General features: G+C 63.9%; 114 protein-coding genes and 3 tRNA genes (2 of these 117 only partly in view). 76 read left to right on the top strand and 41 right to left on the bottom strand.

Annotation, left to right across the window (positions count from 1 at the left end):
• Window positions 1-1,586, top strand: partial view of an ATP-binding protein gene (locus BRA471DRAFT_RS34200; RefSeq protein ID WP_007615620.1) — the 3' portion only. The gene continues 289 nt to the left of window position 1, outside the view; the window shows 1,586 of its 1,875 coding nt (coding positions 290-1,875); its start codon lies off the left edge, out of view; the stop codon is at window positions 1,584-1,586.
• 382 nt (window positions 1,587-1,968) lie between these two features.
• Entirely contained in the window at window positions 1,969-2,121 is a 153-nt protein-coding gene (locus BRA471DRAFT_RS38585; RefSeq protein WP_157234110.1) for a hypothetical protein, read from the top strand.
• Between the two features lie 168 nt (window positions 2,122-2,289).
• On the opposite strand, the gene BRA471DRAFT_RS39215 is transcribed toward BRA471DRAFT_RS38585, so the two are convergent.
• Window positions 2,290-2,919 (bottom strand): MBL fold metallo-hydrolase, encoded by a 630-nt coding sequence (locus BRA471DRAFT_RS39215; protein WP_198287846.1) that lies wholly within the window; start codon window positions 2,917-2,919, stop codon window positions 2,290-2,292.
• Entirely contained in the window at window positions 2,876-3,505 is a 630-nt protein-coding gene (locus BRA471DRAFT_RS39210; RefSeq protein WP_198287845.1) for an MBL fold metallo-hydrolase, read from the bottom strand. The genes BRA471DRAFT_RS39215 and BRA471DRAFT_RS39210 overlap by 44 nt, the downstream gene beginning before the upstream one ends.
• A gap of 1,622 nt (window positions 3,506-5,127) precedes the next feature.
• Between BRA471DRAFT_RS39210 and BRA471DRAFT_RS38580 the strand changes: the two genes are divergently transcribed.
• Window positions 5,128-5,240: transfer RNA gene (locus BRA471DRAFT_RS38580), tRNA-OTHER, on the top strand.
• Window positions 5,241-5,437: 197 nt separating this feature from the next.
• Here BRA471DRAFT_RS38580 and BRA471DRAFT_RS34185 read toward each other — a convergent pair.
• Together BRA471DRAFT_RS34185 and BRA471DRAFT_RS34180 are read right to left on the bottom strand one after the other, a co-directional pair.
• Window positions 5,438-5,962 carry a PaaI family thioesterase gene (locus BRA471DRAFT_RS34185; protein ID WP_035975276.1) on the bottom strand — a complete coding sequence of 175 codons (525 nt, stop codon included), beginning with the start codon at window positions 5,960-5,962 and terminating at the stop codon, window positions 5,438-5,440.
• A gap of 5 nt (window positions 5,963-5,967) precedes the next feature.
• Window positions 5,968-6,939 (bottom strand): zinc-binding alcohol dehydrogenase family protein, encoded by a 972-nt coding sequence (locus BRA471DRAFT_RS34180; RefSeq protein WP_007615617.1) that lies wholly within the window; start codon window positions 6,937-6,939, stop codon window positions 5,968-5,970.
• A 152-nt stretch (window positions 6,940-7,091) separates the two neighbouring features.
• Here BRA471DRAFT_RS34180 and BRA471DRAFT_RS34175 point away from each other — a divergent pair, with 152 nt between their 5' ends.
• Window positions 7,092-7,640 (top strand): TetR/AcrR family transcriptional regulator, encoded by a 549-nt coding sequence (locus BRA471DRAFT_RS34175; protein ID WP_231171002.1) that lies wholly within the window; start codon window positions 7,092-7,094, stop codon window positions 7,638-7,640.
• 259 nt (window positions 7,641-7,899) lie between these two features.
• On the opposite strand, the gene BRA471DRAFT_RS34170 is transcribed toward BRA471DRAFT_RS34175, so the two are convergent.
• Window positions 7,900-8,124: a hypothetical protein gene (locus tag BRA471DRAFT_RS34170; protein ID WP_231171001.1), complete on the bottom strand. Its 225-nt coding sequence runs from the start codon at window positions 8,122-8,124 to the stop codon at window positions 7,900-7,902.
• Window positions 8,125-8,359: 235 nt separating this feature from the next.
• Here BRA471DRAFT_RS34170 and BRA471DRAFT_RS34165 point away from each other — a divergent pair, with 235 nt between their 5' ends.
• From BRA471DRAFT_RS34165 to BRA471DRAFT_RS34150, 4 genes are all read left to right on the top strand, one after another.
• Window positions 8,360-8,845, top strand: coding sequence for a hypothetical protein (locus BRA471DRAFT_RS34165; protein WP_007615614.1), 486 nt, complete (start codon window positions 8,360-8,362; stop codon window positions 8,843-8,845).
• 280 nt (window positions 8,846-9,125) lie between these two features.
• The gene (locus tag BRA471DRAFT_RS34160; RefSeq protein WP_007615613.1) at window positions 9,126-11,279 is read left to right on the top strand and encodes a GumC family protein; all 2,154 of its coding nucleotides are present in this window, start codon (window positions 9,126-9,128) and stop codon (window positions 11,277-11,279) included.
• Between the two features lie 2 nt (window positions 11,280-11,281).
• Window positions 11,282-12,445: a glycoside hydrolase family 5 protein gene (locus tag BRA471DRAFT_RS34155; protein ID WP_007615612.1), complete on the top strand. Its 1,164-nt coding sequence runs from the start codon at window positions 11,282-11,284 to the stop codon at window positions 12,443-12,445.
• A 78-nt stretch (window positions 12,446-12,523) separates the two neighbouring features.
• A complete protein-coding gene (locus tag BRA471DRAFT_RS34150; protein WP_007615611.1) occupies window positions 12,524-14,092 on the top strand; it encodes a hypothetical protein in 1,569 nt (522 codons plus the stop codon).
• A gap of 8 nt (window positions 14,093-14,100) precedes the next feature.
• Here BRA471DRAFT_RS34150 and BRA471DRAFT_RS37255 read toward each other — a convergent pair whose 3' ends face one another.
• From BRA471DRAFT_RS37255 to BRA471DRAFT_RS34130, 4 genes are all read right to left on the bottom strand, one after another.
• Window positions 14,101-15,177, bottom strand: coding sequence for a M48 family metallopeptidase (locus BRA471DRAFT_RS37255; RefSeq protein ID WP_007615610.1), 1,077 nt, complete (start codon window positions 15,175-15,177; stop codon window positions 14,101-14,103).
• Window positions 15,178-15,205: 28 nt separating this feature from the next.
• Window positions 15,206-15,670: a DUF2846 domain-containing protein gene (locus BRA471DRAFT_RS34140; protein ID WP_007615609.1), complete on the bottom strand. Its 465-nt coding sequence runs from the start codon at window positions 15,668-15,670 to the stop codon at window positions 15,206-15,208.
• Between the two features lie 130 nt (window positions 15,671-15,800).
• Complete coding sequence (locus tag BRA471DRAFT_RS34135) at window positions 15,801-16,814, bottom strand: LLM class flavin-dependent oxidoreductase (protein WP_035975272.1); 1,014 nt, start codon at window positions 16,812-16,814, stop codon at window positions 15,801-15,803.
• Between the two features lie 30 nt (window positions 16,815-16,844).
• The gene (locus tag BRA471DRAFT_RS34130) at window positions 16,845-17,774 is read right to left on the bottom strand and encodes a LysR family transcriptional regulator (protein ID WP_007615607.1); all 930 of its coding nucleotides are present in this window, start codon (window positions 17,772-17,774) and stop codon (window positions 16,845-16,847) included.
• Between the two features lie 107 nt (window positions 17,775-17,881).
• Between BRA471DRAFT_RS34130 and styA the strand changes: the two genes are divergently transcribed.
• Together styA and styB are read left to right on the top strand one after the other, a co-directional pair.
• Window positions 17,882-19,132 carry a styrene monooxygenase subunit StyA gene (gene styA / locus BRA471DRAFT_RS34125; RefSeq protein WP_007615606.1) on the top strand — a complete coding sequence of 417 codons (1,251 nt, stop codon included), beginning with the start codon at window positions 17,882-17,884 and terminating at the stop codon, window positions 19,130-19,132.
• A gap of 60 nt (window positions 19,133-19,192) precedes the next feature.
• The gene (gene styB, locus BRA471DRAFT_RS34120) at window positions 19,193-19,678 is read left to right on the top strand and encodes a styrene monooxygenase NADH-dependent flavin reductase subunit StyB (protein ID WP_007615605.1); all 486 of its coding nucleotides are present in this window, start codon (window positions 19,193-19,195) and stop codon (window positions 19,676-19,678) included.
• A gap of 374 nt (window positions 19,679-20,052) precedes the next feature.
• Here styB and BRA471DRAFT_RS34115 read toward each other — a convergent pair whose 3' ends face one another.
• On the bottom strand, window positions 20,053-20,751 hold the full coding sequence (locus tag BRA471DRAFT_RS34115) for an outer membrane protein (protein WP_007615604.1): 699 nt from the start codon (window positions 20,749-20,751) through the stop codon (window positions 20,053-20,055).
• Window positions 20,752-21,116: 365 nt separating this feature from the next.
• Between BRA471DRAFT_RS34115 and BRA471DRAFT_RS34110 the strand changes: the two genes are divergently transcribed.
• Window positions 21,117-21,635, top strand: a complete 519-nt coding sequence (locus tag BRA471DRAFT_RS34110; RefSeq protein ID WP_007615603.1) for an AAA family ATPase — start codon at window positions 21,117-21,119, stop codon at window positions 21,633-21,635.
• A gap of 111 nt (window positions 21,636-21,746) precedes the next feature.
• Here BRA471DRAFT_RS34110 and BRA471DRAFT_RS34105 read toward each other — a convergent pair whose 3' ends face one another.
• Together BRA471DRAFT_RS34105 and BRA471DRAFT_RS34100 are read right to left on the bottom strand one after the other, a co-directional pair.
• A complete protein-coding gene (locus tag BRA471DRAFT_RS34105; RefSeq protein ID WP_007615602.1) occupies window positions 21,747-22,025 on the bottom strand; it encodes a hypothetical protein in 279 nt (92 codons plus the stop codon).
• Between the two features lie 569 nt (window positions 22,026-22,594).
• The gene (locus BRA471DRAFT_RS34100; protein ID WP_007615601.1) at window positions 22,595-24,616 is read right to left on the bottom strand and encodes a YgiQ family radical SAM protein; all 2,022 of its coding nucleotides are present in this window, start codon (window positions 24,614-24,616) and stop codon (window positions 22,595-22,597) included.
• Between the two features lie 266 nt (window positions 24,617-24,882).
• Between BRA471DRAFT_RS34100 and BRA471DRAFT_RS39205 the strand changes: the two genes are divergently transcribed.
• A complete protein-coding gene (locus BRA471DRAFT_RS39205) occupies window positions 24,883-25,047 on the top strand; it encodes a hypothetical protein (protein WP_007615599.1) in 165 nt (54 codons plus the stop codon).
• A 6-nt stretch (window positions 25,048-25,053) separates the two neighbouring features.
• Here the strand turns inward: BRA471DRAFT_RS39205 and BRA471DRAFT_RS34095 are convergent, their stop codons facing one another.
• Together BRA471DRAFT_RS34095 and BRA471DRAFT_RS34090 are read right to left on the bottom strand one after the other, a co-directional pair.
• Window positions 25,054-25,719 (bottom strand): GntR family transcriptional regulator, encoded by a 666-nt coding sequence (locus tag BRA471DRAFT_RS34095; RefSeq protein ID WP_007615597.1) that lies wholly within the window; start codon window positions 25,717-25,719, stop codon window positions 25,054-25,056.
• A gap of 8 nt (window positions 25,720-25,727) precedes the next feature.
• Complete coding sequence (locus BRA471DRAFT_RS34090; protein ID WP_007615595.1) at window positions 25,728-27,140, bottom strand: FAD-binding oxidoreductase; 1,413 nt, start codon at window positions 27,138-27,140, stop codon at window positions 25,728-25,730.
• Between the two features lie 179 nt (window positions 27,141-27,319).
• Here BRA471DRAFT_RS34090 and BRA471DRAFT_RS34085 point away from each other — a divergent pair, with 179 nt between their 5' ends.
• The 12 genes from BRA471DRAFT_RS34085 to BRA471DRAFT_RS34030 all read left to right on the top strand — a co-directional run bounded on the left by BRA471DRAFT_RS34085 (window position 27,320) and on the right by BRA471DRAFT_RS34030 (window position 43,891).
• The gene (locus BRA471DRAFT_RS34085; RefSeq protein ID WP_007615593.1) at window positions 27,320-28,204 is read left to right on the top strand and encodes a dihydrodipicolinate synthase family protein; all 885 of its coding nucleotides are present in this window, start codon (window positions 27,320-27,322) and stop codon (window positions 28,202-28,204) included.
• Between the two features lie 205 nt (window positions 28,205-28,409).
• A complete protein-coding gene (locus BRA471DRAFT_RS34080; protein ID WP_035974505.1) occupies window positions 28,410-30,737 on the top strand; it encodes a TonB-dependent siderophore receptor in 2,328 nt (775 codons plus the stop codon).
• Between the two features lie 63 nt (window positions 30,738-30,800).
• Window positions 30,801-31,988, top strand: a complete 1,188-nt coding sequence (locus BRA471DRAFT_RS34075) for a PepSY domain-containing protein (RefSeq protein ID WP_007615582.1) — start codon at window positions 30,801-30,803, stop codon at window positions 31,986-31,988.
• A gap of 137 nt (window positions 31,989-32,125) precedes the next feature.
• Entirely contained in the window at window positions 32,126-33,415 is a 1,290-nt protein-coding gene (locus tag BRA471DRAFT_RS34070; protein ID WP_007615580.1) for a DUF1963 domain-containing protein, read from the top strand.
• A 143-nt stretch (window positions 33,416-33,558) separates the two neighbouring features.
• Window positions 33,559-34,791, top strand: a complete 1,233-nt coding sequence (locus BRA471DRAFT_RS34065; RefSeq protein ID WP_007615577.1) for a rhodanese-like domain-containing protein — start codon at window positions 33,559-33,561, stop codon at window positions 34,789-34,791.
• Between the two features lie 244 nt (window positions 34,792-35,035).
• Window positions 35,036-36,280: a phosphoglycerate dehydrogenase gene (gene serA / locus BRA471DRAFT_RS34060; RefSeq protein ID WP_007615575.1), complete on the top strand. Its 1,245-nt coding sequence runs from the start codon at window positions 35,036-35,038 to the stop codon at window positions 36,278-36,280.
• Window positions 36,281-36,362: 82 nt separating this feature from the next.
• Window positions 36,363-38,024, top strand: coding sequence for a tannase/feruloyl esterase family alpha/beta hydrolase (locus BRA471DRAFT_RS34055; RefSeq protein WP_007615573.1), 1,662 nt, complete (start codon window positions 36,363-36,365; stop codon window positions 38,022-38,024).
• 49 nt (window positions 38,025-38,073) lie between these two features.
• Window positions 38,074-38,559, top strand: a complete 486-nt coding sequence (locus BRA471DRAFT_RS34050) for a MarR family winged helix-turn-helix transcriptional regulator (protein WP_007615571.1) — start codon at window positions 38,074-38,076, stop codon at window positions 38,557-38,559.
• Window positions 38,560-38,570: 11 nt separating this feature from the next.
• On the top strand, window positions 38,571-39,341 hold the full coding sequence (locus BRA471DRAFT_RS34045) for an enoyl-CoA hydratase (RefSeq protein WP_007615569.1): 771 nt from the start codon (window positions 38,571-38,573) through the stop codon (window positions 39,339-39,341).
• Between the two features lie 126 nt (window positions 39,342-39,467).
• Complete coding sequence (locus BRA471DRAFT_RS34040; protein ID WP_007615567.1) at window positions 39,468-41,549, top strand: methyl-accepting chemotaxis protein; 2,082 nt, start codon at window positions 39,468-39,470, stop codon at window positions 41,547-41,549.
• Window positions 41,550-41,673: 124 nt separating this feature from the next.
• Complete coding sequence (locus BRA471DRAFT_RS34035) at window positions 41,674-42,615, top strand: dihydrodipicolinate synthase family protein (protein WP_007615565.1); 942 nt, start codon at window positions 41,674-41,676, stop codon at window positions 42,613-42,615.
• 226 nt (window positions 42,616-42,841) lie between these two features.
• A complete protein-coding gene (locus BRA471DRAFT_RS34030; RefSeq protein ID WP_007604958.1) occupies window positions 42,842-43,891 on the top strand; it encodes an IS110 family transposase in 1,050 nt (349 codons plus the stop codon).
• Between the two features lie 318 nt (window positions 43,892-44,209).
• Here the strand turns inward: BRA471DRAFT_RS34030 and BRA471DRAFT_RS34025 are convergent, their stop codons facing one another.
• From BRA471DRAFT_RS34025 to BRA471DRAFT_RS34015, 3 genes are read right to left on the bottom strand one after another with little or no spacing between them, the layout of a single operon-like run.
• Window positions 44,210-44,908 carry a DUF1045 domain-containing protein gene (locus tag BRA471DRAFT_RS34025; protein WP_007615563.1) on the bottom strand — a complete coding sequence of 233 codons (699 nt, stop codon included), beginning with the start codon at window positions 44,906-44,908 and terminating at the stop codon, window positions 44,210-44,212.
• Window positions 44,909-44,926: 18 nt separating this feature from the next.
• Window positions 44,927-46,120: an alpha-D-ribose 1-methylphosphonate 5-triphosphate diphosphatase gene (locus BRA471DRAFT_RS34020; RefSeq protein ID WP_007615561.1), complete on the bottom strand. Its 1,194-nt coding sequence runs from the start codon at window positions 46,118-46,120 to the stop codon at window positions 44,927-44,929.
• A complete protein-coding gene (locus tag BRA471DRAFT_RS34015) occupies window positions 46,117-46,788 on the bottom strand; it encodes an acetyltransferase (RefSeq protein WP_007615552.1) in 672 nt (223 codons plus the stop codon). The genes BRA471DRAFT_RS34020 and BRA471DRAFT_RS34015 overlap by 4 nt, the downstream gene beginning before the upstream one ends.
• A 183-nt stretch (window positions 46,789-46,971) precedes the next feature.
• Between BRA471DRAFT_RS34015 and phnC the strand changes: the two genes are divergently transcribed.
• The 4 genes from phnC (at window position 46,972) to phnE (BRA471DRAFT_RS33995) (ending at window position 50,585) form a co-directional block, all read left to right on the top strand.
• A complete protein-coding gene (phnC, locus tag BRA471DRAFT_RS34010) occupies window positions 46,972-47,781 on the top strand; it encodes a phosphonate ABC transporter ATP-binding protein (protein WP_007615550.1) in 810 nt (269 codons plus the stop codon).
• Between the two features lie 63 nt (window positions 47,782-47,844).
• Window positions 47,845-48,780 (top strand): phosphonate ABC transporter substrate-binding protein, encoded by a 936-nt coding sequence (gene phnD / locus BRA471DRAFT_RS34005; RefSeq protein ID WP_007615548.1) that lies wholly within the window; start codon window positions 47,845-47,847, stop codon window positions 48,778-48,780.
• Between the two features lie 75 nt (window positions 48,781-48,855).
• On the top strand, window positions 48,856-49,740 hold the full coding sequence (gene phnE / locus BRA471DRAFT_RS34000; RefSeq protein WP_035974504.1) for a phosphonate ABC transporter, permease protein PhnE: 885 nt from the start codon (window positions 48,856-48,858) through the stop codon (window positions 49,738-49,740).
• Window positions 49,737-50,585 (top strand): phosphonate ABC transporter, permease protein PhnE, encoded by an 849-nt coding sequence (gene phnE / locus BRA471DRAFT_RS33995; protein ID WP_007615544.1) that lies wholly within the window; start codon window positions 49,737-49,739, stop codon window positions 50,583-50,585. Before phnE (BRA471DRAFT_RS34000) ends, phnE (BRA471DRAFT_RS33995) begins: the two co-directional genes overlap by 4 nt.
• A 161-nt stretch (window positions 50,586-50,746) precedes the next feature.
• Here phnE (BRA471DRAFT_RS33995) and phnF read toward each other — a convergent pair whose 3' ends face one another.
• Window positions 50,747-51,478, bottom strand: coding sequence for a phosphonate metabolism transcriptional regulator PhnF (phnF, locus tag BRA471DRAFT_RS33990; RefSeq protein WP_007615543.1), 732 nt, complete (start codon window positions 51,476-51,478; stop codon window positions 50,747-50,749).
• A 119-nt stretch (window positions 51,479-51,597) separates the two neighbouring features.
• Between phnF and phnG the strand changes: the two genes are divergently transcribed.
• From phnG to BRA471DRAFT_RS33945, 9 genes are read left to right on the top strand one after another with little or no spacing between them, the layout of a single operon-like run.
• Window positions 51,598-52,062, top strand: a complete 465-nt coding sequence (phnG, locus tag BRA471DRAFT_RS33985; RefSeq protein ID WP_007615541.1) for a phosphonate C-P lyase system protein PhnG — start codon at window positions 51,598-51,600, stop codon at window positions 52,060-52,062.
• A gap of 4 nt (window positions 52,063-52,066) precedes the next feature.
• On the top strand, window positions 52,067-52,675 hold the full coding sequence (phnH, locus tag BRA471DRAFT_RS33980; RefSeq protein WP_007615538.1) for a phosphonate C-P lyase system protein PhnH: 609 nt from the start codon (window positions 52,067-52,069) through the stop codon (window positions 52,673-52,675).
• A 2-nt stretch (window positions 52,676-52,677) separates the two neighbouring features.
• Window positions 52,678-53,793, top strand: coding sequence for a carbon-phosphorus lyase complex subunit PhnI (locus BRA471DRAFT_RS33975; RefSeq protein WP_007615535.1), 1,116 nt, complete (start codon window positions 52,678-52,680; stop codon window positions 53,791-53,793).
• Entirely contained in the window at window positions 53,790-54,686 is an 897-nt protein-coding gene (locus BRA471DRAFT_RS33970) for an alpha-D-ribose 1-methylphosphonate 5-phosphate C-P-lyase PhnJ (protein WP_007615533.1), read from the top strand. Before BRA471DRAFT_RS33975 ends, BRA471DRAFT_RS33970 begins: the two co-directional genes overlap by 4 nt.
• The gene (gene phnK, locus BRA471DRAFT_RS33965) at window positions 54,679-55,476 is read left to right on the top strand and encodes a phosphonate C-P lyase system protein PhnK (protein WP_007615531.1); all 798 of its coding nucleotides are present in this window, start codon (window positions 54,679-54,681) and stop codon (window positions 55,474-55,476) included. Before BRA471DRAFT_RS33970 ends, phnK begins: the two co-directional genes overlap by 8 nt.
• A 38-nt stretch (window positions 55,477-55,514) precedes the next feature.
• The gene (gene phnL / locus BRA471DRAFT_RS33960; RefSeq protein WP_007615529.1) at window positions 55,515-56,210 is read left to right on the top strand and encodes a phosphonate C-P lyase system protein PhnL; all 696 of its coding nucleotides are present in this window, start codon (window positions 55,515-55,517) and stop codon (window positions 56,208-56,210) included.
• Window positions 56,211-56,221: 11 nt separating this feature from the next.
• Window positions 56,222-57,376: an alpha-D-ribose 1-methylphosphonate 5-triphosphate diphosphatase gene (locus BRA471DRAFT_RS33955; RefSeq protein ID WP_007615527.1), complete on the top strand. Its 1,155-nt coding sequence runs from the start codon at window positions 56,222-56,224 to the stop codon at window positions 57,374-57,376.
• Entirely contained in the window at window positions 57,373-57,969 is a 597-nt protein-coding gene (gene phnN / locus BRA471DRAFT_RS33950) for a phosphonate metabolism protein/1,5-bisphosphokinase (PRPP-forming) PhnN (protein ID WP_007615526.1), read from the top strand. The genes BRA471DRAFT_RS33955 and phnN overlap by 4 nt, the downstream gene beginning before the upstream one ends.
• A gap of 22 nt (window positions 57,970-57,991) precedes the next feature.
• Window positions 57,992-58,603: a pyridoxamine 5'-phosphate oxidase family protein gene (locus BRA471DRAFT_RS33945; RefSeq protein WP_007615524.1), complete on the top strand. Its 612-nt coding sequence runs from the start codon at window positions 57,992-57,994 to the stop codon at window positions 58,601-58,603.
• Window positions 58,604-58,874: 271 nt separating this feature from the next.
• Here BRA471DRAFT_RS33945 and BRA471DRAFT_RS33940 read toward each other — a convergent pair whose 3' ends face one another.
• The 3 genes from BRA471DRAFT_RS33940 to BRA471DRAFT_RS33930 form a co-directional block, all read right to left on the bottom strand.
• A complete protein-coding gene (locus BRA471DRAFT_RS33940) occupies window positions 58,875-59,657 on the bottom strand; it encodes an alpha/beta fold hydrolase (RefSeq protein ID WP_007615522.1) in 783 nt (260 codons plus the stop codon).
• A gap of 4 nt (window positions 59,658-59,661) precedes the next feature.
• A complete protein-coding gene (locus BRA471DRAFT_RS33935; RefSeq protein ID WP_007615521.1) occupies window positions 59,662-60,957 on the bottom strand; it encodes an O-acetylhomoserine aminocarboxypropyltransferase in 1,296 nt (431 codons plus the stop codon).
• Window positions 60,958-61,203: 246 nt separating this feature from the next.
• On the bottom strand, window positions 61,204-62,013 hold the full coding sequence (locus BRA471DRAFT_RS33930; protein ID WP_007615519.1) for an IclR family transcriptional regulator: 810 nt from the start codon (window positions 62,011-62,013) through the stop codon (window positions 61,204-61,206).
• 131 nt (window positions 62,014-62,144) lie between these two features.
• Here BRA471DRAFT_RS33930 and BRA471DRAFT_RS33925 point away from each other — a divergent pair, with 131 nt between their 5' ends.
• From BRA471DRAFT_RS33925 to BRA471DRAFT_RS33900, 6 genes are read left to right on the top strand one after another with little or no spacing between them, the layout of a single operon-like run.
• Entirely contained in the window at window positions 62,145-63,110 is a 966-nt protein-coding gene (locus tag BRA471DRAFT_RS33925) for a tripartite tricarboxylate transporter substrate binding protein (RefSeq protein ID WP_007615516.1), read from the top strand.
• Between the two features lie 3 nt (window positions 63,111-63,113).
• Window positions 63,114-63,731 carry a flavin reductase family protein gene (locus BRA471DRAFT_RS33920; RefSeq protein WP_007615514.1) on the top strand — a complete coding sequence of 206 codons (618 nt, stop codon included), beginning with the start codon at window positions 63,114-63,116 and terminating at the stop codon, window positions 63,729-63,731.
• A 43-nt stretch (window positions 63,732-63,774) separates the two neighbouring features.
• On the top strand, window positions 63,775-64,635 hold the full coding sequence (locus tag BRA471DRAFT_RS33915; protein ID WP_007615512.1) for a fumarylacetoacetate hydrolase family protein: 861 nt from the start codon (window positions 63,775-63,777) through the stop codon (window positions 64,633-64,635).
• Between the two features lie 3 nt (window positions 64,636-64,638).
• The gene (gene hpaH, locus BRA471DRAFT_RS33910) at window positions 64,639-65,442 is read left to right on the top strand and encodes a 2-oxo-hept-4-ene-1,7-dioate hydratase (protein WP_007615511.1); all 804 of its coding nucleotides are present in this window, start codon (window positions 64,639-64,641) and stop codon (window positions 65,440-65,442) included.
• Window positions 65,443-65,467: 25 nt separating this feature from the next.
• Window positions 65,468-65,860, top strand: a complete 393-nt coding sequence (locus BRA471DRAFT_RS33905; protein WP_007615509.1) for a RidA family protein — start codon at window positions 65,468-65,470, stop codon at window positions 65,858-65,860.
• 12 nt (window positions 65,861-65,872) lie between these two features.
• A complete protein-coding gene (locus BRA471DRAFT_RS33900; protein ID WP_007615507.1) occupies window positions 65,873-66,748 on the top strand; it encodes an amidohydrolase in 876 nt (291 codons plus the stop codon).
• Between the two features lie 174 nt (window positions 66,749-66,922).
• Here BRA471DRAFT_RS33900 and BRA471DRAFT_RS33895 read toward each other — a convergent pair whose 3' ends face one another.
• Window positions 66,923-67,918: an LLM class flavin-dependent oxidoreductase gene (locus BRA471DRAFT_RS33895; protein WP_007615505.1), complete on the bottom strand. Its 996-nt coding sequence runs from the start codon at window positions 67,916-67,918 to the stop codon at window positions 66,923-66,925.
• 234 nt (window positions 67,919-68,152) lie between these two features.
• Here BRA471DRAFT_RS33895 and BRA471DRAFT_RS33890 point away from each other — a divergent pair, with 234 nt between their 5' ends.
• The 4 genes from BRA471DRAFT_RS33890 (at window position 68,153) to BRA471DRAFT_RS33870 (ending at window position 70,522) form a co-directional block, all read left to right on the top strand.
• Complete coding sequence (locus tag BRA471DRAFT_RS33890) at window positions 68,153-68,575, top strand: MgtC/SapB family protein (protein ID WP_007615504.1); 423 nt, start codon at window positions 68,153-68,155, stop codon at window positions 68,573-68,575.
• A gap of 136 nt (window positions 68,576-68,711) precedes the next feature.
• Window positions 68,712-69,215, top strand: coding sequence for a hypothetical protein (locus BRA471DRAFT_RS33885; protein ID WP_007615503.1), 504 nt, complete (start codon window positions 68,712-68,714; stop codon window positions 69,213-69,215).
• Between the two features lie 11 nt (window positions 69,216-69,226).
• Window positions 69,227-69,856, top strand: coding sequence for a ferric reductase-like transmembrane domain-containing protein (locus BRA471DRAFT_RS33880; protein WP_007615502.1), 630 nt, complete (start codon window positions 69,227-69,229; stop codon window positions 69,854-69,856).
• A 189-nt stretch (window positions 69,857-70,045) separates the two neighbouring features.
• Window positions 70,046-70,522: a Crp/Fnr family transcriptional regulator gene (locus BRA471DRAFT_RS33870; RefSeq protein ID WP_007615501.1), complete on the top strand. Its 477-nt coding sequence runs from the start codon at window positions 70,046-70,048 to the stop codon at window positions 70,520-70,522.
• A gap of 183 nt (window positions 70,523-70,705) precedes the next feature.
• Here the strand turns inward: BRA471DRAFT_RS33870 and BRA471DRAFT_RS33865 are convergent, their stop codons facing one another.
• Window positions 70,706-71,110 (bottom strand): VOC family protein, encoded by a 405-nt coding sequence (locus tag BRA471DRAFT_RS33865; protein ID WP_007615500.1) that lies wholly within the window; start codon window positions 71,108-71,110, stop codon window positions 70,706-70,708.
• Window positions 71,111-71,268: 158 nt separating this feature from the next.
• Here BRA471DRAFT_RS33865 and BRA471DRAFT_RS33860 point away from each other — a divergent pair, with 158 nt between their 5' ends.
• Both BRA471DRAFT_RS33860 and BRA471DRAFT_RS38575 read left to right on the top strand, forming a co-directional pair.
• Window positions 71,269-71,598 carry a hypothetical protein gene (locus BRA471DRAFT_RS33860; protein ID WP_007615499.1) on the top strand — a complete coding sequence of 110 codons (330 nt, stop codon included), beginning with the start codon at window positions 71,269-71,271 and terminating at the stop codon, window positions 71,596-71,598.
• Between the two features lie 238 nt (window positions 71,599-71,836).
• The gene (locus BRA471DRAFT_RS38575) at window positions 71,837-72,583 is read left to right on the top strand and encodes a hypothetical protein (protein ID WP_007615498.1); all 747 of its coding nucleotides are present in this window, start codon (window positions 71,837-71,839) and stop codon (window positions 72,581-72,583) included.
• An 801-nt stretch (window positions 72,584-73,384) separates the two neighbouring features.
• Here the strand turns inward: BRA471DRAFT_RS38575 and BRA471DRAFT_RS33850 are convergent.
• Window positions 73,385-73,459 (bottom strand) — tRNA-Thr (locus tag BRA471DRAFT_RS33850).
• 317 nt (window positions 73,460-73,776) lie between these two features.
• Here BRA471DRAFT_RS33850 and BRA471DRAFT_RS33845 point away from each other — a divergent pair.
• The 5 genes from BRA471DRAFT_RS33845 (at window position 73,777) to BRA471DRAFT_RS33825 (ending at window position 77,887) form a co-directional block, all read left to right on the top strand.
• Window positions 73,777-73,983: a hypothetical protein gene (locus BRA471DRAFT_RS33845; RefSeq protein ID WP_007615497.1), complete on the top strand. Its 207-nt coding sequence runs from the start codon at window positions 73,777-73,779 to the stop codon at window positions 73,981-73,983.
• A gap of 27 nt (window positions 73,984-74,010) precedes the next feature.
• Window positions 74,011-75,717, top strand: a complete 1,707-nt coding sequence (locus BRA471DRAFT_RS33840) for an FAD-dependent oxidoreductase (RefSeq protein WP_007615496.1) — start codon at window positions 74,011-74,013, stop codon at window positions 75,715-75,717.
• Window positions 75,718-75,932: 215 nt separating this feature from the next.
• Window positions 75,933-76,241, top strand: a complete 309-nt coding sequence (locus BRA471DRAFT_RS33835; RefSeq protein ID WP_007615494.1) for an EthD family reductase — start codon at window positions 75,933-75,935, stop codon at window positions 76,239-76,241.
• A gap of 292 nt (window positions 76,242-76,533) precedes the next feature.
• Window positions 76,534-77,043 carry a hypothetical protein gene (locus tag BRA471DRAFT_RS33830; protein WP_007615486.1) on the top strand — a complete coding sequence of 170 codons (510 nt, stop codon included), beginning with the start codon at window positions 76,534-76,536 and terminating at the stop codon, window positions 77,041-77,043.
• A gap of 19 nt (window positions 77,044-77,062) precedes the next feature.
• Window positions 77,063-77,887, top strand: coding sequence for an alpha/beta fold hydrolase (locus BRA471DRAFT_RS33825; RefSeq protein ID WP_007615482.1), 825 nt, complete (start codon window positions 77,063-77,065; stop codon window positions 77,885-77,887).
• Between the two features lie 6 nt (window positions 77,888-77,893).
• Here BRA471DRAFT_RS33825 and BRA471DRAFT_RS33820 read toward each other — a convergent pair whose 3' ends face one another.
• Window positions 77,894-78,547 (bottom strand): TetR/AcrR family transcriptional regulator, encoded by a 654-nt coding sequence (locus BRA471DRAFT_RS33820; RefSeq protein ID WP_007615481.1) that lies wholly within the window; start codon window positions 78,545-78,547, stop codon window positions 77,894-77,896.
• Between the two features lie 82 nt (window positions 78,548-78,629).
• On the opposite strand from BRA471DRAFT_RS33820, the gene BRA471DRAFT_RS33815 reads away from it, so the two are divergent.
• From BRA471DRAFT_RS33815 to BRA471DRAFT_RS33770, 10 genes are all read left to right on the top strand, one after another.
• Complete coding sequence (locus tag BRA471DRAFT_RS33815; RefSeq protein ID WP_007615480.1) at window positions 78,630-79,568, top strand: SDR family oxidoreductase; 939 nt, start codon at window positions 78,630-78,632, stop codon at window positions 79,566-79,568.
• Window positions 79,569-79,594: 26 nt separating this feature from the next.
• A complete protein-coding gene (locus BRA471DRAFT_RS33810) occupies window positions 79,595-80,254 on the top strand; it encodes an NAD(P)H-binding protein (RefSeq protein ID WP_007615476.1) in 660 nt (219 codons plus the stop codon).
• 80 nt (window positions 80,255-80,334) lie between these two features.
• Window positions 80,335-80,772: a DUF2948 family protein gene (locus tag BRA471DRAFT_RS33805; protein WP_007615475.1), complete on the top strand. Its 438-nt coding sequence runs from the start codon at window positions 80,335-80,337 to the stop codon at window positions 80,770-80,772.
• Window positions 80,773-80,922: 150 nt separating this feature from the next.
• A complete protein-coding gene (hisD, locus tag BRA471DRAFT_RS33800) occupies window positions 80,923-82,218 on the top strand; it encodes a histidinol dehydrogenase (RefSeq protein WP_007615474.1) in 1,296 nt (431 codons plus the stop codon).
• A complete protein-coding gene (locus tag BRA471DRAFT_RS33795; protein ID WP_007615473.1) occupies window positions 82,215-82,712 on the top strand; it encodes a UPF0262 family protein in 498 nt (165 codons plus the stop codon). The genes hisD and BRA471DRAFT_RS33795 overlap by 4 nt, the downstream gene beginning before the upstream one ends.
• A gap of 5 nt (window positions 82,713-82,717) precedes the next feature.
• Complete coding sequence (locus BRA471DRAFT_RS33790) at window positions 82,718-83,185, top strand: low molecular weight phosphatase family protein (RefSeq protein WP_007615472.1); 468 nt, start codon at window positions 82,718-82,720, stop codon at window positions 83,183-83,185.
• A 156-nt stretch (window positions 83,186-83,341) separates the two neighbouring features.
• Window positions 83,342-83,971, top strand: a complete 630-nt coding sequence (locus BRA471DRAFT_RS33785) for a Maf-like protein (RefSeq protein ID WP_007597557.1) — start codon at window positions 83,342-83,344, stop codon at window positions 83,969-83,971.
• Between the two features lie 155 nt (window positions 83,972-84,126).
• Window positions 84,127-84,309, top strand: a complete 183-nt coding sequence (yacG, locus tag BRA471DRAFT_RS33780; RefSeq protein WP_007615470.1) for a DNA gyrase inhibitor YacG — start codon at window positions 84,127-84,129, stop codon at window positions 84,307-84,309.
• Between the two features lie 174 nt (window positions 84,310-84,483).
• Window positions 84,484-84,559 (top strand) — tRNA-Phe (locus BRA471DRAFT_RS33775).
• 179 nt (window positions 84,560-84,738) lie between these two features.
• Window positions 84,739-84,987 carry a hypothetical protein gene (locus BRA471DRAFT_RS33770; RefSeq protein WP_007615460.1) on the top strand — a complete coding sequence of 83 codons (249 nt, stop codon included), beginning with the start codon at window positions 84,739-84,741 and terminating at the stop codon, window positions 84,985-84,987.
• Window positions 84,988-85,018: 31 nt separating this feature from the next.
• Here the strand turns inward: BRA471DRAFT_RS33770 and BRA471DRAFT_RS33765 are convergent, their stop codons facing one another.
• Genes BRA471DRAFT_RS33765 through BRA471DRAFT_RS33755 form a run of 3 tightly spaced genes read right to left on the bottom strand, consistent with a single transcriptional unit; the run spans window position 85,019 to window position 88,349 of the window.
• On the bottom strand, window positions 85,019-86,236 hold the full coding sequence (locus BRA471DRAFT_RS33765) for a cyclopropane-fatty-acyl-phospholipid synthase family protein (protein WP_007615459.1): 1,218 nt from the start codon (window positions 86,234-86,236) through the stop codon (window positions 85,019-85,021).
• Between the two features lie 10 nt (window positions 86,237-86,246).
• Complete coding sequence (locus BRA471DRAFT_RS33760) at window positions 86,247-87,032, bottom strand: DUF1365 domain-containing protein (RefSeq protein ID WP_007615458.1); 786 nt, start codon at window positions 87,030-87,032, stop codon at window positions 86,247-86,249.
• Window positions 87,033-87,035: 3 nt separating this feature from the next.
• Window positions 87,036-88,349, bottom strand: coding sequence for an NAD(P)/FAD-dependent oxidoreductase (locus BRA471DRAFT_RS33755; protein ID WP_007615457.1), 1,314 nt, complete (start codon window positions 88,347-88,349; stop codon window positions 87,036-87,038).
• A 201-nt stretch (window positions 88,350-88,550) separates the two neighbouring features.
• On the opposite strand from BRA471DRAFT_RS33755, the gene BRA471DRAFT_RS33750 reads away from it, so the two are divergent.
• The 3 genes from BRA471DRAFT_RS33750 (at window position 88,551) to BRA471DRAFT_RS33740 (ending at window position 90,418) form a co-directional block, all read left to right on the top strand.
• Window positions 88,551-89,357: a DUF1295 domain-containing protein gene (locus BRA471DRAFT_RS33750; protein WP_007615456.1), complete on the top strand. Its 807-nt coding sequence runs from the start codon at window positions 88,551-88,553 to the stop codon at window positions 89,355-89,357.
• A gap of 156 nt (window positions 89,358-89,513) precedes the next feature.
• Window positions 89,514-89,915, top strand: coding sequence for a DUF2177 family protein (locus BRA471DRAFT_RS33745; protein WP_007615455.1), 402 nt, complete (start codon window positions 89,514-89,516; stop codon window positions 89,913-89,915).
• A 2-nt stretch (window positions 89,916-89,917) separates the two neighbouring features.
• Complete coding sequence (locus BRA471DRAFT_RS33740; protein ID WP_007615453.1) at window positions 89,918-90,418, top strand: TspO/MBR family protein; 501 nt, start codon at window positions 89,918-89,920, stop codon at window positions 90,416-90,418.
• A gap of 54 nt (window positions 90,419-90,472) precedes the next feature.
• Here BRA471DRAFT_RS33740 and BRA471DRAFT_RS33735 read toward each other — a convergent pair whose 3' ends face one another.
• From BRA471DRAFT_RS33735 to BRA471DRAFT_RS33720, 4 genes are all read right to left on the bottom strand, one after another.
• Window positions 90,473-90,769 carry a hypothetical protein gene (locus BRA471DRAFT_RS33735; RefSeq protein WP_007615452.1) on the bottom strand — a complete coding sequence of 99 codons (297 nt, stop codon included), beginning with the start codon at window positions 90,767-90,769 and terminating at the stop codon, window positions 90,473-90,475.
• Between the two features lie 20 nt (window positions 90,770-90,789).
• A complete protein-coding gene (locus tag BRA471DRAFT_RS33730) occupies window positions 90,790-91,374 on the bottom strand; it encodes an RNA polymerase sigma factor (protein WP_007615451.1) in 585 nt (194 codons plus the stop codon).
• Between the two features lie 80 nt (window positions 91,375-91,454).
• Window positions 91,455-92,102, bottom strand: a complete 648-nt coding sequence (locus BRA471DRAFT_RS33725; RefSeq protein WP_007615450.1) for a ChrR family anti-sigma-E factor — start codon at window positions 92,100-92,102, stop codon at window positions 91,455-91,457.
• A complete protein-coding gene (locus BRA471DRAFT_RS33720; protein WP_035975266.1) occupies window positions 92,099-92,644 on the bottom strand; it encodes a sigma-70 family RNA polymerase sigma factor in 546 nt (181 codons plus the stop codon). Before BRA471DRAFT_RS33720 ends, BRA471DRAFT_RS33725 begins: the two co-directional genes overlap by 4 nt.
• 518 nt (window positions 92,645-93,162) lie before the next feature.
• Between BRA471DRAFT_RS33720 and BRA471DRAFT_RS40060 the strand changes: the two genes are divergently transcribed.
• From BRA471DRAFT_RS40060 to BRA471DRAFT_RS33700, 4 genes are all read left to right on the top strand, one after another.
• Window positions 93,163-93,288, top strand: coding sequence for a hypothetical protein (locus BRA471DRAFT_RS40060; RefSeq protein ID WP_007615448.1), 126 nt, complete (start codon window positions 93,163-93,165; stop codon window positions 93,286-93,288).
• Between the two features lie 160 nt (window positions 93,289-93,448).
• Window positions 93,449-94,123, top strand: coding sequence for an FABP family protein (locus tag BRA471DRAFT_RS33710; protein ID WP_007615447.1), 675 nt, complete (start codon window positions 93,449-93,451; stop codon window positions 94,121-94,123).
• 19 nt (window positions 94,124-94,142) lie between these two features.
• Window positions 94,143-94,853, top strand: a complete 711-nt coding sequence (locus tag BRA471DRAFT_RS33705; protein ID WP_007615439.1) for a dihydrofolate reductase family protein — start codon at window positions 94,143-94,145, stop codon at window positions 94,851-94,853.
• A 10-nt stretch (window positions 94,854-94,863) separates the two neighbouring features.
• Window positions 94,864-96,135, top strand: coding sequence for an NAD(P)/FAD-dependent oxidoreductase (locus tag BRA471DRAFT_RS33700; protein WP_007615437.1), 1,272 nt, complete (start codon window positions 94,864-94,866; stop codon window positions 96,133-96,135).
• A gap of 58 nt (window positions 96,136-96,193) precedes the next feature.
• Here the strand turns inward: BRA471DRAFT_RS33700 and BRA471DRAFT_RS33695 are convergent, their stop codons facing one another.
• The 8 genes from BRA471DRAFT_RS33695 to BRA471DRAFT_RS33660 form a co-directional block, all read right to left on the bottom strand.
• Window positions 96,194-96,514 (bottom strand): hypothetical protein, encoded by a 321-nt coding sequence (locus BRA471DRAFT_RS33695; RefSeq protein ID WP_007615436.1) that lies wholly within the window; start codon window positions 96,512-96,514, stop codon window positions 96,194-96,196.
• 164 nt (window positions 96,515-96,678) lie between these two features.
• The gene (locus BRA471DRAFT_RS33690) at window positions 96,679-97,248 is read right to left on the bottom strand and encodes a cysteine hydrolase family protein (protein ID WP_007615434.1); all 570 of its coding nucleotides are present in this window, start codon (window positions 97,246-97,248) and stop codon (window positions 96,679-96,681) included.
• Window positions 97,249-97,375: 127 nt separating this feature from the next.
• Window positions 97,376-97,723 carry a DUF3088 domain-containing protein gene (locus tag BRA471DRAFT_RS33685; protein WP_007615432.1) on the bottom strand — a complete coding sequence of 116 codons (348 nt, stop codon included), beginning with the start codon at window positions 97,721-97,723 and terminating at the stop codon, window positions 97,376-97,378.
• Window positions 97,724-97,789: 66 nt separating this feature from the next.
• Window positions 97,790-99,448 (bottom strand): ATP-binding protein, encoded by a 1,659-nt coding sequence (locus BRA471DRAFT_RS33680; RefSeq protein ID WP_245266041.1) that lies wholly within the window; start codon window positions 99,446-99,448, stop codon window positions 97,790-97,792.
• Between the two features lie 358 nt (window positions 99,449-99,806).
• Window positions 99,807-100,382, bottom strand: a complete 576-nt coding sequence (locus BRA471DRAFT_RS33675; RefSeq protein WP_007615428.1) for a hypothetical protein — start codon at window positions 100,380-100,382, stop codon at window positions 99,807-99,809.
• A gap of 197 nt (window positions 100,383-100,579) precedes the next feature.
• Window positions 100,580-101,893: a tetratricopeptide repeat protein gene (locus tag BRA471DRAFT_RS33670; protein ID WP_007615425.1), complete on the bottom strand. Its 1,314-nt coding sequence runs from the start codon at window positions 101,891-101,893 to the stop codon at window positions 100,580-100,582.
• Window positions 101,894-101,906: 13 nt separating this feature from the next.
• The gene (locus BRA471DRAFT_RS33665; protein ID WP_007615423.1) at window positions 101,907-102,917 is read right to left on the bottom strand and encodes an aldo/keto reductase; all 1,011 of its coding nucleotides are present in this window, start codon (window positions 102,915-102,917) and stop codon (window positions 101,907-101,909) included.
• Between the two features lie 238 nt (window positions 102,918-103,155).
• Window positions 103,156-103,581: a PaaI family thioesterase gene (locus BRA471DRAFT_RS33660; RefSeq protein ID WP_007615420.1), complete on the bottom strand. Its 426-nt coding sequence runs from the start codon at window positions 103,579-103,581 to the stop codon at window positions 103,156-103,158.
• A 68-nt stretch (window positions 103,582-103,649) separates the two neighbouring features.
• Here BRA471DRAFT_RS33660 and BRA471DRAFT_RS33655 point away from each other — a divergent pair, with 68 nt between their 5' ends.
• Together BRA471DRAFT_RS33655 and BRA471DRAFT_RS33650 are read left to right on the top strand one after the other, a co-directional pair.
• A complete protein-coding gene (locus tag BRA471DRAFT_RS33655) occupies window positions 103,650-104,279 on the top strand; it encodes a CoA pyrophosphatase (protein WP_007615418.1) in 630 nt (209 codons plus the stop codon).
• Window positions 104,280-104,349: 70 nt separating this feature from the next.
• Window positions 104,350-105,564, top strand: coding sequence for a hypothetical protein (locus tag BRA471DRAFT_RS33650; RefSeq protein WP_007615416.1), 1,215 nt, complete (start codon window positions 104,350-104,352; stop codon window positions 105,562-105,564).
• Window positions 105,565-105,735: 171 nt separating this feature from the next.
• Here the strand turns inward: BRA471DRAFT_RS33650 and BRA471DRAFT_RS33645 are convergent, their stop codons facing one another.
• A complete protein-coding gene (locus tag BRA471DRAFT_RS33645; RefSeq protein WP_007615414.1) occupies window positions 105,736-106,038 on the bottom strand; it encodes a hypothetical protein in 303 nt (100 codons plus the stop codon).
• Window positions 106,039-106,232: 194 nt separating this feature from the next.
• On the opposite strand from BRA471DRAFT_RS33645, the gene BRA471DRAFT_RS33640 reads away from it, so the two are divergent.
• From BRA471DRAFT_RS33640 to BRA471DRAFT_RS33630, 3 genes are all read left to right on the top strand, one after another.
• A complete protein-coding gene (locus tag BRA471DRAFT_RS33640; protein WP_007615413.1) occupies window positions 106,233-106,712 on the top strand; it encodes a hypothetical protein in 480 nt (159 codons plus the stop codon).
• 163 nt (window positions 106,713-106,875) lie between these two features.
• A complete protein-coding gene (locus BRA471DRAFT_RS33635; RefSeq protein ID WP_007615411.1) occupies window positions 106,876-107,823 on the top strand; it encodes a TAXI family TRAP transporter solute-binding subunit in 948 nt (315 codons plus the stop codon).
• A gap of 162 nt (window positions 107,824-107,985) precedes the next feature.
• Window positions 107,986-109,198 carry the 5' portion of a TRAP transporter permease gene (locus tag BRA471DRAFT_RS33630; protein ID WP_007615408.1) on the top strand. It continues 899 nt past the right edge of the window, so 1,213 of the gene's 2,112 nt are visible here — the first part of the coding sequence; the start codon lies at window positions 107,986-107,988; its stop codon lies off the right edge, out of view.

The following is a 109,198-nucleotide window of genomic DNA, read 5'->3' as shown; positions in this document are numbered from 1 at the left end:
TGGTTCAGTATCTCCGGGCGCTCTATCTCAGGGAGCCACTCGACCTGATAATCGCGGTGGGAGCGCCCGCCGCAAGCTTTATCCAGAGGCATCGCAGCGAGTTGTTTCAAACGACCCCAATGATCTTCACGGCTGTTGACAGGCGCCGCGTCGATTTTAGTCAACTTTCGGAAAACGACACGGTCGTAGCCGTCGATCACGATTTTGCTGCCATTCTCAAGACTATCCTGCAAGTGCTGCCGGATACCAGAGCGTTAGCAATTGTGAACGGAGTATCTCCCAACGAAGTATTCTGGCACGCGGAAATACAGCGGCAACTAGCTCCCTTTGCGAACAGGGTCGTCTTGAAATGGTACGATGAGTTGCCTTTTGCCGACATTCTCAAGGACGCAGCGAAGCTGCCGCCACATAGCGCGATTCTCTGGCATTTGATGAATGTGGATGCAGCAGGTGTCTCTCATGAAGAAAACGAGGCGTTGAATGCATTGGCTTCCGTAGCCTCTGCCCCCATCTTCTCTTACGACGGCTCCTTTTTTGAAGGCGCCCTCGTTGGGGGGCCGATGTTTTCCGTGTTGGAGAGCAGTGCAATCACGGCCAGTGTCGCGAACCGAATCCTTTCGGGGGAAAGGGCGGGGGACATCAAGACCCGGCCGATTGAGTTCGCGGCTGCAAAGTTCGATTGGCGGCAAATGCAGCGCTGGGGAATTAGCGAGAACAATTTGCCTGCTGGAAGTACCGTTTACTTCCGAGAACCGACGGTGTGGGAACGGTATGCATGGCAGATCGCATCTGTCGTCGCGATTCTTGTGATACAGGCCGGATTTATTATTATCCTGTTACGCGAACATCGTCGGCGTCAACTTGTCGAGGTGCAGTATAGGCAGCGCACGGCGGAACTTGTCCATGTCAATCGCATCGCCACGGCTGGCGAACTGACCGCCTCAATTGCTCATGAAATCAACCAGCCGCTCGGCGCTATTCTGACCAATGCCGAAACCGCTCAGGTGATCCTGAAATCTTCGAGCCCCGACATGGCGGAACTGAACGAGATCGTCGGCGATATCCTGCGCGATGACCGCCGCGCCAGCGAAGTCATCCGGAGGATGAAGAGCCTGCTGAAAAAAGCACCCTTTGAACTGAAGAGCCTCGACTTCAATGATCTCGTTGGTGAGACTGTCGAACTCGTTCTTGGCGTTGGACGAAAGGTCGAACTGGTTAGTGTGATCACGCCGGAAGCTCTTCCGATCCTCGGCGACCGCATTCAACTCCAACAAGTCATTCTTAACCTTGTCACGAACGGGATCGACGCGATGAAGGAGATACCTACCGAAAACCGCATCATAAGCATCCGGACTGCGCGCGTCGAAAAATTTGCCGAGTTGTCCGTGTTGGATCGCGGGCCGGGCATTCCCGAAGACAAACTGAAAGAAGTCTTCGACCCGTTCTACAGCAGCAAAGCCGAAGGCATGGGCATGGGGCTGTCCATCGCGCGCACCATTATCGAGGCCCACAATGGGCAGATAAGGGCCGAAAATCGGGATCATGGCGGTGCGTCGTTCCGGATCAGGCTTCCTATTGTCCAATAGTTCGTGAACCATCTCGCGACCCGATGACCGTACTTCTGCTTATGGTACACAGCTGACCTGCCGCGCGCATCGGTGGCCCCAAAACGGGCTCTTGATGTGCGGTCGGCGGTTCACGATCAGTTTCTGAGGTTGCTCAATTGTTCTCCTGCAGTGCAGGATGCTGGCCTGCAGTGGCCCTAGTTTGGATTTGCCAAGGTTGCCGCAATCTGTTCTCCGTGAGACTTCGGGTGTTTTGTGGGCGGTTCCGTTGAGCTGCCTCAAGCTCAGGTCGTCAAAGCTTCATAACATGTAGACGTAACCGAGCGACCTTCTGGCAGGGCTGCTGAGGTTATGGCCCCGGGCTCCCAGGCACTCTGGGCCGCCTTCTCCAAAGGAGGAAGCAGTGGAAATCTTAGCCGACGCCGAAGCAGTCCTCGAACGGATTGAGCGGAGCGCCGCACAAATCAAAGATGAAGAAGGCCGCGAAGCACTGTTAGAGTACGTTGAGGCGCACCGAGAGGTCATCAATGTGCTGCGGCGGCGGCTCTACAATTAAGGCCGCCTTAGTGGGCGACCTCTTTCTTAGCCCGCAAAGTGACTTCCGCTTGTGGCCCGTGGCGGACTCTAACTCAGAGTCGCGCGAGGTCTGCTTCCTGAGGGTGACCGGAACAGGACTATGCAAGCTGGCCAAGGCAGCTTCTGACCCAAAGCGGACCTTCCGATCTCAACCCTTGCGAGCCGTCGCCTGGCCGACGCCGATCTGCATCAGGTCTCGGCCAATCACCAGTTCGCCCGAGAAGCCCTTGCCCGCGGGTAGCAGTTGCTCTCGCGTAGCGTTGCCGGGCACGATGTGGCTGAGAACAAGTTTCTTGACGCCTGCCGCTTCAGCGATCGCTCCAACCTCTTCGACCTGGGTGTGGGCGTTGAGCAGATGCTGCATCAAGCCTTCCTGTGCGAGCGAACGCGGCGTCGGGAAGAGACCTTTGACCCAGTTCGTCACAATGACCTCGTGAACGAGAATGTCTGCGCCTTTCGCGAGCTTGATCAAATTCTCACTTCGCCCCGTATCGCCGGAGAACACAATGGATCCGTCGTCAGTATCGAAGCGATAGGCGAATGCAGGCCAGACAGGCGCGTGCTCGACCAGGGTTGCGGAAACGCGAACGCGATCATCCTCGAAGAATTTGAACGGCTCCATTGGCGGAGAGGGGGTTTCATTGGGTGATTTGAAGCCGGCAATCGGCGGGAGTTCGATGTCGTGCGCCTCGACCACCGCTTCGAGGCTCGGCTTGCCGTTGTCGCGGATTCGGTCATTCAGATCCGTCGCGAAAGCCTGATAGAGGTAGCCCGTCATATCCCTGGTGCCGGGCGTCGGATTGTCGGGATTGATGATTGGCACGGTCGGAGTGGGAGAGCCGGGCAGCGAAAACACAGGTGCCATCTGGCCTCGCCGACCCGGGCCGAAGTTTGAAAGGAGTGGACCGGCGGTCGAGCCCGACGAACAAACCGAACAAAAGCAGGTTAGCATAATCGACTGTATGATCGGAATGCAGGTGGGTCAGGAACAGCGCTCGCACCTTGTCGTCCATCACACGGCTGCTTGTCGGCGATATCGCCTGTTGAAGGCGTTTGCCGACCCCCTCGCCGCAGTCCACGATATAGTGGGCGTCACCGACCGCCACGGCCGACGATATGCCGCACTGATCCGAATTCGGCCACCAGGTCGGGCCGCCTGCCGTGCCGAGCAGAATGAGCTTCGTCCGCGAATTGATGGCGTCTGCGGATGATTGGGCGAGCTGAATTCGTGTGTCCAGGCTGCCGTCGCCGGCCACGGCCGTGCACATCATCGGCCCAAGCAAGCCGGCTCCTGCCGCACTTCCCGCTAGGAAGCCACGGCGCGTGAGCGCTTGCTGGATAGCGTGTCCGATCAGGTTGCACATTTGGCCCCCAAGACGGCTTCACGAGACAATTTCTGGTAAGTGGACCAGAGAGCCCGTCAACGGACAGCGTTTCGTCAACATGCAGACATCCCGTCGCCAAAACATGCGCAACCGGATCCACTTTCGGACTCCGCTCGCAAATTGCACGTAAATTGTATGGAGGACATGTACAATCGGCAGTCCAGCAGCGGCAATTGGCCGCCTTTGAGAAGATGAACTTAAAGTCTGTTGCGCTTACTAAATCATCCGGCGTGAGTGCCAGACTCACGTCTGAGTTTGGCCGTCAGCCGAACTGCCTTTGAGCGGCCGTAAAGGCCGCTCTCAGAGGAAAACCGGACTTCGCGAGATGAGCGGTCGGACCGCCGCTTGTGACCCTTAGCGGACTTCCTCAGTTCATGGAAAATTGAGCATTCGCCGTGTTCACGGTTGACTGCCTGCTGCTATGCAACTCAAAAGAGGGGTTGTTGATATAGGCCATCTTTCCCACGGTCAAAGCTGAGACTAAGCGTGAATCCTCTCTGCAAAGCCGTAGCCCTAACTCTGCTGGCTGCTACGAGTTTAGCTGTAGCGGCTTGTTCGCCCCAAGATGACGCACATCTCGCTTGTGCTGCGACTATTTTTGTCGCGGAAAGACTTATGGAGGCAGGCAAAGTTCCAGCCGACGACGCGTTACGACAGAAAGCGAACGATGCTGAGATCAATTACCAAAACGCATGGGTGGAGTTTCCGAAGACTGGACACACGTGAACCTGAAGGTGAACGTGAGCGTCTCATGGAGCTTGCTCATATATTTGGTCGCGAACGAGACCGACTTCTCAAAGAGCTACCGCCAAAGGAAGTCGTAGCACGGGCAAAGATCTGTATCGATCAGGCACCGCCGAAAGGGCGAGGGTTTCCGTTGCCAAAGTGATTGCGCGAGCAGATGATGAGATACATCGTTAGGTCCGGACCTCAGGTCTATCGGGCCGCGACACCGCAAGACGCGCTTGCGCTGGGCGAACAGATGGCGGGCGAAGGGATGGACGACATCTGGATCATTGATCAGGGTCCCCACGGCGTCATTTTGAGCCTCGAAGCCTTACGATGCGCGCTCAAAGACCTCAGCTGTAAATGCTGATCGAAAAATGACCCCCATCGGCGTCTTGCGGACCCCTTGAAGTCATTGATTGCATTGAATCTGATCCATTGGACCCCCACGCCGATAAGCGTGAGACCCCGCGCCGAAACACAGTCAACCATGTTCCAAGGATCAAGGACTTGCTTGATCGGATCATGGTCGAAGCCGAGACGATCACCCGCCTCGGCCGGCGCCCGGCCCGCGGCGCCCGATTGCGAAGTCGCGCTGGCGCGAGTGCTACCACGCCAATTCGAGTGAGCGGTAAGCTTTGCATCATGATGTTCGGAAATCGTTTACCATCGGCTTGAATCCGCTTGAGCTGGGCCGCCGGTTCCGGTACAGACTGCCGGTACACACAACCCGCCGCGGTTGTCCGGAAACGCTGATTTTACTGCGGTTTTCCAGGTCCCTGGGACCCCGGCGGAGAATCCCACTCTCTCGCCACCTGACGATCACCACGGATTGATGGCCGGTAACATTGCCCCTGCGACCAGGCTGATGTTGCGCGCTTGTTAGGGGTTGAGCTTCGCGTTACGGTAACAAACCCTAGCAATTTCAACGATCCCGCCCAGACTACGAATCTGAGGGTCGGACGTTCGAATCGTTCCGGGCGCGCCATTTACGCCAAAGCACGATATGGACAGCCTGCGGCTAGCGTTCGACGCAAACGCTCTTGATCTCCGCCATTTTTGCCACAGCTCGCGCGCTGTTTGACCAGCTATATAGCTCTCATTTGGTCTGGTTGGCGCTGTGATGAAGTAGCAGTCATCAGCTCGCAGCAACCGACCTTTCACGGCGGCAGCGATCATGCGACGTCACGGTTCTCTATGCGGTACCACCTCGAAGATCAGGCAGGTCGTGCTCGCCTGGGCGAAAAGCCTGCCACTCGCATCCGTCAAGCTCGCTTCCGCCATCGCTGTCTGGCGGCCCAGATGGATGACGCGCCCCACCGCCTTCATTGGTCCGGAGTCGCGATCGACGCCCCGGAGGTAATTCACCTTGATCTCCAGCGTCGTGTACGCCCGTCCGAAGGGAAGCTTGGTGTGGACGGCGCAGCCCATTGCCGAGTCGAGAACCGTGGCGATTATGCCGCCATGGACTGAGCCGATCGGATTGTATTGCGACTCTTGCGGCTTCAGAATCATTTCAACGCTGCCATCCCCAACTCGGTCGATGCTGAACTCGACCAGACGGCAGATCGGCGGGAGCGGAACGTCGCCTCGAAGCATAGCTTCGAGGAAATCTCGCCCGCTCATCGTCTGACCTGCTGCGGCCAAGGCTTGCGGATCGTCCCAGCGAATTGTGCGCTCGCGCGGGAGCTGTGCGGATAGCGTTGGCATGTCGATCATCCAGCCAGGACGACTTTGCCAAACGGTCGATCCTCGATCAGATGGCGCAGGGCTTCGCCCGCTTCACCGAGGAGATAGACCCGCTCGACGACAGGTTTGACTGATCCGCCCACGATCAACGGAATGATGTCCCGCCATGCCGCGGCAACGACGAGCGGTGACTGGGCGAACAAAGAGAAACCGCTCATACGCGCGCCTTTCCAGATCAGGTCTGTCACATCGATCGTGGTCTTGCGTCCGGCGGAATAGCCCAGCGTAATCAGGACACCGCCGAGTGTGAGGGTGCTCAGCGCCTCACTGGTCACGGTGCCGCCGATGCCATCGATAACGATGTCAACGCCCTTGCCGTCCGTTATCCGGCGTACGCCGTCGGCAAGATCTTCCGCGGAAAGGTCAATCACGTCTTCGAAGCCAAGCTCGCGTGCTCTGGCAGCTTTCGCAGCGCTGCCGGCCGTTGAAATCACCTTGCCGGCGCCCTGTGCCCGCGCGAGCTGATAGGTCGCGTTGCCCACCGACCCACCGATTGCCGGAGCCAGCACCGATTTGCCCGGTTTGAACCCTGCGAGCGTCAGCGTGATCTGCGCCGTCAGATAGGCCACCGGGAGGCTGGCCGCGACGACATTGTCGATCGCGTCGGGCACGAGCGTTGCATCTTTGGGGCTCACCAGCAGCCATTCTTGCCATGCGCCATTTTCGCGAACGCCATAGGGACCGGCGAACATCACGCGACTTCCCACCGCAAAACCGGAGTCGCCGGCATCCTCGATCACGCCGACACCTTCATTGCCGAGCACCAATGGCGCCTTCGCCCGGGGCAGCCCACCCGACAGAATTGTGTGATCAAGCGGCGTGACGCCGGCGGCCGTGACGCGAACCAGCAACCTGTCCTTTGCGGGTTTCGGTTTGAGCAATTCGATCTGCCGCAGCCCGCCATAGCCGGAGAACGTTTCCGCCTGCATCGCACGCATCGATATTTCTCCATTAAAGTTACAGACCTGTCAGTAACTTTTATATTACGGACAGGTCTGTAACTTTGTCAAACGATAAGTCATCAAAGCGAGAGCAAGCGGATATGGAGACAGTAACCCGACCCCGGCGGGGTGCCCCGCCAAAGGGCGAAGTGAGCGCCCGCGAGCGTATCCTTGCGACGGCAAGCGAATTGTTTTACCGCGAAGGCATCCGCGCCATCGGCGTAGACACGGTCGTCGAGCGATCCGGTGTCTCGAAGACGAGTCTCTATCGCCTTTTTGAATCGAAGGACGCTTTGATTGCTGCCTTCGCCGCCGAACAGGATCGGTTGTTCTGGGCGTGGTGGGATCGTATTGAAGACGAGCACGCGGGTGATCCACGCGCTATTCTCGAGGCTTTGCTATCCGGTATCGCAAAGCGGATCACGCACCCCGCCTATCGCGGTTGTCCGTTCCTCAACCTAGCGACGGAATTTCCTGACGAAAACCATCCGGGCCGAGTCATCGCCCGGCGCAACAAGAAGGAAATGCGGACGAGGCTCGCGGTCGTGCTTGGCAAACTTGGCGTCGGTGATCCCAACCGCACCGCGTCACAAATAGCGCTGATCATTAACGGCGCATACGTCACGGGCCTCATCGCACAACCGGCTGATCTGAGGGGCGACCTCACCGATGCCGTCATCAAGTTATTGGTCCAATGATTTCATCGCTTGAGCGCGCTAAATCACAGGCGATCACATGTCTTCGGGTTCTGACGTGATTTTGGATACAGCATCATTGCGCCGCGGCGAAGCAATAGTGCCCATCTTCATCGGCCGTGGCGCGCCATTTCGGAATACGCGATCAGCGCCGATTTCCCCACCCGACCCGTTCGGTTTCATCCCCAGCGGCGTCCGCGATTTCGCGATTACAACTCGCTGCACTGCTTCCAGGATTGCGCGTGCCGTAACAAAGCCCGCTTTAGCGCCGTCCAACTTCCTGCGCCGCCGGATCCGAACCGAGCCCCTTGCTCGTCAGCAAAAGGTTGAACTGATCCGCGAAGAAAAGCTGCCCGTTCGGCGCCGTGATCGAAACCACAAAACCATTCACCGCGTGCTTGCGGGCCAGGATCACCGCAACGATCGCGCTGTCACGGAAATCCACGGTGCGGCAGTCGTCTTTAATAGCTTCGATAATAAATGTCATTTGGCCCATGACCACAATTGGCACGCGCTAATTGCGCGCCGGGCAACTCAACCTCGTATCGGTGAAAATGATATTGCCGACAAGCCAGCTATTGACCCGATGGAACCGCGGCCATACCCATATTGGGGGAAACAGCAGACCGGTCCTGCCTCACGCGGTGCGCCACGGAGACATAACCGGCTTGCAACCGACTTGTGGGCGTTGGACCGGAAATCCGTAGAAGCGGGCACTGGTGATGGTTGGTACGGCGAAAGACGAGGACATCGCGGCGGACTTGATCCGAACCGTCTCCCGCCACTCGTTGGCTTACATGCTGTGCGCAGCCAGCGAAATGTTCCGCCACTACGATTTCGATCCGCTGGACTTGATGATCATTCATGCGGTCTTGAACGCCAACGTTCTCAAGATCATGAAGAACCCCGAACTGGACCGGCAATTTGGCAGCATCCAGGCGGTTGAGCCGGATAAGATCAAGCAGGGCGTTTCCCGTGCCGCCTTGTCCCGCTTTTTCGGTCTGCCGATCGAAACCGTCCGGCGGCGCGCCGATCGCTTGAAGAAGCAAGGCATTTTCCGCGAGACCGACCAGGGACTGATCGTAACCGAAGCCAACCAGTTCAAGTTCGGCAATAATCACGAGCTGCAGAGAACCAACATGCTCCTGGTGCGGAAATTCCTCCGTGACCTGACGGAAGCGGGCGTCGAGCTTCCCGGCGGGATTTGACGGCCGGATCCGGCGTTTGTTTGCCCGCGGCATCACGGCGCGAAGGCGGGACAATCCGGTTGGATCTCCTTCGCGCATCGCTGCCGTGTGAGGTTCAGCACGCAAGGTCACCTGTAATCTGCTTCACGCGCGCGCCCCCTCTCCGCGCAGGGCCGTGAGTCGTCTCTTAACGAACCGTTTACTGAGCTACGCGGCCGCCGTAACCGCGGGTTAACCATGGATATTTACGGTGTAGCAAGTCTCTAGGCTGTGCCTGTCAGTTGATTTCGAGTCCAATTCCATGGCGTTCGGTAGAAGCGCATCTCCGCGAAGCATCGCCCCGACGGAGCCCGCGGCTTCGTGGGAAGCGCCGCGGGCTGCGGCGGCGACGCCCGACAACACCGCACCCGCGCTGATCAAGGGATCGCTGACCCTCACCGGCGCGTTCTCTTTCCTGCGCGAGAACGGCCGGCGCATCCTGATGCTGGCGCTGGCACTTTTCGCGCTCGGCCTCGTCGTGCTGATTGTGCTGCCGGTCCGGTATGCCGCGACGGCGCTCGTCGTGGTCGATCCCCGCGAGCTGCGCGTGACCGCGGATCAGGACGTGCTGCCTGGCATCGGCCAGGACGCCGCTGCGCTTCAGAGCCAGATCGAGATCGCCAAGTCGGACGGCTTTCTCCGGCCCCTGATCGAGAAGCTCAAGATCGCCGACGACGAGGATATCGCAGGCGGTCATACCGACATGACGCGCCTGCTCGAAAAACTCCGCAGCCGTCTCGATATCTCGCGTCGCGGCCTGACTTACGTCATCGCCATCTCGTTCACCTCGAACAGTGCGGAGCGGGCGGCTTATTATGCCAACGCCATCGCAGAGGCGTTCGTCGCGACCCAAAGCCGCGTCCGCAGCGATGCGACGGACGAGGCGGCCGACTGGCTCAAGGACCGGCTGAAGGCGCTGAACGAGCGCCTGCGCGTCTCGGAAGACGCCGTCGCAGCCTTTCGGCTCGAGCACAAGATCCTCAATGCCGGCAAGGATTCCACCACCCAGCAATTGCGGGTGACTGACCTGAACCAGCAGGTCTCCGCGGCTCGCGCGCGCACCGAGGAAGCCAAGGCGCGTTACGAGCAGGTGCAGCGTGATCTCAAGGCGAATGTCGAAGGTCCGGTGAAGCAGGATCTCCTGAGCATGCTGCGCGCGCAGCGCTCGACCCTGAACGACCAGATCGCACAGAAGAAGGCGGTCTACGGCGACCGCCATCCTGATCTTGCGATTTCCTACAGCCAGTTGGCTGACATCAACAGACAGATCGAGGTCGAGCGGAAGAAGAACATCGACACCGCGAAGTCCGAATACGAGGCCCAGCTCGAGCAGCAGGCTGCGCTGGAGAAGCAGCTCAAGGCGGTCGAGACGCAGATGCTGGTGGACGGCCAGGCGCTCGTGAAGCTGCAGGAACTGCAGCGCGATGCCGACGCCAACAAGAACATCTACGAGCAGTTCTTGTCGCGGTTCAAGACGACCAACGAGCAGCGTCAGCTTCAGAGCTCGCAGACCAAGATCGCCTCGCCCGCGATCCCGCCGCTGCGCTCCACGCGTCCGCCGCTCGCCCTGCTGCTCGCCGCGCTCGCGATCGGCTCGCTGTTGACGTCAACCGCTACGGTTGCGGCAATGACGAGCATGTCCGACAAGTCCGATCCTGCCGAGGCTCCGGCTCGAACGCCGGCGCGTGCGGAGGCGAGGGAGACGCCCAAGCGGCAAGTCCAGCGTCCGGCTCCGGCCGTGCAGCAAATAGAGGCGATGCCGAACCTTCCGGTCTGGTCCCGCATTCCCGAACTGGTGTCGGGAGCGGCGCCCAACACTGTCTGGCAACGACCGATTGCCGCCACAGCCGAGCTCGATCTCGGCGCCTACTTGCGTCCGCTGCTCGAGCGTATCGATCGTGCCCCGGTGCGCGGCTGCAAGGTCGCACTCGTGCTGTCGGTCGGCAAGAGCGCCGGCGGCAACACCGTTGCGCGCTCCCTCAACCGCGCGGCGGTCAATCGCGGGATGATGAGCGTGCTGATAAGGCTGCAGCCGGAATTTGCGGGCGCCCAGCCGCCGGTGACCGAATGGCAGGACGGCTCCACCACTGCGGGGCTCCAGTCGATCGACGAGCTGCTGAGCGCCGGCAGGAAGGCCAATGCGCGGCCAGAGGACGACATTCGCTCGGAGTTCGACCTGATCATCGTCCATGCGAACAATCTTGCCTTGCAGCCAGATGCGATCGCGCTCGCCGCGCACGCGGACCTGATCATCCCGGTGGTGCGCGCCGGTGAGCTCGGTTCGGCGGCGATGCGGCGGGTGACCGCCGCGCTGGCGAAGTACGACACCATCGCGACCGGCCTCGTCGTCAATCATGCGCCCGCGGGCTCTGCCGCGCCTCACCCCGACGGCGGCGCGCTTAGCAGGGCGGTTTGACGATGGCGACGCCGTGCCGTCGTCTGCTCCTTGCCACGATCTTGCTGTCCACGATCTTGATGCCAATGTCGCTCGCCCGGGTGGCATCGGCCGAAACTTGCGTGCCTGTCCCGCAGACTGTTGCGCCGGACAGGCTCGCCGCGCTGTCGCGCGGGTTCAATGCCGACGGCTGGATCAATGGCGAAAAATCCGCGCCTCCAACGCGCGAGTTGCTGCAGCAGCTTCGCAAGGCGGGGATGAGTCATGTCCGCTTGCCGGTGCCAGCCGAGCGCGTGATGCTGCGTTTCGCCTCGAAAGCGGACCGCGATGAGACGCTGCGGGCGCTCGACAAGGCATTGAAGCTGCTGATCTCGCTCGGCTATTCAATCTCCGTCGATCTTCATCCCGGCGATCGTTTCAATCGCCTGCACAAGGACGACGCCGACGCGTCGCTGCGCGAGCTCGAGGATGCGTGGGGCACGCTTGCCCGGGTCATTCAATCGTTTCCGGCCGACCGCGTCTTCGCCGAGCTGCTCAATGAGCCCGACATCGAAGCCGACAGATGGCAAGAGCAGGTCGAAACGCTCGCCGCCTTCGTTCGCCAATTGCTTCCCGCGACGACGCTGATCGTCGGCCCGGTCGACTGGCAACGCGCGGACTCGCTGCCGCGGTTTCGCCCGTTGCCGGATCTAAACGTCGTCTACGCCATCCATTTCTACGATCCCATGGTGTTCACACACCAGGGCCACTGGGACGTGCAGGATCCGCTGCACGACATCACCGATCTGCCTTATCCGATCAGCGCCGGCGATCCCGGGGTTCAGGCGCTCCGCCGGGACTTGCAGGACAGAGGCGCGACGAAGGCGCTCGGCATGCTCGACACGGCGATTGCCGCCGCCAGGGACAAGCCGGATGTCAGCCGCTGGCTCGCGCCCGCGGTCGCGTGGCAGCAACGATTTCCGCGGCCGATCATCATCAACGAATTTGGCGTGTTGAAAGCCGCAGCGCCCAGGGACAGCCGCGTGCGCTGGCTCGCGGCTGTGACCGCATATGCGCGGGGGCATTGCTGGGGCTGGGCGCATTGGGAGCTGGCGCAGGGATTCGGCCTGCTCGAAAGCGGCACCGGCAAGCCCGATCCCGACGTCATGCGCGCGCTGCTCGGCGCCGCGAAGCCGGGCCGGCGCTGAACCCGGTCCGCCATCGTTAACGAATCCTTACCCATCCTGCCGCTATCGTGGCCGCCGCGCTGCGCCAAAGGACGAGTCATGATTGGCGGGACCTCACCGCATCTTCAAGCTGTGCAGGCGGGCTGTCCCGAGCCTTCGCGTTCGCCTTGGCGCGAGCTGATCCCGACGCTCTGCATCGCCATCGCAACGATCGGCTTTGTGCCGATCCTGCACGTGGCAAGCCCGGTCCTGTCTCTGACCGTCGAAGTTCTCGTCGCCATCGCCATCGTGGTTGCGGTTCCAACCTACGCGCCGGCGATCGCGATCTTCGTCCTGTTCTTCCAGAACCTCTTCGTCTCGATCCTGTCGCCGCTGATTTCGGCGCCGTCCGACCTGGACTTCATCAAAGGCTATAATTTTCTCGTCTGCTCCGTGATGTGGCTGACGACATTTGGGTTGTATGTCGCCGGCCAAAGGAGCCGGTCGACCGAGGTCGATCAGATCATGCGCTGGGGTGTCGTGACCCTCGCCGTGGTGTCGTTGTATTTCGCGATCGGCTTCGTCCAGGATGGCCAGGCGGCAACGGTCTATCTGCGCAATATCGTGCTGCCGCTGTTCCTGTTCCAGCTCTCGCTGCTGACGGCCGCGACCTATGAGGTTCGCGCCACGCCGTTCCTGGTGACGCTTGGAGCCATTCTGATCCTGTGCGGATACGTCGAGTTTGCGTTTCGGGATTTCTGGCTGGCCATCACCAACGGCTACACGTTCTGGGGTTTCGACGAGCTCAAGGCGGCCCGTTCCGGCGTTTGGGAAGCCGAGATGCGCGCCACCGGCAACGTGCCGGTCGATCTGAAGGATCGCTTCAGCTTCGACTTTCTCAATACGCCCCTGCTCGAAGGGTTCGGCCTGTCGAAGATCCTCCGCATCCACGGACCGAATATGCACCCGATCAGCTTCGCGTACGGGATCGCGTTTTTCGGGCTTTTCCTGTTTTCGGTAGGGCGTCCGTTTCTGGCCCTCGTGGCGTTGCCGCTGCTGATCGTTTGCAGCGTGAAGGGAGCGCTCATCGTGGTGGTGTTCGTCGCCACGGCCTGGATATCGACCCGTCTGCTCGGCGCCGTGGTGACGCTATGGCTCGGCTTCGTGGCCTTGATCGTGTTTGCAATTGCCGCGATCCGCGTCGGCTTGCAAATCGGCGACTATCACGTTCTCGGCCTCATGGGCGGCTTGAACGGATTTCTCGAAAAGCCGTTTGGCCGCGGCTTGGGCGTTGGCGGCAATCTGTCGGATGACTATTTCTCGATCGATTGGAGCGCCGCGCAGGCCGCCGGAACGACGAACGGCGCCGTCGAGAGTGCGATCGGCGTCCTGCTATACCAAATGGGCATCGCCGCCCTCGTTCCGCTGGCGTTTCATTTCGCGGTGGCGCTGAAGGCCTGGCGTCTTTATGCATTCTCTGGATATTTGACGCAGGGGCTCGCGGGCTTCGGCGTCATGGTCGTGCTGCTGAATGGATTGTTTCAGGAAGAGGCCTTGTTCGCGCCGCTGGCGCTGGGGCTCATGCTCTCGCTCACCGGGCTGGTCATCGGCAGCCACATCAGGGCGCAGACGGTCTCCGTTCCGGATGACGACCCGGAGCGGCTGGCACACTACCAGGCCGCGACGTAGCCCGTAGCTCACCAGCCGACGGTCACCCAAGCCTGCGCCTTTTTCCGCCATTCGTCGTCGAAGCGGGCCGCGATGTCCTTTGCCGCGTCGTGCGAGAGAAGCTGCTCGATAGCGGATGTCTCGATGTCGCTAATATCGGGAACGCCGGTGTATCCGAGATTGGCAAGCCGCTTGGCAAAGGGCGGGTGCGTCGCGTCCGGATCGTGCTCGCGCGTCAGGCCGGCGACGGCAGCCGCGGTCATCGGCTCAGGCGCCCTGATGTCCCCGAGCTGGTTCAAGACGCGCTCGAAAGGCGGGCGGGGTGCATGGATGGCGCCCAGCACCTCTTTCTCCAAAGGGGCGTAGATGAGATCGGTGAGACGCGTTCCGCACGCCTCCATCAGGATCAGCGCCCGCGCCATCTCGGCGCGGCCAACTTGTTCGGCGGCCCCGAGATCGGCGTAAAGCTCGTTCTCTCGCGACAGGGTGCGATATTCCCTCTCGAGCCATTCGAGCATGGAGCGGAGCAGGGCTCGGGCAATGCGTCCCGTGATGGTGTGGTTCGGATCGGCGTAGAACAGCACGTTCTCGGAGGCCGCGATGAAATCCGAAAGGTTGATGCTTCCCGAGGTATGGCGAAGCCGGGCATGGGCCACTTCATGGGCGATGACCGCGCGAACTGCACGCTCATCCAGGATGATCAGCAGTGGCAGGCCGACGATCATCGTGATCTGACGCCCGAACAGCCCGGCGTATCGGCTGACCTCGCTGATCGATGCGTTGAAATTGGTGTCGATCCGCAAGCTGCGGTTGGATCGGACGAAGCCATGGTCGAGCTCCTTCCACGCCGCCCAGAGGCCTGGGGCGGTCTCCTCGCTCGCCTCGAAACTCCGATGCTTTGGCGTGGGCAGGAGCAGCAGGCCAATGGCGACCGCCACCGCGGCCGTGAATATGGAGAACACGATTGGTGCGGTCGCCAGCGTCGCGACCGTGTAACGATCCATTGCCATCAGCCAGACAGCCAGCATCACGCAGGCCAGTGCCACGACCGGAAGAACGGCGTAGCGGCCAAGACGCAGGATGATCGTCAGGGCAAGGCGTCTCATCAGCGCTTCGAGAGCGGAGCGATTCGAATCACGCCTTGCCCCACGACCCGTTGCTCTGATGCAGGCTGGCGACGTCCGCGCGACCCTGGTCCTCCGTGACCTGGATCAGCGTGATCGCGCCTGGTGTCACGATCCCCATCTGCGGCTGGGCGGAGAGATAGGTCGTGCTGCCGGCGCGCAGATCGACGCTCATCTTCTCGCTGCCCTGTCCGAACAGATTGGTACTCAGCGGCAGATTGTTGACGGCGACCTCGTGGGGGCCCGGAGGCAGCTCGCACGCCACGAAACCTGCGGCCTGGCTGCCGCCAATCACGCGCCCGTCGACCACATAGTTGGGCTGAACCGCAAATCCCAGCGCCGAGGTCCGATAGACCACAAGCCGTGCAGTATTTGACTTGACGTTGTCAGTGAGAGCCGCACTGCCCATCGGCCCCGATGCGCAGCCCGCAAGACACGCGGCCACGACCAGAGCCCCCAGATAACCACCCCGCATTTTCGCCCCTGATGAATTCCAAATCCCCGGCGGCATCATTGTCAGGGTAGTGACTGAAGTCAATCGCGACTTCAGGTCGTGCGACTGCGGCTCCCGTCGGGGTCACACGGGCCTGGCTTTGCCCTTCCCGTCACCTCCACCCGAGCGCCGGCGCCACATGCGTCAAGATCGCATGCGCGCAATAGTCCACGCCCAGCTGGTTCGGGATCGTCAACAACAACGTGTCGGCCTCCGCGATCGCCTCGTCCTGCCGGAGCTGCTCAATCAGCGCATCCGGTTCAGCCGCGTAGCTCCGGCCGAAGATCGCTCGCGTCCGCGGGTCTATGAAGCCGATCTGGTCTTCGCCGCCGCGCTCGGAGCCGAAATAGGCGCGGTCGCGATCGTCGATCAGCGCGAAGATGCTGCGGCTGACGGACACGCGAGGCTCGCGGCTGTGGCCGGCTTCCTTCCACGCGGCGCGATAGGCGCGAATCTGGGCGGCCTGCTGCACATGGAAGGCCTCGCCGGTCTCGTCATTCTTCAGCGTCGAGCTCTGCAAATTCATGCCGTGCTTTGCGGCCCATACCGCAGTCGCGTTCGAGCCGGCGCCCCACCAGATCCGTTCGCGCAGCCCTGGCGCATGCGGCTCGAGGCGCAACAACCCCGGCGGGTTTGGAAACATCGGCTGCGGATTGGGTTTTGCAAAGCCCTCGCCGCGAAGCAGGTCCAGAAAGACCTCCGCGTGGCGCCGGCCCATGTCGGCATCGCTCTGGCCCTCGGCCGGCTGATAGCCGAAATAGCGCCAGCCATCGATCACCTGCTCGGGCGAGCCGCGGCTGATGCCGAGCTGGAGCCGGCCGCCGGCGATGAGATCGGCGGAGCCTGCATCCTCCACCATGTAGAGCGGATTCTCGTAGCGCATGTCGATCACGGCCGTGCCGATCTCGATTGTGCTGGTCTTCGCGCCCACCGCCGCCAGCAGCGGGAAGGGGGAGGCAAGCTGCCGCGCGAAATGATGCACGCGGAAATAGGCGCCGTCGGCGCCGAGCTCTTCCGCCGCAACCGCAAGCTCGATGGATTGCAGCAGCGTGTCCGCGGCCGAGCGGGTCTGCGATTGCGGCGAGGGCGTCCAGTGCCCGAAGGAGAGGAATCCGATTTTTTTCATCGGCGTCATTTAATGATGGCAGGGGTGGCGTCAACCGCCGGCGCCGGCGGTACGGGTATGCGACGAGGCCGGCGCGAAGTGCCCGGCGCGTTCGACCAGGAGATTCAGGAAGCTTCGCGCGCGCAGCGACATCCACTGCGTCTCCGGATAGACCGCATGCAGGGGCAGCGCGGCGATGGCGTAATCCGGGAGCAGATGCTCGAGCTCGCCGCTGCGAAGGCCGTCCGCCGCGTTCCACTCGGGCAGGATGGCGATGCCGAGATGCTGCATCGTCGCCTCCTGCATCGCGTCGGCATCGTCGACGTGGATGGGGCCGTTGATGGATGCGACGTGACGGCCATGCTCGGATTCAAAGGCCCATTGCTGCGCCGGCGTCATGCGCGAATAGACGATGCACTGGTGTGAGCCGAGATCATCCGGTGTCCGCGGCATCGGGCGGCCGTGCAGATAGGTGGGCGTCGCGACCAGATAGCGCTGCACGGTGCCGAGCCGGCGGGCGACAAGCGTGCTCGCCTCCAGGTTTCCGATCCTCAGCGCGAGTTCGATGCCTTCTTCCACCAGATTGACGAAGCGCTCGCTGAAGCGGATGTCGACCCGAACCTCCGGATAATTCCGGACATATTCGGCGATGACCGGCATCATGTAGCGTCGTCCGAACGACGACGGCACGCCGATCCGGAGCGTGCCGGTGGGGCGGGGCGCTGCCTGTTCGACGCTCGATCGCGCCATGTCGAAGCTCTCCAGGATCTGCCGCGCGAGATCGTAGATCCGGTGCGCCTCTGCCGTCGGCTTCAGCGTGCGCGTCGTGCGCAAGAACAGCTGCGTGCCGAATTCGTCTTCCAGCATCGCGATACGCTTGCTGATGGCGGGCTGGCCGATGCCGAGCTCCTTGGCCGCAGCCGAGAAGCTGCCGCTCTCAAGCGTGCGAACGAAAGAGCGCAGGCAATCGATCCGGTCCATATTTCATTCCGATCTGGAATAAATTATATCCCATTTATTCCGTAGTGTGCAATACAGCGGGCGGCTAGGCTTCCTCAAAACGAACAATCACAGGGGAGGACACCACGGTGGCACGCAACATCGGAATCATCGGCGCCGGAATCGCCGGGCTGCATCTCGCGCTCTACCTGCAGAAGCATGGCGTCGACGCCACTGTCATCACCGACCGGCCGCCCGAGGATTATCGCAATATCCGGCTGCTCAACACCGTTGCGCATCATCACGTGACGATCGCGCGCGAGGACTATCTCGGCGTCAATCACTGGACCGATCCGAAGGACCATTATTACTACCACGATCACGTCTTCAATTTTCCGCAGCCGCTGAGCTTTCGCGGTGACTTCTCGAAGCCGAGTCGCGCCGTCGACTACCGGATCTATCTTCCGGCGTTGATGAAGGATTTCGTCAGCCGCGGCGGCAGGATCGAATACCGCCGCATCGAAGAGCGCGATATCCGTCCGCTGGTCGCCCGCTTCGACCTGCTGGTCGTCTCGACCGGCAAGGGACCGCTCGGCCAGCTCTTCACCTACCGTCCGGAGCACACGCCTTATTCGCAGCCGCAACGGCGCCTATGCGTGGGGCTCTACACCGGCGTGCGGCAGCCCGATCCCATGAATGTCACTCTCTCGGTGTCACCCGGGCACGGCGAGATGATCGTGATTCCGACCGTCACCTTCGGCGGTGTTGCCAATGCGCTGCTGATGGAAAACGTGCCGGGCGGCGACATGGAAGAGCTGGCGACGCTCAGCTACGACGAGAACCCGAAGCACTTTTTGAAGGTGCTGCTGGGCAAGCTGGAGAAGCACCATCCGACGACCTACGACCGCATCGATACGGCGCGGTTCGATCTGGCCCAGCCGCAGGATCTGCTGCAAGGCGGCGTGGTGCCGACGGTGCGCAACACGGTGGTCGAGTTCGACGACGGCAAATGCGCGATCGCGCTCGGCGACGTCCATGCCATTGTCGATCCCATGATGGGCCAAGGCGCCAATATCGCTTCCTATGCCGCCTTCGTGCTCGGCGAGGAAATCGTCCATTCCGACGCGCTCGACGCTCGGCTTTGCGAGAAGATCGATCTGAAGCGGCAGGATCGCGTGCTGGCGGCGTCGCGCTGGACCAACGTGATGCTGCAGCCGCCGACGGACGCGCTCGGCATGCTGATCGGCGCGATGAGCCAGAATCCCGCGCTGGCAAACGAGTTCACCGAGAACTTCAACTTCCCGGACCGTCAATGGGACCGCATCTCGACACCGCAGCGCATCCATGCCTGGATCGAACGCATGTCGGCGCCGCCTGAGCCCGTCAGAGCCATTGCGTGACAATTGATGGCGTGACGACCGATGGCGCAACGCTCTTCCACCTCACGAGCGGAGACTGAGATGCAACACGCCAATCCGGCTTCGTTTCGCGAAGCCGCGTCGCGCTTTGCGACCGGCGTTGCGGTGCTGACTGCGCTGGACGAGCACGGCCATGTCTGCGGCATGACTGCAAACAGCTTTGTCACCGTCAGTCTGTCGCCGCCGACCGTGCTGGTTTCCATCAGGCCCGGCCGGATGCACCGCGCGATCTCGGCGACCGGACGCTATTGCGTCAACGTCCTGCCCGACCATGGCCGCGACCTGTCGCGGCATTTCGCGAGCCAGCCGAACACCGGCGCCACTCCAGACTACGACATCGTCGACGGCCTGCCGCGCCTTCGGGAATGCATCGCCTGGTTCGCCTGCGAGGTGACCCGGGACGTCGATGTCAGCGACCACACGCTGATCATCGCCGAAGTCTCGACCTGCGACCACCGCGACACCACGCCATTGGTGTTCTTTTCCAGCCGGTATCATCGAGGGGCCGGGGTGCCGGTGGAGAGGTGAGGGCGCGGGCCTCGGTCGCTCTCAGGGAATGCTGTGACCACGGATGTCCGCAACACGCCAGTCTGCATAAATGCATGCGATAGGATAAGCAATGAGGCGAGCGGCGGTAGTTGGCTCGCAGCCAAGTGAATGCCAGGACTGCGGCGCCGCCAGCGGCAAGCAAGTGCATCCGCGTACCCGTTGGGGCCCGGCTTCTCTTTCAGCTGACCTGCCGCGCGCAGCCGGTCGCGGACCGCTGTTGCTCCGGAGCTGAACTCAAGTAGTTTCTGGAGAGCTTCGCAAAAAACGCAAGCCGCCAACGCGCTCCAGTCATTCCGGCTCATGAGAAAGGGCCAGCCCGTATGGCTGGCCCTCTAAGTATATCATGTAAGCCGTCAGTAACGAGAGGCCGACGCGGCGCCCCAATTGAACCGGTAGTTCAGGCCGGCCTTGATGGTGTGCTCGTCATTGCGGAAGCCGACGGCGGTAACAACACCAGCGGCGCTGGTGAAGAGAGCGTTCCGCGTGCCGAAGTCGTAGTACTGGTATTCGACCTTGCCCGACCAGTTCTGGGCGAACATGTATTCGAGACCACCGCCCACGGTGTAGCCGTCGCGACCACCGCCGTTGTTGGTGAAGGTGCCACCGCCGAAACCGTTCGTAAGGCGGGAGTCAGCCCAGGCATAACCGCCTTTGACGTACAGCAGCGCCGGACCCCAGGTGTAGCCGAGGCGACCGGTGACCGAACCGAGCCCACGATTGACGAAGGGATTGCTATTGGTGTCGAGGAAGCTGTAGTTCGCTTCAATGCCCAGCACCCAGTTCGGCGAGAACTGATGGTCGTAACCGACCTGCGCTCCGCCCATGAACACACCATCGTTGCTGCTGGTGCCGGTGAAGCCGGGCGCCAGAATGTTGTTGCTGCCGCCGAATGCGCCGCCGACGTGACCGCCGATGTAAAAGCCGGTCCAGTTGTAAATCGGCGAAGGCTGCATCGCTGGGGCTTTGGTGTAAGGACGCGCGGCCATATCAGCCGCAGATGCTGTACCCGCTAAGGCAGCGAAAGCGACAGTAGCGAGAAGGAACTTTTTCATTTCGAGTCTCTCAGGTTTAAAGAACGTGTGCCAAACGCTAACCCAACTCACCGAATTTGCTGTAGCGCGCCAGACACACGTGGCCGATCTGCCTGAGGAACGCTCTGGTCATTTGTTAGTTGAGGAACCGTGTTGACCCGTGACCGGGCATCTGAGCTACGAGTTCCGTGGTTCCGCCATCGCGAAGGACTCATCATTGTGCATTCCAAGGCCCCGGCATGATCCAGAACTTGTTGTGCCGTTCATACTGGAAGCTCATCGACCCGGGATGTCGCATCTTCTCCGCTAGCTGACCTGCCGCACGCAGCCGGTGGAGGACCGCCGGTGACCATTGCGGACTTCCGAATGTCGGCCGATGATGTCGCATGACAAGCCGTGCACCTGCGCTGATAGTCTTTGGCGGCCTTCCCGGCACGGGCAAGACAACGCTTTCTCGGGAACTGACCAGACGTCTCGCGGCCACGTACCTTCGTATCGATGCCGTTGAGCAGACGCTACGGACCGCAGGTCATACGGTCGGCGCGATGGGCTATGTGGTAGCCACCGCACTCGCGGCTGAAAATCTCGAGCTTGGTCGTATCGTTGTCGTAGACTGCGTTAATCCAGTCCTGGCAAGCCGCGTCGGATGGCGACAGATCGCCGCTCAGAAGTCGGCATGCCTCGTTGAGATCGAAGTGGTTTGCAGCGACCTGATCTTGCATCGACAACGAGTGGAAACGCGCACCTCAGACATCAGCGGCCTCAAGCTGCCAACGTGGGCTGAGGTAGTGAACCGAGACTATGAACCGTGGGATCGAGAACACCTGGTGCTCGATACGGCCGTTAGCTCGCTCGATCACCTGCTCGAACAGGCAGAGACGTATGTTCGCGCCCAGACTGGTTAGTCTCCTCTTGGCCCAGCTGACCTGCCTCGAGCAGCCGGCGGAGAACCGATTGTGACCCCTTGCAGACATTGTTGCGTCAGAGGAGTCCGACGCGTCCGCAAAAAAAGCTTCCTATACGGGATAGCGCCATTTCAACGTGCGGCGCAGGAAAAGCAAGGCCACGATTATCGCAATGGCCGCAATCCATAGGAAAGCCGGAACGGGCGATTGATTGTGAATGTGGGCAATGTACAGAACCAGGGCCAACAAGACGGCAACTAGCGCGTTCGACACCCAATACAACGGAGAGCGCCCAATTCCAGCTGCTGCGAGTTCTGCCGCCCGTTCACTCGCCAGCCTAGTAAGCCACCAATAAAAGCCGAAAGAAGCGAGCGCAATGATCCAGGACATTCCCAGTTTTTCTCATGAAGCTTTGTAGAAGGCTCTATTGAGAATACTCGAATTGAGTGGATCAGTTTAACGCACCCGACCGCAGCCCAGCACTTCGCCTATTGGCCCGTAGCTGACTCACAAAGCCGGACTGGCCATGTCCGGTTTCGCGGACAAAGCGGACACCGCCTACCCCGCGATGGGGATTACGACTACGCTCCCCAGCGCATCAGGCGCGCACCGTTGCCTGCTGTGTTGATAGATTGCAAGTCGGGGGACGGTTGCTTCGAGGCGCCGCGGGACGCGGTGTGGCGCTCGAGGATATCGATACGGAGTAGCGGTCGGGGCTCGCCCTGCCACGCGTGCCGCGACAATGGCATCCTGCGCCTGTTTTGCCCGACGAGTCAATATTTCGCCAAAAGCTAATTTTCGTTTTTCCGTTGTCTCGCCCGCCGGATTCAGCGGATTCGCAAAGCGCCTAAGTCATTGATCTCGCTGATGCCGGCTACTGTGCATGGGGTTGTTTTCGAGGTTTTTGTTTTGAGGGCACGACAGTGCGAGGTTGAACCGGACCTGGTCCGGCTCGCCCGCTACTTCATCACCCGCAGATTCTTGGTCGTGAACCGCGGCGTCTTGTCGCCGGGACGAACCGGCCGCCGCGTGCCGGCGGCCTTGCCGGTGCCGGGTGGCTGGTGCGCGGGAACCAGCTGGTCGGGGCGCGAGCCGATCAGATCGGCGCGGCCCATCTCTTTCAGGGCTTCACGCAGCACCGGCCAATTGTCGGGATCGTGGTAGCGCAGGAACGCCTTGTGCAGGCGGCGCTGGCGCAGGCCCTTGATGGCCTCGACCTTGTCGCTGCCGCCTCGGCGCACGCCGCGCAGCGGGTTGACGCCGGTGTGGTACATTGCGGTCGCGGTCGCCATCGGCGAGGGCAGGAAGGTCTGCACCTGGTCCGCGCGGTAACGGTTCTTCTTCAGCCACAGCGCGAGGTTCATCATGTCCTCGTCGGTCGTGCCCGGATGCGCCGCGATGAAATACGGGATCAGGTAATATTTCTTGCCGGCCTGTTCGGCCGCGGCATCGAACATCCGCTTGAACTGGTTGTAGGCGCCGATGCCGGGCTTCATCATCTTGTCGAGCGGTCCGCGCTCGGTATGTTCGGGCGCGATCTTCAGATAGCCGCCGACGTGATGGGTGACGAGCTCCTTGATATATTCGGGGCTTTCCACCGCGAGGTCGTAGCGCACGCCGGAGGCGACCATCACCTTCTTGATGCCCTTGGTCTCGCGCACCTTGCGATAGAGCCGGATCAGATCGTCATGCGAGGTGTTGAGGTTCGGGCAGATCTCGGGGAAGACGCAGGACGGCCGCCGGCACGCGGCCTCGACCTTCGGGTCCTTGCACGCCATCCGGTACATGTTGGCGGTGGGACCGCCGATGTCCGAGATCACGCCGGTGAAGCCGGGCGTCTTGTCGCGGATCTTCTCGATCTCGCGCAGGATCGAGCCCTCGGAGCGGTTCTGGATGATGCGGCCCTCGTGCTCGGTGATCGAGCAGAAGGTGCAGCCGCCAAAACAGCCGCGCATGATCGTCACCGAGAATTTGATCATGTCCCACGCCGGGATCTTCGCGTCACCGTAGGACGGATGCGGGGCGCGCGCGTAGGGAAGATCGTAGACCGCGTCCATCTCGTCGCTGGTCAGCGGGATCGGCGGCGGGTTGAGCCAGAGATCGCGATCGCCGTGGCGCTGCACCAGCGGCCGCGCATTGCCGGGATTGCTCTCACGGTGCAGCACGCGTGAGGCGCGCGCATAGGCTTCCTTGTCCTGCTCGACCTGCTCCAAAGCGGGCAGCCGGATCACGGTCAAGCCTTTCGTCCGCGATGCGCCCTCGTCGGCGGAGTCGAGATCGTCGGCGTGCAGCTCGACGTAGTCCTCAGGCACGCGGCGGAACAGCGCGACGCCCCTGATGTCGTCGAGCTCGCGCGGCGCCTCGCCGGCGGCCAGACGGTTCGCCACTTCGACGACGGCGCGCTCGGCATTGCCGTAGAGCAGCAGGTCCGCCTTGGCGTCGGCCAGCACCGAGCGGCGCACCTTGTCGGACCAGTAATCGTAATGCGCGATCCGGCGCAGCGAGGCCTCGATGCCGCCGAGCACGACCGGGACGCCCTTGAACGCCTCGCGGCAACGCTGCGCGTAGACGACGGTGCAGCGGTCCGGCCGCTTGCCGCCTTCGCCGCCCGCGGTATAGGCGTCGTCATGGCGCAGGCGGCGGTCCGCGGTGTAGCGGTTCACCATCGAATCCATGTTGCCGCCGGTGACGCCGAAGAAGACCTTTGGCTTGCCCAGCGCCTTGAACGGCTCGGCCGAATGCCAGTCCGGCTGCGAGATGATGCCGACGCGAAAACCCTGCGCCTCCAGCAGGCGGCCGATGATGGCCATGCCGAAGCTGGGATGGTCGACATAGGCATCGCCCGTCACCAGCACGATGTCGCAGGCGTCCCAGCCGAGCGCATCCATCTCGGCGCGGCTCATCGGGAGGAATGGCGCCGGCTTGTGCGGTCGTGCCTGCGCCATCAGGGGTTTTTCGGCGGCGATGATCTGGATGTCCATGGCGCCTACGCATAGGACTCCGGGACCGCGAATACAACCGACGGGCACGTGAAAGATCCGGTTCCGTGGCCGGCAGCCCGGGCGTGCGACCGCTTCAACCGTTCGCGGGCGCCGCCATCAGCTGTGTGCACCTTCCCGGATCACGCGCAGGAACCAACTGCCCTCGCGAACATTCTGATGCAGGGTTTGCGCCGGCCCGGCTGGCGCGCGCTCGCGCCCGGGGTCTAGTATCGCCCCGATGTTCGCCACTGGCGGATGGGGGAGCCGTGAGTACAGTCATAGAGAACTTGCTGCTCCGAAAGCAGAAGCTCGTTGAGCAGCTCGAGAAGGCGCCCACGGTCGAGGACCGCGACAAAATCGAATACCAGCTCGAACAGATCAACACCGCGCTGGATTTTCTGGACAGGCCCGGCACGAAAGGCGCGCGGTAGCAGCGCTCAATCGACCTTCAGCGCTTTGGCGTAGACCACGCCCGAATTGGTGACATGCGTGGTCATCAGCGTCGCGAATGCGGCGAACTCGCCGCGGGCGAACAGATCGAGCAGCTTGCGATGCTCGTCGAAGGACGTGCGCGTGCGCACGTCGATCGGCGAAGTCAAATTGGTGCGGAGTGCAGCGACGCGGCTGGATGCGAGTTGATAGGATTCGGCGAGATAGCGGTTGCCGCAATGGGCGAACAGCGCCTCGTGAAAGGCGGCATCGGCGTGCCCGTAGGCGATATTGTCCCTGGCTGCGATCGCCGGCTCCATCGCCGCGATCGCCTCGCTCATCGTCGTGATCGCACCTTCGCGATCGTGGTGAAAGGTGAGCTCGGCGGCCCTGGGCTCCAGCGCGATCCTGAACATGCAGAGCGCGGTGATATCTTCCGCGCTAGGCGTAAAGACAAAACTGCCGACCTGCGGCCGGATCACGACGAGGCCCTGCGCCTGCAGCTGGCCCATCGCCTCGCGCACCGGGGTGCGGCTGACGCCGAAGGAGTTTGCCACCATCTCCTCGGAGATGGCGGCGCCAAGCGCGAACTCGCCGTCGATGATGGCCTGGCGCAGCCGCTGCATCACCCGCTGCGACAGAGATTTCGGTGCATCGAGCTTGAGCGATCGCATCGGCTCTCTCAGATCACCTTGCCGGGATTGAGCAGATGATCGGGATCGAGCGCGGCCTTCAGCGTCCGCATCAGCGCGATCTCGGCCTCGCTGCGGGCATGACCCAGCCACTTCTTCTTCAGCGTGCCGATGCCGTGCTCGGCGGAGACGCTGCCGCCCATCCCGCGCACGAGGCCGTAGATGATCGCGTCCATCTCTTCCTTCGGCTGCTGCTCGACGGCAAGGCCGGTCACCCAGGAGACGAGATGCAGATTGCCGTCGCCGATATGGCCGTAATAGACGCTCTCGCAGCCCTCGATGCCATCCGCCAGCGCCGCCTTGCAGCGTGTGACGAACTCGTCCATCCGCGCCACGGCGAGGCCGATGTCGTAGGAGATGTGCGGCCCGAGCACCTGGCCGAACTCGGCGCAGATGTCGCGCACGCGCCAGAAGCTTTGCGTCTGCGCCAGCGATTGCGCCACCGCGGCGTCGGCGAGCAGCCCGCGCTCCATCAGCTCTTCGAGCCAGCTTTGGAAGCGCGGCGCGTCGAGGCTCTCGTCGGTGCCCTGCGCTTCGACCAGCACGTAGAGGCCGTGGCCTGCGGCGACCGGCGGCTTGACGCCGGCGCGAGTCGTGATCACGTCCCAGTAATCCGGCCACATCACCTCGAATGCCGACAGCAATGGGCCGAGCCCGCTTCGCGCGGCGCCGAGCAGCGCGATCACCGCGGCATAGTCCTGGAGCGCGCAGAGCGCGGCCATGGTCGAGCGCGGCTTTGGAAACAGCCGCAGCACCACGCGGGTGATGATGCCGAGCGTGCCTTCCGCGCCGATGAACAGATGCTTCAGATCATAGCCGGCATTGTTCTTCATCAGCTTGTTGAGGCTGGTGATGATGGTGCCGTCGGGCAGCACGACTTCGAGCCCGAGCACCAGCTCGCGCGTCATGCCGTAGCGGATCACGCGGTTGCCGCCGGCATTGGTCGAGAGATTGCCGCCGATCGCGCAGGAGCCGCGCGAGCCGAGATCGAGCGGAAAGAAGAAGCCGGCTTCGTCGGCGGCCTGCTGGATCGTCTGAAGCGGCGTGCCTGCTTTCACCGTCATCGTCATCGAGGCGTGATCGATCTCCTCGATGCCGCTCATGCGCTCCAGTGAAATCGCGACCCAGCCTGCTTCAGGCGATGCGCCGCGGCACAGCCCGGTCAATCCGCCCTGCGGCACGAACGGCAGATGTGCCTGCCGGCAAGTCGCGATCGCATCCGCAACGCCTTGCGCGTCGACCGGGCGGATCACCGCGAGCGGCGTCTGCGGCAGGCTCGCGCTCCAGTCGTTGCAATTGCGTGCGGGCACCTCGGTGCCGACAAGCACGGCAGCCGCGCCGAGCCTGTCGCGCAAGGCGCCAAGCAACTGGGTGGCCCGCTCGACGGGGGTCACCATGTCCATGCGAGACCTCCTCGGAATCTGGCTGCGTGTCATGTGCGCCATGATGATGGAAAGGATTTGCGCCTTTGTTGTATGTAAGGTACAAGGCGGAAAGTAAAGCAAAAACAAGGCTTGCCAGGCCCTGGTTCGATCGTCCGAGATCAGAGGTCTGGTCCGAAGCCACAGCAACGGATGGTGTGATGACGGAGGCAATTCGCGGGTTCTGGGTGGCTTCGGCGACGCCGCTGGCGACGGACGGCAGCGTGGATTCCGCCAAGCTCGCGGCCCACGCCAAGCAACTCTTCGGCAAGGGCGTCGACGGTGTCGTGCTGTTCGGCACCACCGGCGAGGGCACCTCCTTCAATGTCACCGAACGGGTCGCGACCATCGAGGCCGTGCTCAAGGCCGGCGTCGCGCCGGACCGCATTGGAATCGGCGGCGGCTTTCCCGCGATCAGCGACAGCATCGCATTGACGCGCGCCGTGCTCGGCCTCGGCCTCCGCCACGTGCTGTATCTGCCGCCTTACTTCGACCGCAGCGTCAGCCCCGAAGGCATCGAGGACGCGTTTGCGGCGATCCTCGACGGCGTCGCCGACGATCGCCTGCGTGCCTACCTCTATCATATCCCGCAGATATCGGGTGTTGCGATCCCGACCGGCGTCGCCGCGAATTTGCGCAAGCGCTACGGCAAGGTCGTTGCAGGCCTGAAAGACTCCAGCGGCGACTTCAAGCAGTTCCAGGCGTTCCGCGCCGCCGCTCCCGAGCTCGCCATCACCGTCGGCAACGAGGTTGACATCACCCGCGCGATCGCCGCCGGCGGTGCTGGCACCATCTGTGGCATGGCCAACATCGCGCCGGAGCTGGTCAAGGCCATGATCGACGGCAAGGATGTCGAAGCACGCATGCAGGCTGCCGTGGACATCGTGGTGAAATCACCATCCTTCCTCACGACGCTGAAAGCCATCCTTGCGGCACAGACGGGCGATGCGAGCTGGCTGCGCGTGCGGCCGCCGCTCCGAGCCTTGTCCGACGGCACCGCGCTCAAGCGCAAGCTCGACGAGCTGACGGCTCCGGCCATCGCGTGAGATCGCGCAAACCGCGACAGGTAGCCGCGAATTCGCGCGCTGCGTGTCGCACTCGCTGCGCAATCAATCGAGGATTGCCGAATAGCGCGATCGGAATCTAGAACCATTCAACACTAGAGCGATTCAAGTCCGCTTGCGGTTCTCTTCACGTACAGCGGCTGTTAGACGCGCCAGCTTCTGCGTCTGACTTGGAAGTGAATCGAAAGTGCGTGTCTATCTGGACGGCCAGCGCGTCAGCGGTCGTCGAACGCCTGCCGGCGACAGCCGCCCGGGTCTTCTCATCGGAGCGGCCGTGCTGCTCGCCGAATGTCTCTCCAGCTCCGCGACAGCGCACGCCGAATCCGCACTGCCGCCGGTGACGGTGGAGGCGCCGGCACCGCGGCCAAAAGCGGCGCGCGCATCGGAAACGTCTCAACGTCGGACGCAAGCGGCCGCGCGTCAGCGCAGCCGCAATGCTACCGCGCCCGCAGCTCCGACCTTGTCGGAACGCGCCGCGGCCGACGCCGCTGCGCAACAAGCCGCAAAGCTCGGCTACCGCGCGATGCCGAGCGCGACCACGTTGCGCCGCGGCGCCTCGCCGCTCGACACCTCGCAGTCTGTCAACGTCGTGCCCGCACAGGTATTGAAGGACCAGCTTCCGCGTAATATCGACGATGCACTGGTCAACATCAGCGGCATCACCCAGACCAACACACTCGCCGGCACTCAGGACGCCGTCATCCGCCGCGGCTTCGGCGACAACCGCGACGGCTCGATCATGCGCAACGGCATGCCGCTGGTGCAGGGCCGCAGCCTGAACGCCGCAGTCGAGAGCGTCGAGGTGCTGAAGGGACCGGCTTCGCTGCTCTACGGCATCATGGATCCCGGCGGCATCGTCAACACCATCAGCAAGCGTCCGGAGCTCTACCAGCACGGCTCGGTCACGCTGCTTGGTTCGACATTCGCGAACAATCGCAATGGCGCCGACGGCACGCTCGACATCACCGGCCCGATCGGCGACCAGGGCCTTGCCTATCGCTTCGTCGGTTATGGTGTCAGCGAGGACTATTGGCGCAATTTCGGCCGCCACAGGGAAATGCTGGTGAACCCGTCGCTGGCCTGGTACGGCGACACCACGACGGTCCAGCTCACCTATGAGCACCGCGAGTTCATCACTCCGTTCGACCGCGGCACGGCCTTCGTCAAGGGTGCTCCGCTGGCGATCCCGAAGACGCGCCGGCTCGACGAGCCCTTCAACAACATGTGGGGCACCTCGGACCTGGTGCAGGCCTCGGTCGAGCAGAAGCTCGACGACAATTGGAAGGTCACGGCGGCCTACAGCTACAACACCGAGACCTATAGTGCCAACCAGCTCCGCATCACCAGCGTCGACGCTAAAACCGGCGTCGAGAAACGCAGCAACGATGGCACCCAGAACTCGCTAAGCAACGCCAGTTACGGCACCTCCTATCTCCAGGGTGATGTCTGGGTGGGCGGCTTCCGCAACGAGATCCTGTTCGGCGGCGAAGCGCTGTATCGCACCATCGATCGCCGCGACCTGATCCGACAGGCGACCGCCAACTTCAATTTCTACAACCCGGTCTACGGACTGATCTCGCCGGGCACGGCTGTTTCGGCAACGGACAGCGAACAGACCGACAAGCTCGGCACCCGCGGCTTCTTCGCTCAGGACACCTTCCATCTGACCAACTGGCTGTCGGTGGTCGGGGGTGTACGCTGGATGGAATACGAACAGCTCGCGGGAAAAGGCCGGCCGAACTTCATCACAAACACCAATTTGGCGGGTGACAAGGTGCTGCCGCTCGGCGGCGTCATCTTCAAGCTGAACGATCAGCTCTCCTACTACGTGAGCTATACCCAGTCGTTGAAGCCGACATCGGTCGTCGCAGCGTTCACCACCGGCTTTGTCGTCGACTCCACCATCGCGCCCGAAGAAGGAACGCAATGGGAGACCGGTCTGAAGTTCGATGTCAACAAGCGGCTGTCGGGCACCCTGGCCGTGTACGACATCCAGAAGAAGAATGTCCTGGTGCTGGATGACACCGGCGGTGGCAAGTCGGCGGCGCGCGCCTCCGGCGCGGCCAAGTCACGCGGCGTCGAATTGGACGTGACCGGCAAACTGACTGATCAATGGAGCCTGATTGGAAGTTACGGCTATACCGACGCACGCCTGATCAACGATCCCGTTGTCGGCAACGCCAAGCTGCTGAACGCCGCCATGAACACGGCTTCACTCTATCTCGTGTACGATTTCGGCGATGCACTGCCCGGACGTCTGCGGCTCGGCGGCGGCGCGCACTATGTCGGCGACCGGCCGGGCGACTCCCTCAACACGTTCTTCCTGCCGGCCTATACCGTCGCGGACATCTTTGCGACCTACGACACCAAGATCGACAATCTGCCGGTGATCTATCAATTCAACGTCAAGAACCTGTTTGACAAGGTCTACTATACGTCCACCACCGGAAACGCTTTAAACGTCGCGATCGGCGACGCGCGCAGGGTATCCCTGTCGGCGACGGTGAAGTTCTAGCGATGACGGTGTGGCGCGAGGAATCTGATCTGCAGGTCGTGCGGACCAGAAGGGCCCGTGCCAATGCGTGACCCCTGGCGCGCGATCAAGGCCGCTCTGCTTCAGGTCCATTCCATCGCCGGCCTCGTGCTCGCGCTGCTGCTCGCCGTGATCGCACTGACCGGTGCGATCACGAGTTTTGAGGATGAGATCGTCGATCATCTCAACGCCGGCATCATGCAGGTCGCGCCGCGCCAGGCACCGGCGCTGATGCCGGACGAACTGGTTGCGCGCCTGACGGCGGCGCAGGATGTCGGCAGGGTCTCCGCCGTGACGCTAGCAAGTGATCCGTCCGCCGCGGTGCATGTGCGCTTCGCCCGCGACGAACGAGGCGCGCGGCCGTCCTCGCTCTATGTCGATCCCTATGACGCGCGCGTGCTGGGCACGCCGCACGGCGAAGAGTTTTTCGCGACCGTGCGCAAGCTGCACCGCTGGCTGCTCATCCCCGGCGATGCCAAGGGCTGGGGGCGTCAGATCACGGGCGCGGCCGCGCTCGGCCTCATCGTCATGCTGATTTCGGGCCTCGTGCTGCGCTGGCCGCGGCGTGCAGGCAGCGTGAAGATGTGGCTGAAACCAAATTTCGGGCTGAGTGGACGCGGGCTGCATCGCTCGCTGCACGCGGTCATCGGCACCTGGGTCCTGCCGGTCTATCTGGTGATGACGTTCACCGGGCTCTGGTACTCGTTCGACTGGTACAAGGATGGCGTCGTCTGGTTGCTGTCGCGCCCGCAGATCGCCGCGGCGAAGATGCAGCCGAAGATGCCTGCAAAGGCGTCGCGTGCCGCGAGCGAGACGGCACAGCCGATCGGCTTTGATCGTGCGTGGGCGGCCTTTCTGCATGAAGAGGGCAGCCGCTTCTCCAAGGCGTTGCTGACGTTGCCCGCCGGTCCGAGCACGGTGATCCGGATCCGCTCATGGGGGAAAGACTCCACCCTCGACACTACCCGCGACGAATTCCGCATCGACGCCGTGACCGGTCAGTTGGTCTCTGCGGAACGCTACGCCGACAAGACGTTCGGCGAGAAGATCATCGCGAATGTGCTCGACATCCACCGCGGTGCGATTCTGGGTTGGCCCGGCAAGCTCGCGTTCCTGGTCGCGGCTGCGCTGATGCCGCTGTTCGCGGTCACCGGCGTCCTGCTCTATTTGTCGCGCCGCAAGCTGCGGCGCCTTGCGCAGCCGCGGCTTGAGCAGCTTGTTCCCGGCGAGTGATCGCGTCGACTGCCGTTCGGCGATCGCCGAATAGCAGTGGCAACTGATCGCATTGCCGCCGCGGGCAAGAAGCACTTGTCGGAGCTTTCGCAAAATGGTTCGATTGGCGAGGTGCATCCTGGAGTGGTGGTTTTCTGATGGCGGTATCTGAACGCGACGAGATCGAAGAGACGGCGCTGCCTGCCATACTGGTGAAACGCAGTGACCTGCCCGTGCCGCTCACGCACAGGGCGCGAAGTTTCTTCGGCGGACTTCCCAGGTTGCCCCCAGAATTGGAGTGGCCGACGGCGGAAGTCAGGGCAAACGAAACCTTGGAGACCGTCGCGCTCACCTTCGTCGCTCAGATCGACCTGGTCGAAGTTCCGGGCTCCGGTTGGTCGCCGCTGCCGAACCGAGGCACGCTGTATTTCTTCTGCAGCTCCGTGTTCGTGGGCGAAGGACGTCCGCCTTGCCGCGTTCTCTACGGTACTGCCGCGGGTGACGCATATCCCGACCGCGCGCCACCGTCCGATCTAATGCCGCTGGCGGGGACCGATGGTGATGCCCAGGTCAAATGGCTCGATCCGGCGCTCGATTTTCATTCCAAGATCGAATTCAAATATCCACTTTCTTTCCAGGTATTCCGGGACTTCTATTTCCACGAGGACGCCGTCGGAGGCGAACTCATGATCGCAGAATTATGCAAGGCATTGGGTCCCGGTGAGCCGCGAGGACCTGATTTTCTGCAATTCAGAATGGCCTCGGAATACGAGAAGGACGATCATTGGCCTTTCAACTGGCTCCTGATCAATCATGTGGTTCGGTCCGTGCTGTCGCACGTCGTTCGCGACCTGACACCCAGATACTCTTACAAGCCGCTCAACGACGAGGGAGTCGCGGAATTGAAGCGCCTTCGCGCTGGCGCAATCGGATGGCTTGAGCGTTGTCGGGCGCTGACTCCAATGGATGACGTGGATGCGGACACAAGAGCGATCTTTCGGGCCTGGTGGACCGACGTCGTGCACACCTACGAGAATGTCAAACAATACGTCTATACGTATTCGTCCACAATCGCGTCGGACCTCGGCAATGCCATCAATCATACGATCCGATGCATGGCGGAGCAGAACGTCGAAGCTCTCGACGAAGTGCCTCTCAGCTATCTTACGAATTTCGCGCGTCGAAATCATTGGAAGACCCCGACCATAAGAGACGGCCAATACCGCCATTTCAACACCGCCCTGCATCAGATGCTGGGATATGGCAGTGGCCCGCAAGATGCGACGGAGCAGCACTTCGAAGATATACTATTGCTCCAGATGCAAGGTGATCGCGCGTTTCTTGACTGGCACGCCAATATCGGATGCACGCTTCATTTCTGGATCGACCGCGATGCTCTCGATCGGCTCGACTTTGCGAAAGTGGTCGCTACATACGAATGTGATTGAGGTGACGCCGACGCGCGCAGGATCTTTCTCCTCGACCCATGATGTGTCCGACAAGGGCTATCGAATTTGATTGTTCGCGGCATGGCTAGCCAATGCCGCAACAATGGTTCAAAAGCTCATGGTCACTTCCCAGAGTCCGTGCCATGAAGCTCACCACCGTCACTCCGGCCGACATCCGCCGCGCATTGCTGCTCCGCGAGGAGATCGCGCTGCTCGATCTCAGGCACGAGGCTGGTTTCGCGACGGGACATCCGCTGTTTGCCGCCAACATGGCTGCCGATCGGATCGAGATCGAAGCCGAGGTCAGGCTGCCGCGCAAGAATGTACCGATCGTGCTCTATGACGACGGCGAAGGACTGGTCGCTGCCGGCGCCCAACGGCTCGCCGCGCTCGGCTATACCGACGTCCGCGCGCTCGATGGTGGGCTGAAGGCCTGGCGCGCGGCCGGCTATCAGATGTTCGAGGACGTCAACTCCTACTCGAAAGCCTTTGGCGAGCTGGTCGAATCGCGCAGGCATACGCCGTCGTTCGGTGCCGACGAGGTGGCAAAACTCATCGCGGACAAGGCCAACATCGCCATCCTCGACGTCCGCCGCTTCGACGAATATGCCACCATGAATATTCCGGGCTCGGTCAGCGTGCCCGGCGCGGAGCTGGTGCTGCGGGCCGGGCAGGCGGCACCCGATGCCGACACCACCATCATCGTCAATTGCGCCGGCCGCACCCGCTCGATCATCGGCACCCAATCGCTGATCAATGCCGGCGTACCGAACAAGGTCCGCGCATTGCGCAACGGTACCATCGGCTGGACGCTGGCGCGGCATACGCTCGACCATGGTGCTAACAGGCGTGGTGCGATCGGGCCGTTCGAGGGCGGCCCGGCCAATGCGCGCGACGTCGCCTATCGCGCCGGCGTTCGCCACCTCGGCGCGGGCGAGATGGCTGCGCTTGTCGCGCAGACCGATCGCACGCTCTATCGCTTCGACGTGCGTGATGCCGAAGAATATGGAGCCGGCCATCTCCCCGGCTTCCGCCACTATCCCGGCGGCCAGCTCGTCCAGGAAACCGACATGGCCGCACCGGTGCGCGGCGCGCGCATCGTGCTGACCGACGACAAGGGCGTCCGCGCCGACATGACGGCGTCCTGGCTCGCGCAAATGGGTTGGGAGGTCTATGTGCAGGAAGGCGGCTATGACGCGGCGCTCGAAATCGGTCCGCCGCACGTCTTCCCAAAGCCTGACCCCGCCCACCGCTACCGCCGCCCCTATGAAGGCACCGGCGTCGACGAGCGCGCGATGCAGGCCTATCTCGACTGGGAATATGGCCTTGTCGAACAATTGCGGCTTGACGGAACGCAGGGGTTTTACGTCATCTGATCCCAATACCGTCACCCTGAGGTGGCCGCCTCTTCAGCGGCCCTCGAAGGGCGACGGCCCGGCTGCATCTGGGCCGTTCATCCTTCGAGGCTCCCCGCACGGCGCGTTGCGCCGCGCGGCTCGCGCCTCAGGATGACGGGTCTGCCAGGCAGAGCGCCATCTTCTCCCCGTATCCGAACCCTATTGTGCTGCGCGTCCCCCGCGGTCTATGAGCTGCGGCGAAGCTGTGACCCACGGAGATTTCATGTCAGCCCCAGGCCAAAGCCCTGAGCGGAACGCGAAGGCGCTGCTGCTCGAAGGCGTCAACGACAGCGCCGTGGACCTGTTCAGAACGGCGGGTTTCACCAATGTCGAGCGCCTGACCAAGGCGCTGGACGGCGAGGATTTGCGGCGGGCGCTCAAGGGCGTGTCGTTGCTCGGCATCCGCTCGCGCACCCAGATCACCGATGAGGTGCTGGAGGCGGCCGACCAGCTTCTCGCCGTCGGCTGCTTCAGCGTCGGCACCAACCAGGTCGATCTGCTGGCGGCGCGCAAGCGCGGCATTCCGGTGTTCAACGCACCGTTCTCCAACACGCGCAGCGTCGCCGAGTTGGTGATCGGCGAGATCGTGATGCTGCTGCGGCGCATCTTCCCGCGCTCGGTGTCGGCCCATGAGGGCGGCTGGGACAAGTCGGCGACCGGCAGCCGCGAGGTGCGCGGCCGCACCCTCGGCATCATCGGCTACGGCAATATCGGCTCGCAGCTCTCGACGCTGGCCGAAGCGATCGGCATGCGCGTGATCTATTTCGACCGCACCGACAAGCTCCGCCACGGCAACACCGAGCCGGTCGAGAAGCTGGAAGAGCTGCTGGCGCAGAGCGACGTCGTCAGCCTGCACGTGCCGGAGACGCCGGAGACCGCCGGGATGATCGGCGAGAAGGAGCTGCGGGCGATGAAGCCCGGCTCCCTCCTGATCAACAACAGCCGCGGCACCGTCGTCGATCTCGATGCGCTGGCGGGAGCTCTGCGCGACGGCCATCTCGCGGGTGCCGCCATCGACGTGTTTCCAGTCGAGCCGTCCTCGAATTCGGACCGCTTCAAGAGCCCGGTGCAGGGCCTCGGCAACGTCATCCTCACGCCGCATATCGGCGGCTCGACCGAGGAGGCGCAGGAACGCATCGGCGGCGAGGTGGCGCGCAAGCTGGTCGATTTTTTCATCACCGGCTCGACCACGGGGGCGGTGAATTTTCCGGAGGTGCAGTTGCATCTGCGTCCCTCCGGCGCGCGCTTCAGCCACGTCCATCGCAACGTTCCCGGCATGCTGCGCCGGCTCAACGAGGTCTTCCTCCAGCGCGACATCAACATCGCCGCGCAATATCTGGAGACCTCCGGCGACCTCGGTTACGTCGTGCTCGATGCCGACCTCGGCGGCCAGGATTCAGGCGCGCTGCTGCAGCAGATCCGCAGCCTCGAGGGCACAGTCGGCGCGCGGCTGGTGTTCGAGCACTAGCGTCATTGACGGCCGGCCGGAGGTCGCCTTGAATACGGCCTCCTGGCGGAACGAACGAGAACAGAAAGTGCAGGGGGAAACGATGGCGCAAGTGCGTGCGAAGCTGTGTGTATTGCTGGTGGGCGCAGTGGCTGCGCTGGGCGCGAGCTCCGCCTCGGCGGCGACGCTGGCCGAGGATGCGGACACCGTCTGCAAGGGCCTCGTTGGCGGCATTGACGCCGTAAAGATCGATTCGGCGACGTTGCTGGCGCCCTCGCAACTGGCCGTCGCCGAACGCGGCCCGACACCTTCGGGGCGCGTCACGCCCGCCAATCCCGGCTTCTGCAAGCTGCTCGGCCATATCGATCCCACCGATGCCAAGGCGCCGCCGATCAAGTTTCAGGTCAATTTGCCCGTCGAATGGAACGGCCGCTCGCTGCAATATGGCGGCGGCGGATTCAACGGCGTGCTGATCACGGGCCTGGCGCTGCCGCCGGCCTATCCCTTCGACAAGCCGTCGCCGCTCGCGCGCGGCTTCGTCACCTACGGCACCGATTCCGGTCATGAGTCCAAGCCGGGCGAGCCGCCGCAACTGTTCGCGCTCAACGACGAAGCCTTCGAGAATTTCGCCCATCGCGCCTACAAGAAAGTGCGCGATGCCGCCGTCGCGCTGATGCAGCGCGCCTACGGCAAGAGACCTGAGAAGATGTACTTCATGGGATCGTCCGAAGGCGGCCGCGAAGGCCTCACCATGGCGCAGCGCTACCCCGATGATTTCGACGGCATCTTTGCCCGCGTGCCCGTCATCAACTGGGTCGGCTTGCAGCATGCCGGCACGCGTTCCGGGCTCGTGACCATGGGTGACGGCTGGATCAATCCGGCGCAGGTGAAGCTCGTGGGCGATGCCGTGCGGGCCGCTTGCGATAAGGCCGACGGCTCCGATGACGCGCTGGTGCAAGATCCCGTGTCCTGCAAGGCGGCGTTCAAGCCGGAGACGCTGCGTTGCGCGAGCGGCAAGACGGGCGATCAGTGCCTCACCGACGCGCAGATCAAGGCGATCGACACCCTGCATGCGACCTACAAATTCCCGTTCCCGCTTGCCAACGGCCTCGATGATTATCCGGGCTGGGGCGTGTCGGGCGAGGACACGCCGGCGGTCGGCCCGACCGGCGGCTGGGTCGCGTGGTGGCTCGGCACGGCGCCTCCCGCGCAGCCGCCCGCGCCCAATAACGGCATCGCCTGGATCTACGGCGCCGGCGGCATCCAATACGTGTTCGCGCGCGATCCCAAGCTCGACGTGACGACGTATAAGCCCGAACAGCACAAGGCGCGGCTGCTCGAGGTCTCCAGCTTGATGGATTCCACCAACCCCGACCTCAGCCGCTTCCGCGCCCGCGGCGGCAGGCTGATCATGCTCGAACACATGGCCGACTATGCGCAGAGCCCCTATGCCGGCATCCGCTATTTCGAGAGCGTCGAACGCAAGCTCGGCAAGGCCGAGACGGCCGAGTTCGCGCGGCTCTACACCGCGCCCGGGGTCGACCATGTCGGCTCCGGCGCGCCGGCCAATGTCGACATGCTGAGCGCGCTGGTCGACTGGGTCGAAAAGGGCAAGGCGCCCGGCGACCTGGAAGTTACCGAGCAGAAGGTCGAGGCGCCGTCGTTTGCGACCCTTCGCGCGCTGCCGCTGTGCCGCTGGCCGGCCTGGCCGCACTACAAGAGCGGTCCGGTGACGGAAGCGTCGAGCTTTACCTGTTCGCCGTAACAAGACCAACAGGTTTGACAGGAGCCTTGCGTCCCATTATCTATTTCGCATGCGAAATAAAGCGGCGGGCGCGGGGCATCATCGGCTGATCTACCTGCTGAGCGTTGCGCAGCGGCGTGTGCAGCGCTGGATGGCGGCACAGCCTTCGAGCGAGGTCACGCCGGCGCAGGCAGGACTCCTGTTTATCCTCGGCAAGCAGGACGGCGTGCTGATGGGCGAGGCAGGTGCCGCACTCGATCTCGGGCCTGCCGGCATTTCCGGCCTCGTCGATCGCTCGGCAGCTGTAAAGCTGATCGAGCGGCGGGCCGATCGGGAGGATGGGCGCGCCTGGCGCGTCTGGCTGACGCCGAAGGGCCGTGCAGCGCTCGGACAGGCGAAGGCCAACGCGGCACAGGTCAACGCGGCGTTGACGGACGGGTTCACCAGTGCGGAGATCGATATCGTCGCGCGCTGGCTGATGAGCATTCAAGACAAGTTTCCAAGAGAACCTTCAAGAGAGCTTTCAACAGAGCTTTCGAAAGATCCAGAGGAATAGAGGAGAGACCCATGACCGAGCACGTCCGGATCCAGAACGACAGTGGAATTCTCACGCTCACGCTGGCGCGCCCCGACAAGAAGAATGCACTGACGGATGCGATGTACGGCAAGCTCGCCGACGCCATCGAAGCCGCCGAGCACGATCCGTCGGCACGCGTGATCCTGATCCGCGGCGAAGGCGACATGTTCACTGCCGGCAACGATGTCGGCGAATTCGCCGCAGTCGCGGCGGGCAAGTCGGAAGGCAGCCGCAACGTCGTGCGCTTCATCCAGTCGCTGGCGCGCTGCACCCGGCCCTTGGTCGCCGCGGTGCAGGGCCGCGCCGTCGGCGTCGGCACCACGATGCTGCTGCATTGCGACCTCGTCGTGCTTGCCGACAACGCGCAATTGTCGACGCCCTTCGTCAGCCTCGCGCTGGTGCCGGAAGCCGCCTCCAGCCTGCTGATGCCGGCGCGCATCGGCTACGCGCGGGCCTACGAGATGTTCGCGCTGGGCGAGACCGTGCCGGCCAAATCCGCGCTGGAATGGGGGCTCGCCAACCGCGTGGTGCCGCTCGACAGGCTCGATGCCGAGGCGCTCACGCTGGCGCAGCGTCTTGCCCGTCAGCCGGCCGGCGCGCTCACCGCCACCAAGAAGCTGATGCGCAATGGCGAGGCGCTGGTCGCGCAGATGAACGCCGAAGGCGAGCAGTTCGGACTGCGCCTGCGCTCCGCCGAAGCGCGCGAGGCCTTCACGGCGTTCGCAGAACGCCGCCCGCCGGATTTCACCAAGGTTGCGTGATATGGGGGCACCGAGCCTCGTCCGGGGGGTGCTCACAGCAATTCGATTAAACTTAACGGAACATTGGCATGTCACGTGGCAAGGTGGCGCTCGAAGAATAGGCCCCCGACCCAGGCCCCCGACACCATGGCAATGTTTAAGAAATCGGTAAGTTCGCTTCTCCTGACGTTGATGGCCCTGCTGGCCGCGGGTGCGCTGGCCTCCACGGCGATCCAGATGGTCGGGGCGTTCGGCCGCCACAGCGACAGCCTCGAGACCGCGCGGCTTGCCGCCGCCGACAAGGCGATCTTCCATGGCGTGCTGGCGCTGCGCAACAATCGCGGCGATGCGCAGAGCGCGATCCTCGGTGAGGACGACCCTCGGGCAAAACTCGAGGCGGCGGAGAAGGCCGAGCAGGGCGGCTATGACGCCATCGGCGCCGCGCTTGCCACCGTTGACTTCGCCCGCCGCGACGAACTCGCTGGCACATTGAAGCAAGGCTGGAGCGCCGCCGCGCCGCAATTCCAGCTGTTCTACGACGAAGCCAAGCGTCCGCGCGCGGAGCGCAAGATCGAGCGCACCAATTCCTGGTACGATGGCGTCACCAAGGTGATCGAAACGGCCAATCTGGCCTCCACCGCGGTGTCGAACCGTGCCTGGATGAACGACCCCTTCATCGCCCGCATGATCCAGGTCCGGCGCTTCGCCTGGCAGGTGCGCGACCGTTATGGCATCCATTGTTCGTCGCTTCGCTCCAACGTCAACGCCAGCAAGCCGCTCGACGACGCTCAGAAGCGGTCAGTGGCGCAATGGGATGGCACCATCACCTCCGCGTGGGCGGGCATGGCCGAGTTGCTGGCTGCGCCGGACGTGGCGGCGGAGCTCGTGACGGCAGCGACGGACGCGAAGGCCAAGACCGACGGGGCCCTCAAGCAGATCGGGGACCTCACCAAGAATTTCGACGGCAGCGGCAAGCCAGCGATGCCCGCCTCGGAATGGAATACGTTGTGTCAGGCACCCTTCGCGTCCATTGTCGCGGTTGCGAACAAGGCGCTCGACCAGTCGATCGCGCGGGCGGAGACCGTGCAGGCCAAGGCGCTCACCAATCTCGTCGTGCAGTCGCTCGCGTTCCTGCTTGCGCTGGCCGTGACCCTGGCTGGCGTGTACGTGGTCCGCAACCGCCTCATGCGCCCCGTGCGTGCCATTCTGGACGCCATCGCCAAGATCAGCGCCCGCGACTACGCGACGCCCGTTCCGCAATCCAGGTATCCCGACGAGTTCGGCACCATGGCGGCCGCGCTCGAAAGCCTGCGCGAGAGCGCTGCGACCGCGGAACGCCTGGGCCAAGAGCGCGAATCGCAGCAGGCGCTCCAGCTCGCCCGCTCCGGCACCGTCGATGCGGCCTGCCGCAGTTTCGACGACACCGTGCAGGCCGTCATTCATAGCGTTGCGGCGTCGACCAAGGAGCTCGATGCCACCGCGACCGACGTGCGCTCGCTGGTTTCGGAATCGAGCAGCCAGACCGCGGCGGTCTCGTCCTCCGCCGAACAGGCCACCAACAATCTCGAGACTATCGCGGCCGCGACCGAAGAACTCTCGGCGTCCGTCGGCGAGATCTCCGCGCAGGTGCAGGCCAGCGCCCGCGAGGCTCGCGAAGCCGTGTCGCAGGCAGCGCAGACCAATGCGACGGTCGAGATCCTCGATCAGACCGCTGGCCGCATCGGCGAGGTCGTGAAGATGATCAACGCCATCGCGGGGCAGACCAATCTCCTGGCGTTGAATGCCACCATCGAGGCCGCGCGCGCGGGCGAGGCCGGCCGCGGCTTCGCCGTGGTCGCCGGCGAGGTCAAGAGCCTCGCCTCGCAGACGGCGACGGCGACGGAAGAGATCTCCCGCCAGGTCGCGGAGATCCAGGGCGCCACCGGCCAGGCGGTCACCGCCATCCGCGCGATCGGCGGTGCGATCGGCGGCATCGACGAGAAGATGACGGCGATCGCCGCCGCGGTCGAACAGCAGCGCGCGGCCACCACCGAAATCTCCCGCAACTTCCAGCAGGCCGCGCAGGGAACCCGCGAGGTCACCGACACCATCGGCAGCGTCGCCAGGCTGAACCAGGAAACGGGCAATGCCGGTTCGGTGCTGTCGGTGTCCGTGACGAAAATGTCCGCCGACGCCGATCGTCTCCGCGTGGCGGTCGAGGGCTTTTTGGGCGCGGTGAGGACCGCATAGCACCGACAATCTTCCATCCCTGCGTCGCGCGATCGGCATTGCCGCCGATGCGCGCGGCGGGTACATCTGTGACGCTGCGCGAGCGTCGCGGCAGATGTACGAGATATCAGGGATGGAGAGTTCGATGCCGGTCACGCCTCAACACAAGGCCCAGCGCCCCTATCGCGGCGTGTTCCCGGTCGCACCCACCATCTTCGACGAGCGCGGCGAGCTCGACCTCGACGGCCAGCGCCGCTGTATCGATTTCATGATCGATGCCGGCTCGAACGGTCTGTGCATTCTCGCCAATTTCTCTGAGCAGTTCGTGCTCACCGATGCCGAGCGCGAGACCGTGATGCATGCGGTGCTGGAGCATGTCGCGGGCCGGGTTCCCGTGATCGTCACGACCACGCATTTCAGCTCGGCCGTCTGCGCCGCGCGGAGCCAGCAGGCAGAGGCGGCCGGTGCCGCCATGGTCATGGTCATGCCGCCCTATCACGGCGCTACCTTCCGCGTGCCCGAGAAAGGCGTCGTCGAATTCTTCAAGGTGCTGTCGGGCGCGATCAATATTCCGATCATGATCCAGGATGCGCCTGTCGCCGGCACGCCGCTATCGGTCGAGCTGCTCGCGCGGCTGGCGCGCGACTTCTCCAACATCCGCTATTTCAAGATCGAGGTGCCGGGCGCGGCTGCAAAGCTGCGTAGCCTGATCGAGGCCGGCGGCAGCGATATCGAGGGTCCCTGGGACGGCGAAGAGGCGATCACACTGCTCGCCGATCTCGATGCCGGCGCCACCGGCGCGATGACCGGCGGCGGCTATCCCGACGGCATCCGCCAGATCGTCGATCCCTATTTCGCCGGCAAGCGTGAAGAGGCCAAAGCCGCCTACGAACGCTGGCTGCCACTGATCAACTACGAAAATCGCCAGTGCGGCCTGATCGCCTGCAAGGCGATGATGCAGGCCGGCGCCGTGATCAAGTCGGACACGGTGCGGCATCCGCTCCAGCCGCTGCACCCGGCGACTCGGGCAGGGCTGCTGGAGCTCGCGAAAGAACGGGATGCGCTGGCTTTGCGGTGGGGGAAGTAAGGAGCTGTCTGCCCGGCGGTCGCGATATAACTCCGCCGTCGTCCTGGACAAGCGCAGCGAAGCGGAGCGCAGATCCAGGACCCATTACCCCAGGATGTCGTTTGGCGGATACTCGGGGCTTCGGGCTCGTACCACGACGGCTCCCTGGGGTGATGGTGTGGACGGCCCCCTACGGCATCAGTGTGCCAGAATGAGGTTGTCAGAAACTCATTCACAGGAGCCGTCCGTGAGCCAGATTATCCGCATTGGGATGGATACGTCGAAGTATATCTTTCAACTGCATGGGGTGGATGCCTCGGAGCAGGTCGTGCTGCGCAAACGGCTTGGCCGCAAGGGGATGCTGGAGTTCTTTGCCAAGCTGCCGCCGACGGTGGTGGTGATCGAGGCGTGTGGGGCGGCTCACGTCCTGGCGCGAGAGCTAGGTAAGCTGGGACACACAGCCAAGCTGATCGCTCCGCAGCTGGTGAAACCCTACGTGGCGCGCAATAAGAACGATGGGCGCGATGCAGAGGGGCTGTGCGAGGCGGCGAGCCGGCCGCGGATGCGCTATGTGCCGGTGAAAACCGCCGAGCAACAGGCCGCGCTGATGCTGCTGGGCATCCGCGAACAACTGGTCGTGCGACGCACTCAACTTTCCAACATGATCCGCGGCTATGCGGCGGAGTTCGGTCTGATCGAGGCCAAGGGGCTGGACAAGCTGGTCTCGTTCCTGGCCGCAATCGAGCACGATGAAAGGGTGCCGACGCTGGCCCGCGAACTGTTTGCGACGCTTGCCCGCCAATATGATCAGGTGCAGGTCGAGCTGAAGGCAGTGGAGGCGAAGCTTCTCGCCTGGCACCGTGCCAATGCCTTGAGCCGTCGTTTGGCTCAGATCCCGGGGATCGGTCCGGTCACCGCCGCAGCACTGGTGATGAAGGCACCCGATCCTCACGCCTTCCGCTCGGGACGGCTGTTTGCCGCCTGGCTCGGCCTGACCCCAAAGGACCATTCCACCGCGGGAAAGACCAGGCTCGGCAAGATAACCCGTGCAGGCGATGAGACCTTGCGTCAGCTGCTGGTGCTTGGGGCAACTTCGGTGGTCAAGATCGCCAAATCGAAAGCTCGTGGGCCGAGCTGGCTGATCGAGCTTTTGAAGCGCAAAACACCGAAGCTGGCGGCGGTGGCGCTGGCCAACAAGATGGCCCGCATCGCCTGGAAGCTGATGACGACGGGAGAGCAATACGATCGCGCGCGGCTAGGGGCGCAAAACGAGGCCCAAACGGCCGCTGCCGTGTGATCGAAAGATTCGGCCGACCGGCGGGTTAGCCCCACCGGCCGAACCGGAGCTGCAAGAGCAGAGGAGATGGTGCGATCGATCGTTCGAGATGCGAGCAAATCCGTAGGACCCATTGGCCGAATAAGGTCGCATGGGTGATTGGAACTCGTGTCGCGAAAACCATCTTGGCCAGCGGTCCGACAAAGCCGCATCAACAGGCCGGACATATGGATGCAAGCGATCCGATCAAACCTCACTAAGCTCTTGTGCCACGGGGGCCGTCCACATATGGGTCCTGGCTTTCGCCAGGACGACGCCGGGAATGTGCAGCGGTGTCGGCTATCTCGCCAGCACCCACTCGTCCATAATACGAAACCTTGCCCCCGCATCATCCTGCTTGAACAACGCAATGCGATCGACCACCAGCGTCTCCAGCCTGAGCGCTGCGAACCGCGCGCGCAGCATCTGCAGAATTGGCCCGCGGCGCTCCGCGTCCAGCCGCCCTGTCAGCGTCATGTGGAAACGGAATTCCTCCATCACGTAGGGGTAGCCCCAGCGATCGAGATAGTCGCGCTGCCGCTCGCTGAGCTTCTCGGGCCTGCGACGCGCGCGATCATCCGCCGTCAGGGCGGTGCGAAAGCCGTCGAACGCGCGGACGCAATCGGCGGCGAGCTCTTGAAGCGCACCGACCGGCTCAGCCGGAATGACCGCGATGAAGCCGCTGATGGCATCGACGATAGGGCGGATCACCGGGATCTTCCGCGCCTCGCCGGCGAAGGTCGCGCAGGCCGCCAAAAGCTCCGCTTCGGTCTTGCCCGGCGCGAGCGCCATCGGCGCCTTCAGCGTGCCGTGAAAACCGTATTTGCGAGGATCTGCGGTGATGTCGCGCCAGTCCGGCGCGAGACGCGAGGTATCGGCGGGAAAGGGCAGCTCGTTGCCGGTATAGGCATCGTATCCGAGCAACTCCGCGCCGAAGCGGGAGAGGGCGCTGTCGCTGCCTGCGGCAAAATAGATCGCGTAGCGGGGGAAATTTGTCATCGTTCGAGCATAGCGGGTTTATGCCGCGACGACAGCTTCGCGCGGGGTAGCTGCCATGCCAAGCAACCGTGTCGCGTCGGTGAGATGTACGAGCTTGCCGCCTGATATCACGGCGATCAACCGCGGCCGCAGCGGCACGCTGTCGTCGACCAGCAGAATGTCCGCGCGTCGGCCTTCCGCGAGCACGCCGCGATCTGCAAGACCGGTCGCGCGCGCGGGCGCGGCGGAGACCAGGTTCCAGGCCTCGGTCAGCGGCAGCACGCCATCGGCGGCGAGGCGGAACGCAGCGAGCAGCTGCGCGGGATAGTAGTAGTCCGAGGCCAGCACCGAGCAGAGCCCTTTGGCGATCATGTCGGATGCCTTTGTCCAGCCGGTGTGGCTGCCGCCGCGCACGACATTCGGCGCGCCGTAAACGATGGCGTCACCATGGCTTGCCGCCGCCCGCGCCGTCTCCTCGTTAATCGGAAACTCCGCGATCGCCACGCCCATGGCGCGAAAGCCCTGACGCATCGAAGGCGTCGCATCGTCATGCGAGAGCATCCGCACCCCGGCGGCGCGGGCCGCCGCCGCCAGCCGTGACACGGAAGCCGGGACCTCGCTGGCGCGCGAAAGCACGTGTTCAACCAGCCGGTCGAAATCATCGCCCGACAGGCCGGTACGCTCCACCATGCGGTTGCGCTTGCGGGGCTTGGCCATGTCCCCCACCGTTCCGTCCATGTGGTCGTTGAAGGCGAACAGGTCGACGCGGCCCTCGCTGAGCCATTGGCTGATCTCGGTTTCGGCGTCGAGATTGTAGGTCTCGTGGCGCAGGTGAAAGCGGGTGTCGGCGGCGAATTGCGGACGCTGCCGTTCGATCGCCTCCATCAGGCCGCGCGCATTGTCGGCGCTACGCAGGCCAGGCTCCCACGAACAGGTCGTAGCGTGAAACACCGTAGTGATGCCGTTGCTGATCGCCTGACGGTCGCTGTCAGCGAGCGCCACGTCGATCGGGAAGTCGACCCCGGCGCGCGGCATCATCTGTCGCTCGAAGGCATCGCCATGCAGATCGACGATGCCAGGCAGCACCAGCAGCTCGCGCGCGTCGATCGCAAGCCGCGCCCGGCCGCGCGACGCATCGACCTCGGTGATGTCCTGGCCGGACAGGGCAAGAGAGGTTTCGACCAGCTCGGAGCCGATCAGGGTCCGGCCGCCCTCAAGGAAAATGTCTGTCACGCGACCGCGCTTGATTTGCTGCCAAGAGAATTGTTGAGAGAACGTCCTCGTGCTTCATATGTCGCGAGGAAATCTTCAATCCCGAGCTTGCGGAAATCGGGCAGTGCTGCACGCAACTTGTCGTGATCCCAATCCCACCAGGCGAGGCTGGCGAGTCGCCCGGCGATGTCTTCCGAAAAGCGGCGGCGCACGATGCGCGCCGGATTGCCGGCAACGATGGTGTAGGCCGGCACGTCCTTGGTGACGATGGCGCCGGCCGCGACCACCGCGCCGGTGCCGATGTTGCGGCCCGGCAGCACGACCGCGCCATGGCCGATCCAGACGTCATGGCCGATATGGACGTGATGCTGGCGCCGCCAGTCGAAGAATTCCGTGTCGTCGCTTTCGCCTTCGAAATAGGCGCTCGAACGATAGGTGAAGTGCGCCTGCGTGGCGCGATGCATCGGGTGATTGCCCGGATTGATCCGCGTCATCGCCGCGATCGAGCAGAATTTTCCGATGGTGGTGTAGGTGATCTGGGCGTCGTTCACGACGTAGGAGTAATCGCCCATCGTCACTTCGTGCAGGATCGTGCGCGCGCCGACCTCGGTATAGGCCCCAAGCCTGGCGTCGTGCAGCTTCGCCGAGGGATCGGCAGTCGGCTGGACCGAAAGAGCTTTGGCGGCCATGTTGCATCCGAACGAGAGGGCGGGCGTTCCTCTTCGAGCGGCTTGATGACAATGTCATGACGACGCGATGACAGGGCAAGAACAGTGGATGACGTGTGTAGGATCGCCGCACCGCAACGTCCGTGTCACACAAGTGTCAAGCGCCGGCGTTAGCGGTGGGTCCCAGCTACTCTGGAGCCCTGCATGCTGGTGGTTGAAGGTCTGACGTGTCGCTTCGGCGTGAAAGCCGCGGTGGACGATGCCTCGTTTCAAGTCTCTCCCGGCGGCTTCGTCGGCGTGATCGGACGGTCCGGCGCCGGCAAGTCGACCCTGCTGCGGACCATCAACCGTCTTGCGACCCCTTCGCAGGGCCGCATCCTGTTCGACGGCCTCGACGTTACCGCGCTGCGCGGCAAGGAGCTGCGGCAGTGGCGGGCGCGCTCGGCGATGATCTTTCAGCAGTTCAATCTGGTCGGCCGGCTCGATGTTCTCACGAACGTCCTGATGGGACGGCTTGCGACGATGCCGGCCTGGCGCTCGCTGTCGCAGACCTGGCCCGAGCAGGACAAGGCGCTGGCGATGTCCGCGCTCGAGCAGTTCGATATCGCCCCGCTCGCGGCCCAGCGCGCCGACCAGCTCTCCGGCGGCCAGCAGCAGCGCGTGGCGATCGCCCGCGCGCTGGTGCAGCAGCCCGACATCATCCTCGCCGACGAGCCGATCGCCTCGCTAGATCCCCGCAACACCAAGATCGTGATGGATGCGCTGCTGCGCATCAACAAGCACTTCGGCATCACCGTGCTCTGCAATCTGCATTCGCTCGACCTGGCGCGCGGCTATTGCGACCGCCTGATCGGCATGGCGCAGGGGCGTGTGGTGTTCGACGGCGCGCCGGCCGAGTTGACCGAGCACGTTGCGCGCGAGCTCTACGATCTCGAAGCCGCCGATGTCATGGGCGGTGCACCTGTGCCGGCGCCCGAGGGCATCCCGGCGCTTGGAACGGCCGCGGCCGCCTGAGTGGCGCCGCATCAGGACTCACCAGTTTTGCGTCAACCGACCTCAACCCATGAAGAGGCTATCATGATTACTCGCAGACTCATTCTTGCCGGCGCCGCTGCGCTCGCGTTCACGGCTTCGGCCTCCGCCGAGGACTGGAAGGCCAAATATCCCGAGCTGACCTTCGCGGTCGTCCCGGCCGAAAACGCCTCCGGGGTCACCGAGCGCTGGGCGCCGTTCGTGAGCTATCTCTCCAAGGAGCTCGGCGTGAAGGTCACGCTGCGGATCGCCAACGACTACGCCGCGGTGATCGAAGGCCAGCGCGCCGGCAACATCCACATCGCCAGCTACGGCTCGGCGTCGTTCGCCCGCGCCCGCCTGACCGGCGTCAAGACCGACGCCTTCGCCAACGATATCAACGCGGACGGCTCGACCGGCTACTACTCGGTGTTCTTCGTCAAGGCGAACAGTCCCTACAAGAGCGTCGATCAGCTCAAGGGCAAGAACCTCGGCCTGGTCGACCCGAATTCGACCTCCGGCAACAACGTGCCGCGCTTCGAGCTCGACAAGATGGGCATCGCGGACGCCGACAGCTATTTCGGCAAGGTCGTTTTCACCGGCAGCCACGAGAACGCGATCCTGGCGCTGGCACAGGGCACGGTCGACGTTGCCGCCAACCAGTGGACCAGCGACGACGATTCCACGCTGGCGCAGATGCTGACCAAGCACATGCTGAAGAACGCCGACGGCTCGGCGATGAAGAAGGACGATTTCCGCATCATCCACAAGTCGGCGCCGATCATCAACGGCCCCTATGCCTACAATTCCGATCTGCCGGAAGACGCCAAAGCTGCGATCGCAAAGGCGTTCTTCGATGCGCCGGCCAAGGACAAGGCCGCCTTCGACCGTCTCTCCGACGGCCAGAAGAAGGGCTTTCACCCCGCCACCACCAAGGATTGGGATGGCACGATCGAACTGATCAAGTTCGTCGATGCGCTGCGTAAGAAGAAGGCGTCCTGATCTCGGGGCGATTTCACTGGAGCCGGGTCGATGGACCCGGCTCTTTCTCTTTTGATCGACCACTTCCCTGATAAGATGACAGTCGCGGTTTCCATCCTCCCCGAGCAGCAGCTGGCCGTGCTCAATGCCGCCTATGGCCGGGCGGTCGCGCGAAAGCGGTTGCGCCTTCTGCTCGGTGCCGCGCTGTTTGCTGCAGCGCTGGTTCTCGCCGCGATCGGCGCGGAAGTGAACCTGCGTACGCTCTTCACGTATTTCGGCAACTTCCTCAGCTATTTCGACCGCATCCTCACGCTCGACAGCGGACAGCGGGTCTGGACCGATGTCGGCGAATGGCTCTGGGGCTGGCGCAAATGGCTGAAGATGCTGGGCGAGACCCTGCTGATCTCCTATGTCGGCACGCTGATCGGCGCGACTTTTGCATTCTGCCTGAATTTCCTCGCGGCTGAAAACACCTCGCCCGCGCCCTGGCTGCGCTTCGTGGTGCGGCGCCTGCTCGAATTCGCCCGCACGGTGCCCGGCATCGTGTTTGCGCTGATCTTCGTGATCGCCTTCGGACTCGGACCGATGGCGGGCGTGCTGGCCATTGCGATTCACTCCACCGGCGCGCTCGGAAAGCAGTTCTCCGAGATCGTCGAGAACGCGGACATGAAGCCGGTCGAAGGCATCCGCTCGACCGGCGCGAGCTGGCTCGCTTGCATGCGCTTCGCTATCCTGCCGCAGGTCACCGCGGGTTATGCCAGCTACGCGCTGCTGCGCTTCGAGATCAATGTCCGCGAGGCCTCCGTGATGGGCTTCGTCGGCGCCGGCGGCATCGGCCAGGAGCTCGTCGTCGCCATCCGCAAGTTCTATTACTCGGACGTCAGCGCCATCCTGCTCACCATCATCGTCACGGTCTTCATCATCGACATCAGCACTGGCTGGCTGCGCGGCCGGCTGTTCGGCAAGGAGGCGCGGTCGTGACGGCACCGCAGCAGATCGATACCGTGGCGCTTCGCGCGCGCTATCCGGACGTGTTCCACCGCCCCGCCTCGGCGCGGGTTGCCGTCCCCGCGATGATCGTCGCGGCGTTCGCCATCTTCATCTACGGCCTCGTCGATCTCGATTTTTCGCCGTCGCGCTTCATCAACGGGCTCAATCAGCTCGGCTGGATCAGTCTGCTGATGATCCCGCCGGATCCCGGCTCGTCGCTGCCGATCTATCTGAAGGCGCTCGGCGAGACGCTCTCGATCGCGCTGCTCGGCACGACGCTGGCTGCGGTGTTCGCGCTGCCGGTCAGTCTTCTTGCCGCGCGTAACGTGGTGCCGTCGAAAATCTTGCGCTTTCCGGTGCGACGTTTCCTGGATTCGATCCGCGGCGTCGACACGCTGATCTGGGCGCTGGTGTGGATCAACGTGGTCGGGCTCGGCCCGTTTGCCGGCGTGCTCGCCATTGCCGTGTCGGATTTCGGCGCCTTCGGAAAGCTGTTCTCGGAGGCAATCGAGGGCGCCGACCAGAAGCAGGTCGAGGGCATCCGCGCCTCCGGCGGCAGCGCGCTGCACGAGATTCGGTTCGGTCTGCTGCCGCAGGTCTTGCCCGTGATCGCGGGGCAGGTGCTCTATTTCATCGAGTCGAACACGCGCTCGGCCACCATCATCGGCATCGTCGGCGCCGGCGGCATCGGCCTGCAACTCGCCGAGCAGATCCGCGTGCTGGAATGGCAGAAGGTGTCGTTCCTGATCCTGATGATCCTGGTCGCGGTCGCCGCGATCGATTTCGTCTCGGGAAAACTGCGCTTCGCCATCATCGGCCGAAGGGCAGTCGCGTAGGTCTTCTTCCCTTCTCCCCTTGTGGGAGAAGGTGGCGCGAAGCGCCGGATGAGGGGTCTGCATCCTCACATTCAGATCGGTGGGTGCGGAGACATACCCCTCACCCGTCTCGCCGCTAATGCGGCGAGCCACCCTCTCCCACAAGGGGAGAGGGCCGCAGCTCACCCGTTCTCCACCAGAAACTCCACCCGCTCCGCGGCAAAGCGCGAATGCTTGGTGACCAGCGGCTTGCCGTCGAGATCGTGGTCGGTGGCGTCGACCACCAGGATCGGCCGTCCCAGCGCCAGATCGAGCCGTGCGGCGTCGGTGGCGTCCACGATGCCGGCGGTGATCCGGGTCGCGCCCCGGCGATAGTCGCGGACGCCGTAATGCTCGAGCAATTTCGTCATCGAGCGGGTCGCGGCAAAGACGTCGCCCGCACCCGGGAACAGCTGCGCCGACAGCCACGTCGTGGAGACGCAAATCGGCGTGCGGTCGGCGAGGCGCATCGCCTCGATCCGCACCAGTGGTGCGCCGGCCTTCAATCCAAGTTCCCGCGCGAGTTCGCGGGTCGCGACATCATCGGACGCCTCGATCAAGCGGCCATGCGGTTCGCGGCCGTCCGCGCCGACGATCTCGGAGAAACGGGTCCGCGAGCGCAGTGGATAAGCGAGCTTCTGCGCCTCGACATAGGTTCCGCTGCCGCGTTCGGCCCGCACGAGGCCGCGCTCGGCAAGCGCGGCCAGCGCGCGGCGCACCGTGTGGCGGTTGACGCGATAGGTTTCGGCGATCTCCACCTCGCCCGGCAGCTTGTCGCCGGCCGCAAAGCGGCCATCGGCGATGCCGCGCTCGATGCCGTCGGCAACGAGGCGCCACAACGCGACGCCGGAGGAGGCTGTGTCCTGCATGCTCATGTGGCCGGGAAGCTACTCCAGAAATCACGCCTTTGTCACGAAACAGTCATGGCGCTCCGCTATCAAGTTGTCTAGTATCATAGACAACTTGGATTCGGCAAGGTGTTGAGAAAAGTTCGGTGGATCTGGTGACCCAGCACAACAATCAGCAAGCCCAGCGCAAGGCCGCAATGGCCGTGCTGGCGAACGCGGAGGTGGGCGAGATCGCCGCTCGCCTCCGCGCTCTCGCTTTGCCGGCGCATCAGGATCTGCGCGCGCCGGAAAACGGCCTCGTCATGCTGCGCGGCCGGGTCGGCGGCGACGGCGCGCCGTTCAACCTCGGCGAAGCCACGGTGTCGCGGGCCGCGGTGCGGCTTGCCAGCGGCGAGGTCGGCTTCGGCTACACGCTCGGTCGCGACGGTGAGAAGGCGCGGCTGATCGCGCTGTGCGACGCGCTGGTGCAGTCCAGCGATTTCGGCGACGCGGTGGAGCGGGACATCATCGCGCCGTTGCGTGAGCAGCTTATGGTCAGGCGCAAGCAGGCGGCGGCCGAGACCGCCGCGACGAAGGTTGATTTCTACACCATGGTGCGCGGTGAGGGGTGAGATCATGACCACGATTGCGGAACTGCCGCCGGGGTTCGCCGACAAGGTGCTGTCGGCGCAATCGACCTTTCGTTCGGTCATGGACGCGATGGCGCGGCCGGGCTCGGTCCAGCGCATCGTGCCGACATCAGGAGCGCCTCACACGATGATGCGCGGCACGGCCGCGATCGCGCTGACGCTGTTCGATCACGACACGCCGCTCTGGCTCGATGCGCGCATGCATGAGAGTTCCGACGTCGTGAAATGGCTGAAATTCCATACCGGCGCGCCGGTGGTACAGGATTCCTCGATCGCGAGCTTCGCGCTGATCAGCGACGGCGGGGCGCTGCCTTCGCTCGACCGCTTCGCGCTGGGCACCAGCGAATATCCGGACCGGTCGACCACGTTGATCCTTCAGGTCGAGAGCCTGGTTTCGGGGCGCAGCTTCGAGTTGCGCGGTCCCGGCATCGACGGTGTCGCGACGCTCCAGGCGTCGATCAAGCCGTTTGACCTGTTCGATCGCCTGCGTATCAACGAGGCGCTGTTTCCGCGCGGCGTCGATGTGGTGCTGGTCGCCGACGATGCCGTGGTTGCGATCCCGCGCACCACGCGCGTCGTGAGCAAGGGAAGCTAACCATGTATGTCGCAGTCAAAGGCGGCGAACGCGCCATCGAGAACGCCCATCGCCTGCTCGCGAGTGCACGGCGCGGCGACCAAAGCGTTCCGGAAATTTCCCTGGACCAGATTTCGGAGCAGCTCGGCCTCGCCGTGGACCGCGTCATGAGCGAAGGCTCGCTCTATGACCGCGAACTCGCGTCGCTCGCCATCAAGCAGGCGCGCGGCGATCTGATCGAGGCGATCTTCCTGGTCCGCGCCTTCCGCGCCACGCTGCCGCGCTTCGGCGCCACCGAGCCGGTCGAGACCGGCGCGATGCGGGTGCGGCGTCGGGTGTCCTCGACCTTCAAGGACATTCCCGGCGGCCAGATCCTCGGCCCGACCTTCGATTATACGCACCGCCTGCTCGATCCCTCGCTCGCCGACGGCTTTGTGCCGGAGGCGCCGGCGACGGCCGAAGCATCGACAGCGCCCACGCCGCGCGTGACGGATATTCTCGGCCGCGACGGGTTGATCGAATCATCTCCGCAGGCCGAGGAAGGCGCCAGCGTCGGCGATCTCACCCGCGAGCCGCTGAATTTCCCGGCGGACCGCGATCTGCGTTTGCAGAACCTCGCGCGTGGCGACGAAGGGTTTCTGCTGGCGATGGGCTATTCCACCCAGCGCGGCTACGGCCGCAACCACCCCTTCGCCGGCGAGATACGCTTCGGTGAGGTCGAGGTTGAATTTTCGGCGGAAGACGTCGGCTTCGCCGTTCCGCTCGGCTCGATCGAGCTCACCGAGAGTCAGATGGTCAACCAGTTCAAGGGCTCCGCGACCGAAGCGCCGTGCTTCACCCGCGGCTATGGCCTTGCCTTCGGCCAGAGCGAACGCAAGACCATGTCGATGGCGCTGGTCGACCGCGCGTTGCGCGCGCGCGAGCTCGGCGAAGAGGCGCTGGCGCCTGCGCAAAATGAGGAATTCGTGATGTCGCATTCGGACAACGTCCAGGCGACCGGCTTCGTCGAACATCTGAAGCTGCCGCATTATGTCGACTTCCAGTCCGAGCTCGGCCTGCTGCGCAAGCTGCGCCAAGAGTTTTCTGAAGCGTTCACGGAGGCCAATGCGCCTGACACCCTGAAGGAGGCCGCGGAATGAACGCGCCCGCCTATAATTTCGCCTATCTTGACGAACAGACCAAGCGGATGATCCGTCGCGCGATCCTCAAGGCGATCGCGATCCCGGGCTATCAAGTGCCGTTCGCCAGCCGCGAGATGCCGATGCCCTATGGCTGGGGCACCGGCGGCGTCCAGGTCACCGCGGCGATCCTCGGGCCGCAGGACGTGCTGAAGGTGATCGATCAGGGCTCCGACGACACCACCAACGCGATCTCGATCCGAAAATTCTTCGCCAAGACCGCCGGCGTCGCCACGACGACCGCGACTGAAGATGCGACCGTGATCCAGACCCGTCACCGCATTCCCGAGACGTCGCTGCACGCAAATCAGGTGCTGGTCTATCAGGTGCCGATCCCGGAGCCTTTACGTTTCCTCGAACCGCGCGAGACCGAGACGCGGCGCATGCACGCGCTCGCCGAATACGGCCTGATGCATGTCAAGCTCTACGAGGACATCGCCCGCTTCGGACACATCGCGACAGCCTACGCCTATCCGGTGAAGGTCAACGCGCGCTACGTGATGGACCCGTCGCCGACGCCGAAATTCGACAATCCCAAGATGGACAATTGCCCGGCGCTGCAATTGTTCGGCGCCGGCCGCGAGAAGCGCATCTATGCGATCCCGCCCTATACGCAAGTCGTGTCGCTCGACTTCGAGGACCACCCCTTCGAGCCGTATCGCTTCAACGCGCCCTGCGCGCTGTGCGCCGCGGAAAACTCCTATCTCGACGAGATCGTCACCGACGATAAGGGCAGTCGCATGTTCGTGTGCTCCGACACCGATTATTGCGAGGGCCGCCAGGCCGCCGGCCATCACGGCAGCCTCAGCGCTGCGCCGTACAAGGAGAAGGCGCAGGAGGCATCCAATGGCTGATCAAGACATGCTCGAAAACGACGAGCCGCTGCTGGTCGCAAAATCCCTCAGCAAGTCCTACGGCCGGATCGCCGCCTGCCGCGACGTGTCCTTTGCGCTTTATCCCGGCGAGGTGCTGGCAATCGTCGGCGAATCCGGCTCGGGCAAATCGACGCTGCTGCAGCTGCTGTCGGGTCAGCTCGCGGCCAGCGGCGGCCAGGTCTCCTATCGGATGCGCGACGGTGTCGCCCGCGATCTCGCCACGCTGGGCGAGGCCGAGCGGCGCTTCCTGTTCCGCACCGATTGGGGTTTCGTCCACCAGGATCCCGCGCAGGGTCTGCGCATGGCGGTCTCGGCCGGCGCCAATGTCGGCGAGCGGCTGATGGCGGTGGGGTGGAATCACTACGGTCGCATCCGCGATACCGCGTCGGACTGGCTGACCCGCGTCGAGATCGACATCGCACGCATCGACGATGCGCCGCGGACCTATTCCGGCGGCATGCGCCAGCGGCTCCAGATCGCCCGCAACCTCGTCACCGAGCCGCGGCTGGTGTTCATGGACGAGCCGACCGGCGGCCTCGATGTTTCCGTACAGGCGCGCCTGCTCGACCTCGTGCGCAGCCTCGTCGCGGAGCTACACCTCGCGGTAATCATCGTCACCCATGATCTCGCGGTCGCGCGCCTGCTGTCGCACCGCGTGATGGTGATGAAGGGCGGCCGCGTCATCGAGACCGGGCTCACCGATCAGGTGCTCGACGATCCCCGCGAGCCCTACACTCAGCTCCTCGTCTCCTCGATTCTGCCGCCATGAGCCTTCAACGCCATGAGCCTTGCAAGAAGAGTTTTCCAATGGCCGCCATGATCGACATCGCCGACGCCAACAAGACTTTTACGATGCACCTGCAGGGCGGCATCGAATTGCCCGTCGTCAGCGGTGTGACCTTCCAGGTCAACCCGGGCGAATGCGTCGTGCTGTCGGGGCCATCAGGCGCCGGAAAATCGTCGATCCTGAAGATGATCTTCGGCAATTATCGCTGCGACTCCGGCCGCATCGGCATCCGCCATCGCGGGGCGTTGGTGGATCTTGCCACGGCCGAGCCGCGGCAGGTCCTCAACATCCGCCGCGCGACCATCGGCTATGTCAGTCAGTTCCTGCGCGCGGTGCCGCGCGTCGCGACCGTCGACGTGGTCGCCGAGCCCCTGATCGTCAACGGAGCCCGAGCTGAGGCGCAGCAGCGCGCGGGCGAGTTGTTGCATCGGCTCAATATCCCCGAGCGACTCTGGCAGCTTCCGCCCGCGACCTTCTCCGGCGGCGAGCAGCAGCGCGTCAACATCGCGCGCGGCTTCATCTCGGATCTGCCGATCCTGCTGCTCGACGAGCCCACCGCCTCGCTCGACGCCGCCAATCGCGCCGTCGTGGTCGAGCTGGTCGCCGAAAAGAAGCGCCACGGCGTCGCCATGGTCGCCATTGTCCATGACGACGAAATCCGTCATCAGATTGCCGACCGCATCGTCGACGTCACCAGCTTCGCCGCCGCGGCCTGAAGGAAATGGACATGAACGCCAAGAAGGACATCGTGATCGCCAACGCCAGGATCGTGCTGGCGGAACGGGTGATCGAGCAAGGCTGGCTCGCTCTTGCCGATGGACGCATCGCCGAGATCGGCGAGGGCAGGGCGCCTGCGGGAGCTGAGGATGCTGGCCGCGATTTGATCATGCCCGGCCTGATCGAGCTCCACACCGATCACCTCGAGGCGCATTACGTGCCGCGGCCAAAAGTGTTCTGGAATCCGGTCGCCGCCGTCGTCTCCTATGACGGCCAGCTCGCGACATCGGGCATCACCACGGTGTTCGACTCGCTCCGGGTCTGGCGCGAGGATGGTGCCGAGGAAGTAGATGGACGCGCCGGCGTGCTTGCCGCGGCGATCACGACCGCGCGCGATGCCAAATTGCTGCGTGCCGATCACTTCCTGCATCTGCGCTGCGAAATCCCGATGCCGAGCGTGGTCGAGGAGGCCAGGGAGCTGATCGACCGTCCCGACGTGCGATTGATGTCGCTGATGGACCACACCCCCGGCCAGCGCCAGTTCCGCGACGAAGGCAAGCTGCGCGACTATTACCGCGGCAAGGGCGGCGGCAAGACCGATGCCGAGCTCGACCAGCTGTTCGCGAAGCGCTTCGAATATCAGAAGGCCTATGCGGCGACCAACATGCGTGAGATCGTGGCGCTGGCACATCAGTACAAGATCCCGCTGGCGAGCCATGACGATACCACCGAGGAGAACGTCGTGGACGCCGTGCGCGATGGCGTTTCGGTGGCGGAATTTCCGACCACGCTGGAGGCCGCGCGCGGCCTGCACGAGGCTGGCATCGATATCCTGATGGGGGCGCCGAACGTCGTGCGTGGCGGCTCGCATTCCGGCAATATCGCCGCGGTCGATCTCGCCCGCGAGGGCCTGCTCGACATCCTGTCGTCGGACTACATCCCCTCGAGCCTTCTGATGGCTGCGCTGCATTTGCCCGAGCACGTGCCCGCCATCAGTCTTGCGGCGGCGATCCGCACCGTGACGAAGGCGCCCGCCGAGGCGGTCGGCCTGTCCGACCGGGGTGAGATCGCGGTCGGCAAGCGTGCCGATCTGATCCGCGTCCATGTTGCGGGCCACGTTCCCGCGGTCCGCAGCGTCTGGCGCGAAGGGAGCCGCGTCGCATGAGCGAGACCGTCACCGTGGCGGGAGCGCAGACGGGTGCGATCGGGCCCGGGCGGCTCGTGCTCGTGGTCGGCCCCAGCGGAGCCGGCAAGGACACGCTGCTGCGGCTGGCGCGGGCGGCGTGCATCGAGGATCAGGACATCGTCTTTCCGCGCCGGGTCGTGACGCGCGAATCCTCGGCCGACGAAGACAATATCGCGGTGAACCCTGACGAATTCCGGCGTGCGCGCGATCACGGGGATTTCGCCGTGCATTGGGAGGCGCATGGGCATTCCTACGCGCTGCCGCTCGACCTCAACGACGATATTCGTGCCGGACGCGCCGTCGTGGCCAATGTTTCGCGCACGGTGATCGGCGCGCTACGTCGGACCTATGCAAACGTTGTGGTGGTCGCGATCACTGCACCGCCGGATGTGCTGGCGCAGCGGCTCGCCGCCCGCGCCCGGGACAGTGACGGAAATATCGCGGAACGACTGACGCGCAGCGTCGACGACGCATCGGCGCAGGCCGATGTCACCATTCTCAACGCTGGCAGCGCGGAGTATCACGGCCGCCAGCTTCTACGCGTGATCAGGAATCAAGGCTGGCACGAATAGCCGGCACGACAAGGAGACTGGAATGTCGGTGATCGAAACCGTCGAGCAGCTGGAGGCTATCTACGGCGTCACCAACGACGCCTCGACTGTGAAAGTCGCCGACCACGTCACCCCGCTCTATCGCGTCTTCATCGAAAAGGCGCCGTTCGCCGCGCTTGCAACCATTGGACCTGAGGGGATCGACTGCTCGCCACGCGGCGATATCTCCGGCTTCGTCCGCATTCACGACCCGAAGACGCTGATGCTGCCGGATCGCCGCGGCAACAACCGGGTCGATTCCCTGCGCAACATCGTACGCGATCCCAGGGTGTCGCTGATGTTCTTGATCCCCGGCTCCGGCAATGCGGTCCGGGCCAATGGCCGGGCGCATCTGTCCATCGATCCCGAGCTGCTGGCCTCGTACAAGGTCGACGGCAAGGCGCCGCGCAGCGTGATGGTGATGAATGTCGACGAAATCTACTTCCAGTGCGCCCGCGCCATCGTCCGCTCCGATCTCTGGAATCCCGACAAGCGCATCGACCCCAAGACGCTGCCGACACCTGGCCAGATCCTCGCCGAGATGAGCGAGAACAAGGTCGGCGGCGCGGAGTATGATCGCGCCTGGCCCGAGCGTGCGGCCGCGACGATGTGGTGACTGGTTGTCCCCCCCTTCCCCGTCCCACCACAGGAATCGCATATCATATGAAGAAGAACGTGGTGGGCAGATTGCCTGTGGCCATCCTTCGAGACGCCCGCCTTCGGCGGGCCCTCAGGATGAGAGCGGAGGGGTGGCTGCAGTTTCAAAGTTCGCGCAACCGAGCTGAGCCTCATCCTGAGGAGACCGCTGAAAGCGGGCGTCTCGAAGGACGAGGCGCTGGCTCAGACGTCGCCAAAACGCATGATCGACGCCGGGTTCCTGAGCAGACTCAGCCCGTCAGCGCTGCCAACAATTCATCCGGGCGTTCAGCCATGATCATGTGGCCGGCGCCCGGCACCACAACTGTCTTCGCATGCGGGATCGCGGCGGCAAGTGCCTTGCCGGCCTTCACCGGCGTCATCATGTCGCGTTCGCCGAGGATGAGTGTCGTGGGCACCTTCACGCTCGCGGCTGCTTGAAGCGCATTCGCGTAAGCATTGCAGGCCGACAAATCCCGGAACAGCACGCCCGGCTCGCAGTGTTTCAACACGGCCTGCGCGCCGCCATGCATCCACAGGCCCGGCGCGAGGCTGCCGCCGAGCTCGGCGCTGAAGCCGAGGCCCCAGATCGAGACCATGTCGTTGGCATCCTGCGAATTGGCTTCGGCTGCTTTCAGCAGATCCGGGCCGACGGTCATGGTCGCCGCGGTGCCGATCAGGCTGAGCGCGGACACCTTGTCGGGGTGACGTGCGGCCGTCTCCAGCGAGATCAGCGATCCCATGGAATGGCCGATCAGATGCGCTTTCGTCGCTCCGGCCGCATCGAGCAGGGCCGCCGTCCAGTCGGCCATCTCGGCGATGCTGCCGAGCGAGGATCCGGGCGAGCGGCCGTGGCCGGGCAGATCAGGCGCCAGCACGCCAAAGCCGTGATGGGCGAACCAGCGCGTGTGCAGCGCCCAGGTCGAATGATCGAAGCCGGCACCATGGAGGAAGACGACGGCGGGCAGGGATCTGTCGAAGTCGCGGCCGCCGGTTGCGACCAACACCTCGGCGCCGTTGACGGAGAGCTTCATGGTGTCAGACCTTTTGCGAGATGCGCAGCGCCTGCGCGAGATCGTCGATGATATCGCTTGCGGTCTCGATGCCGACCGAGAGCCGCACCAGCTCCTCGCCGATGCCGGAGGCCTTGAGCTGCTCGGCGTCCATCTGCTGGTGCGTGGTCGAGGCCGGGTGGATCACCAGCGTCTTGGCGTCGCCGACATTGGCAAGATGGCTGATCATGCGCAGCGATTCGATGAACTTGCGGCCAGCAGGCCGGCCGCCCTTGATGCCGAAGGAGACAATCGAGCCGGCGCCGCGCGGCAGCAATTGTTTTGCGAGCTGGTAGTCCGCGTGGTCCTCCAGCGAGGGATGCAGCACCCAGTCCACGGCCTTGTTGGCTTTCAGCGCTTCCAGCACGAGGTTCGTGTTCTGGATGTGGCGGTCCATGCGCACGCCAAGCGTCTCCACGCCCTGTAACAGCTGGAACGCGTTGGTCGGCGATAGACAGGCACCGAAATCGCGCAGGCCTTCGGTGCGCGCGCGCATGATGAAGGCGGCGGTGCCGAATTGCTCGTCGAAGACGATGCCGTGATAGCCGCCATAGGGCTCGGTCAGCACGCCGAATTTTCCGGATGAGCGCCAGTCAAACCGGCCGCCGTCGACGATGGCGCCGCCGATCGCGATGCCGTGGCCGCCGATCCATTTGGTCGCCGAATGCATGACGATGTCGGCGCCGAGCTCGATCGGACGGCTGAGATAGGGCGTGGCAAACGTGTTGTCGATCAGCAGCGGAATCTTCGCGTCATGCGCGATCGCAGCGACCTTCGGAATATCAAGCACCTCGATCCCGGGATTGCCGATGGTCTCGCCGATCACCAGCTTGGTGTTCGGCCTGATCGCCGCGCGGAACGCGTCGAGATCGCGCGGCTTGACGAAGCTGGTGGTGATGCCGAACCGCGGCAGCGTATGCGCCAGCAAATTGATGGTGCCGCCATAGAGCGAGCTCGACGCGACGATATGGTCGCCGGCGTTCAGAAGCGTCGCGATGGCCAGATGCAGCGCGGCCATGCCGCTTGCGGTGCAGATCGCGCCGACGCCGCCCTCCAGCGCCGCGAGCCGCTCCTCGAGCACGCTCGTAGTCGGATTGGAGATGCGCGTATAGATGTGACCGGCGCGCTCGAGGTTGAACAGCGCGGCGGCGTGATCGGAATCCTGGAACACGTAGGACGTGGTCTGATAGATCGGCACGGCGCGGGCGCCGGTCGCGGGATCCGGATGCTGGCCCGCATGCAGGCTCAGGGTCTCGAAGGCGGGCGGTTTTGGCGCGGGCATGCGGGGCCTCGTTGCTCGGTCGGCGGAGGCGGCTCTTGTGCCACAAAACGGCGCGCGAAGTCAGCCCATTGACATCGCCGCATCGTCGGTGCGCTCCCTCGCCCCGTTCTTACGGGGAGAGGGTTGGGGTGAGGGGCCTCTCTCCGCACGCGAGATGGTCGAGAGACCTGTACCCCCTCACCCGGATCGCAAGAGCGATCCGACCTCTCCCCGCAAGCGGGGAGAGGTGAAGCGGCACGGTCAGCGCTATCCAGTATTCCCCCGGATCGCCTGCTCGATAATCCGCGCCTCCCGCAGCAAAATCTCCGCGACCTCCTGCTCGCGGCGCGGGCCGAGCCTGGTCCGAACGGCGGAGACGGTCATCGCGGCAGCGGGGCGGCCGTCCGGGGTCTTGATCCAGGTCGAGATCGACTTCGTGCCCTGCACGAGACCAATTTCTCTCATGCCATATCCAAGCCGCCTTGCGGCGGTGACCTGGCCCAGCACCGTTGCAGCGTCGGTCCGGTAGGCCTCCAGTCTCTTCTCATTGGCCGCGACGATTTTTCGCGCGTCCTGGGCCGGCATCGCGGCGAGGATGGCGACGCCTGCGCTGGAGACGCCGAGCGGTCGACGCGCGCCGACCTCGATCGACAGCACCTGGATCGGATAGATGCCGATCCTGCGATCGACGCACAGCGTGTCGTTGCCGGTCCGCACCGTCAGGAACAGCGTGTCGCCGATCTCGGTCGAGGCGCGTTGCAGCGACGGATTTGCCGCGATCAGCAGCCGCGAGGGCCGGGCCCGTGCCAGCGCGAGCTCCGGCACCTGGTTGCCGATCGCGTAGCGGCCGGTTTTGTCATGCCGTTCGACGATGCCTTCCTCGATCAGCACGTGGACGATGCGGTGCACGGTCGGGCGGGTGAGGCCGGTCGCCCGCACCACCTCGGCCAGCGGCACGCCGTCTTCGCGGCCTGCGGCGAGGATCCGCAGCACCGCGAGCGCGCGGCGGATCGCCTGCGCGCCCTGTCGCGGTTCGGTCATGCGGCGGGCGGATTTCGCGGAAGTCCTCTTGTCCATAATATGGACAAGAACGCCACAATTCACTCGACAGGTAAAGCGCGCATCTGGAGATTGCGCTCCGAATCGAGATGCCGTGTACGACGTCAGGCAAATCGACGTAAAATTGGAAGCGCCGCCGGGAGGTTAACATGAGATTAATCTGGATTGCCATCGCTGCCGCAGCGGCGATGTTGACGGGACCGGCGTCGGGCCAGCAATGGCCGGCGCGCAACGTCAAGCTGATCGTGCCCTATCCGGCCGGCGGCAATGTCGACAGCGCCGCGCGCATTATCGCCGACAAGCTCCAGGAAAAGCTCGGCCAGCCCTTCATCATCGAGAACAAGGCGGGTGCCGGCGGCATGATCGCGGGCGAGGCCTTCGCGAAATCCGCGCCCGACGGCTACACGCTGTTCGTCGGCGCCAACGGCCCGGTGCTGTTCGCGACCGAAATCAACAAGCGCGACGTCTACAATTGGAAGAAGGACTTCCTGCCGATCACGACGATCTCGATGACGCCGCTGGTGCTCGAGGTGCATCCGTCGGTGCAGGCGACGAATTTCAAGGAATTCATCGACCTCGCCAAGCGCGAGCCGGGCAAGCTGACGATGGCCTCGCCCGGCCCCGGCACCACCAACCATTTGCTCAGCGAGCTGATGCAGTCCAGCCTCGATCTGCAATGGGTCACCGCGCACTATCGCGGCAATGCGCCTGCGGTCAACGATCTCTTGGGCGGGCAGGTGCAGTTCGCGTTCGACCAGCTCACGGTCAGCCTGCAGCACATCAAGGCCGGCCTGTTCCGGGCGCTGGCCGTCACCAGCCCGCATCGCCTGAAGTCGCTGCCCGACGTGCCGACCTTCACTGAGCTCGGCTACAAGGACTTTGATGGCCAGACCTTCACCGGCCTGTTCGCACCGGCAGGCACGCCGGCGCCCGTGATCGACAAGCTGCACGAGGCGCTGACCGCGATCCTGAAGGACCCCGCCGTGGTCGACAAGTTCGAGAAGCTCGGCGGTGAAGCCGTCGCGATGACGCCCGACGAATTCAAGGCCTATCTCGCGCGCGAGGACGCCAAATGGATTCCGATCGTCCGCAAGGCCAACATCAAGGCGGATTGATCGATGCGGATCGACCCCACCGAGCTCGGCGCCGAGCGCATCTACCGGCTGATGACCGGCATCGTGGTGCCGCGTCCGATCGCCTGGGTGACGAGCCTGTCGCGCTCCGGCGTGCTCAACCTCGCGCCGTTCAGCGCCTTCACCTTCGTCTCGCAGAAGCCGCCGATGCTGGCCATCAGCGTCGGCCGCAAGGGCGCGGATTACAAGGACACTGCGCACAACATTCTCGACACCGAGGAATACGTCATCCACATCGCCGATACCCCGCTGATTCAGGCCGTGCACGACTCATCGGTCGAGCATCCGCCTGAGATCAGCGAGGTCGCGGAGCTTGGCCTGGAGACGATCGCGAGCGAGCGCATCAAGGTGCCGCGGCTCAGCATTGCACCCGTTGCGATGGAATGCCGCTTTCGCCAGTGCCTCGAATTCGGCGATGCCCGCAGCCGTCTCATCGTGGGCGAGGTCGTGATGTTCCACATCCGCGACGGCCTCGTGAACGACGGCAAGGTCGAAACCGCGGCGCTCGATCCGATCGCGCGCATCGGCGGGCCGCGCTACGCCCGGCTCGGCGAGATCGTGACGCTGCGCGGCGTGTTCCAGACTCCCAAATCGAAAGACTGAGCGCGCTACCCCGGGCGCGGCTCAAGACCATTGGAGAACGACCATGCGACTCGTGAGTTATCTCGTGGACGGAGAGCCGCGCTATGGTGCCGCCATCGAAGGCGGTGTCGTCGATCTGACCCGGCGGATTGGCCGCGACTTCTCCGACGTGAAGTCGCTGATCGCCGCCAACGCGCTCGCCGACGCGCAGGAAGCCGTCGCCGGACAAAAGCCGGACTACGCACTCGACGATCTCGTGCTGCTTCCGCCGGTGCTGGCGCCCGAAAAGCTCTGGTGCATCGGCGTCAACTACGCCGAGCGCAATGCCGAGTATAAAGACAGCTCGGAGCTGCCCAAATATCCCAGCCTGTTCGTCCGCAGCATGTCCTCGATGACGGGCTCCGGTCAGCCGCTGGAAAAGCCTCATGTGTCCGACCAGCTCGATTACGAAGGCGAACTCGTCATCGTGATCGGTCAGGGCGGCCGCCACATTCCGCGCGAAAAGGCATGGTCGCACATTTTCGGCATGACGCTGTGCAACGAAGGCACGATCCGCGACTGGCTGCGCCACGGCAAGTTCAACGTCACCCAGGGTAAGAATTTCGACCGTTCCGGCAGCATCGGTCCCTGGATCGTCACATCGGACGAGCTCGATCCGCGCGGGCCTCACGACATCGTCACGCGCGTCAACGGCGAGGTGCGGCAGCAGGACACCACCGAACGGCTGATGTTCCCGTTCGACTTTCTGATCTCCTATCTCTCGACCTTCGCCACCCTCAAGCCCGGCGACATGATCGTGACGGGCACGCCGACCGGGGCGGGCGCCCGCTTCGACCCGCCGCGCTGGCTGAAAGTCGGCGACGTCGTCGAGGTCGAATCCAGCCGCATCGGCGTGCTGCGCAACACCGTCGCGGCGGAGAGCTGAGCCATGCTGGATGCCGCCACGATCGAACGCCTTGCCGCGCGGCTCGACGAAGCCGAGCGCACCAAGACGCTGATCACGATGTTCACCAAAGACTATCCCGATTACAGCATCGAGGATGCCTATGCCGTTCAGCGCGCCTGGACCAGACTCCAGCTCGGTCGCGGCCGGGTCATCAAGGGCCACAAGATCGGCCTGACCTCGAAGGCGATGCAGAACGCGGTCGGCATTTCCGAGCCGGATTACGGCGTGCTGTTCGCCGACATGTTCTATGCCGACGCCACGCCCATTCCGTTCGACCGCTTCCATGCGCCGCGAATCGAGGTCGAGCTTGCCTTCGTGCTGAAGGCGCCGCTGCGCGGGCCCGGTTGCACCATCTTCGACGTGCTCAACGCCACCGACTACGTGACCCCGGCGCTGGAGATTTTGGAGACGCGCATGCACCGCGTCGATCCCGAGACTGGCAAGGCGCGAAAGGTCATGGACACGATCTCGGACAACGCGGCCAACGCCGCGCTGGTGCTCGGCGGCCGCCCGTTCCGTCCGATGGACGCGGACATGCGCTGGATCGGCGCGCTGTTGTTCCGCAACGGCGAGGTCGAGGAAACCGGCCTGGCCGCCGGCGTGCTCAATCATCCCGCCAATGGCATCGCCTGGCTCGCCAACCGCCTCGCGCCGCATGACGAGCATCTCGCCGCCGGCGAGGTGGTGCTGGCGGGATCGTTCACGCGTCCGGTCGACATCCGCCGTGGCGACACGTTTCATGCCGATTACGGCGCGTTCGGTTCGGTGTCGTGCCAGTTCGTCTGAACCAATAAGCAAGAGGGAGCGCATCATGACCGGTCACACGCGGCGCAAGAGCATCCATATCGGCAGCTTCAAGCACGCCAATCCGATTCCGAACGCCTGCCGCATCGGCAATCTCGTGATGTCGGGCGTCATCCTCGGCCGCGATGCGGCTGGCGCGATGCCCGAGAGCCTGGACGCCCAATGCGCCAACATGTTCGCGCATATGAAGGCGACGGTAGAGGCCGCCGGCGGCACAACGGACGACATCATCAAGATGACGGTGTGGCTGAAGGACCGTACGCAGCGCGGGCCCGTGAATGTCGAATGGCTCAAGATGTTTCCGCACGAGCATTCGCGCCCGGCACGCCACGCGCTGCCGATGGACAACATGGACGGCGGCGCGCTGGTGCAGTGCGACTTCACCGCCATGATCGACTAAAGGAGTTTGCGCATGCCGACCTATCTGCCGTTTGACCCGAACCCGCGCCGTCCGGTCAAGGCGCCGCCGCCCAAAACCGTCGACAGCCAGTTCCACGTGCTCGGCCCCATCGACAAATATCCGGAGCGTCCTGGCGCTGCCTATCGGATGCCGACCGCGACCTGGGAAGCGGCGCTGCGCGTGCACAAGACGCTCGGCGTCGAGCGCGGCATCATCGTGCAGACCACGACTTACGGCGCTGACCACGCCGTCGTGCTCGACGGCCTCGCCGCGATGGGGCCGAACTATCGCGGCTGCGCCAACGCGCTGGTGTTCGCGGAGGCGAACGATTCCTATCTCGCCAAACTGCACGATGCCGGCGTGCGCGGCGCGCGCTTCAGCTTCCGCCAGGAACTCGGCGCGGTGCTGTCGGATGCCGATTTCGCCCGCGCCATTGCGCGCATCCGCGAGCTCGGCTGGTACGTCAAGATCCAGCCCGAGAAGGACGGCATCGTCTCCAGCGTCGCCAAGTACGAGAATCTCGACGTGCCCGTGTTGATCGACCACATGGCGCGGCCCGATCCGGAAGCCGGCAGCAACGATCCGAACTTGCGCAAGATGCTCGAGCTGCTCGCCAAGGGCAATTTCTGGGTGATGCTGTCGCTCGGCGAGAAGACCTCGAAGCTCGGTGCTCCTTACGACGACGTCATCCCGATCGCGCGCGCCTATATCGAGGCAGCCGTCGACCGCTGCGTCTGGGCCAGCGACTGGCCGCATCCGGTCTCGGTCAAGCAGCCGCCCAACGACGCCGATCTGCTCGAGCTGATGTACCGCTACGCAGCCGATCAGGCGGAGCTGGAGAAGATTTTGGTGCACAATCCGGCCAAGCTGTTCGGCTTTCCGGATTAGGGCTCACGGCCTGCCGCGAGCGCGGTGCGCTCCCTCTCCCGCTTGCGGGAGAGGGTCGGGGTGAGGGTTCTCTCCTCTAGGGGATTGTCCCATTGCGGAAACACCCTCTCCCCAGCCCTCCCCCGCAAGCGGGGGAGGGAGCGCACCTGTCTCGCCGCAACAATTCGCGCCCACTCACCCCGCCAGCCGATCCCTGACCCCGGCTGCGATCTCGAACGAGCGCAGCCGTGCGGCGTGATCGTAGATCTGGCCCGTGGTCATCAATTCGTCCGCGCCGGTGTCGGCGATCAGCGCCTTCAGCTTCGCTTCGACCACGACAGGCGAGCCGACCGCCGAGCACGACAGCGACTGGCCGACCATGGCCTTTTCGGCCGGCGACCACAGCGCGTCCATGTCGTCGACCGGCGGCGGCAGCGGGCCGGGCGTGCCGCGGCGCAGATTGATGAACTGCTGCTGCAGCGAGGAGAACATGCGCTGCGCCTCCGCGTCGCTGTCGGCGGCGAACACGTTGACGCCGACCATCGCGTAGGGCTTGTCGAGCTGCGCCGACGGCTCGAAGCGCGCGCGATATTCCCGCAGCGCCGGCATCATCATCTGCGGCGCGAAATGCGAGGCGAACGCGAACGGCAGGCCGAGCATGCCTGCTAGCTGCGCGCCGAAGGTGCTGGAGCCCAGGATCCACAGCGGCACCTTCGTCCCCATGCCCGGCACGGCGCGGATGGTCTGGTTCGGCTGCACGTCGCCGAGCAGCGCCTGCAACTCCAGCACGTCCTGCGGGAAATTTTCCGAACTGGTGGCGAGGTCGCGCCGCAGCGCGCGTGCGGTGAACTGGTCGGTGCCCGGCGCCCGCCCGAGGCCGAGATCGATCCGCCCGGGATAGAGCGAGGCCAGCGTGCCGAACTGCTCGGCGATCACCAGCGGCGAATGGTTCGGCAGCATGATCCCGCCGGACCCGACCCGGATCGTCTTCGTCCCGCCCGCGACATGTCCGATCACCACCGACGTCGCCGCGCTCGCGATGCCCGTCATGTTGTGATGCTCGGCCAGCCAGAAGCGCGTGTAGCCCCACGCTTCCGCGTGCTGCGCGAGATCGAGCGAGTTACGGAACGCCTGCGTGGCGTCGCCGCCTTGGCGGATGGGCGCGAGGTCGAGCACGGAGAAGGGGATCATGGGCGGGTCCGGATGGCGCGTGCGATGGGAACGTAGTCTCGACATGTAGGAGCCGGCCCCGGGAATACCAGCCGAAACGATCATGGTGCTGCGCCGCCGGCGCCATTACGCGGAGGCGAAGCCATTGCCCCGCCGACGCATGCGGCATATCCGCCTGCACTGAAACCTAGGGCCCACTGCGGCGTTGCCGGCCGGTTTGATCCATGGCGACGATTTTCATTTCGGGGGCTTTCTTTGGACAGATTCAACATCGGCGTTCATGTCATTGCGCTGGCTGCGGCCTTCGCGCTCGCCGCTCCCATTGGTTGGGACCGCGAGAAGCGGGCGCGAAGCGCGGGCTTGCGCACCTTTCCGCTGGTCGCAATGGCAAGCTGCGGCTTCGTGCAGGCCAGCGAAAGCCTGCTGGTGCATTCGCCTGACGGGATGGCAAAGGTGATCGAGGGCCTCATCACCGGCATCGGCTTCATCGGCGGAGGCGCTATCCTCAAGCAGGGGACTTCGGTGCAGGGCACCGCGACGGCCGCGAGCCTCTGGGCCACCGGCGCCATCGGAGTTTCCGTCGGGCTCGGCGCTTACGATGTCGCGGTGACGGTCGCCGTATTCACGTTCCTGACGCTTCGCTTGTTGACGCTGGTCAAGGAAGACGAAGATCACTGATGCAGATGCGGGCGGCCTGCGCCCCCGTTCACAACACCGTCATTGCGACCCGTTGCGTCCCTCGGCCCAACTGGGCGTCTGGCCCCTGTTGTTGTACACTCGCCGAGCCATTGGACGCTCGCCAGGAGGAACCGACATGACCACGGTCGTACTCAATCGCCGGAGCCTCCTCGCCGCGGGCGGCTCGATCCTCGCAACCGGGCTCTTGGCAACCGGCGTTCCCGGCCTGCTGTTGCCTGCCCGCGCGGACGGCCTCGCGCCGACCGAGACGATGTCGGGCGGGGCGAACAACTACCGCAAGGGCGCGGCGATCGTGGAGCGGATCGGCAAGGGCGGTTTCTGGATGAGCGGCACCGTGCGCCGCGCCGGCGACGGGGCTTCGCTCGCAGGCCAGCGCATCCAGATCTGGGCGCACACCACCGAAGGCCAGGAGCACGAGCCGCAGAGTCATGGCGCCACGCTCACCGACAAGGACGGCAAGTTCCGGCTCGAGATGCCGCAGATCATTCCGATCTTCGGCCAGCCGCACGGCCATCTCGCCTATGACAGCGGCGACTTCAAAACCGTGTTCCTCCGGCCGGTGATGCGGAGCGCCAAGGAAACCAGCCTCGAAGCGCACTTCGTCCTGCAGCCGGCCTGACCGCATTGGAGATGAAAGGGCGGCGATCGGCCCGGGCGCCGCTGATCTGGGTCGGCCTTGCCTTGGCCATTGGCGTGCCGATCGCGCTCGCTGCCGGAAGCGAGCAGCTCGCATGGCGCGGCCCGGTCTACATCCTCGCCGGCTTCGCCGGGATCATCGCGCTCGGTCTCGTGCTCGTTCAGCCCCTGCTGATCGGCGGACATCTGCCGGGTCTGTCGGCCTATCGCGGCCGGCGCGCCCATCACTGGATCGGCGGCGCGCTTGCCCTGGCGGTGGTGATCCACGTCGCCGGCCTCTGGATCACCAGCCCGCCCGACATGATCGACGCCCTGACCTATACATCGCCGACGCCGTTCTCCCCCTTCGGCGTGACCGCCATGTGGGCCATCTTCACGGTCGCGCTTCTGGCGCTGCTACGCCGGCGATTGGGACTGCGGCTGCGCACCTGGCGCATCGTCCATATTCCCCTCGCGGTCGTCATCGTCGCCGGCAGCGTCGCCCATTGCCTGCTGATCGAGGGGACGATGGAGACGATCTCGAAGGCGACGCTTTGCGCAGCCGTGCTTGCGGCGACCGTCAAGGTGATGGTTGACCTCTGGAGAACGAGAACGTTGCGCGGCGAGCGTGTTGCTGGGCAATGACATGGCCACGTCCGGGTTCGTAGCCCGGATGGAGCGCAGCGCAATCCGGGACGACCGCATCCACGGCCGCCGGCCCCGGATTACGCTGCGCTCCCTCCGGGCTACGCCGCCTTTCACACGCGTTGAGCATCGTCAACGCCAAGGTGTGCTCTGCTTGCTGCTGATGGCGCCGAGGCTTATCCTCGCGCGATGGCTGTCAGCGCCCCCGACCTGAAGGCGTTCCTGCTCGCCACACCGTTCTTCGGCGGTATTCCGGATCAAAGTCTCGACCTCCTGATGTCGATGCTGGTCGAGTGCCGCTTTGATGCCGGAGCAACCGTCGTGACGGAGGGCGAACCCGGACGCTCGCTGTTCATCGTCAAATCCGGCCGGCTGGCGGTGAGCAAGCGGGCGAATGCGGGGAGCGTCATCCAGATTTCCGTTCTGCAGCCCGGCGATTTCTTCGGCGAGATGACGCTGATTGAAATGCAGAATCGTTCTGCCACGGTGATCGCGGAAAGTCCGACCGTGCTCTACGAGCTGACCGCCCAAAAGCTCTACGCCTGTTACAAGGCCGATATCCACGCCTACGTAATCGTCCTGCAGAACATCAATCGCGAGCTATGCCGACGGCTTCGCCGCAGCGACGATCGCTTTGCGGGGCATCAGATGGGTGACGACAAGTGATCAAGTGATAATGCGTAGGATGGGTAGAGCCCTTGCGAAACCCATCACCTTTCGTCACCGCACGAGGCCTCGATGGGTATCGCTTCGCTCTACCCATCCTACGTGCTACAATGACTGTGGCCGAGCGTGACGGCCATTGGCGGTGGCCATCCGCATCGACGACACGAGCGACCCAGCTGCTCGTCAAGATCGAATCGGCTGCCCGATTCCCAGCAAGTTACCTTCGCTGTCGCGGAACCACGCGCCCCGCTCACCGATACCCTTGCTGGGGTAATTCCCGGTAATCGCGGCAATTCCATCAACGGTCTTCAAGCCGGGTAGGTCATATTCCTCGAACTCGACTCCCCGCACGCGAAGCTCGCGCACCGTTGCCTCGATATCCTCGACTTCCCAGCCCATCTGTGTGTGCGTGCCGAATGGCCGTCCGGCCGAGATGAATATCGCAAACTCGCCAGTCGCACAGACGTAGCGGAGTCCACCCTCGCGCTGTTCGACCGGCTCGAGCCCGAGCTTTTCCGAATAGAACGCTCGCGCCCGATCCAGGTCTTTGGCTGGAAGCCGGGTTGCCACCTTCGCGTTCCCAAGCATGCCTCTCCCCTTTTTTTAGTCTTAAGCTTGCGTAGGATGGGTAAAGCACTTGCGAAACCCATCACCATTCGTCATCGAGCAAGTCTTCCATGGTTTTTGCTTCGCTTTACTCATCCTACGAACTTTCCGGCACCGTAGGCTTCGAATAGGAAAATAACATGGCTCAAGCCGGAGAAAATGGAAGACTCGCGGCGTTCAAGCACCACGCCAAGGTGCACTCCTTCAGAGTTAGCACTGCTTTGCTGACTTGGATTTTGCTCGGCGCTACGCTCTTTTACAAGCCTGAGTGGGTCCGATGGGCCCTGCGAACCGGCACGCACGGTATTGAAGCTGTCGGCGATGCGCTTCCTGGTTATTGGGGCGCTCAGGCCGAGATTGTTTTACGTGAACTCGGTGGTTTCCTTTGGATCCAGATCACGGCCGCGATCCTGTTTGTCAGGTTCGTGTTTTGGCTGATCGCGGCCTCATGGCGCCGTGGTCGGCGGTAGATCTAGTCAGCGCGTAGGATGGCTAGAGCGAAGCGCAACCCATCATGTTTCGTCACCGAGCAATGCTATGCATTTCTTGGCTAAATCTGACCGTAGCTCTCGCTCGCGCGATGTCCGCAAGTGACCCAAAGCGGACCTCGCGTTCATGGAAAATTGAGTATTGGTCGTTGCCGCGGTTGACGTTCCACTTAAGAGCCTCGTAACCAAGGGCGCAAATGGCCAGCGCCGGAGCAGCCGCATGAGCCCTATCTGGAAGACGGCGGTCCTAGCTTTCCTTGTCGCTAGTTCAATTTCGATCGCGCGGTGCGAAGAAGCGATAAAGCGAGCCTCGGACGGGAGATATCTTGTTGACTTGAATGGCGTGACCGTTGCGCTGCCGGATGAGGACCCAAAGGATCAACAGACTGGCTTCTATGTAGCAAGCCCGCCAGGCAAAAGCCCATTTCACTTCTACCTCAACGACCTTCTACGTGATCCTGAACGATTGGCGGCCCGATTGCGCTCCGCAGAATGGGTCTCTGTAAGTGTAGGGTCATCAACCAACCACCCGCGTGAAATCATAGGCGTTTCCGTAGTAAAGGGAGTGAACCGGGCCAGCATCCTTGCCGGCGTGGATACGAACTGCGAGGCATGGCAGGCCGATTGGGCTCGCTATCGAAAGGTGGCTATCGGCCTACCTGCCGACGAATACGGATGGACCAGACAAGACCAAGCGAGGTCCCCTTACGGCAGCATGTTCATCAAGTTTCTGGACGCAGGTGGTCGGGAGCAAACCCGATATTATCCGGTGCATTGCGACTTCGCAGGCGGCTGTTCTCTTTGGGCCTGCCACGACGGGCTTACACAGAGAATTACATTCTACTCGTCGAACAAGCCGAAGGGCGAGGACTACTCCGTGAAGGAGTTCGACCGGCAGATCGCCAGCGGGAAGACCGTGCTTGAGCGTCTACTCGTGAACAGGTCGGTTGATCTATCCCATCCTTAGTTGTCGTAACGCGAGGTCCGCTTGTGGCCCATAGCGGAAGTCCGCTGGATGTCGGTTTGTGTCCCCTTCCAGATGTGGGCGATATACGTGTTTAGGCCCACGATGTGCGCCAATCTGACCCATCGGGCAAAACACCCCGCCTCTCCAAAACCCCGTCAATCCCCCGCCCAAAAAATATTCCACTTTACCGAAATTCGGAATCGCAGTATCAATCCGCCATCCCGGTCCAGGGAGAGGGGCGATCGTCCGTCGTAACGAACGTGGATCGGGGTGTGGTGGACGCGGCAGCGTCGGGCACGAAGACGGGGCCAGGGCGAGATGAACCTCGTGAGGTCTTGTCTAGCGTGCGGACGACCGGCGCCAACGCCCTGCGAAGCCCTTTTGGGCGAAGCAGGACGTGTCCGGCGAAGCCTCTTGGCGAAGCCGGATCGCTGCGTACGGCAAAATCGTGTGGTCCTGGCCGTCGTTGCTACGGTCAAGCCTTGCGGAGATGGATCGGGGCTCTACCGAGTCTCAATGCATCGTCAATTTGCAAGGCGACGGTGACAAAAAGGAACTCGTCGCCGGGGAGAGCGCGGCATAAGCCGTCAACCCACTGCGCAGGGAAGGCCGAGTGTTCGGCGTCACCTGTATGCTGCTGTGCGGTCTCTTTGCGCTACATCTTTGCGCAGCGGACCGCGGGTGCCAGCCGGCACCCGGTCTTCCCTGCGCCCTCTTCACGGAAGAGGGTCAAGGTAGAAGCAAACCTCGGGCAGCTCATGCCGCGAGAAGGCTGCTTCATGTGCGATTTGAGCGAGGGAATGGTGCTGCCAGACAGGATTGAACTGTCGACCTCTCCATTACCAATGGAGTGCTCTACCACTGAGCTACGGCAGCATGTGCTGGGGTAAGAATCGGCCGCCACGAGGGGCCTACCAAGCGGGCCGATATCTGCCACAAGCCCCCCTCCTGTGCAAGCTTGCTAGCTCCGCCAAAGCGATAAAATCGGGTCGATATCGGGGCCAAAATGCCTGTTTTGGCTCGAAACGGCCGACTTTCCGCGGATTCGGTTCCGATATCCCCACCCAACTGGCCAGTTGCCCGACGCGCCGGATTCGATCCATTTCGATTTTCGCACGATCGGATCGCGCGGGGCCTCTTGAGCTGCCTTATTCCTCGGGCATGTTATCGCCGATCGCTGTAATGGACCGGTGATGGCAGACGAGAACGACAAGAGCGAGCGGCAGGATTCGCGACAGGACTCGCGGCAGGCGACCCGCGACGACCGGCTCAAATCGGCGCTGCGCGAAAACCTGAAGCGGCGAAAGATGCAGGCGCGCGAACGGGCCGCAAGTGGCGGCCCCTCGCAGAACGAAGATGATTCCCTAAATGAGGGGACCGCCGGCAAAGCCGGCGACTAGGATTTTTTGGAGTGCATGGACGTGGCAATGGGGCAGGACGAATCGCAACGACCCGAGAGTGACGCGCAGATGTCGCGGTTCACTCGCCCTGAACAGACCTTTCCGACGCTGACATCAGCCGAGATCGAGCGTGTCAGACATTTCGGCGAGGTCCGCAACTATGCCGATGGGGAATTCCTGTTCGAAACCGGGAAGTCCGGGCCGGGCATGTTCGTCGTGCTGAAGGGCCATGTCGCCATCACCCAGCGCGACGGCCTTGGCCATGTCACCCCGTTGATCGACCAGGGGCCGGGGCAATTTCTAGCCGAGCTGAGCCAGCTCTCGGGACGGCCGGCGCTGGTCGACGGCCGCGCCGAAGGCGACGTCGAGACGCTGCTGTTGCCGCCGGAGCGGCTGCGCGCGCTGCTGGTTGCCGAGGCCGAGCTCGGCGAGCGCATCATGCGCGCGCTGATCCTGCGTCGGGTCAATCTGCTCCAGGGCGGCGTCGGCGGCGTCGTGCTGATCGGCCCGTCGCATTCGGCAGGCGTGGTGCGGTTGCAGGGTTTCCTCACCCGCAACGGCCAGCCGCATCATCTGCTCGATCCCGCGCGGGATCGCGACGCCGCCGACGTCATCGCGCGTTATTCGCCCAAGCCGGAAGACTGGCCGCTGGTCGTCACACCCGATGGCGCGGTGCTGCGCAATCCCGGCGAAACCGAGCTTGCGCGCGCGATCGGCATGATCGGTGGCCCCCGCAACGACCGCATCTACGACGTCGCGATCGTCGGCTCCGGACCGGCCGGGCTCGCCACCGCCGTGTATGCCGCGTCCGAAGGCCTCTCGGTCGCCGTGCTCGACACCCGCGCCTTCGGCGGCCAGGCCGGCGCCAGCGCGCGCATCGAAAACTACCTCGGCTTTCCGACCGGAATTTCCGGCCAGGCCCTGACCGCGCGCGCCTTCAACCAGGCGCAAAAATTCGGCGCGGAAATCATGATCCCGGTGACGGTGAAGTCGCTCGACTGCACGCGTAAGGACGGCGCGTTTTCGGTGGCGCTCGACGGCTGCGATCCCCTGCATTCGCGCGCGGTCGTGGTCGCCAGCGGCGCGCGCTATCGCCGGCCCGAGATCGAGAACCTCGACAAGTTCGAGGGCCGCGGGGTCTGGTATTGGGCCTCGCCGGTCGAGGCGAAGCTGTGCGCCGGCGAGGAGGTCGCGCTGGTCGGGGCCGGCAACTCGGCGGGGCAGGCCGCTGTTTTCCTCTCCGGACACGCCAAAAAAGTGCTGATGATCATCCGCGGCGGCGGCCTCGGCGCCAGCATGTCGCGTTATCTCATCGAGCGCGTCGAAGCCACGCCGAACATCGAACTGATGTTCAACACCGAGATCACGGCGCTCGAAGGCGACGAGGCCTCGCTGCTGCGGCGCATCCGCTGGAAGAGCCGGCTCTCGAGCGACGAGGATTTCGCCGACATCCGCAATCTCTTCCTGTTCGTCGGCGCCGATCCCGCCACCAATTGGCTCGACGGCTGCGGCGTGACGCTCGATCGCGGCGGCTTCGTCGTGACAGGCGCGCAGTCCGAGCAGAACCAGGGCCGGCTGGTCGCGCCGCTGGAGACCTCCGTGCCCGGCGTCTATGCCGTCGGCGACGTCCGCTCCGGCTCGGTCAAGCGGGTCGGCGGCGCCATCGGCGAAGGCGCGCAGGTCGTGGCCTCCCTGCACGGCTATCTCGGCGACGCCGCAAAACCGGCGCTTTAGTCAAGTAGACCACAAGCAAATGGCAAGGCGAATGTGACTTGCCATCTCGCCGGGTGATGCGTGACTATCTCCCCTCATCCTGAGGAGCGGCCGAAGGCCGCGTCTCGAAGGATGAAGGCCCAGCTGCAAAAGCCGGGCCTTCATGGTTCGAGACGGCGCTCGCGCGCCTCCTCACCATGAGGATCGACAAAGAAAACGCTTAACGGGAGGACTAAATGGCTGAAATCGTCGTGCTGTATAAAACGCCCACGGATGCTGCGGCCTTCGACAAATATTATGCCGAGACCCACATTCCGCTCGCGAAGAAACTTCCAGGCCTGAAGAAGTACGCCATCAGCAAGGGCCCGGTCGGCTCCCCCGCTGGACCTTCCGGAATCCATCTCGTTGCCATTCTCACCTTCGACAGCACGGCCGACATCCAGGCGGCATTCGCTAGCCCGGAAGGTAAGGCGACCGGCGCTGACGTGCCGAAATTTGCCAGTGGCGGCGCCGACCTGTTGATCTTCGACACCAAGGAAGTGTGAGACGCTTCGACTTCGTCAATAGTTGAGAACTCGTAGCCCGGATGGAGCGCAGCGTAATCCGGGGCCATTGCATTTGCATGCGAAAATCCCGGATTACGCTATCGCTCCATCCGGGCTACGCACCACAAACTGCCGTCGTTTGTGACAGCGGTGCAAATAATTCAGCCATGCGTTTTTCGATTCGCACGACGACGCATGGCTGCGCACGCATGTGTGACGCCAGCGCATGTGGCAATCCGATGAGGACCGTAATATCAATCCCGACCTCAATGCGGAGAGTAGGAGAGATGTCATGGTTCTTGGGTTGAGCTTGCCCGCCTTCACGCTGGTTCATGTCATCATCAGCCTGATCGGCATCGCCGCCGGCCTCGTCGTGATGTTCGGCCTGCTCGGCTCGAAGGCGATGCCGGGCCTCACCGCGATTTTCTTAGCGTTCACGATCCTCACCAGCGCCACCGGCTTCCTGTTTCCGTTCAAGGAGCTGCTGCCCTCGCATATCATCGGCATCATCTCGCTGGTCCTGCTCGCGATCGCCTGCCTCGCGCTCTACGGCATGAAGCTCGCTGGTGTCTGGCGCCCGGTCTACATCGTGACCGCGATGATCTCGCTGTATTTCAATGTCTTCGTGCTGGTGATCCAGTCATTCCTGAAGGTGCCGGCGCTCGCCGCGCTCGCGCCCGCCGTGGCACCGAATCCGCCCGGAGGCCCCGTGTTCGCGGTGGTGCAGGGCCTCGTGCTGGTGTTCTTCGTGGTGCTCACCGTCGGCGCCTGGCGCCGCTTCAAGCCGATGGCGTTCGCCTGATCATTCAAGGAGCCTGACAATGCCTATCATCACCACCAAGGACGGCGTCGAGATCTTCTACAAGGATTGGGGAAGTGGCCAGCCGATCGTGTTCAGCCACGGCTGGCCGCTGTCGGCCGACGACTGGGACGCGCAGATGATGTTCTTCGTCACGCGCGGCTATCGCGTCATCGCGCATGACCGTCGCGGCCATGGCCGTTCGTCGCAGGTCGCCGACGGCCACGACATGGATCATTATGCCGATGATCTCGCGGCCGTGACGGCCCATCTCGAGCTCAAGAACGCGATCCATGTCGGCCACTCCACCGGCGGCGGCGAAGTGGTGCATTACATCGCGCGCCACGGCGAGAGCCGGGTGGCGAAGGCCGCGATCCTCTCCGCAGTGCCGCCGCTGATGCTGCAGACCGCGGCCAATCCCGGCGGCCTGCCGAAGAGCGTGTTCGACGATTTCCAGGTGCAACTCGCTGCCGGCCGTTCCAGCTTCTACCGCGACATCGCGGCCGGCCCCTTCTATGGCTACAACCGTCCCGGCGCAAAGCCGTCGGAAGCGGTGATCCAGAACTGGTGGCGCCAGGGCATGATGGGCGGCGCGAAAGCCCATTACGACGGCATCGTCGCGTTCTCGCAAACCGACTTCACCGAGGATCTGAAGAAGATCAATGTGCCGGTGCTGGTGATGCACGGCGACGACGACCAGATCGTGCCTTACGCCGACTCCGCGCCGCTGTCGGCCAAGCTGCTCAAGAACGGCACGCTGAAGACCTACAAGGGTTTCCCGCACGGCATGCCGACGACGCACGCCGAAACCATCAACGCGGACCTGCTGGCGTTTTTCAAAGGGTGAGCGGCCTCACGCCAATATCGCCCTGATCGCATCAAAGGTGCGCTTGACGAAAGCTTCCGGCTCCTCCCGCGCCCCTCCGCCGATCCAGCTCTCGCCGCCGACGCGCATCGCGCCGGTGGCGATCATGGCGACGAGCCGCGCCTTCAGCCGGTCCGATTTGGTTCTGGCGCGCTGGGCGAGCCCTTCGGCCAACGCTCGCTCGAGCTTCTCGTATTTGAGCTGGTCGCGCGCCTGAAGCGCGGGATTGTCGCGCTTGAGCCGCGACATGGCCGCGGCCTCCGCCGGATCGATCCGCTTGAGCGTCGCCGCGATCGCGTTCTCCGCCGCGCTCAGCATGGTTTCGCCCGCCGGCCGCGCCACGACCTCCGCGACCAGCGCGGCGGCGGCGCCTTCCTGCCAGGCCGCGACCACGTCCTCTTTCGAGGCGAAATAATGGAAGAAGCTGCGTCGCGACACGTCCGCCGCGGCCGCGATGTCGTCGATGGTCGTGGCCTCGAAGCCGCGCTCCAGGAAGAGTGCCATCGCCGCGCGGGTCAACCGCTCGCGGGTCGCTTGCAATTTACGCTGGCGCAGGCCGGTGCCATCGGCGGATTTTGCTCCTGCCGGCAACGGCTTGGTGCGCCTGTCGACTGATTTCCCGGCGACCTTCGAAAGCTTCAAATCATTTCACCACTTGCAAAGTTGCACCCAGTGCACATTTAGACCCGTCGCGGGCCCTTTCCCAGCCCGACGGAGCTATGGCATGACCGACTGGACCACGGCAGACATCCCCTCCCTCAGCGGCAAGACTGCCGTCGTGACCGGAGCGACGGGCGGCCTCGGCTACGAAACCGCGATGGCGCTGGCGGGCGCCGGTGCCATTGTCATACTCACGGGGCGCAACGACGCAAAGGGCATGCGCGCGATCGAGGGCATTTGCGAGCGCTTTCCCAATGCGCTGATCGCCTATGAGCATCTCGACCTCGCCAGCCTCGCCTCCGTCGCCGATTTTACCAGGCGCTTTGCCGCCGGCAACGAGCAGCTCGACCTGCTCGTCAACAATGCCGGCGTGATGGCGCTGCCGAAGCGGCAGCAGACGGCGGATGGTTTCGAGATGCAGCTCGGCACCAATTATCTCGGTCATTACGCGCTGACGGCGCAGCTGTTGCCGCAGCTTCGCCGGGCGAAGGCGGCCCGGGTCGTCAACCTCTCGAGCCTTGCGCACCGCTCCGGTTCGATCAATTTCGACGATCTGCAGGCTAGGCATTCCTATCGTCCGTGGCGGGCTTATTGCCAGTCCAAGCTGGCGATGCTGATGTTTTCGCTGGAGTTGCAGCGCCGCAGCCTCGCCGCAGGCTGGGGTCTGACGAGCCTTGCCGCACATCCCGGCTACGCGCGGACCGATCTGATTGCGAACGGGCCGGGAGCGAACACGTTCCAATCGCGGGTGAGCCGGTGGCTGCAGCCCTTCATTAGCCAGTCTGCCGCGGAAGGCGCGCTGCCGACTTTGTTGGCGGCGACCTGGCCGGCAGCGGAGCCCGGCGGCTACTACGGCCCGAACGGGTTTTACGAATTGAAGGGGCCACCGCGGCCGGCGAAGATCATGCCGCAGGCAAAGGATTTCGCCTCGGCAGCCATGCTGTGGGATGTCTCGGCGACGTTGACCGGTATATCCTTCGACGAGATCGCGGCCGCCGCATGAGCCGCGAGCCGGTCGGGGAGGTCCCGATGCAAATCATCATCTTCGGCGCGACCGGCATGGTCGGACAGGGCGTCTTGCGCGAATGCCTGATCGATGCCGGCATCGATCGCGTGCTCGTCGTCGGCCGCAGCCCGACCGGCGTGCGCCACGCCAAGCTCACGGAGATCACGCACGGCGATTTCACGGACTACTCGGCGATCGAAGCGCAGCTCACCGGCTTCGACGCCTGCTTCTTCTGCCTCGGCGTCTCCTCGATCGGCATGAGCGAGGAGCGCTACCGTCGTCTGACCTATGACATCACGCTCGCAGCGGCGGCCGCGCTGGCACGGCTCAATCCGCAGATGACCTTCGTCTATGTCACGGGCGCCGGCACTGATTCTACCGAGCAGGGTTCGCGGATGTGGGCGCGGATCAAGGGCAAGACCGAAAACGATCTGCTCAAGCTGCCGTTCAAGGCGGCCTACATGTTCCGGCCCGGTGCGATCCAGCCGCTCCACGGGGCCCGCTCCAAGACGGCGTGGGTGCAGGCCGTGTATAGGGCAAGTTGGCCACTGTGGTCGGTGCTGCGCCGGCTCTCGTCGCGGCTCGTCACCTCGACCGAGCAGATCGGCCGCGCCATGATCCGGGTTGCGCGGGAGGGGTATCCGCGAAAGGTGCTGGAGATGGAGGATATCAATAGCCTCTAGTCCAGTGGGGCGTTAGTTCTAGGGAAATTTCGCCGCCCGCGCGCGTTGAGCCCGTCCGCCCGAAGCAGAAAGCGCCGTCGATGTCTCCCCAGCTCAAACTGATCGCACTCGACGCCGACGACCTCTCCGTGATCTCGGCGCACGTCCAGGACGCCCGCGTGCAGCCCTCGGACATCATCTGGCGGCAAAGCGAAAAGCGGCTGGTCGTCGGCATGAGCCGGTTGGACTGGGAGCAGACGCTGGACGGCGAGGCCGAGCCGCGCAGGCTGGTGGCCGCCCTCCGTTTCGACCGCGTGCTCGCCTGCAAGTCGCGCAACATCGACCTCGACGCGCCGGACACTGTCCTGGACCTCGTCGGCATCGAATTTCATGGCCAGGACGCCCCCGGCGGGAGCGCGCTGCTGCTGTTTGCCCAAGGCGGCGCCATCCGCCTCGACGTCGAATGCCTGGAATGCGAGCTGACTGATCTGGGAGCGGATCAGCTGGGGACGGGGTTGGAGGCTGAAGGCGAGGGGTGAGTGGCATGCCAAGGCCACGCATCCCGCGCTCGTCAGGCGACGCCGGAGGGGAACGGCCCGGCCCAAGGGTTGACGCAGCTTCCCCGCCGCGCCATTGAGCAGGGGCTTGGTGAGCCAAACCGCGCCCCCAAAAACCAGTTAGAAGCCAAGATGCCCGTTCGTCTCGACCGCAGCAGCGCCGATTTTGACCAGCGATTCGGGGCCTTCCTCGCCGCCAAGCGCGAGGCCTCGGCAGACGTCGAGGCGGCCGCGCGTGCCATCGTCGACGACGTGGCGAAGCGGGGCGACGCCGCCCTGCTCGAGGCCACGGCAAAGTTCGACCGGTTGACGCTCGATGCATCCGGCCTGCGCGTCACCGCCGCCGAGATCGAGGCCGCGGTGAAAGCCTGCGATGCAGCGACGCTGGATGCGCTCAAGCTCGCGCGCGATCGCATCGAGACCTATCACAGCCGCCAAATGCCGAAGGACGAGCGCTTCACCGATCAGCTCGGCGTCGAGCTCGGCTGGCGCTACACCGCGATCGAATCCGCCGGCCTCTACGTGCCGGGCGGGACCGCGGCCTATCCGTCCTCGGTGCTGATGAATGCAGTGCCGGCAAAGGTCGCCGGCGTGGCGCGCCTCGTCATGGTGGTGCCCTCGCCCGACGGCAAGCTCAATCCGCTCGTGCTGGCGGCAGCAAAGCTTGGCGGCGTCACCGAGATCTATCGCGTCGGCGGCGCGCAGGCGATTGCCGCGCTCGCGCATGGCACCGCGACGATCGCGCCCGTCGCCAAGATCGTCGGACCCGGCAACGCGTATGTCGCCGCGGCAAAGCGGCTGGTGTTCGGCAAGGTCGGCATCGACATGATCGCCGGTCCCTCGGAGGTGCTCGTCATCGCCGACGACACCGGCAATGCGGACTGGATTGCCGCCGACCTGCTGGCCCAGGCCGAGCACGATTCCAGCGCGCAGTCGATCCTGATCACCGATTCCGCGCGCCTTGCCGCCGATGTCGAAAAGGCCGTCGAGGCGCAGTTGAAGACGCTGCCGCGCGCCGCGATCGCCAGCGCCTCGTGGGCCGATTTCGGCGCCATCATCATGGTGAAGAACCTCGACGACGCCATTCCGCTCGCGGATGCGATTGCCGCCGAGCATCTCGAGATCATGACGCAAGATCCCGACGCGCTCGCCGCAAGGATCCGCAACGCGGGCGCCGTGTTCCTCGGGCCGCATACGCCGGAGGCGATCGGCGACTATGTCGGCGGCTCCAACCACGTGCTGCCGACGGCGCGCTCGGCACGATTCTCGTCGGGGCTCTCGGTGCACGATTTCCTCAAGCGCACCTCGATCCTGAAATGCGGCCCGGATCAGCTGCGTGCGCTGGGTCCGGCCGCGATGATTCTCGGCAAGGCGGAGGGGCTAGATGCCCATTCGCGCTCGATTGGATTGCGCCTCAATTTGTCATGACCCAGCCGCCCGAACAGGACGACTCGCAAAATCGCATCGTCGGCGTCACGCTCGACGAGGACTCGATCGGCCGTTCCGGGCCGGACATCGAGCATGAGCGCGCGATCGCGATCTACGATCTGATCGAGCAGAATCTGTTCGCGCCGGAGGGCGCCGACGGGAAGGGCCCGTTCACGCTCCATATCGGCATCACCGGCAGCCGGCTGATGTTCGACATCCGCCGCGAGGACGGCACGCCCGTGGTCGCGCATCTGTTGTCGCTGACGCCGTTCCGGCGGATCGTGAAGGACTATTTCATGATCTGCGACAGTTACTACCAGGCGATCCGCACGGCGACGCCGGACAAGATCGAGGCCATCGACATGGGCCGCCGCGGTATCCATGACGAAGGATCGCGCACGCTGCAGGAGCGGCTGAAGGGCAAGGTGCGGGTCGATTTCGAGACCTCGCGCCGGCTGTTCACGCTCATTACCGTCCTGCACTGGAAGGGTTAAGCGCGATGGCGGGTCCGCCACGCGCACGCGATCCGCAATCGGTGCTGTTCGCCTGCGCGATGAACAGCGTGCGCTCGCCGATGGCGGAGAGCCTGCTGCGGCACATGTTTCCGCAAGGCCTCTATGTGAAGTCGGCCGGTGCCAGGCGCGGCGAGCTCGATCCGTTCGCGGTGTCTGTGATGGCCGAGCTCGGCCAGGACATCTCCACCCACAAGCCGCAGACCTTCGAGGAGCTGGAGGATTGGGAGGGGCTGAATTTCGACCTGATCATCACGCTCTCGCCGGAGGCGCATCACAAGGCGCTGGAGCTGACCCGCACGCTCGCCGCCGACGTCGAGTATTGGCCGACGCAGGATCCCACCACCATGGAAGGCAGCCGCGACCAGAAGTTGGCTGCCTATCGCGACGTCTGCGACCAGCTTCTGCTGCGCATCCGCCGGCGATTTTCGAAGGTGGGCGCGGCGAACGGGTAGCATTCGGCGCCCGTAACACCCGCGTCACAGACTGCAGGCACACGCATCCTGTACCCGTCGAATCAGTAAAGTCCGGGTTCCCGGGTTGTGAAATCAGCCTCCGTCCGATAGGTTCCGCGCGCAATTCACCCCCTGCTTCATTCCCCAAATCACCTGATGCTCGGCCGCCCCAAATTCGTTCTCGCCTCCGGTTCGCCGCGGCGCCTGTCGCTGCTCAACCAGGCCGGCATCGAGCCGGACGCGCTCCGGCCCGCCGACGTCGACGAGACGCCGAAGCGGGGCGAGCTGCCGCGCGCCTGCGCCAACCGGCTCGCGCGGGCCAAGGCGGATGCGGCACTCAAATCGGTGCAGCTCGACGACGAGCTGCGTGGCGCCTTCATCCTCTCCGCCGACACGGTGGTGGCGGTCGGCCGCCGCATCCTGCCCAAGGCCAACCTCGTCGACGAGGCCGCGCAGTGCCTGCGGCTGCTGTCGGGCCGCAACCACCGCGTCTACACCGCGATCACTCTGGTGACGCCGCGCGAGGCCTTCCGCCAGCGCCTGGTCGAGACCCGTGTCCGCTTCAAGCGCCTCTCGGAGGACGACATCCAGGCCTATATCGGCTCCGGCGAATGGCGCGGCAAAGCCGGCGGCTACGCCGTGCAGGGCATCGCCGGCTCGTTCGTGGTCAAGATGGTGGGGTCCTACACCAACGTCGTCGGCCTGCCGCTCTACGAGACCACCACGCTGCTCGGCGGCGAAGGTTTCCCGATCCGCTTCGGCTGGCTCAACGCCACCGCCGTCTGAGCCGACAAGCCGCTCCTGCAAAAATCGCGAAAACAACCCCATGCACAGTAGAATTAGCCCGCGGGAATCTGGCCGGGACGCCTGCGCTTCCGCCGGAGGAACCTCTTTTGCGACAGGCTCTTGAACTCTCTCACCTCGTGTAAGCTGAGCACCTCATGGACGACCAGGTGAAAAAGCCCGCAAGCCCCCTCAAAACCTGCCCGATCTGCGACAAGCCGCAGTCCGAGGCCGCCCGCCCGTTCTGCTCGTCTCGCTGCCGCGACGTCGATCTGAACCGCTGGCTGAAAGGCTCCTACGTCATTCCCGGCCGGGATGACGAGGCAGACGGGGAGGAATAATTCTGGTTCATCAATTGGTTAATTGAAGAAAACGCCCGAACTGTGCTCCCGCAGCAGTTTTGTTCACAGCCGGGCCGCGCCCGGCGAAGCCACTTGGCGAAGCCGGGTGGACAGGCAGCCTTCAGCCCACTATAAACCGCCCGCTCGATGGGCTTTGGCCCCTCTTTGGAGCACGCCCAGGTAGCTCAGTTGGTAGAGCATGCGACTGAAAATCGCAGTGTCGGTGGTTCGATTCCGCCCCTGGGCACCATTTTCGCTCTCCACGGGCAACATCTTCTCCAGCGCCAGGCCTTGAGCGCCAAGCCTTGACCAGCTGGCTCGCGCAGCAATCCATTGCGGACCAGATCGCGCCATTGCTGGCACTCTGCTTGCTCAGCCAGGACCAAAGTCTGGCCTTGGAAGAGAGGCCGTTTCAGGTTGAGGCAAGTGATGCAAGAAATGTCCCGTTCTGGTGCTGCCGGCGAACTCCGGCTCGATGCGTTGGTCGCCGATTTGTGGTGGCGCGTTCGGCTCATCAACACCGACATTCTCGAGGAAGAGGCTAGAGCCGGGGTGTTTGACGTGCTTCAGCCGACATATCCGCTTCTTGCGCTTAATCTTCGCGCCAGACGCGACAATTTGGTCTCGACGATCGGCGTGCTCGAACAGCGTGCGCGATCAACGTCGGAAGCGGCTTGAGGGTTCGTTCACGCCGGAAACGTCAGCGACGTCAGCTCCGGCGCGCGAAGACCAGCTGTCGGACGTCGATCTTTTCGGCCCTGAAACCTGCCTCGCAGTAGCAGAGGTAATATTCCCACAGCCGCCGGAACGGCTCGTCGAACCCGAGTGAGGTCAGGTCCGTCCAGGCATGGCCGAAACTCGCTCGCCAGACCGCGAGCGTCTTGGCGTAGTCCTGTCCAAAGACCCGCTCGCGGATGAGAGGCATCTGCACGCGTTCGCCGAGCGCGCGCAAGACATTCGGCGAAGGCAGCATCCCGCCCGGAAAAATGTATCTCTGGATGAAGTCCACGCGCCGCCGGTAGCTGTCAAAGAGCTCGTCACGGACGGTGATCGCCTGGATTCCGGCAAGACCGCCCGGCTTGAGCCGCTGGTGCAGTTGATTGAAGTACGTCGGCCAGAACGGCTCGCCGACGGCCTCGATCATCTCGATCGAGGCGATACGGTCGAACTGCCCGTCCTGATCGCGATAATCCTGCAACCGGACCTCGACATTGTCGCCGAGCCCGGCTTCGTGGATTCGCCGGCTGGCGAATGCGTGTTGCTCCTTGCTGATGGTGAGCGCCAAGACCTTGGCGCCGCAAGTCTTGGCGGCATATTCGGCAAAGCCGCCCCAGCCGCAGCCGATCTCGAGCAGGGTATGGCCGGGCCGTAGCTCGATCGCCTGCGCGAGTTGGGCATATTTGTGCCGTTGAGCGGCGAGCAGGTCGGTCGCCTCGGGCGAGAACAATGCCGACGAGTAGGTCATGCTCGGATCGAGCCAGGCCGCAAAGAACGCGTTGCCAAGATCATAATGGGCGTGGATATTCAGCCGCGATCCCAGTCGCGTGTTTCGGCGCAACCGATGCAGCGCGCGCCGGCAAAGCCGGACCAGTGCATTGCCGGCGAAGGCGCTATCGACCAGATCGTCGTTCAGACAGAACACGTAAAGCAGCTGGGAGAGATCCGGCGTGCTCCAATCGCCTCGAACGTAAGCCTCGGCCATGCCGATATCGCCGCCCAGCACCAGGCTTCGCGCGAAGGCGTAACTGTTGAGCTCGATGGTCGCCGACGGCCCCGGATGCGTTCCCCGCAACACCACCGTTCTGCCGTCGGGAAGGCGAACATCCACGGTGCCGAGCTTGAGCCGCGACGCAAGCCGCAGCGCGAGCCGCGCGAGCAAGGGAACGTCATCGAAGCGAGCAGTCTGGTGAGTGGCTGCGAGGTCCATGGCTTCACATTCAGGGTTGGTTCGGACGGGGAACGAAAGGAACATTTTTCAGCCAAAGCCGGATCGCTTCCCAATGAATGGCCGCGACGACCTTGAAGGTGAGAAGTGGCAGAGTGACGAGCGTCGCCAACAGCGAGCGGCTGGTCAGCGGGCGACGTTGTCCGGAGAATGCAGCTGTAAATATAGCACCGTGCTCATCGCTCTGCACGATTCTGACCTTCACTTGCTGGTCGGGCGGAGCAATGCTGAAGCGGTACTGCGTTTGCATCTCCATGAATGGCGAGACGTAGAACTCCTTCGCCTGGCATTGTCGTATGGCACCGCCGGCAGCAGCGTCCTCGACCGGAAGGATGTAGGAATGGATTTCGCCAAAAGTGTTGCGGACCTCGTAGATCAGCAGCGCAAGATTGCCGCTGCTGCCATAGCAGAAGTAGATCGAAAGCGGATTGAACACGTAGCCGAAGAGCCGCGGATAGCACAAAAGGAGGATGCGCCCTCCTGAGAGGTCGACATCGTGCTGTTCGGCCAGGCGTCGCACATGGTTGCTCAAGGACGCGCCGCCGTCACGTTTGCCGTGATCGGATTCGTGAAAGCTGAACACTGACGCGCGATTGACGCCGAACAGGCGAGACTGGCGATCCGCTTCATCAAGCCGGTCTAGGTCGATGAGCAGGCTCATGACCCGGTAAGCGAACCTGTGGTGCACGGGCCGCATACGTGCGTGCATCACCCGGCCCAGGTAGAGCGCGGCTGCAGATGACGTCGCTGTTCGTTCTGGAGCGCCCGGTTGCAACATGTTCTACTCGGCAGCCTGCGCCAGCAACGCGCCGGACCGTCGCCACGGCACCGCACTGCCAAGTGCCTCGGCGACGGCGATGCCGGAGCGCAAGCCGTCCTCATGGAATCCGTAGCCGGTCCACGCGCCGCAAAACCAGGTACGGCGGCGTCCCTGGATTTCGGGGAGCTTCCTCTGCGCGGCGAACGCGCTTGCGTCATATTGTGGATGCGCGAAAGTGAACTTGCCGAAAGTGAGATGAGGCGCCGGCTCGCAAGGGGGATTGAGGCTGACGAATAGCGGCTTTCTGTCGTCGATGCCCTGCAGCCGGTTCATCCAGTAAGTCACCGCGACGTCGTTCTGGGCAGGCGCTTCGCGTCGCCAGCGCAAGAAGTTCCAGGATGCCCATGCATTGCGGCGTTTCGGCATGAGGCTGATGTCGCGGTGCAGATAGGCCGTGTTTGGAGCGTAACGGATTGCGCCGAGAATGGATCTCTCGCGTGGGTCGGCATCCGACAGCATCGCCAGAGCCTGATCGCTGTGACAGGCCATCACGACAGCGTCGTAGGAGTCCTGATGGCCGTGACTGTCGCCGATCGTCACGCCGTGCTCGGTTCGATGGATCGACGTCACCGCGCAGCCGAGCCGGATGCTGGCCTTGAACCTGGCCGTGAGCTTCTCGACATAGCGCCGGCTGCCACCCCGGACGGTCCGCCAGAGCGGCCGATCCAGATGCAACAGCCGGTGATTGTCGAAAAAGGCGATGAAGTTTTCGGCGGGAAAGGCGAGGATCTCGGCCGAGGGGGACGACCAGATGGCGGCCCCCATCGGTCCCAGATAATCGCTGAACAGGCGCGGGCTGAACGCTGACTTGCGCAGATATTCGCCGAGTGTGAGGTTCTGGAGTTGGCCAGTCCGCAAGTCGGAGACGCTTTCCTTGTTGAAGCGGCGGACCTCGGCCAGCATGCGAAAATACGACGGGGAGAAGAGGTTACGCGGCTGGGCAAACAGGCCGGAGGCGACCTGCAGGAAGGTCTCGCCGCCGCCCCGCCACTCAAATCGACCATGGTCGGCCGACATCGCGAAGCTCATGCATGTCTCCTCGGTCTTCACACCCAGGTGCGCGAACAGAGACGTCAATTCCGGGTAGTTCGGCTCGTTGAACACGATGAAGCCGATGTCGACGTCGATCTCTTCGCCATCGTAGTCAACCCGCACTGTATGACTGTGTCCACCCGGTCGCAATTCGCGCTCGTAGACGGTCACGGCATGACGTTCGGACAGGAGCCATGCGGCGGCATTGCCGGCAATTCCCGTCCCGATCACCGCCAAACGCATGCTTTGTCGCCCCCTAATACCACCAGCGACGGCCGGAACATCCGGATTCGGGCCAATGTCGTCCGTCGCCCGGCTCAGGACAGCTCTCATAGCTGACCCGACCACATGCGCTTGAGGAAACGTTCCAGCGGACAGCGTGGATCACCCGCGAAACCGGGGCACGGGGCGGACGTAAGGATCCGAGTTTGCGTATGGTGAGGCATGGATTTCAGCCAAATACTGATCGTCGCCGGCATCGCGCTTGCCCTTTCGCTATTGATGGGGCTGGCCTGGATCGTTCAGCAGCGAACCGGCAATTCCGGGTGGGTCGATACGATCTGGACCTACTCCATCGGTATCGTCGGGGCAGTGGCGGCCCTTTTGCCGTTCGCCGAGGCGCTGCCAGTGCGCCAGATGCTCGTGGGCGGGCTCGTGCTGCTTTGGTCGGCGAGGCTCGGGACGCATATCGCCCGCCGCGCCGCGGCGGGTATCGACGATCCGCGATATGCAAGCTATGCGCGGGAATGGGGCTCACAGGCGCCGCGTCGCATGTTCGCGTTCCTGCAGTCGCAGGCCTTCGTCTCGGTGCCGCTGCCATTTGCGGTCTTCCTCGCTGCACACGCTCCACGGGCAGCCCTGGGAGTTCAGGACTATGTCGGCGCCGCCATCATGCTTGCGGCCGTTGCGGGCGAGGCGATCGCCGACGAGCAATTGCGAGGCTTCAAGCGGGACAAGGCAAACGCGGGCCTGGTTTGCGATGTCGGGCTTTGGCGCTGGTCGCGTCATCCGAATTATTTCTTCGAATGGCTCGGGTGGCTCGCCTACCCGGTCATCGCGCTGTCGCCGGGCTACGCATGGGGCTGGGCGAGCCTGATCGCGCCGGCGATCATGTACTGGATACTCGTGCACGTGACCGGAATACCTCCGCTCGAAGCCCAGATGCTTCGATCCCGTGGCCGCCGGTATCGGGACTATCAGTCACGCACCAGCGCTTTCTTTCCACGGCCGCCCAAGAAGGCGCCGCAATGATCGGAGTTCCGGCGCCGCACGATCAGGTTCAAGGGCCTGACAGGGTTGCGCGGCAAGCGGAACGGGGACGCAGCGTGATCCAGCGAAGGGCTCACGTCGTTTACAGGCGCTGCCTTTGTCAAACCGGTTTCGACAGCACCGGAGGGGAGACCGGACATGAGCCTGCTTTTTACATATCTGTCGGTGGCTGCGACCTTCGTTGCGCTCGACATGATCTGGCTCAAGGCCATGGTTGAGAGACTTTACCGCCCGGTGCTGGGCGACATGTTGCGCTCGGAGCCGGACCTCGCCGCCGCCGCAGTGTTTTATCTGGCGTATCCCGTCGGCCTGATCTGGTTCGCGGTGCTGCCGGCTCAGCAAGATGGCGGCGCTCTGCGGGCCTTCACGTCCGGCGTGATGTTGGGCTGCTTCACTTATGCCACCTACGATCTGACCAACCAGGCCACGCTGAGGAATTGGTCGACGGGGCTCACTCTTGCCGACGTGTGCTGGGGATCCTTCCTCGCCGGTGTCAGCGCCTGGACGGGATTTCTCGTCGCTCAAAGGATGGCGCATTGATCATGGATGGGACACACGACGGAGCGCTGCAGCAAGATGGCGACCGTAAGCGCGGCAGATGGTACCGATGCGCCGCTTTCCTGTTTCTGGTTCCTGCTGCGGGGATTTTGATCGGGGTCCTGAACCGTCCGGGAGCGTGGTACGCGGCGCTCAACAAGCCATCCTTCAATCCGCCGGATGCGGCCTTCGCACCGGTCTGGACGGCTCTGTTCCTCATGATCGCCGTTGCGGGATTCCGCACCTTCGAGGCGGAGCCGCGCGGAACGGCGATGCGATTATGGAGCCTGCAGATGATCCTGAACTTTGCATGGTCTCCCATCTTTTTTTCGCTTCATCGCATGGACGTGGCGCTCGGCGTCATTGTTGCGCTGTTCGCCGTGATCCTTGCCTTTGTCTGGCGTCAATGGGCGAACGATCGGCTGGCAGCGACGCTTTTCATTCCCTATGCCGGCTGGGTGGGTTTTGCGACCTTGCTGAACATCTCGTTGCTCCGTTTCAATTAGGATCGGCCGCAGAGCTGACCTCATGGCGTCGAACGGGGGAGCGTGGCGCCGAATTCAGAGATCCGTCGCTCCGTCGTCAAAGGCGTCTCTGGTCGCCGCGATCTTGTCGGAGAGCGACGTGAACGCGATCTGGACATTCCGCTTGGCATCGTCGTCAAGCACGAGGTGCGCAAGATCGACCAGTCGATCACCGAAGCGCTCCATGACGACGAGCAGTTGACCGAGCCCGTCCGCGGGCTGCTCGGCTGCCAGACGGTCGACCTCTTTTACCATCTGCTCGAGCCTCGCAACGGAGGTTACGAGCGGGTCCTGGTATCCACGGTTGGGGAATTCGATGATCTCTGCGGCCACGCGCGGGGTCCTCGCCTGCTTCAGGCTGCAGCCGATGCGGCAAGACAGTCCTTGCGTACCGCCAGAAGAGTTCGGTGCAGCCAGGTCTTGATGGTGCCGACGGGCACACCGAAGCGCCGCGACAAGCTCGCGCGGCTCTCGCCCTCGAGATAGGCCAGCGCCACCAGCCTGCGGCGGTCTTCCGGCAAGCGAGCCAGCACGCTGCGTGCGATCGGTTCGGCGCGGGCGTAGTCGAAATCGTCGATCGACGGCTGATCAGCAATTGTCGGAACCAGAAGCGCCTCGTCCAGCTCGTGAGTCGGCAGTCTTCTGACCCGCAGATGGTCGATGGCGGTATTCCGCGCGATGGCGGACATCCAGGTCATCGCCGAAGCGCGGTCGCCGTCGAACCGACCCGCGTTGCGCCAGATCTTCAGATAGGTTTCCTGAAGAATGTCCTCGATGTCGTGGGGCGGAGTTCCGACGGCGAGCGCAGTCCTGCGCAGCCTGCTCCGCGTCAGCATATGAAGCGCTGCGAAGGCCCGGGTGTCGCCCGCCGAAACGCATGCCAGCAGTTCGGGCAATGTTTCGCTCTGCGCCTGTCGTGTCAGGCTTAAGCCGGCCATGACCTGTCTCCCCTTGCGTTTCCTTCGAAACGCTCCGGGCTCGCGTTCGGATCACCCGGCGGAAGAAGGAGGCGAGCGGATCAAAGCCGCACGAATGGCCCGATCAGCCTGCCGAGCAGGCCGTTCATGCGCAGGTCGCCCGTCATTGCGACAAGGCAAACACATGGGCCCTCGTCGCCCACCACAGGCCGATGATCGATCTCGTCGTCGCCATAGTCGAAATCACCCGGACCAAACCGGCCGCCCTCGTGGCTGAAGCTGCCCTCGAGCACGAGGGTCAGTTCGGTTCCGGTGTGCGTGTGCTCGAGCATGCGGCTCCCCGGCGCGGAGCGAAGCAGAAATGCCCGCGCCGTCCCCGAACCGGACAGCTCGATCGGTCGCATGCTCAGACCCGGAGCGATGCGCCTGCGCTTGCCGATGCGGTAGTTTCGCAGTGCCGCCGGAACATCCTGCTCGCTGCCGCGAGCGACGTGGGCAGTCCGCACCGCTCGCTCTTCAGGAGCGTCGTGAATGCGCGACATCACCTGCTCGAACGCATCCGATGCGACCGGCACCGGCTCGACATCTTCAAGCGCCAAGCCGCCAAGTTGCTCGATGGCCTGCACGAACCGGCCGCACCGTGCGCAACCCGCAACATGCACCCCCACCACCAATTGATGGGCTTCTTCCAATCTGCCGGCCGCAAAGTCGGCCAGAAGATCTTCCGGCGGATGATGGCTGATGGTCATGCTTCTTCGTCCAATATGTCTCTCAGGCGGTTCATCGCCAGCCTGATCCGCGACTTCACCGTTCCAAGCGGAATGCCGAGCAGGCTCGCGATTTCCGGGTGCGGCTTCTCCTCGATGAACGACAACCTCACCACCATGGATTGCTCCATCGAGAGCTGCTTGACGGCCGAATTGATCCGCGCGGCGTCCTGCACGCGAGACATGACAGCGTCCGCGGGTTCCGCGGGATCCGGCGTCTCGGGAAGCTCAGAGGTGCCCCGCAGGCGGTCTGCCCGCGCTCTGCTGCGGAACAAATCGATGCGCAGATTACGTGCGATGGTGAATATCCATGCCGCGGCCCCGGCCGTCGCAGGATCGAACTGGCCTGCCTTCCGCCAGACGGCGATCAGGGTATTTTGAGCAATCTCCTCCGCCTCGTCTGAACTGCACCCGGCCTTCAGCATCAGTCCCTTGATGCGTGGCGCGAAATGCTCGAACAGGCGCTTGAAGGCCTCCCGGTCTCCGGCCGAGGCGACGCGTCCGATCAGATCAGCCCAGTCCACTTTTGTGTTCGGCCCTTTGCTCGTGCCAGTCGACAGCCGCGCTTCAGTCCTCCGGGGAAAACCAGCCTTCACCCGGATTGGCGCATCTAAAGCTCGGATAGCAGCGATCATAGCGCCTCGACAAGCGATCTGTGGGTCTGGGAACGAACGAGGATAGGTCCTGGATCACCGCGGAATGATCATTTCGACAGGTTCCGGCGCCGTCCGCGCAGAGGTCCGGCCGCCCGCGCCTCGAAGGATGGCCGCATTCGAGCTTCCAGCCATATCTTTCTTCACATGCAATCGCCCTGCTCACATCTGGAAAGACATGGTCATGACGTTGTCGTCACGCTTCGTTGCGTGTCGTTATCCTCTCGACTGCGTTGCTGCTGTGCGACTTCAGCGGCACGGCGATGTCGCAACCGGGTGTAGCCGAAGCATGATCGCCGCTCCACATCTCCTCCGATCGGACGATGGCTCGACCGTTAGCGCATCGATCATCACCGGGCGCAGTGGTCCACCAGACAAAGGAAACACTGATGCGCAACTCCATCCTCGTGGCTCTCGCAGCGATCGCATTGGCGAACGTGGTGACACCCTCGAACGCAATGACCATCGCCCGGGACCACCGCAATCAACCTGAGGTCCGCGACCACCGCCACTAAGCGCCCTGGCGGCGGAGCCGAACTGAGGAGGTTCGGCTCCGCTTCGCGTCATGGATCGTCTGCGCGTGGCGCGGATGTCCATTCGCGATTGTGAGCCTTGAGAGCGAGCCACGCCCGCGCTCTCATGCTATTGCTGCCTTGCAATGACGCAAGGACACCCATGCTCCCCCTTCCCGCCGATATCTTCACCGAGCCCGAGGACGTCTCCCCCGACGGCCTTGCCAATCTCGGCCCGCTCCGCCGTCTCGCCGGCAGCTGGCAGGCCGACAAAGGTATCGACATCAATCCGAAGGCGGAGGGGCCGGAGCGGCGGACCTTCATCGAGCGCATCCGGATGGACCCGATCGATCCGCAAGCCAACGGGCCGCAGCTGCTCTATGGGCTGCGCTATCACGTCCACATCAACACGCCCGAGGAAGACATCACCTTCCACGACCAGGTCGGCTACTGGTTGTGGGAGCCCGCGACCGGGTTGATCATGCAGACGCTGGCGATCCCGCGCGGGCAGGTGCTGCTGGCATCGGGCAAGGCCGGGCCGGACGACAAGGAGATCTCCGTGACCGCCAAGCGCGGCGACACAGCTTACGGGATCTGCTCGACTGATTTTCTGGAACAAGCGTTCCGCACCGATGCTTACCGCTGCGACATCACCTTCAACGACGACGGCAGTTGGACCTATCTGATCCAGACCGAGTTGTTCGTGCGCGGCGCGCCGTTCAACCATCGCGACACCAACACGCTGAAACTCGTCGCGCCGCCAAAGCTCAATCCCCTCGCGTTGATCCTGAACGATCGCGCCACGGGGAGCGAGAAGGACAACGAGCCGGCAGCCTGAGCGCGGCCCGGAGATGCGCATGAAGCCTTACGTCATTTGCCTGATGCATTCGAGTCTGGACGGCCGCACCCATCCGAGCCGCTGGCGCCCGAAGGGGGCAGGGACGGACTGGTTCGAGAAGATCCACGACGAGCTCGGCGGCGATGCCTGGGTGATCGGCCGCGTCACCGGCTCGGAGTTCGCCAAGGGCGAGCCCTATCCCACGACGGCCGACGCGAACTTTCCGCGTGAAAACTGGTTCGCGCGACGCGACGCGAAAACCTATGGCGTCGTGCTCGATGCGAAGGGCAAGATCGGCTGGGGCCGCTCCGATATCGGCGGCGATCCGATCGTCGTCGTGCTGACCGAGAGTGTCCCCGATTCGCATCTCGCGGGGCTCCGCGGCGAGGGCGTGTCCTATATCTTTGCCGGCAACTCCGAGATCGACCTCGCGCTGACGCTGGACATTCTCAATCGCGAACTCGGCGTGAAGCGCCTGCTGGTGGAGGGCGGGGGCGTCGCCAACGGCGCGTTCCTGCGTGCCGGCCTGATCGACGAGTTCAACCTGATCCTCAGTCCCGCGATCGACGGCGCCAAGGGCGCGCCCTTCGTGTTCGATTCCACGGACTCCGACGGCGACCGGCGTGCACCGCTGAGCGCGATGAGGCTGGAGAGCACGCGGGATCTCGGCGGCGGCGTCCTGCTGCTGCGCTATCTGATCCAGAACGATCCGCAGGCCGTGGGCAAGTAGCAGCAACGAGATGTCGGCAACATCAGAGCATATCGTCATCGTCGGTGCCGGCGCGGCCGGCCTGATGGCGGCGCGCGAGCTGGCGCGCGCGGGCAGGACCGTGACGATCCTGGAGGCGCGCGAGCGCTGCGGCGGCCGCATCCATCCGCTGCCTGCTTCGGAGTTCGCCTACCGCGCCGACGGCGGCGCCGAATTCGTGCACGGCGAGGCGCCGGTCACGCGCGCGTTGCTGCGTGAGGCCGGGCTGTCCCTTCAGGAGATCGAGGGCGAGCGATGGGGCTTCGACGGCGCTGACATCGTGCGCGAGGATCGCCACGATCCGCATGAGGCTGAGCTGCACGCCGTGGTTCGGGAATTGAACGACGACCTCACGGTCGCCGATTTCCTGCGCCGGCATTTTGCCGGGGATGAGCACGCGCGGCTGCGCCATGTGATCGAGCGAATGGTCGAGGGCTACGATGCGGCCGATCCCGAGTGCGCCTCCACGCTGGCGCTGCGCGAGGAATGGATGGCTGGCGGGCACTCACCGCAGGCGCGGGTCAAGGGCGGCTATGGTGGGATGATCGACTTCCTGGCAGCCGAGTGCCGCAAGCTTGGCGTGATGTTTCGCTTCGGCTGCGTGGTATCGGCGATCGAGGAGGAGGGCGGCGCGATCGCCGTTCGCTGTGTCGGCGGCCGCCTGCAGGGCTGCGATCGCGTGATCCTCACTGTTCCGTTGCCGTTGCTGCGCGAGATCAGGCTGCCGAGCCGCGCGCGCGCAAAGGCGGCGGCGGCCGACGACATCGGCTTCGGCAACGTGATAAAAATCCTGCTGCGCTTCAGGCGTCCATGGTGGCGCGAGCGCAAGGAAGAGCTCGCGGACATGAGCTTCCTTTTGTCCGACCAGGCCATCCCGGTATGGTGGACGCAATATCCGAACCGGCATCCCGTGCTGACCGGATGGTTCGGCGGCCCGCGCACGGCAGCGCTGTCGCGCCTCGACCCGCAAGCGTTGATCGATGCCGGGCTCGATTCGCTTGCGACCGTCTTCGGTCTCTCGCGTGAGGACCTCGCGCGCGAGCTCGTCGCGGCCGTTGCGACAAACTGGGCGCACGATCCCTACGCCCGCGGCGCCTATTCCTGGGCAACGCCGCGAACGCGCGAGGCGCAGACGATCCTCGCACGCGCCGACGGTCCGGTGCTGTTCTCCGGCGAGGCGCTCTATCGCGGAGCCGACATGGGCACGGTCGAAGCGGCGCTGGCGAGCGGTCGGCAGACGGCGGGGATGATCTTGCGGGGATAGGCTGGCGCGCAAAGAAAGGCCCGCATTGCGCGAGCCTTTCGTGTTGCGGCCTTTCGTCTTACCAGCGACTGCCGCCGAAGCCGAACGTCACGCTCGGACCGCCGCCGCCGTAATATCCGTACGGTCCGCCGCCGTAATAGCCGTGGTGCCGCGGATAATAGCCGTAGCTCCGGTAGTGCGGACGATGATAGCCGTAATGGTGGTGAGGACGCCAGTGATGGCGATGGCCTTGATGGTGGTGCCTGTGCTGCGCGCTGATATCGGTTGACTGGGCGGCTGGCGCGGTGTGTTTCGCGCTTGAATGATTGGCCGCGTTCGCCGCCGATCCGCCGGCAAGCGCCGCAGCGCCGACGGCCATCGCGACAATGAGATACTTCATGTCATCACTCCAGTTGAATGTCGTGTGACAACACCTGGCCATCCGGCGCGTTCCGCCCAGTGCGGGCGTCGAAACGACGCAGTTTCATTGGCGTCCGATTCGCGCGGCGGCGTGCGTCTCGTGAGATTTATTGTCGCATCTCGGGCGTGGCCGCAACTCCGCCATCACTCTGCCGCGAATGATGCAATCACGTCATCGGTGGTGACGATGCGCGCGAATTCGCCGTTGAGGTTCGACAGCGTCATCGCATGGATCTCCTCGGCAGAATGTCTGTCACCATCCGGCCCGACCCGCTCGAACGTCCAGGTTGCGTCGCGCACCAGCCGTGCGTCGAAGCCGAGATTGCCGGCCATCCGCGTCGTCGTCTCGACGCAATGATTGGTGGTGGCGCCGCAAATGACGAGAGTGCCGATGTTGCCCGCGCGCAGGCGGCTTTCCAGATCGGTGCCGATGAAGGCGCTGTTGACGCGCTTGACGATCACGATCTCGCCCGGCCGCTCGCGTGCCTCGTCCCTGACGGCATATCCGGAGCTCGTTGGCAGAAATGAGGAGGACGGCTTGGTGCCCTCATGACGAATGTGAAAGATCGGCGCGCCGCTGGTTCTGAACGCCGTCAGGAGATCGGCAATACGTGCCACTGCATCCGGGTTATTGCGCCGCTTGCCCGCCGCCTCCCATTCGTCGAACGCACGCTGGACGTCGACGACGATGAGGGCGGGAAGCGCGAGTGACATGAGGGGCGGCTTTCAGACTTACTTGCAGACTTACCTGCAGCGCCGACTATGCGAGGCGACAGTGACGACACGCAATGTCAATTTTCCCTCGTTTCGCGACGTGATTGCAGGCTACGCGCTCTCCCCCTCACGGATGCGGATCGGGAAAGCCGTGGCGTTCGGAGAGCGCGGCTAGGATGGCGTCCTTGTCAGCAATGAACGCGCGGCCCTGATAGCTGCCGGTCTGGTGCGGCGAGGTCGCTCCAACCGCCAGCACGAGCAGCGGCAACGACTGGTTCTCCTCGCCGGCCAGCGCGATCACGGCTTGCCGCGGGCGTGGCCACGGGATGCGCTCGACGTCGAGTTTGCCGGCGAGCTGCGGAAACGAGACCAGCACGCCCTCGATCAGCGCGCAATGCCAGCAATAGAAGCGGCGTCCAGGAAAAGTCGGGTCCTCGAACCCAGGACGCAGCAGAAACAGGCGGTCGCGCGTCATGGGTCGCTCCGAGGTATGGTGACGATCATATCCGATGGCTGACGTCTGGCGGCAGAGGGCCCCGACTCACGATCGCGCCACAGCCAGCGGCAGGCTGATATGAAAGACCGCGCCTCCTGTTGGCGCGTTGTCGGCCCAGACGCGCCCGCCATGTGCCTCGATGATCGTGCGCGTGATCGAGAGGCCGATGCCCATCCCCTGCGCCTTGGTTGTGAAAAACGGCCTGAAGATTTCGGTTATCTTTTCTGTGCAGATGCCGTCGCCGGCATCTGCGATCGAGATCATGGCCTGATTGCCCGCAAGGCTGGTTCGACCGACGATGCGTCGCCGATCCTCCGGCAGATCGGCCACCGCTTCGATGGCATTCATGACCAGGTTCAGAATAGCCTGCTGGAGCTGCACTTTGTCGGCAGTTACGCGAATATCCGAGGACGATCGGTCCGTCGCGAGCGCAACGTCGTAGGTCAAGGCCTGCACGGAAAGGAACCGAAACACCTCGCCGACCGCCGCGTTGAGGTCGAGCTCGCTCCGCTCTGTGCTGGCCCTCTTCAGAAATGAGCGCACCTGAACGACGATCTCGTTGGCGCGCTTATCGTCTCGGCGAATGTCACCCAGTATATCCCTGATCACGCCAAGGTCGGGTGCCGGTATCTGCAACAGCTGCTCGGCGGTCTCAGCATTGATCAGAATGGCGGCGAGCGGCTGGCTCAGCTCATGCGCGATTGTGACAGACATCTCGCCCGCGGTGGCAAGGCGATTCATGTGGGCAAGCTCCGACATGCGTTGGCGCGCTTCGACCTCCGCCAGGAATCGCAGCCTGCGCTCGCGCAGGAGGATGACGATCATCGTCGCCTGCACCAGCACCAAGCCGACACTGATCATGACGCGCCAGTAATACTGCTCCCAGAAGCTCGGTTCTCGGAAACGCACCTCGCTTCCCGGAGGCAGATTGGCTTCGTCCACATTCCAGAGCTTGAGCTGTCGCCAGTCGAAGATCGGCTTCACGTTATCCCCGGCAACAGGCGGGATGTTCGACGGCGATTCGCCGCCCAGAATCCGCATTGCCAATTGGCCGGCTTCCTGTCCGATGGATTCGGGCAGCAGAAGGAAGCCGCCGACCCCGGTTCGCCCGAGAAATGTGTCGGAGGTGATGATGATCGGTCGGTTCGCGCGCTCGGCGACACGCGCAAGCGCCGCGGCCGGCAAATAGTGGGTGCCTTCGCCGTCGGAATACATCGCCGAGGTCAGAATTGCAGAACGAGGGGGCAAGGAGCCGACCCGTTCGCGCACCTCCCGCAGCACCATGCCGGACAGATCGATGATTTCGAGATCCGGCATCGTGGCCGCGAATTCCTTTTTCCAGTGGCCATATATCAGCGGATTTTTCCATGCATCGCCAACGAGGACGACGCCAGTCAAGTCGGGAACGACCGCGCGTGCCGCAGTCAGTATCTGCGCCGGAGACACCTTGGCAAAGATTGCGGTCGTGCCGGGCAGGAACAGCGCGCGAGTCTCGGGCAGATCGGGCACGAAGCCGTAAACCACGGGTGCGGCGGGCCAGATGTCGTGCTTGCGCACCTGAAGGAATTTCGCCGACGCGACGCCGATCGAGACGATGACGCCGATCGACCGATGTGCGTATTTGGTCTTGAGATGACCGACCAGGCTCTCCTCGTAGTCCGGTCCCGGGAAACGGGCGAGATCGAGGCTTTCGCCGTAGATCACGGTGTGGATCTGTCCATTTTCCTTCGCAGCCGTGCGGATACCTGCAAAGATCTCCGAATAGAATGGCGAACGAAAGTCGGCGTCTTCCAGCACCAGGATAGAGCGCTGCCCCGGACTGTCGGCTGCAGGGCACTCATGTGCCAGGGTTGCGAACAGGCAGGCGATCAGGAGCCGTTTGATCGCGATGACCATCCTCATTGCTGACTCTGCGCCTGGCCTGTGTTTGCAACGGGCGCCTCCTCGATGAGGACGCATCCGAGCATACCTGCCGGTTCCGAAGTTTCAATGAAGGATTTGATCCGGCTGTGCCGTGCAGGTGGCGGTTCACCTCGCCCGCATGCAGAGCGAAGAAGGTCCGCTATTTGAACGGATCCTGGATCGACGGCGCCGACTGCCTGATACGACGCACGCTCACGGGCGTGCCGTCGGAAACGAACAGCAGTTCGTAGCGGCGGCCCTCGCTGTCGGTGGCGGAGCAGGTGACGTCAGTCACCTTCTTGGCGGCGAAATTGCCGGTCTGGCGGCAGAGGCCGGTGGAGGTCTGCTCGGCCGGGACCGGGAGCCCGTCGACCTTGGGGCGGTCCTTGGAATTGAGCAGCATGCGGTCGATCGGCAGCTCATAGGAATTGTCGTCGGCGCGCTTGCCGTTCTCGCCGGAGAACGACACGACGTGATTCTCGTCGGCGGGATCGTCGACCGCGACCGCGAAATTGACCCGGCCCTTGTCACCATGGGCGTAGGCCACCGTCTTGCAGGCAAAGGTGCGGCCCGCGACCTTCAGCGTCTTGCAGTGGCCGGACATCAGCGCCAGCAGGTCGACGAAAGAGTTGGCGGCCGTAGGGTTGTTCACGGGAATCGACAAGGAAGACTCGGCAAAACAAGGGCTTGCCAGGGTCATGAGGGCGGCGGTGAGGACTGGTCCGCAGAGGCGCATCGGAAGGCTCACATGCCAGGGAACCACGGAAAAGTTCCGTCCGATAACCAGCGAACCGCAAATTGGTTGCGATCCCGTTTGTTCAGCCCAATCCGTCTGAAATACCACCGCGCCACCCCAACGGCGATTCGCCCCTATCGCCCAATCCATTCCCGGCCGGCACTTGCCGTCAGGCCGGTGTTTTTTTCGTGGCAGGGCTACCCCATTGCCGCCTGCCAGCGCGCATCGCGCAAGGATGGGCGGCGGTGCAGGCGGGCATCGAGCAGCGCGCGGGCGCGGGGCAGCTCGCCGCTGCGCATCAGGGCAACGACAAAAGTGTCCTCGATCAACTCGCGCTGGGCGTGGCTGCCGCCGACGCGCACGACCTCACGGAGAACCGGCGCGAGCATTTGCACGCACGCCACGTATTGCTCGTCCGCGAAGGCGGCCAGCGCGCGGCAGACCGCCGGTACCACGGGACCGGCCGGCAGCTTGCCATCGGCGAGCCGCTGCTCGATCGCGGCAAGACGTGTGGCGAGCGCTTCGCGATTTTGCGTCGCAGCCGCGAACAGCGCCATGTGGACGTCGGCGAAGGGCAGGCTCGATTTCGGAAACAGTTTTTGCGCGGTGGCATCGGCTTCGACCCAAAGCGTCCTCGGCACGGCGTGGCCGTAAGCCGACAGGCGCCAGAGCAGTGACGCACCGTCGGTGATGACATTGAGCGGCGGCGCCTGTGTGGCCTTTGGCTGCAGCACATCGGCATAGATCGTGAGCGCCCGCGCGGCATCGCCATGCTCCAGCGCGCCCAGCGCCTGATGCCAGCGGATGTGGCCGTGCAAGATCCCGGCGCGGTCGTAACAGGGGATCCAGTCGTCGACGAGCCGGTCGGCCGCTTCGATCGAACCGTCCTCGAACATCGCATGCAGCACGGCGTGCGCGGCATGGGCATTCTGCCGGCGCAGCTTGAAGCCGCGCTCGGTGACGCCGCGGCCGCGACTGAAATTGCCGTTCTCGGTCATCGCCCAACCGTACATAGTGAGGAACCACCAATCCTCGCCATAGTGATGCGCGACGCGCTCGCATAGCTCCTGCCGCGCGCGGTCGTGATCGGCCATGCCGGAGAACGCGTATAGGCCGAAGGCGCCGAGCGGCAGCGACAGCACCAATGCATCGCGCGGCCACGCCTCGACGTGCTTCATCGTCGCCGCGATCGCCTCCGGCAGCCGGCCCTCGATTGCGAGCGCCAGCGTCTCGACATGCGAACGCTCGCGTTCCGTGCCGCGTTTCGCCACGAGCTCGCGCGCGAGGGCCGCCTTCTGCCGCGCCAGATCGCCTTGCTGATAGAAGCCATGCAGGCGTGCGCGGGCGATATGGGGCAGCGCAAAATCCGGATCGGCCGCAATCGCACGCTCCAGCGTTTCCGCCGTGCCGGTCCAGCCCGCGAGCATGAGGTCGACGCCCTCGCGATAAGCGGATGCCGCCTCGGGCGAAGCGGTGGAGAGCGGCAGGCCGTAGCGATCTTCGAGAGCCATTCCTGTCTCCGGCTTAGGCCGTCCGCGCGCGGCGTCCTTCGATCGGATAGGCCGGGTCGTTGTAGCCCGGCGTCGAGGGATGACCCGGCACGACCAGTCTGTCGATCAGCGCCTCGTCCTCCGCGGTGAAGCGATAGTCGAGCGCGCCGGTGTAGCCGTCCCATTGCTCCTCGGTGCGCGGACCGGCAACGATCGAGGAGACAAAGGCGGAGTTCAGCACCCAGGCGACCGCGAACTGGCCGGCGGTGATGCCCTTTTTCTCGGCGTGGGCCTTGATCTCCTGCGCCAGCTGGAGCGATTCCGGCCGCCATTCGGTCTGCATCATGCGTGTGTCGTTGCGGCCCGCGCGCGTCTCCTTGTCAGGAGCAGCGTCCGGCTTGTATTTGCCTGTCAGCACGCCGCGCGCCAGCGGGCTGTAAGGCACGATGCCGAGGCCATAATGGGAGCAGGCCGGAAAGTGCTCGACTTCGGGCATGCGGTTCATGGCGTTGTAATAGGGCTGACTCACCGCGGGCCGGTCGATGCCGAGCCGGTCGCAGATGTTGCAGATTTCGGCGACGCGCCAGGCGCGGTAGTTCGAGACGCCGAAATAGCGCACCTTGCCGGCGCGGATCAGGTCGCCCATCGCGCGCACCGTCTCCTCCAGCGGCGTCGAATGGTCTTCCTTGTGCAGATAATAGATGTCGATGTGGTCGGTGCCGAGCCGCTTCAGACTCTCATCCGCCGCCTGCAACACCCAGCGTCGCGACAGGCCGACACGGTTAGGATCGTCCCCCATAGGGTTCGCAAGTTTCGTCGCGAGCACCCAGGCGTGACGGTTGTTGCCGATGGCGCGTCCCACGACCTCTTCGGATGCACCCTTCGAATAGGCGTCGGCGGTGTCGATGAAATTGATGCCGGCCTGGTGCGCCTTCGCGATGATCCGCCTTGAGGTGGCTTCATCGGTCGGCCCGCCGAACATCATGGTGCCCAAGCAGATCGGCGACACTTTCAGGCCGCTGCGGCCGAGTTGGCGATATTGCATAGGCTGTCCTCTGCTTTGCTGGAGCGACCAGCATATCCAGCTAACTCCGTCATTGCGAGCGCAGCTAGGCAATCCCTCAGCGTCGTCCCGGCGAAGGCCGGGACCCATAACCACAGGATGTGGTTTGGCGAAGATTCGGAGTTACCAGCTTCGCGCTGCAATTTTTGCCTCGGAGTATGGGTCCCGGCCTTCGCCGGGACGACGGCGGAATGTGTGGAGCGCAGTGAACGTAGCACCGCTACCCCGGCCCCTTCAAAATCTTGAACACACCATTGGCCATCACTACGCAGCGGCCGTCCACGCTGACCTCGGTGCTCATGAAGATCAGGCTGCGCGTCGAGCGCACCACGCGCGGGCGGGAGATCAGGACATCGCCGATCTGGCCGGCTTCGACGAAATGAGTGTCGAGCTGCACCGTCGCCATGAACTCCTTGCCGGAGACGTAGCGGGCGGTCATGCCGCAGGTACGGTCCGCGAACGTCATCATCACGCCGCCCTGGACCATGCCGCGCCGATTGTGGTGCTTGTCCTCGGTCGCGAGTGCGAATTCGTACTGGCCGTCGACCTTACGCTCCCATAACGGGCCGATCAGGTGCACGAAGCCCGTGGTCTCCAGGATGGTCCAGCCGTCTGCTTTCAGCCGTGCGGCGGCTTTGTTGGTCATGTCCTCGTCCATTCCTGAGCGGGTCGTGCGATCTCATTTCATCGGGGCCGGACGTGGTGTAGTCAAGCATGATGAGACCGTTCGACGATGTCACACGGCGGAATATCGCGGCCGCCTGCGCGGCCTTCACGCGGCTGCCGGAGGACGAGGCGCCGGCGGCGTTGAAGCGCGCCGCGGTGGCAGTTGCGCTGACTGCGGCCAGCGAGAACGACGACACGGCGTTACTGCTCACGCTGCGCGCATCGCATCTGCGCGCCCATCGCGGTCAATGGGCCTTGCCCGGCGGACGCTGCGATGCCGGTGAGACGCCGGTCGAGGCGGCGCTACGGGAGCTCGACGAGGAGCTTGGCCTGCGTCTCACCGGCGCGGAGGTGCTCGGCACGCTCGATGATTTTCCGACCCGCTCCGGCTATCTGATCACGCCGGTCGTGGTGTGGGCCGCCGATAGTGCCGCGATCAAACCAAACCCGGACGAGGTCGCCTCCGTCCATCGCATCGCGCTCGCGACGGTCGAGCGCGAAGATGCGTTCGATTTCGTCGGGATCCCCGAGAGCGCGCGCCGTGTGATCCGCTTCCATCATCAGTCGAGCTTGATCCACGCACCGACGGCGGCGCTGATCTACCAGTTCCGCGAAGTGCTGGCAGGACGGCACACCCGCGTCACCGAGCTGGAACAGCCGGTATTCGCCTGGAAGTGACGCGATGGGCGAAAAAGAGGTAAACGGCGCGTTAACGTGACAGTTACCGGATGCCTGCTAAGAGGGCAGCATGCATCGATCGATTCGAAATGCCGTGAGACTGGTTCCACTCGCGCTCGTCCTGCTCGCGCCTGCCGCGCGCGGTGGCGAATCCGACGCGCTGCCGCCGGCCGTCCGCAATGCCAAAGCCCAGCTGTTGTCGCAGTTTTTCGCGCAAGGTGGCGCGTCACCGGCCGTGCTCGAATATCGTCGCAAGCTTGCGGAATATCAGGCGGCACGTGCCGCCTTCGACCAGGAAGCCGGCGCCTACTGGAGCCAGATCTCCGAGAAGCGGAAAGGTCGCAACGCCAAGCGGCGCAGCGGTCAGCAGATCACGCTGGACGATTACGTGCTGGAGCATCCGCCGCTCTATAGCGGCCCGAAACGGCCGGTGAATCCGGAGCCGGAGGAAAGCCCGGACCGTCCGACGAGAAAGCCGATCCCCGTGGTCGCCGATCTGCTGCGCGCGGCGCAGGAACTCTATCAGTTCACGCCGCAGCGGCCGTCCAGCGAAGTCGAATTCAAGCGCCTCTATGCGCGCTATGCGCTGGCCTCGGGGCTGACGCGCGAGCAGGCGGTGCGGGTCTACGCGTTCGAGACCGGCGGCACCGGCAGTTACGACGTGCAGGCGGGAATCGAGCATGGCGGCAAGCGCGCCATTTCGACCGCGATGGGCTACAACCAGCTGCTGACGACCAACAGCGTCGAGCTGCTGGCCGAGCAAGGCCATGAATTCATCCGCGCGCTCTCTAACAAGGTCGCGCGGACCTCAGGTCCGGCGCGTCAGTCGCTCGAGCACAAGCTCACCGTTCTGAAGAAAATGGTGGCGCATGCCAAGTCGGTGCCCGACTCCTGGTCGGAGCACGAGAAGATCGGCAACACCGCGCAGGGTTGGGCCATGCATGCCATGGTGCTCGACATCGATATCGGGCCGATGCTGCAGACCCACAAGCTGCTCACCTCGGTGCTGTTCGCGCGGGCCAAGGGCTACACCCGCCCGCTCAGCGCGGCCGAGCTCGAGATGATGAACCTCACTGGCGACGGCACCGGCCTCGACATGGTGACGATGCCGCAGGCAATGCGCGAGCAGGTGCCGACCTCGAACTTCTTCCAGCGCGGCGGCTACGAGCGCAACCCGGTCGCGATCCGCCACAACACGGTGGCGAAGCTGCTGGCGGTGACGGACACGAGGATGGACAGCAACAGCAACAATGCCGGCGCGCGGGAACTGGCCGGGGCGTTTTAGTTCACGGTAGCTGTCATGCCACGCGCAAGCGGGGCATCCAGTACGCCGCGGCGTCTCGGTTCAAGCACAACTGCCTCTGGAATACTGGATCGTCCGCCCCAGTGCGCAATTGCGCACAAGGCGGACGATGACACCGAGTGCGTGGTGGCGCTGTCGCCCGCCGTCCCGCCCCTACTGATCCGACCCGAACCTGAACTTGCCGTCGCCTTCCAGGTACGGGCCGCTGCGCATGTAGAGCTGACCGTTGTGGCCGAGGAAGAACAACGTGCCCTTCGGCACCTTTTTGGCACCCTTCAGAAGTTCGCCGGCATTGCTCGTGCCCATCTTGTAGGAAAAGGTCTTGCCCTCCTTGTCATAGGCGTAGCCGGTGTCGGGCTTGAGCTCCCAAGGTGTTGCAGCGGTCTGCGCCAATGCGGGCGCCGCGAACGCGCCGAGCACGGCCGTCACCAAAAAAGTCTTTGTCGAAAATGCCATCACCCTATCCTCCCCATCGAGGCTCCCGGCTTGAACAAATCACGAACGGCGCTTCCAGGTCAATTTGCGAAAGCGCCGCAGCGCATCACGTCTTGCCGAGCAGTTTGTGATTTTCCCTTCGTCCCCGCGCGACTATGTTCCGCTTTCCGTCTAGAACGCAATTCGACAAAAACATTGGGTAGGGGATGATTCGAATGAACCTCGTCATTAAAGCTTGCTGGGCCGCCGGCCTGATGCTGACGGCGCTTGCGCCGGCCGCCCGGGCCGATGATTACCAGCTCAGCCACAACCAGCGGATTTCGTGCAGCCGCGGCCTGGCCCCAGGCAAGCTGAACACCGCGACCTGCAAGTCCTACACCTACCTCTTCAACACCAAGACCTCGGAATATTTCCGCTGCCAGGTCTCGCTGGCGCTGACCCGCGACAACAAGGAAGTCATCAACGTCCAGACCGACGGTGCCTGCACCAAGAAGCCGCGCATCTTCGAGAGCGACGGCCATTACGATTTCGACGCCACCGAGACCGAGCCTCCGAACACCAATTCGTTCTTCGGCCCCGGTGGCTACTCGGTCTGGGCCGCCGACGTCGGCGCGCAGAAAGTCCGCGGCTGCATCATCATCTCCTCCGGCCTCGGCTCCGACATCTCCAAATGCCTGGACATGACCTTCCAGTGAGGGGCGGCCCCGATCTGGCTGCGCCACCTCGCCGCACCCGCCGGGTTCCGCAAAAATCGAGCCAGGACAGCCATTTACCGCAGTCCTGTTTTGACTTTTGGATGGGTTGACCCGCTCCCCTCATCCGGCCAACTTCCCGGCCGGTTTGGGGAGTAGAAAGATCATGAAACGGACGATTTTCGGCGTGGCCGCGGCTCTTGTTCTGGCGGCGTCGGCACCTTGCGCGCAGGCGCAATCCTTCATCAACGTGCTGACCGGCGGCACCTCCGGCGTCTACTATCCGCTCGGGGTCGCGATCGGGAAGATCTACGGCGACAAGATTCCGAACGTGAAGACGCAGGTGCAGGCCACCAAGGCGTCAGTCGAGAATCTGATCCTGCTCCAGCAAGGTCGCGGCGAGCTGGCGTTCACGCTGGGCGACTCATTGAAAGCGGCCTGGGACGGCGAAGAGGAGGCGGGCTTCAAGACCAAGCTCGACAAGCTCAGGACCATCGGCGCGATCTATCCGAATTACATCCAGATCGTCGCGACCGCCGAGAGTGGCATCAAGACGCTGGCGGACCTCAAGGGCAAGAGCCTCTCGGTCGGCGCGCCGAAATCGGGCACGGAGCTGAATTCGCGCGCGATCCTGGCGGCAGCCGGCATGAGCTACAAGGATCTCGGCAAGGTCGAGTATCTGCCGTTTGCCGAATCCGTCGATCTCATGAAGAACCGCCAGCTCGGCGCGACGCTGCAATCGGCCGGCCTCGGCGTGGCCTCGCTGAAGGATCTGTCGACCTCGAGCCCGATCACGGTGGTGTCGGTGCCGAAGGAGACCGTCGACAAGATCGGCCTGCCCTTCGTCGCTGCGACCATTCCCGCCAACACCTATACCGGGCAGGACAAGGACGTGCCGACCGCGGCCGTGATCAACTATCTCGTCACCAGCTCGGCGGTGTCGGACGATCTCGCCTATCAAATGACAAAGCTGGTCTACGAGTCGCTGCCCGAGCTCGCCAACGCGCATGCGGCCGGCAAGGAGATCAAGCTCGAGACGGCGGCCACCGGCAGCCCGGTTCCGCTGCACCCCGGCGCGATCCGCTATTACAAGGAAAAGGGGCTGATCAAGTAAGGTCGACCCTCGTTATCGGACGTCATGGCCGGGCTTGTCCCGGCCATCCACGTTCTAAGGCCAGGCGAGGAAGATCGTGGATGCCCGGGACAAGCCCGGGCATGACGGCGCGGATGGACCGTGCCAATGCTATAAGCGCTCGACGATTGGGGATGGGTTGAAATGCTCGAGAAGGCAGAGGGCAGCGAAGCGCCCATCAAGGTCGAGTTCGATAATTTCGAGCACGGTTTTCCGGAAGGTTTTGGCCCGGGCTGGTGGGGCGCTCTCGCGTATTGGATCGGCATCGCCTTCGCGACCTTCCAGCTTTATGTCGCGGCCTTCAACTATCTGCCGAGCCAGGTGGTGCGCGGCGTCCATGTCGGCTTCCTCATTCTCCTCACCTTCGGTCTGATCGGCAACTTCACCGCCAAAAGCGATGTCGGCCGCGCGATCGGCTGGCTGATCGGCGGCGCGGGCTTTCTGTGCGGGCTCTATCAATGGATCTTCTATGCGGATTTGATCGCACGTGACGGCGATCCGACGCGCCTCGATCTCGTGGTCGGCACGCTGCTCGCCGTCCTGATCTTCGAGGGCACGCGGCGGCTAATGGGCGCGGCGCTCCCGCTGATGTGCGGCGCCTGTCTCGTCTATTGGTTCTTCGGCCAGTATCTGCCGTCGCCGCTCAACCATCGCGGCTATGATTTCGACCAGATCGTCACGCATCTGTCGTTCGGTACCGAAGGTTTTTATGGTGTACCGATCTACGTCTCGGCGACCTACATCTTCCTGTTCATCCTGTTCGGCTCGTTCCTGGAGCGCGCCGGCATGATCCAGCTCTTCACCGACGTTTCTCTTGGGTTATTCGGCAGGACCCGCGGCGGCCCGGCAAAGGTCGCGGTGTTCGCCTCGGGCATGATGGGCACGATCTCCGGCTCCGGCGTCGCCAACGTCGTCACCGTCGGCCAGTTCACGATTCCGCTGATGATCAGGTTCGGCTATCGCCGCGCGTTCGCGGCCGGCGTCGAGGCGACGGCCTCCATGGGCGGGCAGATCATGCCGCCGGTGATGGGCGCGGTTGCCTTCATCATGGCGGAGACGCTCGGCGTCCAATATTCGGAGATCGTGAAAGCGGCCGCGATTCCCGCGATGCTCTATTTCGCCTCGGCCTTCTGGATGGTGCATCTGGAAGCCGGCAAGCACGGCCTCACGGGCATGAAGAAGTCGGACACCCCGAGCGCCTGGAAGGCGCTGGTGAAGGGTTGGTTCCTGGTGCTGCCGCTCGCAGCCCTCGTCTACATGCTGTTCGAAGGCTTCACGCCGCTCTATGCCGGCAGCATGGGGCTCGCGCTCACGGTGGGGCTGATCCTCGGCACCGCCATCACGACGGGCGCGCCTT

The organism is Bradyrhizobium sp. WSM471 (assembly GCF_000244915.1).
GTDB lineage: Bacteria > Pseudomonadota > Alphaproteobacteria > Rhizobiales > Xanthobacteraceae > Bradyrhizobium.
The sequence above is the reverse complement of the archived record's forward strand: the minus strand, read 5'-3'. Positions and strand labels throughout refer to the sequence as shown.

Excerpts from the sequence above, each read along its gene's own strand:
- BRA471DRAFT_RS33880 (WP_007615502.1), top strand. The coding sequence starts at position 69,227 with ATGAAAGGGCGGCGATCGGCCCGGGCGCCGCTGATCTGGGTCGGCCTT.
- BRA471DRAFT_RS33645 (WP_007615414.1), bottom strand. The coding sequence starts at position 106,038 with ATGGCATTTTCGACAAAGACTTTTTTGGTGACGGCCGTGCTCGGCGCG.
- BRA471DRAFT_RS33810 (WP_007615476.1), top strand. The coding sequence starts at position 79,595 with ATGCAAATCATCATCTTCGGCGCGACCGGCATGGTCGGACAGGGCGTC.
- BRA471DRAFT_RS39215 (WP_198287846.1), bottom strand. The coding sequence starts at position 2,919 with ATGACGGGCTACCTCTATCAGGCTTTCGCGACGGATCTGAATGACCGA.
- BRA471DRAFT_RS34035 (WP_007615565.1), top strand. The coding sequence starts at position 41,674 with ATGCCGGTCACGCCTCAACACAAGGCCCAGCGCCCCTATCGCGGCGTG.
- BRA471DRAFT_RS39210 (WP_198287845.1), bottom strand. The coding sequence starts at position 3,505 with ATGTGCAACCTGATCGGACACGCTATCCAGCAAGCGCTCACGCGCCGT.
- BRA471DRAFT_RS33945 (WP_007615524.1), top strand. The coding sequence starts at position 57,992 with ATGTCGGTGATCGAAACCGTCGAGCAGCTGGAGGCTATCTACGGCGTC.
- BRA471DRAFT_RS34180 (WP_007615617.1), bottom strand. The coding sequence starts at position 6,939 with ATGCGTGCGATGCAGGCGGAAACGTTCTCCGGCTATGGCGGGCTGCGG.
- BRA471DRAFT_RS33885 (WP_007615503.1), top strand. The coding sequence starts at position 68,712 with ATGACCACGGTCGTACTCAATCGCCGGAGCCTCCTCGCCGCGGGCGGC.
- BRA471DRAFT_RS33755 (WP_007615457.1), bottom strand. The coding sequence starts at position 88,349 with ATGCGTTTGGCGGTGATCGGGACGGGAATTGCCGGCAATGCCGCCGCA.
- BRA471DRAFT_RS33700 (WP_007615437.1), top strand. The coding sequence starts at position 94,864 with ATGTCGGCAACATCAGAGCATATCGTCATCGTCGGTGCCGGCGCGGCC.
- BRA471DRAFT_RS33670 (WP_007615425.1), bottom strand. The coding sequence starts at position 101,893 with ATGGCTCTCGAAGATCGCTACGGCCTGCCGCTCTCCACCGCTTCGCCC.
- BRA471DRAFT_RS34160 (WP_007615613.1), top strand. The coding sequence starts at position 9,126 with ATGGCGTTCGGTAGAAGCGCATCTCCGCGAAGCATCGCCCCGACGGAG.
- BRA471DRAFT_RS34140 (WP_007615609.1), bottom strand. The coding sequence starts at position 15,670 with ATGCGGGGTGGTTATCTGGGGGCTCTGGTCGTGGCCGCGTGTCTTGCG.
- BRA471DRAFT_RS33895 (WP_007615505.1), bottom strand. The coding sequence starts at position 67,918 with ATGATCCCCTTCTCCGTGCTCGACCTCGCGCCCATCCGCCAAGGCGGC.
- BRA471DRAFT_RS34055 (WP_007615573.1), top strand. The coding sequence starts at position 36,363 with ATGGCGCAAGTGCGTGCGAAGCTGTGTGTATTGCTGGTGGGCGCAGTG.
- BRA471DRAFT_RS33685 (WP_007615432.1), bottom strand. The coding sequence starts at position 97,723 with ATGACGCGCGACCGCCTGTTTCTGCTGCGTCCTGGGTTCGAGGACCCG.
- hpaH (WP_007615511.1), top strand. The coding sequence starts at position 64,639 with ATGCTGGATGCCGCCACGATCGAACGCCTTGCCGCGCGGCTCGACGAA.
- BRA471DRAFT_RS33825 (WP_007615482.1), top strand. The coding sequence starts at position 77,063 with ATGCCTATCATCACCACCAAGGACGGCGTCGAGATCTTCTACAAGGAT.
- BRA471DRAFT_RS33870 (WP_007615501.1), top strand. The coding sequence starts at position 70,046 with ATGGCTGTCAGCGCCCCCGACCTGAAGGCGTTCCTGCTCGCCACACCG.
- BRA471DRAFT_RS33725 (WP_007615450.1), bottom strand. The coding sequence starts at position 92,102 with ATGACCATCAGCCATCATCCGCCGGAAGATCTTCTGGCCGACTTTGCG.
- BRA471DRAFT_RS33925 (WP_007615516.1), top strand. The coding sequence starts at position 62,145 with ATGAGATTAATCTGGATTGCCATCGCTGCCGCAGCGGCGATGTTGACG.
- hisD (WP_007615474.1), top strand. The coding sequence starts at position 80,923 with ATGCCCGTTCGTCTCGACCGCAGCAGCGCCGATTTTGACCAGCGATTC.
- BRA471DRAFT_RS33970 (WP_007615533.1), top strand. The coding sequence starts at position 53,790 with ATGAACGCGCCCGCCTATAATTTCGCCTATCTTGACGAACAGACCAAG.
- BRA471DRAFT_RS33805 (WP_007615475.1), top strand. The coding sequence starts at position 80,335 with ATGTCTCCCCAGCTCAAACTGATCGCACTCGACGCCGACGACCTCTCC.
- BRA471DRAFT_RS33695 (WP_007615436.1), bottom strand. The coding sequence starts at position 96,514 with ATGAAGTATCTCATTGTCGCGATGGCCGTCGGCGCTGCGGCGCTTGCC.
- serA (WP_007615575.1), top strand. The coding sequence starts at position 35,036 with ATGTCAGCCCCAGGCCAAAGCCCTGAGCGGAACGCGAAGGCGCTGCTG.
- BRA471DRAFT_RS33900 (WP_007615507.1), top strand. The coding sequence starts at position 65,873 with ATGCCGACCTATCTGCCGTTTGACCCGAACCCGCGCCGTCCGGTCAAG.
- BRA471DRAFT_RS34170 (WP_231171001.1), bottom strand. The coding sequence starts at position 8,124 with ATGACATTTATTATCGAAGCTATTAAAGACGACTGCCGCACCGTGGAT.
- BRA471DRAFT_RS33785 (WP_007597557.1), top strand. The coding sequence starts at position 83,342 with ATGCTCGGCCGCCCCAAATTCGTTCTCGCCTCCGGTTCGCCGCGGCGC.
- BRA471DRAFT_RS34110 (WP_007615603.1), top strand. The coding sequence starts at position 21,117 with ATGACAAGCCGTGCACCTGCGCTGATAGTCTTTGGCGGCCTTCCCGGC.
- BRA471DRAFT_RS33830 (WP_007615486.1), top strand. The coding sequence starts at position 76,534 with ATGGTTCTTGGGTTGAGCTTGCCCGCCTTCACGCTGGTTCATGTCATC.
- BRA471DRAFT_RS33815 (WP_007615480.1), top strand. The coding sequence starts at position 78,630 with ATGACCGACTGGACCACGGCAGACATCCCCTCCCTCAGCGGCAAGACT.
- BRA471DRAFT_RS33840 (WP_007615496.1), top strand. The coding sequence starts at position 74,011 with ATGGGGCAGGACGAATCGCAACGACCCGAGAGTGACGCGCAGATGTCG.
- BRA471DRAFT_RS33770 (WP_007615460.1), top strand. The coding sequence starts at position 84,739 with ATGCAAGAAATGTCCCGTTCTGGTGCTGCCGGCGAACTCCGGCTCGAT.
- BRA471DRAFT_RS33920 (WP_007615514.1), top strand. The coding sequence starts at position 63,114 with ATGCGGATCGACCCCACCGAGCTCGGCGCCGAGCGCATCTACCGGCTG.
- BRA471DRAFT_RS34050 (WP_007615571.1), top strand. The coding sequence starts at position 38,074 with ATGCGAAATAAAGCGGCGGGCGCGGGGCATCATCGGCTGATCTACCTG.
- BRA471DRAFT_RS33940 (WP_007615522.1), bottom strand. The coding sequence starts at position 59,657 with ATGAAGCTCTCCGTCAACGGCGCCGAGGTGTTGGTCGCAACCGGCGGC.
- BRA471DRAFT_RS33930 (WP_007615519.1), bottom strand. The coding sequence starts at position 62,013 with ATGGACAAGAGGACTTCCGCGAAATCCGCCCGCCGCATGACCGAACCG.
- BRA471DRAFT_RS33975 (WP_007615535.1), top strand. The coding sequence starts at position 52,678 with ATGTATGTCGCAGTCAAAGGCGGCGAACGCGCCATCGAGAACGCCCAT.
- BRA471DRAFT_RS33750 (WP_007615456.1), top strand. The coding sequence starts at position 88,551 with ATGGATTTCAGCCAAATACTGATCGTCGCCGGCATCGCGCTTGCCCTT.
- BRA471DRAFT_RS34045 (WP_007615569.1), top strand. The coding sequence starts at position 38,571 with ATGACCGAGCACGTCCGGATCCAGAACGACAGTGGAATTCTCACGCTC.
- BRA471DRAFT_RS33795 (WP_007615473.1), top strand. The coding sequence starts at position 82,215 with ATGACCCAGCCGCCCGAACAGGACGACTCGCAAAATCGCATCGTCGGC.
- BRA471DRAFT_RS34135 (WP_035975272.1), bottom strand. The coding sequence starts at position 16,814 with ATGAAAAAAATCGGATTCCTCTCCTTCGGGCACTGGACGCCCTCGCCG.
- BRA471DRAFT_RS33835 (WP_007615494.1), top strand. The coding sequence starts at position 75,933 with ATGGCTGAAATCGTCGTGCTGTATAAAACGCCCACGGATGCTGCGGCC.
- BRA471DRAFT_RS33790 (WP_007615472.1), top strand. The coding sequence starts at position 82,718 with ATGGCGGGTCCGCCACGCGCACGCGATCCGCAATCGGTGCTGTTCGCC.
- BRA471DRAFT_RS33655 (WP_007615418.1), top strand. The coding sequence starts at position 103,650 with ATGATGAGACCGTTCGACGATGTCACACGGCGGAATATCGCGGCCGCC.
- BRA471DRAFT_RS34070 (WP_007615580.1), top strand. The coding sequence starts at position 32,126 with ATGGCGGTATCTGAACGCGACGAGATCGAAGAGACGGCGCTGCCTGCC.
- BRA471DRAFT_RS34165 (WP_007615614.1), top strand. The coding sequence starts at position 8,360 with ATGGTTGGTACGGCGAAAGACGAGGACATCGCGGCGGACTTGATCCGA.
- phnL (WP_007615529.1), top strand. The coding sequence starts at position 55,515 with ATGGCCGCCATGATCGACATCGCCGACGCCAACAAGACTTTTACGATG.
- BRA471DRAFT_RS34090 (WP_007615595.1), bottom strand. The coding sequence starts at position 27,140 with ATGGACATGGTGACCCCCGTCGAGCGGGCCACCCAGTTGCTTGGCGCC.
- BRA471DRAFT_RS33635 (WP_007615411.1), top strand. The coding sequence starts at position 106,876 with ATGAAACGGACGATTTTCGGCGTGGCCGCGGCTCTTGTTCTGGCGGCG.
- BRA471DRAFT_RS33705 (WP_007615439.1), top strand. The coding sequence starts at position 94,143 with ATGAAGCCTTACGTCATTTGCCTGATGCATTCGAGTCTGGACGGCCGC.
- BRA471DRAFT_RS33745 (WP_007615455.1), top strand. The coding sequence starts at position 89,514 with ATGAGCCTGCTTTTTACATATCTGTCGGTGGCTGCGACCTTCGTTGCG.
- BRA471DRAFT_RS33935 (WP_007615521.1), bottom strand. The coding sequence starts at position 60,957 with ATGCCCGCGCCAAAACCGCCCGCCTTCGAGACCCTGAGCCTGCATGCG.
- phnD (WP_007615548.1), top strand. The coding sequence starts at position 47,845 with ATGATTACTCGCAGACTCATTCTTGCCGGCGCCGCTGCGCTCGCGTTC.
- BRA471DRAFT_RS33710 (WP_007615447.1), top strand. The coding sequence starts at position 93,449 with ATGCTCCCCCTTCCCGCCGATATCTTCACCGAGCCCGAGGACGTCTCC.
- BRA471DRAFT_RS33675 (WP_007615428.1), bottom strand. The coding sequence starts at position 100,382 with ATGCGCCTCTGCGGACCAGTCCTCACCGCCGCCCTCATGACCCTGGCA.
- BRA471DRAFT_RS33730 (WP_007615451.1), bottom strand. The coding sequence starts at position 91,374 with ATGGCCGGCTTAAGCCTGACACGACAGGCGCAGAGCGAAACATTGCCC.
- BRA471DRAFT_RS34075 (WP_007615582.1), top strand. The coding sequence starts at position 30,801 with ATGCGTGACCCCTGGCGCGCGATCAAGGCCGCTCTGCTTCAGGTCCAT.
- BRA471DRAFT_RS34025 (WP_007615563.1), bottom strand. The coding sequence starts at position 44,908 with ATGACAAATTTCCCCCGCTACGCGATCTATTTTGCCGCAGGCAGCGAC.
- BRA471DRAFT_RS33865 (WP_007615500.1), bottom strand. The coding sequence starts at position 71,110 with ATGCTTGGGAACGCGAAGGTGGCAACCCGGCTTCCAGCCAAAGACCTG.
- BRA471DRAFT_RS33660 (WP_007615420.1), bottom strand. The coding sequence starts at position 103,581 with ATGACCAACAAAGCCGCCGCACGGCTGAAAGCAGACGGCTGGACCATC.
- BRA471DRAFT_RS33650 (WP_007615416.1), top strand. The coding sequence starts at position 104,350 with ATGCATCGATCGATTCGAAATGCCGTGAGACTGGTTCCACTCGCGCTC.
- BRA471DRAFT_RS34185 (WP_035975276.1), bottom strand. The coding sequence starts at position 5,962 with ATGCCAACGCTATCCGCACAGCTCCCGCGCGAGCGCACAATTCGCTGG.
- BRA471DRAFT_RS37255 (WP_007615610.1), bottom strand. The coding sequence starts at position 15,177 with ATGAGACGCCTTGCCCTGACGATCATCCTGCGTCTTGGCCGCTACGCC.
- BRA471DRAFT_RS33690 (WP_007615434.1), bottom strand. The coding sequence starts at position 97,248 with ATGTCACTCGCGCTTCCCGCCCTCATCGTCGTCGACGTCCAGCGTGCG.
- BRA471DRAFT_RS38575 (WP_007615498.1), top strand. The coding sequence starts at position 71,837 with ATGAGCCCTATCTGGAAGACGGCGGTCCTAGCTTTCCTTGTCGCTAGT.
- BRA471DRAFT_RS33765 (WP_007615459.1), bottom strand. The coding sequence starts at position 86,236 with ATGGACCTCGCAGCCACTCACCAGACTGCTCGCTTCGATGACGTTCCC.
- phnN (WP_007615526.1), top strand. The coding sequence starts at position 57,373 with ATGAGCGAGACCGTCACCGTGGCGGGAGCGCAGACGGGTGCGATCGGG.
- BRA471DRAFT_RS33665 (WP_007615423.1), bottom strand. The coding sequence starts at position 102,917 with ATGCAATATCGCCAACTCGGCCGCAGCGGCCTGAAAGTGTCGCCGATC.
- styB (WP_007615605.1), top strand. The coding sequence starts at position 19,193 with ATGCAACACGCCAATCCGGCTTCGTTTCGCGAAGCCGCGTCGCGCTTT.
- BRA471DRAFT_RS33915 (WP_007615512.1), top strand. The coding sequence starts at position 63,775 with ATGCGACTCGTGAGTTATCTCGTGGACGGAGAGCCGCGCTATGGTGCC.
- phnF (WP_007615543.1), bottom strand. The coding sequence starts at position 51,478 with ATGAGCATGCAGGACACAGCCTCCTCCGGCGTCGCGTTGTGGCGCCTC.
- BRA471DRAFT_RS34065 (WP_007615577.1), top strand. The coding sequence starts at position 33,559 with ATGAAGCTCACCACCGTCACTCCGGCCGACATCCGCCGCGCATTGCTG.
- BRA471DRAFT_RS34100 (WP_007615601.1), bottom strand. The coding sequence starts at position 24,616 with ATGGACATCCAGATCATCGCCGCCGAAAAACCCCTGATGGCGCAGGCA.
- yacG (WP_007615470.1), top strand. The coding sequence starts at position 84,127 with ATGGACGACCAGGTGAAAAAGCCCGCAAGCCCCCTCAAAACCTGCCCG.
- BRA471DRAFT_RS34095 (WP_007615597.1), bottom strand. The coding sequence starts at position 25,719 with ATGCGATCGCTCAAGCTCGATGCACCGAAATCTCTGTCGCAGCGGGTG.
- phnE (WP_035974504.1), top strand. The coding sequence starts at position 48,856 with ATGACAGTCGCGGTTTCCATCCTCCCCGAGCAGCAGCTGGCCGTGCTC.
- phnK (WP_007615531.1), top strand. The coding sequence starts at position 54,679 with ATGGCTGATCAAGACATGCTCGAAAACGACGAGCCGCTGCTGGTCGCA.
- BRA471DRAFT_RS34150 (WP_007615611.1), top strand. The coding sequence starts at position 12,524 with ATGATTGGCGGGACCTCACCGCATCTTCAAGCTGTGCAGGCGGGCTGT.
- BRA471DRAFT_RS34085 (WP_007615593.1), top strand. The coding sequence starts at position 27,320 with ATGACGGAGGCAATTCGCGGGTTCTGGGTGGCTTCGGCGACGCCGCTG.
- BRA471DRAFT_RS34130 (WP_007615607.1), bottom strand. The coding sequence starts at position 17,774 with ATGGACCGGATCGATTGCCTGCGCTCTTTCGTTCGCACGCTTGAGAGC.
- BRA471DRAFT_RS33955 (WP_007615527.1), top strand. The coding sequence starts at position 56,222 with ATGAACGCCAAGAAGGACATCGTGATCGCCAACGCCAGGATCGTGCTG.
- BRA471DRAFT_RS33905 (WP_007615509.1), top strand. The coding sequence starts at position 65,468 with ATGACCGGTCACACGCGGCGCAAGAGCATCCATATCGGCAGCTTCAAG.
- BRA471DRAFT_RS33845 (WP_007615497.1), top strand. The coding sequence starts at position 73,777 with ATGGCAGACGAGAACGACAAGAGCGAGCGGCAGGATTCGCGACAGGAC.
- BRA471DRAFT_RS34105 (WP_007615602.1), bottom strand. The coding sequence starts at position 22,025 with ATGTCCTGGATCATTGCGCTCGCTTCTTTCGGCTTTTATTGGTGGCTT.
- BRA471DRAFT_RS34155 (WP_007615612.1), top strand. The coding sequence starts at position 11,282 with ATGGCGACGCCGTGCCGTCGTCTGCTCCTTGCCACGATCTTGCTGTCC.
- BRA471DRAFT_RS33860 (WP_007615499.1), top strand. The coding sequence starts at position 71,269 with ATGGCTCAAGCCGGAGAAAATGGAAGACTCGCGGCGTTCAAGCACCAC.
- phnH (WP_007615538.1), top strand. The coding sequence starts at position 52,067 with ATGACCACGATTGCGGAACTGCCGCCGGGGTTCGCCGACAAGGTGCTG.
- BRA471DRAFT_RS33740 (WP_007615453.1), top strand. The coding sequence starts at position 89,918 with ATGGATGGGACACACGACGGAGCGCTGCAGCAAGATGGCGACCGTAAG.
- BRA471DRAFT_RS34015 (WP_007615552.1), bottom strand. The coding sequence starts at position 46,788 with ATGGCCGCCAAAGCTCTTTCGGTCCAGCCGACTGCCGATCCCTCGGCG.
- phnC (WP_007615550.1), top strand. The coding sequence starts at position 46,972 with ATGCTGGTGGTTGAAGGTCTGACGTGTCGCTTCGGCGTGAAAGCCGCG.
- BRA471DRAFT_RS33760 (WP_007615458.1), bottom strand. The coding sequence starts at position 87,032 with ATGTTGCAACCGGGCGCTCCAGAACGAACAGCGACGTCATCTGCAGCC.
- BRA471DRAFT_RS40060 (WP_007615448.1), top strand. The coding sequence starts at position 93,163 with ATGCGCAACTCCATCCTCGTGGCTCTCGCAGCGATCGCATTGGCGAAC.
- BRA471DRAFT_RS34115 (WP_007615604.1), bottom strand. The coding sequence starts at position 20,751 with ATGAAAAAGTTCCTTCTCGCTACTGTCGCTTTCGCTGCCTTAGCGGGT.
- BRA471DRAFT_RS34040 (WP_007615567.1), top strand. The coding sequence starts at position 39,468 with ATGGCAATGTTTAAGAAATCGGTAAGTTCGCTTCTCCTGACGTTGATG.
- BRA471DRAFT_RS33640 (WP_007615413.1), top strand. The coding sequence starts at position 106,233 with ATGAACCTCGTCATTAAAGCTTGCTGGGCCGCCGGCCTGATGCTGACG.